This is a genomic window from Neobacillus sp. DZ-9 (genome assembly GCF_059587065.1).
The window spans coordinates 346029-461371 of record NZ_JCAIOL010000004.1; the positions used below are offsets into that span (position 1 = coordinate 346029).

At 40.5% G+C, this 115343-nt stretch carries 113 protein-coding genes and 1 pseudogene (1 of these 114 only partly in view); 80 read left to right on the forward strand and 34 right to left on the reverse strand.

What is annotated here, in order from left to right:
* Positions 1–727: 727 nt before the first annotated feature.
* The 9 genes from AC59HZ_RS13415 (at position 728) to AC59HZ_RS13455 (ending at position 12736) form a co-directional block, all read left to right on the forward strand.
* Positions 728–1492: an SDR family NAD(P)-dependent oxidoreductase gene (locus AC59HZ_RS13415; RefSeq protein ID WP_496546313.1), complete on the forward strand. Its 765-nt coding sequence runs from the start codon at positions 728–730 to the stop codon at positions 1490–1492.
* A 311-nt stretch (positions 1493–1803) separates the two neighbouring features.
* Positions 1804–3738 (forward strand): DUF8034 domain-containing protein, encoded by a 1935-nt coding sequence (locus AC59HZ_RS13420; protein ID WP_496546314.1) that lies wholly within the window; start codon positions 1804–1806, stop codon positions 3736–3738.
* Positions 3735–4583 (forward strand): amidohydrolase family protein, encoded by an 849-nt coding sequence (locus tag AC59HZ_RS13425; protein ID WP_496546315.1) that lies wholly within the window; start codon positions 3735–3737, stop codon positions 4581–4583. Before AC59HZ_RS13420 ends, AC59HZ_RS13425 begins: the two co-directional genes overlap by 4 nt.
* Positions 4584–4593: 10 nt before the next feature.
* On the forward strand, positions 4594–5367 hold the full coding sequence (locus AC59HZ_RS13430; RefSeq protein ID WP_496546316.1) for an SDR family NAD(P)-dependent oxidoreductase: 774 nt from the start codon (positions 4594–4596) through the stop codon (positions 5365–5367).
* Between the two features lie 27 nt (positions 5368–5394).
* Positions 5395–6312, forward strand: a complete 918-nt coding sequence (locus AC59HZ_RS13435) for a fumarylacetoacetate hydrolase family protein (protein WP_496546317.1) — start codon at positions 5395–5397, stop codon at positions 6310–6312.
* 12 nt (positions 6313–6324) lie between these two features.
* Positions 6325–6648: an L-rhamnose mutarotase gene (locus tag AC59HZ_RS13440; protein WP_496546318.1), complete on the forward strand. Its 324-nt coding sequence runs from the start codon at positions 6325–6327 to the stop codon at positions 6646–6648.
* On the forward strand, positions 6645–6800 hold the full coding sequence (locus AC59HZ_RS13445; protein ID WP_496546319.1) for a family 43 glycosylhydrolase: 156 nt from the start codon (positions 6645–6647) through the stop codon (positions 6798–6800). Before AC59HZ_RS13440 ends, AC59HZ_RS13445 begins: the two co-directional genes overlap by 4 nt.
* A 139-nt stretch (positions 6801–6939) precedes the next feature.
* The gene (locus tag AC59HZ_RS13450) at positions 6940–8100 is read left to right on the forward strand and encodes an ROK family protein (protein WP_496546320.1); all 1161 of its coding nucleotides are present in this window, start codon (positions 6940–6942) and stop codon (positions 8098–8100) included.
* Positions 8101–8629: 529 nt separating this feature from the next.
* Positions 8630–12736 carry an Ig-like domain-containing protein gene (locus AC59HZ_RS13455; protein WP_496546321.1) on the forward strand — a complete coding sequence of 1369 codons (4107 nt, stop codon included), beginning with the start codon at positions 8630–8632 and terminating at the stop codon, positions 12734–12736.
* A gap of 354 nt (positions 12737–13090) precedes the next feature.
* On the opposite strand, the gene AC59HZ_RS13460 is transcribed toward AC59HZ_RS13455, so the two are convergent.
* Complete coding sequence (locus AC59HZ_RS13460) at positions 13091–15403, reverse strand: AraC family transcriptional regulator (RefSeq protein WP_496546322.1); 2313 nt, start codon at positions 15401–15403, stop codon at positions 13091–13093.
* Positions 15404–15823: 420 nt separating this feature from the next.
* Between AC59HZ_RS13460 and AC59HZ_RS13465 the strand changes: the two genes are divergently transcribed.
* The 11 genes and pseudogenes from AC59HZ_RS13465 to AC59HZ_RS13515 form a co-directional block, all read left to right on the forward strand.
* The gene (locus AC59HZ_RS13465) at positions 15824–16801 is read left to right on the forward strand and encodes an ABC transporter permease (RefSeq protein ID WP_496546323.1); all 978 of its coding nucleotides are present in this window, start codon (positions 15824–15826) and stop codon (positions 16799–16801) included.
* 68 nt (positions 16802–16869) lie between these two features.
* A complete protein-coding gene (locus AC59HZ_RS13470) occupies positions 16870–17757 on the forward strand; it encodes a carbohydrate ABC transporter permease (RefSeq protein WP_496546324.1) in 888 nt (295 codons plus the stop codon).
* 264 nt (positions 17758–18021) lie between these two features.
* Positions 18022–19590, forward strand: coding sequence for an ABC transporter substrate-binding protein (locus tag AC59HZ_RS13475; RefSeq protein WP_496546325.1), 1569 nt, complete (start codon positions 18022–18024; stop codon positions 19588–19590).
* A 104-nt stretch (positions 19591–19694) separates the two neighbouring features.
* The gene (locus AC59HZ_RS13480; RefSeq protein ID WP_496546326.1) at positions 19695–21902 is read left to right on the forward strand and encodes a hypothetical protein; all 2208 of its coding nucleotides are present in this window, start codon (positions 19695–19697) and stop codon (positions 21900–21902) included.
* Positions 21903–21917: 15 nt separating this feature from the next.
* Entirely contained in the window at positions 21918–23132 is a 1215-nt protein-coding gene (locus AC59HZ_RS13485) for a Gfo/Idh/MocA family protein (protein WP_496546327.1), read from the forward strand.
* Positions 23133–23149: 17 nt separating this feature from the next.
* The gene (locus tag AC59HZ_RS13490) at positions 23150–25240 is read left to right on the forward strand and encodes a DUF5054 domain-containing protein (protein ID WP_496546328.1); all 2091 of its coding nucleotides are present in this window, start codon (positions 23150–23152) and stop codon (positions 25238–25240) included.
* A gap of 25 nt (positions 25241–25265) precedes the next feature.
* A complete protein-coding gene (locus tag AC59HZ_RS13495) occupies positions 25266–27089 on the forward strand; it encodes a class I mannose-6-phosphate isomerase (protein ID WP_496546329.1) in 1824 nt (607 codons plus the stop codon).
* Positions 27082–27993 carry an ROK family protein gene (locus tag AC59HZ_RS13500; RefSeq protein ID WP_496546593.1) on the forward strand — a complete coding sequence of 304 codons (912 nt, stop codon included), beginning with the start codon at positions 27082–27084 and terminating at the stop codon, positions 27991–27993. The genes AC59HZ_RS13495 and AC59HZ_RS13500 overlap by 8 nt, the downstream gene beginning before the upstream one ends.
* Positions 27994–28030: 37 nt before the next feature.
* Positions 28031–28660, forward strand: a complete 630-nt coding sequence (locus AC59HZ_RS13505; RefSeq protein WP_496546330.1) for a YesL family protein — start codon at positions 28031–28033, stop codon at positions 28658–28660.
* A 147-nt stretch (positions 28661–28807) separates the two neighbouring features.
* On the forward strand, positions 28808–29755 hold the full coding sequence (gene manA / locus AC59HZ_RS13510; RefSeq protein WP_496546594.1) for a mannose-6-phosphate isomerase, class I: 948 nt from the start codon (positions 28808–28810) through the stop codon (positions 29753–29755).
* 79 nt (positions 29756–29834) lie between these two features.
* Positions 29835–30002 (forward strand): annotated as a pseudogene (locus AC59HZ_RS13515) (transposase); the annotation flags it as partial.
* Positions 30003–30392: 390 nt separating this feature from the next.
* Here AC59HZ_RS13515 and AC59HZ_RS13520 read toward each other — a convergent pair.
* Positions 30393–31304, reverse strand: a complete 912-nt coding sequence (locus AC59HZ_RS13520) for an EamA family transporter (RefSeq protein ID WP_496546331.1) — start codon at positions 31302–31304, stop codon at positions 30393–30395.
* A gap of 600 nt (positions 31305–31904) precedes the next feature.
* Here AC59HZ_RS13520 and AC59HZ_RS13525 point away from each other — a divergent pair.
* The 16 genes from AC59HZ_RS13525 to AC59HZ_RS13600 all read left to right on the forward strand — a co-directional run bounded on the left by AC59HZ_RS13525 (position 31905) and on the right by AC59HZ_RS13600 (position 43598).
* Positions 31905–33011, forward strand: coding sequence for an ABC transporter substrate-binding protein (locus AC59HZ_RS13525; protein ID WP_496546332.1), 1107 nt, complete (start codon positions 31905–31907; stop codon positions 33009–33011).
* Positions 33001–33834: an alkaline phosphatase family protein gene (locus AC59HZ_RS13530; protein WP_496546333.1), complete on the forward strand. Its 834-nt coding sequence runs from the start codon at positions 33001–33003 to the stop codon at positions 33832–33834. Before AC59HZ_RS13525 ends, AC59HZ_RS13530 begins: the two co-directional genes overlap by 11 nt.
* Before the next feature lie 84 nt (positions 33835–33918).
* Positions 33919–34773 (forward strand): ABC transporter permease, encoded by an 855-nt coding sequence (locus tag AC59HZ_RS13535; protein WP_496546334.1) that lies wholly within the window; start codon positions 33919–33921, stop codon positions 34771–34773.
* Positions 34770–35645 (forward strand): ABC transporter permease, encoded by an 876-nt coding sequence (locus tag AC59HZ_RS13540; protein ID WP_496546335.1) that lies wholly within the window; start codon positions 34770–34772, stop codon positions 35643–35645. Before AC59HZ_RS13535 ends, AC59HZ_RS13540 begins: the two co-directional genes overlap by 4 nt.
* Complete coding sequence (locus tag AC59HZ_RS13545; protein ID WP_496546336.1) at positions 35642–36655, forward strand: ABC transporter ATP-binding protein; 1014 nt, start codon at positions 35642–35644, stop codon at positions 36653–36655. The genes AC59HZ_RS13540 and AC59HZ_RS13545 overlap by 4 nt, the downstream gene beginning before the upstream one ends.
* Positions 36656–36682: 27 nt before the next feature.
* A complete protein-coding gene (locus AC59HZ_RS13550; RefSeq protein WP_496546337.1) occupies positions 36683–37465 on the forward strand; it encodes a DeoR/GlpR family DNA-binding transcription regulator in 783 nt (260 codons plus the stop codon).
* A 93-nt stretch (positions 37466–37558) separates the two neighbouring features.
* Positions 37559–38422, forward strand: coding sequence for a Cof-type HAD-IIB family hydrolase (locus AC59HZ_RS13555; protein ID WP_496546338.1), 864 nt, complete (start codon positions 37559–37561; stop codon positions 38420–38422).
* A gap of 27 nt (positions 38423–38449) precedes the next feature.
* On the forward strand, positions 38450–38815 hold the full coding sequence (locus tag AC59HZ_RS13560) for a DMT family transporter (protein ID WP_496546339.1): 366 nt from the start codon (positions 38450–38452) through the stop codon (positions 38813–38815).
* A 4-nt stretch (positions 38816–38819) separates the two neighbouring features.
* Positions 38820–39140, forward strand: a complete 321-nt coding sequence (locus AC59HZ_RS13565) for a DMT family transporter (RefSeq protein WP_496546340.1) — start codon at positions 38820–38822, stop codon at positions 39138–39140.
* A 20-nt stretch (positions 39141–39160) separates the two neighbouring features.
* The gene (dsdA, locus tag AC59HZ_RS13570) at positions 39161–40501 is read left to right on the forward strand and encodes a D-serine ammonia-lyase (RefSeq protein WP_496546341.1); all 1341 of its coding nucleotides are present in this window, start codon (positions 39161–39163) and stop codon (positions 40499–40501) included.
* 172 nt (positions 40502–40673) lie between these two features.
* A complete protein-coding gene (locus AC59HZ_RS13575) occupies positions 40674–40952 on the forward strand; it encodes an autorepressor SdpR family transcription factor (RefSeq protein WP_496546342.1) in 279 nt (92 codons plus the stop codon).
* A complete protein-coding gene (locus AC59HZ_RS13580; protein ID WP_496546343.1) occupies positions 40949–41581 on the forward strand; it encodes an SdpI family protein in 633 nt (210 codons plus the stop codon). Before AC59HZ_RS13575 ends, AC59HZ_RS13580 begins: the two co-directional genes overlap by 4 nt.
* A gap of 151 nt (positions 41582–41732) precedes the next feature.
* On the forward strand, positions 41733–42083 hold the full coding sequence (locus tag AC59HZ_RS13585; RefSeq protein ID WP_496546344.1) for an ArsR/SmtB family transcription factor: 351 nt from the start codon (positions 41733–41735) through the stop codon (positions 42081–42083).
* Positions 42080–42532 carry an SRPBCC family protein gene (locus AC59HZ_RS13590; protein ID WP_496546345.1) on the forward strand — a complete coding sequence of 151 codons (453 nt, stop codon included), beginning with the start codon at positions 42080–42082 and terminating at the stop codon, positions 42530–42532. The genes AC59HZ_RS13585 and AC59HZ_RS13590 overlap by 4 nt, the downstream gene beginning before the upstream one ends.
* Positions 42533–42565: 33 nt before the next feature.
* Entirely contained in the window at positions 42566–43039 is a 474-nt protein-coding gene (locus AC59HZ_RS13595) for a DinB family protein (RefSeq protein ID WP_496546346.1), read from the forward strand.
* Positions 43040–43118: 79 nt separating this feature from the next.
* Positions 43119–43598 (forward strand): SRPBCC family protein, encoded by a 480-nt coding sequence (locus tag AC59HZ_RS13600; protein ID WP_496546347.1) that lies wholly within the window; start codon positions 43119–43121, stop codon positions 43596–43598.
* Positions 43599–43632: 34 nt separating this feature from the next.
* On the opposite strand, the gene AC59HZ_RS13605 is transcribed toward AC59HZ_RS13600, so the two are convergent.
* From AC59HZ_RS13605 to AC59HZ_RS13620, 4 genes are all read right to left on the reverse strand, one after another.
* On the reverse strand, positions 43633–44520 hold the full coding sequence (locus AC59HZ_RS13605; protein ID WP_496546348.1) for a DMT family transporter: 888 nt from the start codon (positions 44518–44520) through the stop codon (positions 43633–43635).
* Between the two features lie 111 nt (positions 44521–44631).
* A complete protein-coding gene (locus tag AC59HZ_RS13610; RefSeq protein ID WP_496546349.1) occupies positions 44632–45636 on the reverse strand; it encodes a LysM peptidoglycan-binding domain-containing protein in 1005 nt (334 codons plus the stop codon).
* Positions 45637–45769: 133 nt separating this feature from the next.
* Positions 45770–46981: a CynX/NimT family MFS transporter gene (locus tag AC59HZ_RS13615; RefSeq protein WP_496546350.1), complete on the reverse strand. Its 1212-nt coding sequence runs from the start codon at positions 46979–46981 to the stop codon at positions 45770–45772.
* 113 nt (positions 46982–47094) lie between these two features.
* Entirely contained in the window at positions 47095–47439 is a 345-nt protein-coding gene (locus tag AC59HZ_RS13620; RefSeq protein ID WP_496546351.1) for a YggT family protein, read from the reverse strand.
* Between the two features lie 258 nt (positions 47440–47697).
* Here AC59HZ_RS13620 and nirB point away from each other — a divergent pair, with 258 nt between their 5' ends.
* From nirB to AC59HZ_RS13635, 3 genes are read left to right on the forward strand one after another with little or no spacing between them, the layout of a single operon-like run.
* Positions 47698–50106: a nitrite reductase large subunit NirB gene (gene nirB / locus AC59HZ_RS13625; protein WP_496546352.1), complete on the forward strand. Its 2409-nt coding sequence runs from the start codon at positions 47698–47700 to the stop codon at positions 50104–50106.
* 23 nt (positions 50107–50129) lie between these two features.
* On the forward strand, positions 50130–50453 hold the full coding sequence (nirD, locus tag AC59HZ_RS13630) for a nitrite reductase small subunit NirD (protein WP_496546353.1): 324 nt from the start codon (positions 50130–50132) through the stop codon (positions 50451–50453).
* Positions 50454–50469: 16 nt separating this feature from the next.
* Positions 50470–51318: a formate/nitrite transporter family protein gene (locus AC59HZ_RS13635; RefSeq protein ID WP_496546354.1), complete on the forward strand. Its 849-nt coding sequence runs from the start codon at positions 50470–50472 to the stop codon at positions 51316–51318.
* 38 nt (positions 51319–51356) lie between these two features.
* Here the strand turns inward: AC59HZ_RS13635 and AC59HZ_RS13640 are convergent, their stop codons facing one another.
* Positions 51357–51962, reverse strand: a complete 606-nt coding sequence (locus AC59HZ_RS13640) for an HAD-IA family hydrolase (protein WP_496546355.1) — start codon at positions 51960–51962, stop codon at positions 51357–51359.
* Positions 51963–52071: 109 nt separating this feature from the next.
* On the opposite strand from AC59HZ_RS13640, the gene AC59HZ_RS13645 reads away from it, so the two are divergent.
* Positions 52072–53190: a DUF1835 domain-containing protein gene (locus AC59HZ_RS13645; protein ID WP_496546356.1), complete on the forward strand. Its 1119-nt coding sequence runs from the start codon at positions 52072–52074 to the stop codon at positions 53188–53190.
* Positions 53191–53265: 75 nt separating this feature from the next.
* Here AC59HZ_RS13645 and AC59HZ_RS13650 read toward each other — a convergent pair whose 3' ends face one another.
* Positions 53266–53679 carry a hypothetical protein gene (locus AC59HZ_RS13650; RefSeq protein WP_496546357.1) on the reverse strand — a complete coding sequence of 138 codons (414 nt, stop codon included), beginning with the start codon at positions 53677–53679 and terminating at the stop codon, positions 53266–53268.
* 320 nt (positions 53680–53999) lie between these two features.
* On the opposite strand from AC59HZ_RS13650, the gene deoD reads away from it, so the two are divergent.
* On the forward strand, positions 54000–54719 hold the full coding sequence (gene deoD, locus AC59HZ_RS13655; protein WP_496546358.1) for a purine-nucleoside phosphorylase: 720 nt from the start codon (positions 54000–54002) through the stop codon (positions 54717–54719).
* A 26-nt stretch (positions 54720–54745) separates the two neighbouring features.
* Here the strand turns inward: deoD and AC59HZ_RS13660 are convergent, their stop codons facing one another.
* Positions 54746–55234, reverse strand: coding sequence for a M15 family metallopeptidase (locus AC59HZ_RS13660; protein ID WP_496546359.1), 489 nt, complete (start codon positions 55232–55234; stop codon positions 54746–54748).
* 756 nt (positions 55235–55990) lie between these two features.
* Positions 55991–57226: a helix-turn-helix domain-containing protein gene (locus AC59HZ_RS13665; RefSeq protein WP_496546360.1), complete on the reverse strand. Its 1236-nt coding sequence runs from the start codon at positions 57224–57226 to the stop codon at positions 55991–55993.
* Positions 57227–57350: 124 nt separating this feature from the next.
* Here AC59HZ_RS13665 and AC59HZ_RS13670 point away from each other — a divergent pair, with 124 nt between their 5' ends.
* The gene (locus tag AC59HZ_RS13670) at positions 57351–58655 is read left to right on the forward strand and encodes an MFS transporter (protein ID WP_496546361.1); all 1305 of its coding nucleotides are present in this window, start codon (positions 57351–57353) and stop codon (positions 58653–58655) included.
* Between the two features lie 59 nt (positions 58656–58714).
* Here the strand turns inward: AC59HZ_RS13670 and guaC are convergent, their stop codons facing one another.
* The 5 genes from guaC to AC59HZ_RS13695 all read right to left on the reverse strand — a co-directional run bounded on the left by guaC (position 58715) and on the right by AC59HZ_RS13695 (position 62058).
* Positions 58715–59704 (reverse strand): GMP reductase, encoded by a 990-nt coding sequence (gene guaC, locus AC59HZ_RS13675; protein WP_496546362.1) that lies wholly within the window; start codon positions 59702–59704, stop codon positions 58715–58717.
* Between the two features lie 244 nt (positions 59705–59948).
* On the reverse strand, positions 59949–60332 hold the full coding sequence (locus AC59HZ_RS13680) for a VOC family protein (RefSeq protein ID WP_496546363.1): 384 nt from the start codon (positions 60330–60332) through the stop codon (positions 59949–59951).
* A 124-nt stretch (positions 60333–60456) separates the two neighbouring features.
* Positions 60457–61113: a FusB/FusC family EF-G-binding protein gene (locus AC59HZ_RS13685; protein ID WP_496546364.1), complete on the reverse strand. Its 657-nt coding sequence runs from the start codon at positions 61111–61113 to the stop codon at positions 60457–60459.
* Between the two features lie 100 nt (positions 61114–61213).
* The gene (locus AC59HZ_RS13690) at positions 61214–61486 is read right to left on the reverse strand and encodes a CD3324 family protein (protein WP_496546365.1); all 273 of its coding nucleotides are present in this window, start codon (positions 61484–61486) and stop codon (positions 61214–61216) included.
* Between the two features lie 260 nt (positions 61487–61746).
* On the reverse strand, positions 61747–62058 hold the full coding sequence (locus AC59HZ_RS13695; protein ID WP_496546366.1) for a helix-turn-helix domain-containing protein: 312 nt from the start codon (positions 62056–62058) through the stop codon (positions 61747–61749).
* 152 nt (positions 62059–62210) lie between these two features.
* Here AC59HZ_RS13695 and AC59HZ_RS13700 point away from each other — a divergent pair, with 152 nt between their 5' ends.
* The 4 genes from AC59HZ_RS13700 (at position 62211) to AC59HZ_RS13715 (ending at position 65506) form a co-directional block, all read left to right on the forward strand.
* The gene (locus AC59HZ_RS13700; protein ID WP_496546367.1) at positions 62211–63347 is read left to right on the forward strand and encodes a glycerate kinase; all 1137 of its coding nucleotides are present in this window, start codon (positions 62211–62213) and stop codon (positions 63345–63347) included.
* Between the two features lie 177 nt (positions 63348–63524).
* Entirely contained in the window at positions 63525–63923 is a 399-nt protein-coding gene (locus AC59HZ_RS13705; RefSeq protein WP_496546368.1) for a hypothetical protein, read from the forward strand.
* Between the two features lie 110 nt (positions 63924–64033).
* Positions 64034–64903 carry an NAD-dependent epimerase/dehydratase family protein gene (locus tag AC59HZ_RS13710; protein ID WP_496546369.1) on the forward strand — a complete coding sequence of 290 codons (870 nt, stop codon included), beginning with the start codon at positions 64034–64036 and terminating at the stop codon, positions 64901–64903.
* A gap of 12 nt (positions 64904–64915) precedes the next feature.
* A complete protein-coding gene (locus tag AC59HZ_RS13715; protein WP_496546370.1) occupies positions 64916–65506 on the forward strand; it encodes a VanZ family protein in 591 nt (196 codons plus the stop codon).
* Positions 65507–65563: 57 nt separating this feature from the next.
* Here AC59HZ_RS13715 and AC59HZ_RS13720 read toward each other — a convergent pair whose 3' ends face one another.
* Positions 65564–65647, reverse strand: a complete 84-nt coding sequence (locus AC59HZ_RS13720) for a YjcZ family sporulation protein (protein ID WP_289987894.1) — start codon at positions 65645–65647, stop codon at positions 65564–65566.
* 104 nt (positions 65648–65751) lie between these two features.
* Between AC59HZ_RS13720 and AC59HZ_RS13725 the strand changes: the two genes are divergently transcribed.
* The gene (locus AC59HZ_RS13725) at positions 65752–66594 is read left to right on the forward strand and encodes an alpha/beta hydrolase (RefSeq protein ID WP_496546371.1); all 843 of its coding nucleotides are present in this window, start codon (positions 65752–65754) and stop codon (positions 66592–66594) included.
* Between the two features lie 246 nt (positions 66595–66840).
* Here the strand turns inward: AC59HZ_RS13725 and AC59HZ_RS13730 are convergent, their stop codons facing one another.
* The 3 genes from AC59HZ_RS13730 to AC59HZ_RS13740 form a co-directional block, all read right to left on the reverse strand.
* Positions 66841–67929 (reverse strand): acetyl-CoA C-acyltransferase, encoded by a 1089-nt coding sequence (locus AC59HZ_RS13730; RefSeq protein ID WP_496546595.1) that lies wholly within the window; start codon positions 67927–67929, stop codon positions 66841–66843.
* Positions 67925–69397: an AMP-binding protein gene (locus tag AC59HZ_RS13735; protein WP_496546372.1), complete on the reverse strand. Its 1473-nt coding sequence runs from the start codon at positions 69395–69397 to the stop codon at positions 67925–67927. Before AC59HZ_RS13735 ends, AC59HZ_RS13730 begins: the two co-directional genes overlap by 5 nt.
* 155 nt (positions 69398–69552) lie before the next feature.
* Complete coding sequence (locus AC59HZ_RS13740; protein ID WP_496546373.1) at positions 69553–70116, reverse strand: biotin transporter BioY; 564 nt, start codon at positions 70114–70116, stop codon at positions 69553–69555.
* Positions 70117–70311: 195 nt separating this feature from the next.
* Here AC59HZ_RS13740 and bioB point away from each other — a divergent pair, with 195 nt between their 5' ends.
* Positions 70312–71331 carry a biotin synthase BioB gene (gene bioB / locus AC59HZ_RS13745; RefSeq protein ID WP_496546374.1) on the forward strand — a complete coding sequence of 340 codons (1020 nt, stop codon included), beginning with the start codon at positions 70312–70314 and terminating at the stop codon, positions 71329–71331.
* Between the two features lie 35 nt (positions 71332–71366).
* On the opposite strand, the gene AC59HZ_RS13750 is transcribed toward bioB, so the two are convergent.
* Positions 71367–72653, reverse strand: coding sequence for an NCS2 family permease (locus tag AC59HZ_RS13750; RefSeq protein WP_496546375.1), 1287 nt, complete (start codon positions 72651–72653; stop codon positions 71367–71369).
* Between the two features lie 65 nt (positions 72654–72718).
* Here AC59HZ_RS13750 and AC59HZ_RS13755 point away from each other — a divergent pair, with 65 nt between their 5' ends.
* The 4 genes from AC59HZ_RS13755 to AC59HZ_RS13770 all read left to right on the forward strand — a co-directional run bounded on the left by AC59HZ_RS13755 (position 72719) and on the right by AC59HZ_RS13770 (position 75598).
* Positions 72719–73243: a ribose-phosphate diphosphokinase gene (locus tag AC59HZ_RS13755; RefSeq protein ID WP_496546376.1), complete on the forward strand. Its 525-nt coding sequence runs from the start codon at positions 72719–72721 to the stop codon at positions 73241–73243.
* A 324-nt stretch (positions 73244–73567) separates the two neighbouring features.
* Entirely contained in the window at positions 73568–74059 is a 492-nt protein-coding gene (gene rpiB / locus AC59HZ_RS13760; RefSeq protein WP_496546377.1) for a ribose 5-phosphate isomerase B, read from the forward strand.
* Positions 74060–74274: 215 nt separating this feature from the next.
* On the forward strand, positions 74275–75078 hold the full coding sequence (locus tag AC59HZ_RS13765) for an MFS transporter (RefSeq protein WP_496546378.1): 804 nt from the start codon (positions 74275–74277) through the stop codon (positions 75076–75078).
* On the forward strand, positions 75071–75598 hold the full coding sequence (locus tag AC59HZ_RS13770) for an MFS transporter (protein ID WP_496546379.1): 528 nt from the start codon (positions 75071–75073) through the stop codon (positions 75596–75598). Before AC59HZ_RS13765 ends, AC59HZ_RS13770 begins: the two co-directional genes overlap by 8 nt.
* A gap of 164 nt (positions 75599–75762) precedes the next feature.
* Here the strand turns inward: AC59HZ_RS13770 and glpX are convergent, their stop codons facing one another.
* The 4 genes from glpX to rpiB (AC59HZ_RS13790) all read right to left on the reverse strand — a co-directional run bounded on the left by glpX (position 75763) and on the right by rpiB (AC59HZ_RS13790) (position 80024).
* A complete protein-coding gene (gene glpX, locus AC59HZ_RS13775; RefSeq protein WP_496546380.1) occupies positions 75763–76734 on the reverse strand; it encodes a class II fructose-bisphosphatase in 972 nt (323 codons plus the stop codon).
* Positions 76735–76820: 86 nt separating this feature from the next.
* Complete coding sequence (gene tkt, locus AC59HZ_RS13780) at positions 76821–78860, reverse strand: transketolase (RefSeq protein WP_496546381.1); 2040 nt, start codon at positions 78858–78860, stop codon at positions 76821–76823.
* Complete coding sequence (gene fsa, locus AC59HZ_RS13785) at positions 78844–79527, reverse strand: fructose-6-phosphate aldolase (protein WP_496546382.1); 684 nt, start codon at positions 79525–79527, stop codon at positions 78844–78846. The genes tkt and fsa overlap by 17 nt, the downstream gene beginning before the upstream one ends.
* Before the next feature lie 32 nt (positions 79528–79559).
* Positions 79560–80024 (reverse strand): ribose 5-phosphate isomerase B, encoded by a 465-nt coding sequence (gene rpiB, locus AC59HZ_RS13790; protein ID WP_496546383.1) that lies wholly within the window; start codon positions 80022–80024, stop codon positions 79560–79562.
* 434 nt (positions 80025–80458) lie between these two features.
* On the opposite strand from rpiB (AC59HZ_RS13790), the gene pdxA reads away from it, so the two are divergent.
* A complete protein-coding gene (gene pdxA / locus AC59HZ_RS13795) occupies positions 80459–81484 on the forward strand; it encodes a 4-hydroxythreonine-4-phosphate dehydrogenase PdxA (RefSeq protein ID WP_496546384.1) in 1026 nt (341 codons plus the stop codon).
* An 84-nt stretch (positions 81485–81568) separates the two neighbouring features.
* Positions 81569–82930: a four-carbon acid sugar kinase family protein gene (locus AC59HZ_RS13800; protein WP_496546385.1), complete on the forward strand. Its 1362-nt coding sequence runs from the start codon at positions 81569–81571 to the stop codon at positions 82928–82930.
* 45 nt (positions 82931–82975) lie between these two features.
* On the opposite strand, the gene AC59HZ_RS13805 is transcribed toward AC59HZ_RS13800, so the two are convergent.
* Positions 82976–83749 (reverse strand): triose-phosphate isomerase, encoded by a 774-nt coding sequence (locus tag AC59HZ_RS13805; protein ID WP_496546386.1) that lies wholly within the window; start codon positions 83747–83749, stop codon positions 82976–82978.
* 258 nt (positions 83750–84007) lie between these two features.
* Between AC59HZ_RS13805 and AC59HZ_RS13810 the strand changes: the two genes are divergently transcribed.
* Positions 84008–84781 carry a DeoR/GlpR family DNA-binding transcription regulator gene (locus tag AC59HZ_RS13810; protein ID WP_496546387.1) on the forward strand — a complete coding sequence of 258 codons (774 nt, stop codon included), beginning with the start codon at positions 84008–84010 and terminating at the stop codon, positions 84779–84781.
* A 107-nt stretch (positions 84782–84888) separates the two neighbouring features.
* Here AC59HZ_RS13810 and AC59HZ_RS13815 read toward each other — a convergent pair whose 3' ends face one another.
* Positions 84889–85752: an AraC family transcriptional regulator gene (locus AC59HZ_RS13815; RefSeq protein WP_496546388.1), complete on the reverse strand. Its 864-nt coding sequence runs from the start codon at positions 85750–85752 to the stop codon at positions 84889–84891.
* A gap of 348 nt (positions 85753–86100) precedes the next feature.
* Between AC59HZ_RS13815 and AC59HZ_RS13820 the strand changes: the two genes are divergently transcribed.
* Positions 86101–87348, forward strand: a complete 1248-nt coding sequence (locus AC59HZ_RS13820; RefSeq protein ID WP_496546389.1) for a cation:dicarboxylate symporter family transporter — start codon at positions 86101–86103, stop codon at positions 87346–87348.
* A 200-nt stretch (positions 87349–87548) separates the two neighbouring features.
* Here AC59HZ_RS13820 and AC59HZ_RS13825 read toward each other — a convergent pair whose 3' ends face one another.
* Together AC59HZ_RS13825 and AC59HZ_RS13830 are read right to left on the reverse strand one after the other, a co-directional pair.
* The gene (locus AC59HZ_RS13825) at positions 87549–89339 is read right to left on the reverse strand and encodes a cache domain-containing sensor histidine kinase (protein ID WP_496546390.1); all 1791 of its coding nucleotides are present in this window, start codon (positions 89337–89339) and stop codon (positions 87549–87551) included.
* Positions 89336–90934 carry a response regulator transcription factor gene (locus AC59HZ_RS13830; RefSeq protein WP_496546391.1) on the reverse strand — a complete coding sequence of 533 codons (1599 nt, stop codon included), beginning with the start codon at positions 90932–90934 and terminating at the stop codon, positions 89336–89338. The genes AC59HZ_RS13825 and AC59HZ_RS13830 overlap by 4 nt, the downstream gene beginning before the upstream one ends.
* Positions 90935–91141: 207 nt before the next feature.
* On the opposite strand from AC59HZ_RS13830, the gene AC59HZ_RS13835 reads away from it, so the two are divergent.
* From AC59HZ_RS13835 to AC59HZ_RS13870, 8 genes are all read left to right on the forward strand, one after another.
* Positions 91142–92491 carry an ABC transporter substrate-binding protein gene (locus tag AC59HZ_RS13835; RefSeq protein ID WP_496546596.1) on the forward strand — a complete coding sequence of 450 codons (1350 nt, stop codon included), beginning with the start codon at positions 91142–91144 and terminating at the stop codon, positions 92489–92491.
* Positions 92492–92594: 103 nt separating this feature from the next.
* Positions 92595–93485, forward strand: a complete 891-nt coding sequence (locus AC59HZ_RS13840; RefSeq protein WP_496546392.1) for a carbohydrate ABC transporter permease — start codon at positions 92595–92597, stop codon at positions 93483–93485.
* Between the two features lie 17 nt (positions 93486–93502).
* The gene (locus tag AC59HZ_RS13845; RefSeq protein ID WP_496546393.1) at positions 93503–94378 is read left to right on the forward strand and encodes a carbohydrate ABC transporter permease; all 876 of its coding nucleotides are present in this window, start codon (positions 93503–93505) and stop codon (positions 94376–94378) included.
* Positions 94379–94420: 42 nt separating this feature from the next.
* Entirely contained in the window at positions 94421–96889 is a 2469-nt protein-coding gene (locus AC59HZ_RS13850; protein ID WP_496546394.1) for an exo-alpha-sialidase, read from the forward strand.
* Positions 96890–96948: 59 nt separating this feature from the next.
* Positions 96949–97641 carry an N-acetylmannosamine-6-phosphate 2-epimerase gene (locus tag AC59HZ_RS13855; RefSeq protein ID WP_496546395.1) on the forward strand — a complete coding sequence of 231 codons (693 nt, stop codon included), beginning with the start codon at positions 96949–96951 and terminating at the stop codon, positions 97639–97641.
* Positions 97642–97655: 14 nt separating this feature from the next.
* On the forward strand, positions 97656–98522 hold the full coding sequence (locus tag AC59HZ_RS13860) for an N-acetylneuraminate lyase (protein ID WP_496546396.1): 867 nt from the start codon (positions 97656–97658) through the stop codon (positions 98520–98522).
* A gap of 332 nt (positions 98523–98854) precedes the next feature.
* Positions 98855–99733, forward strand: coding sequence for an ROK family protein (locus AC59HZ_RS13865; protein ID WP_496546397.1), 879 nt, complete (start codon positions 98855–98857; stop codon positions 99731–99733).
* Between the two features lie 346 nt (positions 99734–100079).
* A complete protein-coding gene (locus AC59HZ_RS13870) occupies positions 100080–100781 on the forward strand; it encodes a CAP domain-containing protein (protein WP_496546398.1) in 702 nt (233 codons plus the stop codon).
* Positions 100782–100789: 8 nt separating this feature from the next.
* Here AC59HZ_RS13870 and AC59HZ_RS13875 read toward each other — a convergent pair whose 3' ends face one another.
* Positions 100790–101149 (reverse strand): hypothetical protein, encoded by a 360-nt coding sequence (locus AC59HZ_RS13875; protein WP_496546399.1) that lies wholly within the window; start codon positions 101147–101149, stop codon positions 100790–100792.
* 119 nt (positions 101150–101268) lie between these two features.
* Positions 101269–102087 carry a GDSL-type esterase/lipase family protein gene (locus tag AC59HZ_RS13880; protein ID WP_496546400.1) on the reverse strand — a complete coding sequence of 273 codons (819 nt, stop codon included), beginning with the start codon at positions 102085–102087 and terminating at the stop codon, positions 101269–101271.
* A 131-nt stretch (positions 102088–102218) separates the two neighbouring features.
* Here AC59HZ_RS13880 and AC59HZ_RS13885 point away from each other — a divergent pair, with 131 nt between their 5' ends.
* From AC59HZ_RS13885 to AC59HZ_RS13895, 3 genes are read left to right on the forward strand one after another with little or no spacing between them, the layout of a single operon-like run.
* The gene (locus AC59HZ_RS13885; RefSeq protein WP_496546401.1) at positions 102219–102521 is read left to right on the forward strand and encodes an antibiotic biosynthesis monooxygenase family protein; all 303 of its coding nucleotides are present in this window, start codon (positions 102219–102221) and stop codon (positions 102519–102521) included.
* 2 nt (positions 102522–102523) lie between these two features.
* Complete coding sequence (locus AC59HZ_RS13890) at positions 102524–103231, forward strand: MOSC domain-containing protein (RefSeq protein WP_496546402.1); 708 nt, start codon at positions 102524–102526, stop codon at positions 103229–103231.
* A 12-nt stretch (positions 103232–103243) separates the two neighbouring features.
* Positions 103244–103912, forward strand: coding sequence for an alpha/beta family hydrolase (locus AC59HZ_RS13895; protein WP_496546403.1), 669 nt, complete (start codon positions 103244–103246; stop codon positions 103910–103912).
* A gap of 244 nt (positions 103913–104156) precedes the next feature.
* On the opposite strand, the gene AC59HZ_RS13900 is transcribed toward AC59HZ_RS13895, so the two are convergent.
* The 4 genes from AC59HZ_RS13900 to AC59HZ_RS13915 form a co-directional block, all read right to left on the reverse strand.
* Complete coding sequence (locus tag AC59HZ_RS13900; protein WP_496546404.1) at positions 104157–104480, reverse strand: BC1872 family protein; 324 nt, start codon at positions 104478–104480, stop codon at positions 104157–104159.
* Positions 104481–104647: 167 nt separating this feature from the next.
* The gene (locus tag AC59HZ_RS13905) at positions 104648–105043 is read right to left on the reverse strand and encodes a secondary thiamine-phosphate synthase enzyme YjbQ (RefSeq protein WP_496546405.1); all 396 of its coding nucleotides are present in this window, start codon (positions 105041–105043) and stop codon (positions 104648–104650) included.
* 1 nt (position 105044) lies between these two features.
* On the reverse strand, positions 105045–105386 hold the full coding sequence (locus AC59HZ_RS13910; RefSeq protein ID WP_496546406.1) for a DUF3889 domain-containing protein: 342 nt from the start codon (positions 105384–105386) through the stop codon (positions 105045–105047).
* A gap of 110 nt (positions 105387–105496) precedes the next feature.
* Complete coding sequence (locus AC59HZ_RS13915; RefSeq protein WP_430061738.1) at positions 105497–105631, reverse strand: hypothetical protein; 135 nt, start codon at positions 105629–105631, stop codon at positions 105497–105499.
* Positions 105632–105757: 126 nt separating this feature from the next.
* Between AC59HZ_RS13915 and AC59HZ_RS13920 the strand changes: the two genes are divergently transcribed.
* The 13 genes from AC59HZ_RS13920 to AC59HZ_RS13980 all read left to right on the forward strand — a co-directional run.
* Complete coding sequence (locus AC59HZ_RS13920) at positions 105758–106138, forward strand: MazG nucleotide pyrophosphohydrolase domain-containing protein (RefSeq protein ID WP_496546407.1); 381 nt, start codon at positions 105758–105760, stop codon at positions 106136–106138.
* Between the two features lie 56 nt (positions 106139–106194).
* Positions 106195–106422: a hypothetical protein gene (locus AC59HZ_RS13925; protein WP_496546408.1), complete on the forward strand. Its 228-nt coding sequence runs from the start codon at positions 106195–106197 to the stop codon at positions 106420–106422.
* 50 nt (positions 106423–106472) lie between these two features.
* Positions 106473–106925, forward strand: coding sequence for a GNAT family N-acetyltransferase (locus AC59HZ_RS13930; RefSeq protein WP_496546409.1), 453 nt, complete (start codon positions 106473–106475; stop codon positions 106923–106925).
* A 153-nt stretch (positions 106926–107078) separates the two neighbouring features.
* A complete protein-coding gene (locus tag AC59HZ_RS13935) occupies positions 107079–107447 on the forward strand; it encodes a Gp49 family protein (RefSeq protein ID WP_289987836.1) in 369 nt (122 codons plus the stop codon).
* Positions 107448–107513: 66 nt separating this feature from the next.
* Positions 107514–108050, forward strand: a complete 537-nt coding sequence (locus AC59HZ_RS13940) for a GNAT family N-acetyltransferase (protein WP_496546410.1) — start codon at positions 107514–107516, stop codon at positions 108048–108050.
* A gap of 171 nt (positions 108051–108221) precedes the next feature.
* Positions 108222–108755 carry a sigma-70 family RNA polymerase sigma factor gene (locus AC59HZ_RS13945; RefSeq protein ID WP_496546411.1) on the forward strand — a complete coding sequence of 178 codons (534 nt, stop codon included), beginning with the start codon at positions 108222–108224 and terminating at the stop codon, positions 108753–108755.
* 2 nt (positions 108756–108757) lie between these two features.
* Positions 108758–109168, forward strand: a complete 411-nt coding sequence (locus AC59HZ_RS13950) for a PadR family transcriptional regulator (protein ID WP_496546412.1) — start codon at positions 108758–108760, stop codon at positions 109166–109168.
* 7 nt (positions 109169–109175) lie between these two features.
* Positions 109176–110453 (forward strand): FtsW/RodA/SpoVE family cell cycle protein, encoded by a 1278-nt coding sequence (locus tag AC59HZ_RS13955; protein ID WP_496546413.1) that lies wholly within the window; start codon positions 109176–109178, stop codon positions 110451–110453.
* Between the two features lie 177 nt (positions 110454–110630).
* Positions 110631–111431: an alpha/beta fold hydrolase gene (locus tag AC59HZ_RS13960; RefSeq protein WP_496546414.1), complete on the forward strand. Its 801-nt coding sequence runs from the start codon at positions 110631–110633 to the stop codon at positions 111429–111431.
* A gap of 77 nt (positions 111432–111508) precedes the next feature.
* Entirely contained in the window at positions 111509–112300 is a 792-nt protein-coding gene (locus AC59HZ_RS13965) for an IclR family transcriptional regulator (RefSeq protein ID WP_496546415.1), read from the forward strand.
* Between the two features lie 296 nt (positions 112301–112596).
* On the forward strand, positions 112597–113874 hold the full coding sequence (locus AC59HZ_RS13970) for an MFS transporter (RefSeq protein WP_496546416.1): 1278 nt from the start codon (positions 112597–112599) through the stop codon (positions 113872–113874).
* 158 nt (positions 113875–114032) lie between these two features.
* The gene (locus AC59HZ_RS13975; RefSeq protein ID WP_496546417.1) at positions 114033–114569 is read left to right on the forward strand and encodes a cupin domain-containing protein; all 537 of its coding nucleotides are present in this window, start codon (positions 114033–114035) and stop codon (positions 114567–114569) included.
* 128 nt (positions 114570–114697) lie between these two features.
* Positions 114698–115343, forward strand: the 5' portion of a protein-coding gene (locus tag AC59HZ_RS13980) for a VOC family protein (protein WP_496546418.1). It continues 269 nt past the right edge of the window; the window shows 646 of its 915 coding nt (coding positions 1–646); the start codon lies at positions 114698–114700; its stop codon lies beyond the right edge, outside the window.

Genomic DNA, 115343 nt, shown 5'->3' on the forward strand with positions numbered 1-115343 from the left:
TTCTGGAACCGCTCATAGTTATGTATTCAGTGATCAGCGTTCAGCTTCAGATGCATTGTTTAGTTTCGCCAAATGAAGCTTTTCTGTCTTTAGATACGAGAAGAAAGACTCGACGAATGCATTATCAAAGCAATTCCTACTACCAACTTACTTCTGGTCATCATGGAGTTTCGTAAACGACTTCGTCATGTATTGAAACTCTGTTAAGTGTAAAACAAAAAGAGGGGTTCTCCGCCCCTCTTTTTGTTTTCCTCCAATAGATCATCGTCAATCATAAAGTACGGTGAAACACGGAAATTTTAGAGAAAAGAATATTTTTTGATGAGCATCACGACGGTTTATTGAAGATTTTATTACTTTTTTTAGATGTCGACCCTCATTTGCTTTTGTAAAGTGAAATTATGAATCTTGTAAGGAGGAATAAATAGACGAAGAAGAAACGGATAATGATTTCCTGAAACAAAATCATTGCAGTGTAAACATTATTCTGACTCCAAATAGTGGCAACAATCCTGTCAGATCGATTAAGAGCAACTTATTTGAGACAAATGCCGACAAGTAATATTTAGTCCTGCAGGAACAGGAACAACACATTAATTGGAGTGTCTCGATTGAGCTCCAAACCATCAACATTTATCAACCTATGTATAGTGAAAGGGTAAAGGTGCCCCATTAACTGTATGTAGGGGGAATCGTACGACATGATGCTAAGAAGGAGATGGGGAAGTTGACTAAATTTCAGGATAAGGTTGCGATCGTCACCGGGTCCAGCAGCGGGATCGGCAAAGCGATCGCCGAGACGTTGGCAGGATACGGCACCCACGTCCTCGTTTGCGGGCGGAATGCGGAAAAGGGCCGTGAAGTTGCGGAAGGAATCGAAAAGGACGGCGGATCGGCGCTCTTCGTTCAAGTAGACCAGTTCCATCCCTCCGCGCCGAATACGCTCGTAGAGCAAGCAGTGAAAACGTGGGGCAGAATCGATTTTGTCGTCAACAATGCTGCCCTGGTGTGCAACAAGCCGATCGAAGCGGTAACGCATGAAGATTGGGACCGGCTCTTTGCCGTCAATGTAAAGTCGGGTTTTTTTCTGATTCAGAAAGCTTTGCCGTATTTGAAAGAGACGCGCGGCGCGATCGTGAACATCAGCTCGCTCAACAGCCAGAAAAATATTGCCGGAAATTTCGTGTACGACTCGCTCAAGGCCGCGCTGAACCATCTGACGACAGGGCTGGCGCTCGATCTGAAGGATACGGGTATTCGCTGCAACGCGTTGCTCCCGGCGGGCATTGCGACGCCGCTTCTGAACGATTGGTTCAAACAGCTGTTCGAAGATCCTGCTGAAGCGGAAAGGATCGCCGAATCCGAGAAGCTGAGGGCGGACGTGGGGTCGTCCCAACAGGTGGCGGATGTAGTTGCGTTTTTGTGCAGTTCTCAGTCGTCATGGGTCAATGGGGCGCTGATTCCGTTACATGGCGGGTACCAACTAGGGTAAAAGTAATTTAGACAATCCTAGGGGAGAAGATCAATAGAAGATCAATTAAATCGTTAACGCGCAAGTGGAAAATCTATGCTATTCACCATTCCCATTCCGATGTCGCCTATACCGAAAGGCAAGAGAAAATCGAGTCCGTACGCATCTCGGAAGAAGCGGATACGGTCGGCGTCCGGAGTGGAAAGGATTCCAATGGACGTGCGAAACGTTCTGGCCGGTCCGGAAGAACTGCGTCAGGTATATAGCTTATTCCAAGGACAACCTTTATTTAGTTAATAAACAATAAGCAATACAAAGGGAGGGTGAGCACAATGTCTTCATCGCTTATGAACGGAAGTATCGCGTGTATTCAGGCCTCAGAACGGGTCGTTCCACCGACGTGGGCGCTGCAGGAGCAGCAGCTTTTTGAAACATTAAACAAGGCAGCCAAAGAGTTCGTCGAGCGTTACACGCAGCCCGACGGTACGCTCATTTGGTTCGAGCATTGGCCAGGCATGGATGGATCGGATGATCCTTATGAAGGGTTTATGAATTTGGCGCTCTTGTATGTGCTCGGAGGAAGCAGCGAACTGTATGAAGTATCTCGTAAAATATGGGAAGGTATTACTTGGCAGTGGACGGAATACGGACAAATCCACCGCGAGTTCGATGCCTATTACGATTGGATGCACCATGGCGAAGGCTATTTGTATTTATATTTTCTTGGTCTGGCGGGACCTTCGACGCTTAAGGATCGGCAGCGGGCCAGCAAATTTGCAGCGATGTATACAGGCGACGACCCGGAAGCGCCGAACTACGATAAGGAGCGGAAGCTTATCCGATCGCCACTGACAGGCAGCCGCGGTCCTCGCTTTAAAGTAAACGAGGAGGATTGGAGCACGCATCGCGGCATTCTGGACGATTACTTAGCGCCTTACGAAGATATTCCGGGCGTCGATTTTGTAAGCGGCAAGTGCCCGTGGTCGAACGATGAGGTCTATAAACAGCTTCTCGCGATGATGAATCAGCGGATGAATCGCGGCGATGTGCCGCTGAATTTGAATGCAACGGGATTGATCACGCATGCGTTTCTTCATAGCGGAGATGAGAAGCTGCGGAGCTGGGTCGTCGAATACGTAAATGCCTGGCAGGAGCGGACCCGATCAAACGGCGGCATAATCCCTGACAATATTGGACTTACAGGTCAAATCGGGGAGTACAACGACGGCAAATGGTGGGGCGGCTACTATGGCTGGCGATGGCCTCACGGCTTCATGACGATTATCGAGCCGCTTACGAATGCCTGCATGAATAAGGTATTGCTTACTGGCGATATGAAAGGACTGCAGCTGGCAAGGGAGCAGTTGGATCGCAACTGGGAGCTGCGTCAAGAGAAGGAAGGCAAATGGCTGGTGCCATTCAAGCATTTCGACAGCGGCTGGACCGATTATAGGGAGGCGCTGCCAAAGTATCCGATCTATCTGTGGTCGATGTCGATGGCGGATGAGGATGTGGAACGCATAGAGCGCATCCCGAAAGAACAAGACTGGAATGTGGTCATAGTGCCGAGGTTCTCTGGCAGGGATCCGGAAACCGGACGGGAAACAAAGCATTATATCGGTAATACGCAGCCTTGGTATCAATATATCCGCGGGCTCAACCCCGATTATCCGCAGAAGATTCTAAGCGCCAATTACGAAATGATTGGCAACCAGCTCGCGAAGATGCGCTCTCCGGAAGGCAATCCGTATCAATGGACCGAGCATTACAGCGAAGGGATTTATTCGGCCATTCACATTTGGCAGGAAATGTGCCCGCTATATTTCGAAGGCCTTGTGCAGCTGACGTTGGGCGGACCGATGCACATTTCGCATGGGGGTCTGCAGCATGGGCGCGTACGCTATTTTGACGCAGCGGCGAAACGGCCGGGACTGCCGCCGGGCGTGTCTGCCTTGGTGGAGAAGCTGACACCGGATTCCGTAACGGTTCATTTGGTGAACACGAGTCTGTTCGATGATCGAGAGGTTATCATTCAAGCTGGCGTATTTGGCGAACATCGATTCTCAAATGGAGAAATCATCAATTCTTCGGACGAGGTGACTGGCACGATTGCGGCCCAAGGGAAATGGCTGAACGTATCGATGCCTGCGGGAACCGGCATCACTTTGAGACTGTCAATGGAGCGGTTTGTCCATTCGCCATCTTATGATATGCCGTGGCCTAGTGTAGATAAGCAGACTATGATTCATGGGAGGACCGAACAATGAGGATTGATGCCCACCAACATTATTGGCAACTTCAGCGCGGCGATTACGGCTGGCTGACGCCGGACGCCGGAGCGGTATTGTATCAAGATTATATGCCGAAACAGTTAAAATCGGAGCTGCAGCGATGCGACGTATCGGGAACGATTGTCGTGCAAGCGGCGCCGACGATGGAAGAGACGGATTTTTTGCTCGATTTGTGTGAACAAGAAGAGACATTGCTTGGGGTTGTCGGATGGCTCGATGTGACCGGTGCGGATTTTGAACAACATTACTTACGCTTTCGTACCAAACCGCGTTTTGTCGGGATCCGCCCGACCTTCCCTACTACATCTGACGGGGATTGGAGCTGTTATCCGCAATTGCTTCGCAATCTTGCATTGCTCGCTGAAGACGGCTTTCCGGTCGATCTGCTCATTCGGGCGGCTGATCTTCCTGCAATGGTGAAGCTATTGGAAGGTGTGCCGAAGCTGAAGGCCGTCATTGATCATTTGGCGGTTCCGGATATCGAGAGTAATAGAACGGAACCTTGGGCAAATGGATTGGAAGCGTTGGCAAGGTTTGAGCATGTCACCTGCAAGTTATCAGGATTAGCAACGGGATCCGGAGGAAAAGGCTGGACGGCATCCGAAGTTGCCCCATACGTCAAGCATGCGATCGATGTATTCGGGACGGAGCGCCTGATGTTCGGAAGCGATTGGCCGGTCTGCTTACAGGCAGGAAGCTTTACGGACATGCTCGAAATGGTTGGCGCAACGTTACCGACTGGATTGACTGAGGATCAAATCGAGGCTATTTTTGGCGGGAATGCAATTCGGACGTATCGGTTGAAAGAGAAAGAGGTATAGGAGTGAGGATATGCGTTTACAAGATAAAGTAACACTGATCACAGGTGCTGGCTCAGGCATCGGAAGAAGCACGGCATTGCTGTTCGCCCGAGAAGGAGCAGCCGTCATTGTTAATGACGTGGACGAGGTCAAAGGCCTTGAAACGGTACGCGAAATTATAGAAAAAGGCGGTGAGGCACTCTTCATTAAGGCCGATGTGGCCCAGCCAGAAGCGGTCAAAACGATGATAGATACAGCGATTGCTGAATTCGGCCGCATCGACGTGTTGTTCAACAATGCGGGCATCAGCGGCGTTGGCGCACTGCACGAAATCGAACCGGAGACGTGGGACCGGATTATGAGCATTAATGTCAAAGGCGTATTCCTGCCTTCGAAATATGTGCTGCCCTATATGATGGAGCGCAGAACGGGCTCGATTATCAATATGTCATCGTGTGTTGCTGAAATGGGCCTCGCGCGCAGAGCTTCTTATGGTGCAACGAAAGGCGCGGTGCTCGCCTTGACCAAATCGATGCAGGTCGATTATGCAGCCTATAACATCCGGGTGAATGCACTGCTTCCGGGGACAATTTATACACCGTTCATGGAGAACTATTTGAAAACCTCGTATGATGATCCGACAGCTGCGATTGAATCATTGAAACAGCGCCAGCTCAGTGGAGAGCTTGGCAAGCCGGAGGATGTCGCTAACGCGGCCCTTTTCCTCGCTTCGGATGAATCCAAGTTCATGATGGGTTCACCGCTGTACATCGACGGCGGCGTTGTATTCGGCAAGAACGCTTAACAATAATAGAATGGAGTGCAGGAACAAATGAAACTGTTGACTTATGAAGATAACGGGCAATTAAAACTAGCGATAAAAACGGAGCAAGGCATTCTGGATGTCGCAGCAGCGCTGAAAAGCATGACTTCCATGCCAGAAGGAACACTGCCGGTGACCATTCATGAAGTCATCGAAGGCGGAAGGGACGCTGTTGCTGTACTGCAGCGCTTGGCAGACCAAGTGTTAGCTGGCGGTGCGGAGGGCAAAGCTTATTTGCTCGATGAATCGACGATCCAATACGCACCCTGCGTGACGCATCCGAGTAAAATCATTTGCGTGGGACTCAATTACCGCAAGCATGCGGAAGAGACAAACGCGCCGATCCCGGAATACCCAATCCTGTTCAACAAATTTGCCAATACGCTAACAGGAAATGGATGCGAAGTTCCGCTGCCGGAGAAGGTATCGTCGCAGGTCGACTATGAAGCTGAGCTTGTGATTGTTATCGGCAAAAAAGCCAAATATGTAGACAAGGAACATGCACTTGATCACGTGTTCGGCTATTGCAACGTGAATGATCTGTCCGCGCGCGATTTGCAAATGCGAACCCATCAATGGCTGCTCGGCAAATCCTGCGACGGCTTTAGTCCTTTAGGACCGTATCTGGTTACGGCGGACGAAGTCGGCGATCCGAACAATCTGGACATTCGCTGCATCGTGAACGGCGAAGTTCGGCAGCATTCCAATACGTCGGATATGATATTCCATTGCGATGAAATCGTCAGTTATATTTCACAACATATGACGCTGCTGCCAGGCGATATTATCCTAACCGGAACTCCGGCCGGTGTCGTATTTGGTTATCCGAAGGAGAAGCAGGTGTATTTGAAGCCGGGAGATGTCGTAACAATCGAGATCGAAAAGCTGGGTGCTCTGACAAATCGCATGGTGAGCGAACGATTGTAGAGGAGTGGGAATATGGCAGCAAACAGGGTAACAGAAATCAAAGTGGCTCATCTTCATCCAGATCAAGTCGAGCGGTATGAACAGCTTCACCGCGATATTCCTGTCGGGAATGAACAGCACATGCGGGAAGCAGGCATTATATCTTTGCGGATTTTTCGCGAGGGACTGACGCTGTTTATGGTTGTCGAGTCGGATCCATCATTGGCGCTTCCAGATCGAGTCATCGATCACGAGCTGGAAGAAGAGTGGCATCGGCTGACAGGCGAGTGCTTTTCGAGCATTTGGTGGGATGCTAGCGAGATTTATAAGTTGCATAGGGAAGATTCGAAGGCATGAGCGAACGGCAAGCGGCAGTCGAGCAGTGGACGGCTCTAGATGGAGGAAATAAAATGAACATTAAAAACCCTATTTTGCCGGGATTTCATCCCGATCCTTCTATTAGTAGGGTAGAGGATGATTATTATATTGCCACATCTACATTTGAATAGTTTCCAGGCATACAATTGCATCATTCGGAAGGTTTGAAAAATTGGAAAAATATCGACTATGCATTGATGAGGACTTCACAAATTGATTTGAAAGGCTGCGATATTTCGGGGGGCGTATTTGACGTTAGGAGATTTTAAAGTGCAACCAAAAACATGGAATCAACAAATCGTTAAAAAGAATAATAAATCACTCGTCTTACAAATGATTTTAGAAAAAGAAACGATATCGCGGGCTGAAATTGCACAAGTTACCGGACTAAATAAAGCAACGGTCTCCTCTTTTGTAAATGAATTACTAGAGGAAGAACTGATTTATGAATCTGGTCCAGGTGAATCAAGTGGCGGACGGCGTCCAGTCTTACTCCATTTCAATAAAGTGGCTGGATATGCCGTTGGGATAGATATCGGGGTCAATTATATTTTATGTGTACTAACGGATTTAAAAGGGAATATCCTTATTGAAAAAAATCATTTACTCCTAGATACTTCCTTTACCGTTGTCATTGATCTAGTTATCACAATGATACACTCGATCATGGAGGAAATGCCGTCCAGTAAATACGGTATTGTTGGAATTGGAGTCGGTGTTCCCGGAATTATTGATAAAGCTGGAACAGTCCTTCTTGCCCCCAACTTAGACTGGAAAAATTTATCCTTTAAAGAGAAGATTGCAGATGAATTCCATCTACCCGTCATCATTGAAAACGAGGCAAATGCTGGGGCATATGGGGAAAAACAATTTGGCGCAGGACAAAATTATCAAGATATCATTTATGTAAGTGCCGGAATAGGAATTGGTGTTGGCTTCATTCTAAACGAAGAATTATATCATGGAAAAAATGGCTTTTCCGGCGAAATGGGTCACGTGATTATTGAAGTAAACGGCAGGCCATGTAGCTGCGGGAGCAGAGGATGCTGGGAAGCTTATGCTTCTGAACACGTATTGATTAACATGGCCAATCAAAAACATTTATCCCTTGAAATGTTGATTGGGTTAGCCGAAAAAAATGACGAGAGTGCCCTTAAATTTTTTGAACAAATTGGCTGTTATCTCGGATATGGAATTAATAATATCATTAATACCTTTAATCCTGAACAAGTTATCATTGGGAATCGACTAGCCAAAGCTCGAAGATGGCTGGAAGAACCAATTCGCCAAACGATTAATTCTCATACCCTCCCCTTTCATCACCGTGAAGTGAACTTAGATTTTTCAAAACTCTTAACCTATTCAGCAGCATTAGGTTTAACTGCTTTTGTAGTGGAAAAATTTATCAATGACGGTGTAAAAAACCTTTAATTTATTGTAGATATTATAATTCCATAATCAGCCCCATTATTTTTTCAAATAATGGGGCCATTTTTTGGATAAGTAAAAACCTCTCAATTACTAGCTATAGGTTGTACCGTTTTACCTTGCTTAAATCTTCCTATTACCACGAAACATATATTTCGGATGTATCATGAGACTCATTAATTATTCTGAATAGATGGAAATTGGTGAATGTATTAAAAATAGGAGTTACCGTGTAAGTTTTAATTGTTGAAAATCAGCAAATACTGCAGTTTTTGAGATTGCTGATCTGTGACCAACCTAGCTATAATGCAAGTAAATTTACTGCATATTTTGACAAATGGTCAAAAGAATGTGGTCTAGCTAGGGGTGATTAATGAGTAAGAATAAAAGCCGACATGTCTGCATTGAATTCAAAAAAATTCAGTCTCTGGAATGAAAACGCTTTATTATCGGTAGGAGATTCATCAGGCGTATACATACATAAATACCGAAAAACAAATGAAAACGTTAAAAGTTAATAGAAAGGAAAGGTATGATGATGAATAAGAAGAAATTCTTTACGATCATGATTGCGTTATGTATCGTTTGGGTCCCACTGTTTGGTTCTTTACAGACTGCTCAAGCAGCACAAGGGGAAGGTAATTCTCAAAATAAAATCCAAGCCCAATTCTTTGTTTCACCAGATGGAAAGGATAAAAATGATGGCTCCTATAAAAAGCCATTTGCCACTCTACAAGCTGCAAGAGATGCGGTTCGAAAGATCAATAAGAATATGACAGGTGATATTTACGTATTTATTTCAGAAGGTAAATATTATCTTGATGAAACGATTACATTTGACGAAAGAGACTCAGGTACGAATGGCTATAATATCATCTATCGAAATTTAGATGAATTATCCAGTGCCGAGATAATCGGCGGTAAGGTTGTCGATTCATCATGGAAATTAGTGGGAAGAACAGGTGCTGACGCTGACTTACCAGCTGCAGCAGAAGGAAAAGTATACAAAACTCATGTGGGTACAGATGTGATTTTTGATACCCTTTATGTAAACGATCGACGGGCAACATTAGCACGTACTCAGAACTTAAATAAATATAAAAATTTTCAATCGGCTTTAACCCCATACATGAAAAGTAAAGCAGGCGGAATTGGTGACTTGATTTATAGAGATGGTGATCTTGATCAAGAGTCACTAAACGGTATGGTAAACGCTCAACAACGCGGAGACCTGGATGCTTCCGTATATATGTGGGATGGTGGATACTGGGATTGGATGACGGATACGATTCCGATTTCTGCGATTGATACTGCAACCAGTAAGCTTGTCTACAAGACCGTTCCAGGCAAACCAGAGATGTACAGACCTAAATATGCAACAGGTACGAATGCAAGGTATTTCGTTCAAGGAAATTTAGGCTTTTTGGACGTTCCTGGTGAATACTATTTTAATAAAACAACAGGCGATCTGTATTATTACCCTGAGGGAAAAATAAAAGATAATGAATTTATTATTCCTACTGTCAAAGAAGTGGTCCGTGTAAAAGGATCCGATCGCACGCACATGGCTTCGAATATTGAATTTAGCGGCCTGCAATTCAAGGACACCAATACAACGGATTGGTACGCATATGGTTGGAACTGGGGAGATGCAGGAGCTGGTTTAGGTTTCTATCCTCCTGAAGCTAAAAATAGTACACAACCATCCTATGCCGAGCAATCCGAAAGAATTGAGTTCCAATACGGTGTGATTACGCTGACAAACACGAAGAACATCACGATTTCAAAATCACATATCAAAAATTCAGGTATGTTCGGAATCAATCTTTATTTGGCTAACCAAAATGCTGTGCTCAAGGATAACCTGATTGAAAACACCGGTCATGGAGGAATAACCATCGATGGCGGTTACCCAGGTGTGGCTGGAGATAAAAACGGTGATGGCTATAGCAGAGACAATACGATTACGAACACGATTGTTCATGATATTGGCGAGCTCATCGGCCAGGCCTCAGGTATCACAATTCAGCAATCAAGCTATAATACGGTATCACATGTAGAAGTCTATAATTCACCAAGAAGAGGAATTTTCCTAACTGCCGGTTATAGCCGTAATCCGAATGTAGCTTTCCCGAATGGCGATAAAGATTTCAATATTATGACAGATATGTACACGCACCATAATAAGTTTGAGTATGTATATTTGCATGATGCCCAACAAGATGGTGGAGACGACGGAGCTTTCTTTGCCTGTTATCTATATAAGGGTAAGAATTATAAACCGAATTATTTAAGCCAAGCGGTTATTGACAGCACGGGTCCAAATCCTACCATGGTCGATTTTGGTCCTAATGATATCAACTTAGATATGGGTGCCTCTGGCATGGAATTAAGCAATGTTAAAGCCACTAATCCAATGAACTTTAACATCGAAGTGAATACCATTACCCAATATGGGGATGTAATTAAGTTTGATAATACCAATGTAAATTATGGAACACACACCAATTACATTAAGGACTTTGACGACTCCAAGATGGAGTATGACAAAATTGGCGTAACATCCGCTTATCCTAAGGAATACCTAACAGATAGAGAACTCCTTTCAGAACCAGAAGATATCTATTTCAAAGAAAACTTTGAAAATGGACTGGATGATGCAGTTTGGACAACTCAAAACAATCAAGCGAAAATTTCAACAGAATTTATGTCTGAGGGTCCAATAAACGGAAAACTTAGTTTGGAACTGCTTGATAAAACTCGCATATTTAAGAATTTCCCTGAAAACCTGAACAAGGTCGTTACAGTCAAAATGTTTGATCGCCAAAATTATAATCTTGCTTCATATGATTCAGGGCGTCAGAATTCGGCTAGGGTTACCTCCATTGCACGAGTTGATGATGGTAAAAACATCATCGGCATGGGCTTGGATTATAATACGGCTGGAAAGTATATCGTCCAGGTTGGTGAGCAAAAGGAAGTTACCGATATCGAACGGACTTTTGGGTGGCATGAACTGAAGTTTGATTATACATCAGGTACAGAGGTAAAACTCTATATTGATAATCAATTCGTTAAAAAAGTTCCTTCTTCCGGATTTGATTATATCTCGCTTGGTTCTGACCAAGGTAGAGGGCAAGCCTTTTATGATGAGCTTTATGTTTTTGGCGGGAATCCAGCGACAAAGCCAATCCCTCCAACAACCATGCCTGTTCCTCCAGCCTATGATGCATCAGGGGATAATAAGCTACAGCTTAAACTTGATTTTGAAGATGGAAAAGTCCCTAATTTCGAAAAAATCGGGGGTATGCCATCAATCACAAGTGTTGTCACCGATGGCGGAAATCAAGTGCTAAAGGATGAGATTAGAGATGGCAATGATTTTTATGAGTTGAATGCTCCTTGGGATAATTACCTAGTCAACATGAAATGGAAATTTGATGGATGGGGTAATACAAATGTTCTTGGTGGAGCCTACGATAACTTTACGATTTATGTCATGACATCGAATGTGGGGTTGGCTCCAGGAAGAGCACCATTATCTTACCAAATCGTTTTTCGAAGAAATAAAAATGGGACGACTGGTTTTCCTGCCAACACGCCGTATTTCGAAATATCAAAACATACTGCTACGTCAGATACATCACTAGGTAAAGTAGGTGTGCCGGCTGGGTTTAATCCGAATGAATGGCATAATTTACAGATTCAAACGTTTGATGGTAAAGTGGGATTTGTTTTAGATGGACAAAAATTATTATCTGTTAATGACGGTCAATATAAATCAGGTGGGGTTGGCTTTGGTGGGATTAACGCCAATGTTTACTTGGATGATATCGAGATCATTTCTAATCCTAAATACGTAGATTACGATAATCACCTTGGATTAGATAATGTCGTATTAAACGGTAATTTCAACCCTAATTATTATACGTATTATGGCGTGATTACCGATACTAGGAAGCCAATTACGATTAAGAAACCGACGATCGTCCTTGATGGTGTAGAAATGAAACTACAGGTTAATGGCGAAACCATTCCATTTGATGGTGACCATGCATCGATTTCGCCAGATCAATTGATTAATGGAAAGAATACGATAACCCTTTCAGAGATCACTACAGCAGGAAATAAAGACTACACCATCTATATTGATAAGGCGTATGAGATTAGTTCCATCAAAGGTATAAAAGATACTCTATCAACTACCATTGATCATGCTCCGAATCTACCAAAAGAAGTGACCGTTACCTTTAAGGATGGTCGTTCACAATCTGCTAAAGTAAACTGGAGCTCAGTAAATCCATCATTGTATAAAAAGCCAGGTACATTTACTGTAAAAGGACAACTTGCAGATCTCAAAGGAACCCTAAGCACATTTAGTGTCACTGTAACCGTTGATGGCATCAAATCAGTAGATAAGCTTGGCAGTGTGACTACTTTGTCCGGTTTGCAACCAGAATTAGCCAAGTCCATTCGAGCTCACTATCTAAACGATACGAGAGAGTTGCCATTGACTTTTGCAGAATTGGATCCTTCCTTATATGCCCAAAAAGGGACCATTATAGGTGTCGGGTCTGCCGAAGGATATGAAGGTGATATCTTGCAGATCATAGAAGTAAAGGCTAAAAAAGGATACTAACCCCCTTTCATAAGAAAAGCGCAAGCGCCCTGGTCAGCGGCGTATGGCCTGGAGCGCTCCAACTGAGATAAAGGAAATACGAAGAGCCGGAGGCGATTCGATGTTGACTTATCGTAGGGCGGAGAGCGAAGGACACTAGCCGCTAGGGCGCTGGAGCTGGACAATTCTCAAAGTCGAAATTTATACTTTCTTATCTTGTGAGAAAATAAAAAGTGAAATCTATACGATCTTGTATAGATTTCACTTCTTTCACTAGATATGTTTATGCGGTATAAGCAGCAATCCGTTTTCATTCCATGTATTCCTACAAAATCTTCGAGCAACTCCTCTGCCTTCCCATTCCGTTTCATACATCTATTCCTTTGTCACTAAATCGGCATCATTTTCTTTTCCAAGTTGCAACTTGTACTCACTGAGTGACATACCAAAATGTTTTTTAAATCGTGTGTAAAAGTAATTGTTTTTTTCAAGACCAACCTTTTCAAGAATCGTCGACAAAGGCAATTTGCTAGTGCGCATGTATTGATCCAGTTTTTGAATACGGAAGTCAAATATGTATTGTGCAATCGACTGACCGTGTGACATTTTGAACAACTGACCGACATAATTCGGAGATAATCTAATTTTGTCAGCAATGGAGCTGAGACATAGCTCCGTGTTGGAATATTCCTTTTCCACGATTTCGATAATACGCTGCACTAAAAGGTCGTTGCTATTGGATGTGTTTTTTATTTCTGTTACCTTTTTGCTAATCTTTTGTAGAAATTCATTCATCAAACTATCAATATCTGCGCTCACTTCTGCATGTTGTATATCTTGCAAAAAAACCTGCAAAGTGAAATCTTGATTGTTCTTTATTGCGGGTACTTTACTTAATACACCAAAATAGATTCTGTAAATTAAATGGACTACGCAGAACAAAATCTCATCGTACGTATATTGATAAAGTAGTTTACTGATAGACTGATAGATCGCACTGGCTTCTTCATCATGACCCTCCAGTACTTTTTCGATCAGCTGGTCCTCTTTTTTTACTGAAACGTGAAATTCATCGGCATTGATTTCATCCAGCATGTAGGGACTGATAATACAACCATGTCCATAGCGCATTTTTAAAAGAATCGAATCCTTCATACTGTTATACATGGTTGGCAAATGTTCAAGACCCTGAAACAACGTGCTGTACGCCATAGACAGGGAAATATGTATATTCTTTTCTGTATTCCTTTGTATGTCATGTAACACACTTTCTACGTTATCTTGTAATACCTTATATTGCGATACTGTGTCACAATCTATCAGCATCACAAATTTATCAGAGTCACAGCTAAACACTTCACATTTACCGTAATTTTCAGCAATTTCTCCCGCGATATTGACTATCGCATAGCGCAAGGCCCATCGCTCCTTCTGGCTATTTTCAGTTATAAACTGACTGTAATTGTCAATTTTAAACAGGCACATACACAGCTGATTTGTGGCGAGATAATCCAAATGCAAATCATGCAATTTCCCACGTACAGTTTGTATTGAATATGTTGTACTTTCGCTTAAAAGAGCATTTAGAAATTCTTGTTTGGCAGCATAGCCTGTTTCTTTCATGATTTTATCGAGCTGTATATTTTGCTCCTTCATGGATTCAAATACAGACAGAATAACTTGAAATTCTTCCGTTTCAGATACAAGTGTATCGCTTCTTTCAGGAGCTTCCCCGTTTATAATTTTCGTCATTGCTTGAATAGGACTGTTCAGCCTGCGTGCCAAATACAGACAAATTCCCGCACTTAGAATGAATACGGCTATTACTATACCTGTAGCAACGATCGATGCCGTAATTACATCTTTGAAAATTTTATTAAAGGGTGTAACGCCAATGATATACCAGTTGTTTGCATTACTTTTGCTGCTCGAAACAAGGTAACGGGTCCCGTCAATTTTTTGCACCCGATTGTTGCTGCCATCTAGTTCCTGTGCTTTTTGGGCTAATGAGCGCACTTCACTCATGTTATGAACAAACTCCGGTGAGAGTGCCATACTTAATATAGAACCATTCGTGTCAACCACTAAAAAAGACGTCTCCTGTACAGGATCTTGACCATTGATTGCTTGAATGGATTCCGTAAGCGCTTTCGTTCGAATGTTGACAACAACAGCATTTTTCAAACCAGCTGCAGTGGCGCCAGGTTCAAATAATATATATGAGCATACTTTTGCCGATTGTGTTGCTTTATCTACCGATGCCACAATGGGACGACCACGATACTCAGCTACAAAATCTTTGTCGGTTAACAGCTTGGCAATCGCCTGATCTGAAAATGTGGATGTTGATCGACGTTCACCGCTCCGTGAGGAGTAAAACAAGTCCAATCCCGCATTGTAAAGATATACACTGTCGATATCTTTAAGTGTCAAAAAGTGCTTGTCAATGACCTTACTTGCTGAAAAAGATATGTGCTCATCGGTTTCCTTCATATTTAAAAAATTGATAATATCTTTGTCGCTGTACAAAGCATTTCCTAATTTTTTTGCGGTCTCATCAAGATAGGCAATGCTATAATTCGACTGGGCAATCAATTTCTCGTTATAGTGGCTGATCAATCTATTCGTCGTACGCAAATACGTAATCGTTAAAAAGATTGTTAGTAAAACTATAATGATGATCGTCATAATAAAAAAGGAAAAAAAGGCTTTACGTAAAAAACTCGTTCTATATTTTTTTGTTTTTATTGAGAGTTTCATAGCGATCTCCTAATCGTTCGACTTGTATGATCCTCCATTTCGAACTGTTAATAAATGGAGGAGAAAGGGGGATCTTCCCTATCCCCGTAAAGCAATTAGAGTCAGAATATTATTTTTTATTATAATCTTTAGCAATTTACGTCGCAATGATTTCCAACACTTTGTAGATATTGTTAGTTTTTAGAGAAAACTAGTGTTCAAAAACTTGGATAATAATACTTTTTATCGTTGAGTAATCATCACTCGATTCGTAGAATGAGCTCAGATATAAAAAATTTACACAGAAAGGAGTCAAATAATTGAAGGCGATTACAAATACATCTCGTCACACAGAAAGGAGTCAAATAATTGAAGGCGATTACAAATACAAATACAAATACATCTCGTCAGTATAAATCCAATAGAACCATGCGCAGTGTGCGCCGGCAGTTGCCTTTCTATATCATGATGACACCTGGAATAATTTTTATCGCCATCTTATTTTATATCCCGATGGTCGGTGTTCTCATTGCCTTCAAAGATTATAAGGCACGCGATGGTATTTTCGGAAGTCCATGGATGGATCCTTTATTCAAAAACTTCGAGTTTTTCTTTAAATCTGACGTAGCGAGAACGGTTACATTCAATACGCTTTTCTACAATCTACTAGAAGCAGTTGCCGTTACGATCTGCGCATTGACAATCGCTATTCTATTAAATGAAGTAAAAAACAAATTTTTATCTGCTACCTATAAAGGGTCCATTTTGCTGCCAACCTTTCTCTCGTGGATTGTCATCCAGTACATTCTATTCAGTCTGTTGAGTGTTGACCGTGGGATTGTCAATGGTGCGATTACAGGAAACGGTGGAGAAGCTATTAACTGGTACAGCGAACCGTCTTACTGGCGCATCATCCTGCCCATTGCTTATCTATGGAAAAATGTTGGTTACTTTTCTGTTCTATACGTGGCCGCGATTGCCGGGATTAACCCCGATTACTATGAAGCTGCGGAACTGGACGGTGCTTCTAAGTGGCAAAAAATTAGATATATTACACTGCCTCTTTTGAAACCAACCATCATTGTCTTATCACTACTATGGGTAGGAAAACTATTCAATGGTGGCTTGGGCGACTGGAACGGATTCTACACGCTTACTAATGATGCAGGTGCTCTTTATCAGACAACAGACGTGATTGACACACTTGTATTTCGCTCGCTGAAAAAGATCAATGATTACGGCATGGCATCGGCAATGGGTTTATACCAAGCGGTAGTTGGTCTCTTCCTTGTGTTAATCTCTAACTATATCATCAAAAAGAAAGATCCTGATAACGCACTATTTTAATCGATCTGTGGAAACGGATGCTATCTTTATAAGAAGACTTAGACCTGTTTCTATTGGGGGGGAAATAAATGATTCTGAGGAAACTGAATCTTTCAAAAATCACGCTACATCTTTTGTTCATTACCATGAGTCTAGCCTTTATCCTTCCGTTAATATTGGTTGTATCCATATCGTTTACGAATGAGAAATGGTTGATGGTTGACGGATACCGCTTTTGGCCCAAAGAGTTCAGTTCGGCAGCATATCAGTATGTATTCAGCGGAGCGGGCTCCATTCTAAATGCCTATGCAGTTACGATTTTTGTAACGGTTGTTGGTACCCTTTTACATCTGCTGATTACTGCCATGCTGTCATATTCACTGACACGACCCGAAGTAAAACATCGGAGAGCTCTCACTTTCTTTGTGTATCTTCCCGTTTTATTTAACGGCGGTCTTGTACCGCAGTATATTTTACTAACACAAATTCTGCATTTAAAAGATACCATCTGGGTACTGATTATCGTCTACCTCGTTTCGACGGTTAACGTGCTAATTATGAAAAACTTCTTCCGTACGATACCGGATTCATTAATTGAGTCGGCGCGTATGGATGGGTCGGGTGAAATTCGGACCTTTTTCCAGATTGTCCTACCGCTTTCCAAACCAGCATTGGCGACCATTGGATTGTTTGTAACTATTGCATACTGGAATGACTGGATGACAGCCTCATTGTACATCGAATCACCAAATCTGCGCCCCTTGCAATATCTGCTTCAATCTTTAATGAACAATATTGGCTATTTGCAGTCGAACGCACAAGCTTCACAGTCGATGGAAGCCGCTATTGGTATGCTGCCGAGTGAAGGTGCGCGCATGGCAACTTGCGTCCTCGCCATCGGTCCGATTATATTGCTGTATCCTTTATTGCAGAAGTATTTTGAAAAAGGTTTGACAATAGGTGCTGTAAAAGAGTGATTGTTCTTAGGGAATACACCACGAAGCGTTTGTAAACTTCGAATTATTTGATTTTGGCACGTAATCAATTCGAGTAATACGTTAATGATTAAGGGAACAACTTATCACTTCTTATTCTAGGATGTGGGTGGTCTTGTAACCTTAATAATCCTTAGATTTTAGGTGGTAACATGTAATTTGTCTATTAACCTTCTAAAATCAAGGATTCATTAACTTTTTACTATAGATGTTTTGACAATACAAATATTTTAAGGGGGAACCACTTTGAAGAAAATTGCTTCACTTCTGTTGTCCGTAACAATGCTACTATCTATTTTTCTAGCCGGCTGTACGCCAAAAGAATCAAGCTCTACCGGCGAATCTTCATCAGGTGATGGTAAGTTACCTGAGCTTACCTTCTATATGATGAACAGTCCGGTCAATGATTCTGATCGAATCATGAAGAAAGCTAACCAAATTATTTCTAAAAAAATTGGAGCAAAATTGAATCTGATAATGGTAGACAGCAGTACTTACGCTGACAAAATGAATTTGATGATCAATTCTGGTGACAAATGGGATCTAGCTTTCACCGCAAGCTGGGGAGGTATTAACTTCTTTGAGAACGCTGCCAAAGGAGCTTATGCTGACCTGACTGATCTACTTCCTAAATATGCACCTGAAACATACTCTCGTATCCCTCAGGGTCTATGGGATGGCGTGAAAGTTGATAACAAAATCTATGCCATGGTCAATTATCAGCAATGGGGCACTGCCAAGCGAATTGGATTTAGGTTCCGTAAAGATCTTGTAGAAGAAACAGGCTTTGACTGGCAAGCTGTAAAAGGCAAGCCAACCACCGAGGCCCTTGAAATGATCGGTCCTTTCCTCGGCGATGCCCTCAAGAAGCATCCTGAAATGATCGGATTTGAAACTAGCTCTACTTACAGCTTGTTTGCAAATGACCCGCTCTACTGGAATATGGAAGCGGTTGGCGATATGAGCATCCCTGGCTGGATTAACCTGGATAATCCAGACAAAGTCATCAACCAGTATGAGACAGAAGATTTCGCAAAGTTCACTAAAATTATGCGCGACTGGTATAACAAAGGCTATGTGCGCAAAGATGGCGCAACCGTAAAAGATACGACTCCTGACCGTAAAGCAGCTAAATTTGTCGCTGAGATGACCTATGCCTGGCCTGATAGCGTTGATGTTCCTGGCCAAAATCTTGCTATGTCTATGACTCCAACGGATGGGAAAACTACTGCTTTAAGCGTATCGACCACTCGGACGATTATTCCTGCAGCTGCTGGCTCTACCGCAGCTATTGCCGTTAATTCAGACTCTAAAAACATTAAAAAAGCTGTGCAATTAGTAGAACTGCTTAACACGAATGATAACCTGTATAAGTTGATTACGCTCGGTGAAGAGGGTGTTGATTACAAATACGACGAAAATGGTACGTATACTCCGATTGAAGGAAAATATAATTTCAACTTTAACGAATGGCAGATCGGTCAATCTTTCAGCCCTACATTTAACCGTGCTGCATATGACAAGAACAAAGGAGGGGAAACTGCAAAGGAAACCCAAAAATTTGTCTATGAAACAGACAAAACAGCAGAAACCTCACCAGTGACAGGCTTCGTATTTGATCCGTCTAAGGTGAAGACTCAAGTCGCCAACTGCTCTGCGGTTGCTACCGAGATGATTCCGGCACTTAGTTCCGGATCGGTAGATCCTGATAAAGTATTACCAGAGTTCCTCAAACGCTTGAAAACTGCAGGCGTGGACGACATTATAAAAGAAAAACAAGCTCAATATGACGCTTGGAAAAAATCAAAAAAGTAATCTCACATCTCTTTGTGAAATCCGGTGTATGATCGTTTATCGTACACCGGGTTTCTGTTTAACCAGCCTACTATAGAAAGGAATCCGTCATGCGCTATTCTCTTATGTGTAAATCATTTACAGATAGTGAAGTATTAAACTATGAAAAAATCAATATAAATCTGGAAAACTATCAAGTTAATTTTTCACACTATCCTTACCATGCATTAGTAGAAACGCAACCACTTCCACATGGACAACGGTTGTCTATTACATTGTCTTTTCAGGAAGATACAAGTTATCCAATGAATTTTACATTTGCTATGGAAGCGGAGCATTGGCTAAAAGACAACTATGTATTGATGCCCGGAGCGGTTTATAATGGCAATCGCTTTAAAAGTGTACCTCTTCCATACCCGCCATATTATGAACCTTCCCGGAACAGCCGATTTACAGATACCGAAGTCATTACAAGTATTCCACATCTAGATATGGAGAAGAGGCAATCAATCATCTCTTTACTTTCTGGGGATATGACATCGCCTTTATGCGGATTTTATGATTTTAACAGCCAATCCGGTTCTATTCTATTGGGTGAGCACCAATCCGGGAGTTATTATACAGGGTTTACCGTTACCGAAAATCAAACGGAGGGGCACGCTTCTTTTGAGATTTCTGTCCCGGGTGTACGAGAAAATACACAATACTTTTTTGGCGATCAAAACGATGGGCACGGCTTTCGTCCTGATGCTTCCGCACATTCGCATGATACTGGCGCCATGTTCAAACAAGGTGAATCACTCACGCTGACTGTTTGTGTCTTTCATTGGCAGCAAATATCTCTGCAAGACTTTTTCAAGCTGGTAAATAGAGCAAAAACTACTTTGGAAAACCCAAACGTCTTTTATAATGTGCCGTTCTATAAAGGGTATATCAGCGTCAAAGAGAAATACCAAAAGGAAAACTTTACAGAGGAAGGATATTACTCTGTGGGAACGGATTGGAGCAAACCCCAACAGTGTTGGCAAGCAGGGTGGATTGGAGGAGGAATCAATAGCTATCCGTTTTTGCTGGAAGATTCATCCGAACCACAGCTACGTTCCCTGTCAACGCTCCGCTTTATTTTTTCGCAGTTACAACATCCCAACGGATGGGTGTTCGGCATGTATGGAAACGGAAAATACTATGGCGATGGTGGCGAAAGTAACGCTGACACGATTTTGTTGGTTCGAAAAAATGCCGATTTGCTTTATTTCGTGCTCAAACAACTATACTGGCTTTCGGACAACCACCATTCCACAATAGAGTTTGACCAGCCCACAAAGGCCCTTTGTGATGCATTTGTACGGCTGTTCCAAACATACGGACAGATTGGACAGTTTATTGATATTGATACAGAAGAAATCGTGGTAGGCAACTCAGCTGGAGCCTGTATGGCTGTGGGCGCACTGTCACTGGCAAGCGACTATTTTCAGTGTGAGGAATACCGCACTACTGCCGAGCGGCTCGGTGAGTATTATTACAACCATTATGTCAAAAAAGGTATGCTGAACGGTTGCCCTGGTGAAATTTGCCAAGCACCGGATAGCGAGGCGGCTTTCGCCATGCTGGAGAGCTATGTGCAGCTGTTTGAAACGACTAAGGATAGCATTTGGTTGACTTATGCAGAAGAAACCTGTGAAATTGCCATGACATGGGTGATGAGCTTTGACTTTCATTTCCCTGTGGCTAGTACCGCAGCTACACGTGGTGTTCATAGCGCCGGCACAGTATTCGCAAATGCACAGAATAAGCACTCTGCACCGGGTATCTGCACGCTTTCGGGCAACAGTTTGCTCAAACTATATCGCTTTACGGGTAAAGTAGACTATCTGTATTACCTTCATGCCATTTCACACAGTTTGCCGCAGTTTGTATCTCTGGCTGAAAATCCGGAATATACGCTCGAAGGAAAATATTTACCTGCGGGTTATATGAATGAGCGTGTACAAACAAGCGACTGGGAGGGTAAAGAAACCGTCGGAGAGTTTCTCTATGGTTCCAATTGGCCTGAAGTTTCCATGTTGCTTACCTTCGTGGAAGTACCAGGGATATATGTAGATTTTACCAGTCGCCTCTTACAAGTGTTTGACCATGTAGAATGCTCTATTACACAGTGGAATGCGGAATCTGTTGTGCTGAAAATATATAATCCTACAACATACGACACAACGGTTACAATGCTTGCAGATGAACGTACAAACACAAACCATGTGACGCACAATTACTTTAATAAAATGAGGACTATCCCACTTTCAGCCGGACAAGAGATTCAAATTGAACTAACAATATAATAGGAGGAATTTCTAATGTTAAATATTGGTATTATTGGATATGGCGTGCGGATCGACATGCTGATGGATGATTTATTCGCACTGCCATATGATGTCCGCATTAAGGCTATAACAGATACCAACCATGAACGTGTGCGGGCTCTAATGAAGAAAGATGGCTCTAAAGAAACGATGCATCAGATGGAAATTGATAAAATCGACGGACTTATGCGTAAATGCGAGATGAATCCAGACGCTATTACCTTTTATACTGATGCTGACGAAATGCTGGACAAAGAGCAATTGGACGGTGTGATCGTTGGAACGAACTGCACCACACATGCTAATTTCGCTAAAAAAGTGCTCAATCGCAACCTCCCGCTCTTTTTGGAAAAGCCGGTGGCTACTTCTATGGAAGATCTAAGAATACTAGCCGAGTGTGAAGCAACTGCAACGGCTCCCACGGTGGTATCTTTTCCACTGCGAGTCTCACCGCTTGTGCAAGAGGTAAAGCGCATTTTGGATACCGACATCATTGGAAAAGTTGAGCATGTACAGGCGTTCAACGACGTAACCTATGGTTTTGTATATTTCCATGACTGGTACCGTAATGAATCCGTTTCTAATGGCCTTTTCCTGCAAAAGGCAACCCATGATATTGATATCATCAACTACCTGTTAGGAGAACAACCAATAAAAGTTTGCGCCATGAAATCCAAGCAGATTTTCAAAGGCGATATGCCGGCCGGCTTGCGCTGCAGTCAGTGCGAACGATGGGAAACCTGCATGGAAAGCACCTACAATATCATTAATGTGCGCAATGATACTCCGCGTAGCGATTATTGCAGTTTTGCGGTAGACACCGGAAACGAAGACTCTGGAAGCATGATAGTAAAATACGAAAGTGGCATGCACGTCATGTATTCGCAGAACTTCTTTGCCCGGAAAGGCGCTGGTCGGCGTGGGGCAAGGCTGTACGGCTACAAAGGCACCGTGGAATTTGATTTTCTTACAAGCGAAATCAAAGTATTTGACCATATGAGTGACAAAGTAACCACTGTCTGTCTTAATGATCAAAATTCACATCATGGTGGCGGTGATCGTGTGCTTATGCGCAATTTTGTACACTTGATGCAAGGAAGAACAACCGAATCTGTAGCTTCATTGAAGGACGGGATCTGCAGTACTCTTGTGTGTATGCAGGCAAAAGCTTCTTCTGAAAGCGAGCAATTTTATCCTGTCACTTTATAGAGAATGGAGTGATACTTGTGACAAAGACAATTAAAAAAGTGCATGTTATTTTCAAAACCCATTTGGATATTGGATATACGGATTTAGGAAAAAATATAATCAAATGTTATATGGAGGATTTTATTCCCAAGGCGATGGAATTATCCGAACAGTTAGCATGCGAGGAGGGAAATGTAAATTTCGTATGGACGACTGGTTCTTGGTTGATTAACGAATTTTTACAGACAGCTTCAGAGGAAAATCGAGTACGCATGGAGAAAGCGATCCGTGAAGGGCGAATGGTTTGGCATGGATTGCCGTTCACAACCCATACAGAAATTATGGATCCATCATTGTTTGAATTCGGTCTTTCTCTTTCCAAAAATTTAGATCGGCAGTTTGGAAAAACAACGATTGTTGCCAAAATGACCGATGTTCCTGGACATACGATAGCGATTGTCCCAATGCTGGCAAAACACGATATTCAATATTTGCATTTAGGTATCAATCCGGTGTCGAAAAATCCGAAGGTACCAAAGGTATTCGTCTGGCGTGCAGCAGATGGATCGGAGATTATCGTCAATTATGCCGATGACTACGGCAAACCTTTTCATATGGATGGACTCGAAGACGCATTATATTTTGCTCATACAGGAGACAATCGTGGGCCTTCCACTTTGGAGGAAATTCGCGTCTTGTTCGCACAATTGCAGCAGGAGTATCCCGGGGCGGAGATTGCGGCTTCAACACTTGATGCGTTTGCCGAAAAACTTCTTACAGTCAAGCATTTGCTGCCTGTCATAAATGAAGAAATCGGTGATTCGTGGATTCATGGCGTTGCTTCCGATCCATGGAAAGTGGCACACTACCGGGAATTGCTTCGGTTAAGAGACAAATGGAATGCAACTGGTCAATTGGATCCCGAAAGTGAGCAGTACGCACAATTTTGCAATCGTCTTATGCTGATACCCGAGCATACATGGGGAATGAATACTTCGGTTTATCTCGTTGACTTTGCTAATTACTCTGCTGCCGATTTTGCAGCAGCAAGAGCCGGCGATATTGTAGATGATACGAAGCTTAGAAAATACGATTACCTTCGCCAGGCTGCAAATGAGAGTAGATCATACGGTGACTACGAAAGCTCGTGGCAAGAACAGCGGGATTATATTGAGGAAGCACTTCGGGCGTTGCCGGAAGTGTTGGCGAAAGAAGCAAGACAAACGTTGGAAGAATTGAGCCCACGGCATTCCATTGAAACTACTGCGTGCACACCGCTTGTTCAGGACTCGACGGAAATCGAGATGAACGAGTGCTACGAATTGGGACAGTTTCAAGTAAGCTTCGCTGCTGACGGATCAATTGTTAGGCTTGTTGACCAATCGGGCAAGGAATGGGCAGATGACAATAAGCGACTGGGAATATTCCAATACGAAACATTCAGCAAAGAATGTTACGACAGGTTCTTCAAAGAATACGTGACCAATCTAGAAATCCATCACAGCTGGGCGGACAACGATTTCGGCAAACCAGGTATCGAATATGTAAAGCCAAGGCCAAAACATCAACGATATCCGGCGGTATTAAAATCGTTACATCTGAAGAGAAACACCGATTGTGACATTGTTCGAGCGAAACTGAAGTTGCCGAAGGAGGTTTGCGAACAATACGGAGCGCCTAAAAAGCTAGCTGTGATCTACACGTTCAATAAGGATGAGCCAATTGTTGATATTGAATTACATTGGAACGATAAGCAAGCCTGTCGCCTTCCGGAAGCAAGCTGGTTTTCCTTTGTACCGCTTGTCGACAATCCAAACGCCTGGTTCATGGATAAACTGGGAGAACGGATCTCCCCGTTGTCTGTTGTGAAGGACGGCAATCGGAATATGCATGGTGTTAACTCCGGTCTTTACTACGAAGGTGCGGACGGTAGGGCCGTTATTGAAACATTGGATTCTCCTCTTGTTTGTCCGGGTGAACCGCGTTTGCTGCAATTCGACAACACCTATGCTCCGTTAACCGGTGGATTCCATTTCAATTTGCACAACAACGTATGGGGTACGAATTTTATGATGTGGTTCGAGGATGATATGAAATTTCGTTTCAGACTGAAGTTGCAATCAAATTAACTTTTTAGAACAAAAGAAAAATGTATTGAGGAGAAAGGAAGAAAAAGTTATGTTTGAAAAAAGACCATTAAATCCGATTCGTCAAGCTGTTCTTGAAAACGGCATTGAAGAAGGTTATAGTGCTCTCCTGCAGCGAGTGATATCACGGGCTGATAGCAAAGGCGGCAACGTCTTCACACTTGTAATAGACGGTACACATGGTGCAGATTTTCATGCCCTACTGAAGGGCTTAATCCCATATGCTGAAGACCACGGATTTCGCTTTGCTGCTGTAGACACGTATAGCTATTTAAAATCCGGAACAGAGCTGAGGGACCATTTCCGTCAGAACATTACGGATAATCGCGCTTTCGGCTATGTTGCAGAGCAGAAGATTGACGAATATTTCCAAAGCAGAGCGCAGCACAATTTTGTAGAGTATGCAGCAAGGTTAACGGAGACAACAAGTGAGAGGTTATTGTTGGTTGTTTTTGGCCCTGGTGCCTTATGGCTTTCCGATGGTCGTTGCGCTGCTTCGCTGTTTCTCGATGTTTCACGGGAATACCAGGAAATAGCTCATAAAGGCAGCTTACTGAACTTTGGGTTTAGTTGGAATATCGACGCTTTAGAAAAATACAAAATAGCCTATTTTGTAGAGTGGCCGCTGCTGGAGGGATACCGTAAGGAGTGGCTGAAAGCTTTTGATTGGTATGTCGACATGAACGACCCAAGTTGTCCTGTCCTATTGACCATTAGTGATTTGCTGGCCGTTATCCGCGACATTGCACGTTTTCCGATGCGTGTTAAGCCGTTTCTAATGCCAGGTGTCTGGGGTGGACAATATTTAAAGCGAATCGCTGATTTGCCTGCAGACATGATCAACTGTGCATGGAACTTTGAGCCAATCGCCCCAGAAAATTCGGTGCTAGTATCGAAGGGAGAGCATGTTGTTGAAATTCCATTTCTACTCATAATGGCGTTTTCTCACTTGGAAATAATCGGACAGCGCAATGTTAAGTTGTTTGGTGATTATTTTCCTGTCCGATTCGACTTTTTAGATACGATGGATGGTGATAATCTATCCTGTCAGGTCCATCCAAAGCAGGCCTACCTCCGTGAAAACTTCAATGGATTCATGGAACAGCAGGAGTCTTATTACATTATGGAGAAACAAGGCGACGCCAAGGTATACCTCGGATTAACGGAAACATGCACGGAGGAGTCGTTCCGAGAAGCGGTAGAAACATCCCAAGAGACAGGAGACCCGATTCCTTTTACGGAATACGTGCAAGAATGGCCGAGTGAGAAGGGTGGCTTGTATCTCATTCCGACAGGTACCGTACACTGTTCAGGAAAGGACAATTTCGTACTAGAAATATCTGCGACGACGTGGTGGTTTACATTCAAAATATACGATTACGTGCGTAAAGATTTGGATGGGAAATTGCGTCCAATCAACCTCGAGTATGCATTCGACAATATCGATTTCTCGCGGAAAACCGATTGGGTGCAAAATAACTTGATTCATCAGCCGAAACTCCTTAAGCAACAAGACAGCAATGAGGAGTATGTGCTTGGAGAACGTGACGATTTGCTCTTCTATGTAAACCGCATCCACCTAGAAGACCGATGGGAGGACGAAACAGAGGACGAGTTTGTTCTACTAAATCTGGTTGAGGGAGATCGCGTTCGTATTATTTCATTGGATGCCGAAGATGTTTTTGTAGAATTTGGTTATGCTGAGTCTTATATCATACCAGCCACCTTTGGTGCATATGCCATTGTGAATTTGAGCAGCACGCCGTGTAAACTGATCAAAGCAGGCGTATCAAGGAAATGGGACGTTAACTTGGTTGATGCAGATGCATGATAACGTATTGGCCTTTGATGTAGGTGGTACATATGTGAAAGCTGGTATCATACGTAGCGACGGTACCCTTGCAGAACCTGTCGTGGTGTATCCATCCCGGTCGGAGGATACGAGGGAGGAGTTGCTGCAGCATTTTGCTTTGCTTGTTAAGGATCAAGGGATGAGGGTTCAAGCGGGGGAGACGATTCGGGGCATAGGATTTGCGTTCCCCGGTCCATTCGAATATGAATCCGGCATATGCCGAATACGAGGTCTAAATAAGTTTGAATCGTTGTACGGTGTTAATCTCAAAGAAGAATTGACGGAGAGAATTGTCGTAATACCAGAGCTACAAGGAAGATGGAGTGATTCTCCGGATATCGCCATCGAAAATGATGCTGCACTGTTCGCGTTAGGTGAATGTGGCTACGGTGTAGGCAAGCCCTATCCGAGAACGATTTGTTTAACGATAGGCACAGGATTCGGCTCTGCCTTTGTGAGCAGCAACCGGTTGGTCAAACAGGGCGAAGGGGTTCCTCCTGAAGGTTGGTTATACCGACTGCCTTACCGGGATGGAATAATTGATAATTACATCTCTCGGAGGGGAATCATTCAGCTTGCTCATGAGATGGGGATCAAGAACATAGTAGTTGGGGATAACGATGTGAAATGTTTGACGGAACGAGCCTACTTAGGCGAAGTGCTGCCGGTACAATTGTTCTGTGAGTTCGGTGAAAGGATAAAAGAGGTTCTGAACCCTTTTATCCAATCGTTTCAACCTGATGCCATACTCATCGGTGGGCAAATTGCCAAAAGCGCAGATTTGTTCAATTTATGTCAGATTGCTAGCGTTCCCGTTCGTATTACAACCGATATGTCGGTTAGCGCATTAAAAGGTGTTTATCAGCTCTTTCAAAAATATTGATAACTTATATACATTTCTTTTAACAAGGGGGTTCATTATGAACAGGATATTCGAACAGTTTAATGTAATAGGTGAGTGGTTGTTTAAAATCATGCTTTTGAACCTGTTATGGTTTGGGTTTACCTTGTTAGGCGGAGTCATCCTAGGATTTTTTCCGGCTACTGCTTCACTTTTTGCCGTAATGAGAAAATGGATAAGAGGGGAACATGAAATTAATACCTTTAAATTTTTTATTAGAAACTTTAAGAATTCTTTTGTTCAGGCAAATATTCTAGGACTTGTGATTGTGGTTATAGGAATTCTTTTAGCGGTGGATTTACATGTTTCACAAAAGTATATCGGTTTCCCTTTTTTACACTTCGTTTTACTGTTTATCATTTTAGTCTATAGCATAAGTGTTCTATTCTTTTTTTCAACGTTTGTCCATTATGAACTGAAAACGTTCTTCTATCTAATCCAATCATTTTTTATGAGTATTATTAAGCCACTATATAGTTTACTTGCACTTATCATTTTCTTGGCTACAATAACAGTTTTCTATTTCCTTCCTGTCCCATCAGTGCTTTTTGCGGGGCCGATGCTGGCCTACCCGATTATGTGGATTGGAAATAGAGTTTTTACATCATTGGATAATCAAAAGTCACAAAAGAAACCCTTTCTTGCATAAACATCAAGGAAGCGAAAAAACAGGAAATTGTTTTTGATTGATGGAGGTACTTTAGTGGAAGGAAACAATTCTCGGATTTTAACTATAAGGAAACTGAAACAAGAATTCACGCAAACAATCAAGTTCCCCTTCTTTTAGGAGGTAGTAATTTTGCAGCCACTTTTTTTAAAGCCTGTTTTTAAAGAGAGAATTTGGGGCGGAACAGCCTTAGAAAAGGAATTTGGATATGATATTCCATCGGAGATTACAGGGGAATGCTGGGCAATTTCCGCACATCCAAACGGTCCTTCTGTCATTGAAAATGGTCCGTATGCTGGCACTACGTTGGACAATCTATGGCGTGAGCATCCGGAACTTTTTGGGAATCCAAAGGAGGAGGTTTTTCCCCTGTTGACAAAGATTTTGGATGCCAATATGGATTTATCGGTTCAGGTTCATCCAGATGATGCCTATGCGAAGGTGAATGAAAATGGCGATCTCGGAAAGACGGAGTGCTGGTATATTATTGACTGTAAAGAAGATGCGGATATGATCTTCGGCCACAATGTAAAATCAAAGGAAGAATTGATTCAGCAAATTAACGAAGGAAAATGGAATGAGCTGCTTCGTCGAGTGAAAATTAAGCCGGGAGACTTTTTCTATGTTCCAAGCGGTACCATCCATGCTTTGTGTGAAGGAACGCTAGTATTGGAAACACAGCAAAGCTCTGACACGACTTACCGGGTGTATGATTATGATCGCCGGGATGCAGAAGGAAATTTACGGGATCTTCATTTAGATAAAGCGATTGAGGTAACGACTGTGCCGCATCAAGATGCGATGAGCACACCGCGAGTTGTGGAGCAGGAAAACGCCACGATTACTATTTTTGTAGAATCTGAGTTTTTCTCCGTTTATAAATGGGATATCCATGGAAACACCTCTTTATCATTTGGTGAGCAATATTTGCTATTTAGTGTTATTAAGGGGGAAGGTTCACTTTTACATAACGGTGAACATTATAGCTTGAAGAAGGGAACCCATTTTATTATTCCGGTTGAGTTTGGCGAGTTTGAAATTGATGGCGAATGTGAAATCACTGTTTCGCATATGTAATTTTTTATAATGAAAAAAAGAGTAAAGGTCTATTTTGATTGCTCAAAGCCCTTTACTCTTTTTTTATAAAGGCTCAGTTGTCCGATTCGGAAAATATTCCGTTAAAGTAGGAATGAATACAATGGAACGACAGCGTTATCGCTGTAAAGATTGCGGTAAAACCTTTACTGATGTAACGAATACCCCTTTACGTGGTTCGCACCTGTCTCATAAATGGTTGGATTTCATTCAATGTATGATTGAAGGGTACTTAGCAGCTTTAACAAGTAAAGAAAATTTCCGTATCTCCGATGAACACTGTTCAGCTTATCGGAAGGAATGATATCCCTATCAACTTTATCGTAACAAAGTTTGTGAAATAACGTACTTAAGCTACGGGTAGCTTTAGTGGAGTAAGATAATCTATGCTCCTTAGGGGTTCAAAGCAAAAAAATTAGCCCTCAATCGAGGGCATAAAAATATATATTAAGAGGGTCTATGAAAGGTCTTGTCCTTTCATACCTGTATCTTAACAACTAATTATTAATATATAACTAATCTTTTCGTTTGGTCCAGCCACCCAAGAAAGGAATTTTATCGCCATCAAAGACGGCCTCTTTTACTATTTTTCTAAATTTTATTTAGTTTTTTCTCTATATTAAGAAACAGATTCCTTATCCAAAGAATGCGACTTTATTTTTGCTTTTGATAGAGTCACATTTCCCGCCGCAATTCCGCCTAAGATCAAAACAACTCCGAGCCATTGGGATATACTTACGTGCTCTGCCAAGAAAAGTGTCGATAAGATGACCGCAATCGGAAGCTCAGAGGCTGTTAAAATGGTTCCAAGTCCAGTCTCGATATACGGCATACCAATTGAAAATAAAAGCGGCGGCAGGGCGACCCCTAATAAGCCAAGAAATAATCCATACGGCGCGATCCCAATCAAAACAGGTAAATGGAATAACTCCGTTGGCTGAAACATAATGAAAACTGTAATCAGCCCGCCAGTGGAAAAAATGGCGCTTTTCTGCACCGGGGGTAGATCTTTTTCCACCGTGCCACTAAGAAAAATAAACGAAGTATAGGATACAGCGGAAAGTAGTCCCCAAACGGCCCCTTGCCATGTGATCACCCCGTTGCCTCCTGCAAGAACACCAGCCGCAAGAATAGAGCCAATAATGAGAATTCCGATTGAAACTATTTTTCCTATGGTCGGTATTTTCTTATAAAAAAACCATTCAAAAAATGTGCCAATCCAGACAAATTGAAATAAAAAAATAATTGCAAGCGAAGCATCAAGGGTTTGCAGTGATTGATAATAAAATACACCCGTTAAACCGAGTGGTATTCCTGATAAAAGGAGTTTACCTACTTTACCAAGTGTCAGTTTCTTTTTTTTCGAAAAAAGTGCAACCGTCCAAATCAGTAAAGTGCCAAGTAAGTATTGACTCCCCGTCACCACTTCCACCGTAAAACCTGCAGCATAAGCGAGCTTTACGAAAGTGGATAATGCTCCGTAACAGCAACCACCTAATAAAACAATAAATGAGTATTGCCAAGCTTTCATTTTCACTTCCCCTTTCAATCTATTAAAAAAATGATGGATCAATTAATTGGTTTTGTAATCCTCTGGCACTTTTCTAAACAAAAAAGCCACACAGCCTATAAAAGCTGTGTGGCGAAAATAGAGATACCTCTAGAAAAATCCACAAACAAATAGATTTTAGTATTCAAACTACATTTTTTACTTTAAACCAAATAAATAATGAATGTCAACGTTCTTATTGGAGTTTATTCTGTAAAATGATGGAATTTGTGGATTTTTTTCTAAAAGGCTCTGTTAAAGGGCATTGTTGATTTTTAACACTGTTGATTGGAGCGGAAGGTGCGAAGACTCCTGCGGGAGTACGGGTCAGGGGAGACCCCGCAGGCGCGAAAGCGCCGAGGAGGCTCCCCGGCACGCCCGCGAACCGCTCGCACCTGGAGCGCAAATCAACAACAAAGTTTAACAGAGCCTTCTAAAAAAGAACGTTTGACTGGGGGCATAAATTTGACTTTACAATTTCTTAATGTTGGATTAATGTGGGATTAACAATGTGGAATTATGATTAAACCGTAACAAACAGTAAACAACATTATAAATTCCACATTGAGGAGAGATACTTTTATGAATGGAAAGAAGTATTACAAGTCGATTCAAGCTGTAATGTTAGGAATAAGTGTACTAGGATTAGCCGCGTGTGCAGATACAAAGGAGCCGGTTGCATCGAGTATTAAGGATCCGAACTCGTTAACCCTTAATGAAATTGAAACAAAGGCCAAAAAAGAAGGGGAAGTCAATAGTGCCGGTATGCCTGATTCATGGGCCAACTGGGGAGAAACGTGGAATGAAGTGACGAAAAAATATACTTTGAAACACAATGATACAGATTTATCGAGTGCTGAAGAGATTGCGAAAATGGAATCGGAAAAAGAGAATGCTACAGCGGATATCGGCGATGTAGGAATGTCCTTTGGTCCAGTTGCTGAACAAAAGAAATTGACATTGCCCTATAAAACTTCTTATTGGGATGAAGTTCCTGACTGGGCAAAAGATGACAACGGGGACTGGGTGGTCGGCTACCAAGGAACGATTGCCTTCTTAACCAATAAAGAATTAGTGAAAAACCCGCCAAAATCTTGGGATGACATCCTAAAAGGAGATTACAAAGTAACCGTAGGAGATGTGCAGCGTGGGACACAGAATCAAATGGCTGTTCTTGCTGCGGCAATCGCTTACGGTGGTGATGAAAAACATCTCCAACCAGGGATTGACTTTTTTAAGAAGCTTGCGAAGCAAGGACGTCTTAGCTTAACGGATGCAAAGCCGGCTAACATTGAAAAAGGGGAAGTAGAAGTGGCCCTTGTATGGGATTTCAATGCCCTTGGTTATGCAGAACAAATCAATCGTGACCAATTCGATGTGACCATTCCTAAAGAAGGTTCAGTCGTAAGCGGCTATACCACGATTATTAACAAATATGCGAAGCATCCTTATGCCGCAATGGCCGCTAGAGAATATATCTTAAGTGACGAGGGACAAATTAACCTGGCTAAAGGATATGCCCGTCCTATCCGTGATAACGTGAAGCTCCCTAAAGAAGTAGCGGATAAAATGGTACCAAAAGAAGAGTACAAGAATGCTAAACCAATTAAGGATTTCAAAGCTTGGGAAGAAACGGCTAAAACCCTTCCGCAGCTTTGGCAGGAAGAGGTGTTAGTCAATGTCAAATAAAGTAATCGCCATTGTTGTGGATGGAATGAGATACGATAAAGCTTGTGAGACTCTGGGATATATTCAGCATCTTGTAGAAACCAATCAGGCAGCACTTTACAAGGTTCGATCAGAGCTGCCTAGTCTTTCCCGTCCATTATATGAAGTGTTACTTACTGGTACACCGGCATCGATGAACGGTATTACCTCCAATCAAGCAGTGCAGCTTTCCACCGAGAAAAGTCTCTTTCATCTGACGAAGGAGAACGGGTTAAGGAACGGAGCAGCAGCCTATTACTGGGTAAGTGAACTGTATAATCGTGCTCCATTTGTATTTGTTGAAGACCGCGAGCAAGAGGATCCTTCTAAGCCCATTCAATACGGGAAATTTTACTGGGACGATGATTATCCTGACAGCCATGTGTTAATGGATGCGGAAGCATTGCGCCGAAAGCATGACCCACACTTTATATATATTCATCCGCTTGGAGTTGACGTAAAAGGGGAAGCGTTCGGTTCGGAATCGAAAGAATACCGTGAACAAATCTTAAAAATGGGAAGCTTGCTCGCTCAGCTTTTACCAATTTGGATGCTAGAGGGCTACCATATTTTAATTACATCAGATCATGGGATGAGTGAATATGGCAATCACGGCGGCATAACCGATGGTGAGCGTGATGTACCACTCTTTATCATCAGTCCGAAAGTGGAGCCAGGCGTCCACAGTGAGGCCGTTCCACAATTGGCTTTTGCCCCGCTCGTTTGTGAACTGTTAGAGATCGAAAAGTCCGATAAAATGATCAACTATTCATTGCCAGGACTTAAAGGAAAAGTGTCCGTTTAAATTTTCGAAAAAAGACTGCCGGGAAATGGTATTACGATTAAAACCATTTCCCCTTTGTTAGCGAAAATAGAGGAGAGAGAAGCCTTGCGAAAAATAAACAAACAAAAATTTTACTTATTAGCTCTCTTACTGCCATTTATTTTGTTTGTGGTTGGGTTTGAAATCGGCCCATTAGTGGCCATGCTGAAGGATAGTTTTCATGCAGATGATGGAATTCAAGTAACGATTCAGCAGTATATAACGATTTTTAAAAGTAAATTTTACTTGCAAGCGATCCAAAATAGTCTTGTCATTTCGTTGGTTTCTGCTGTTATTTCTGTGATCATCGCGGTGATTGCTGCTTATTCGTTTACAAAGTTTTCGCAAAAAATTCAAAATCGCTTACTGATGATTGCCAATATGACTTCCAATTTTGAAGGAATACCGCTTTCTTTCTCTTTTATTATTTTACTTGGAAACAATGGAATGTTTACGCTGCTTTTTTCCAAGATGGGTTTGGATGTGTTTACAGGCTTTAACTTATATTCCTGGACAGGTCTCATTCTTGTCTATATTTATTTTCAAATACCGCTCGCTGTTATGCTGATTTATCCATCTTATCAAGGAATTAAAAAGCAATGGAAAGAAGCTTCTTCTTTATTGGGCGGAACCAAATTATCCTTTTGGCTCCATATTGGGATTCCAGTTTTGCTTCCAAGCATTGCAGGTACCTTCAGTATTTTGTTTGCTAATGCGATGGGCGCTTATGCGACCGCTTATGCACTAGTCGGAAGCAACTATAATTTATTATCATTGCAAATTGCCTCATTAGTCTCGAGTGACGTGACCTTAAAGCCGCAGCTTGGCAGCGCGATGGGCGTTATGCTGGCTTCGACCATGATCGTGGCGATGTGGTTCAATAATCGAATGATGCGCCGCATTAGGAGGGATTTACGATGAAAACTTCACTGAGCTTTCATAAAGTAATCGTTGGTTTCCTTGTGATTTATTTATTAATCCCGCTGGCAGGAACGTTTTTATTCTCGATCGCCGGCAAATGGGATCACACCATTCTGCCTGAGAGTTTTACGATGAAATGGTATATCGAATTATTTCAAGATGAACGGTTTTATGGTGCACTGGAGCATACGTTGTTTTTAATTGTTGTAACGGTTGGTCTTAGTGTGATGATAATGCTTCCAACGATTTTTATCATTACCGTCTATTTCAGTAAATGGGAAGGATGGCTCCAAGCAGTCGCTATGCTTCCTTATGGAATACCTCCGATTGTTGGGGCTGTGGGCTTGATCAAGGTCTATTCAGATGGACCGCTTCAAATTACCGGAACACCGTGGATTTTGGTTGGTGCTTATTTCATCACAATATTACCTTTTATGTATCAAGGGATTCGCAACAGCCTTCGCACGGTGAATGCGGTCCAGCTTGTCGATGCAGCTGAATTACTGGGTGCTACCAAATTTCAGGCGTTTCGCACTGTCGTATTTCCGAACATTATCTCTGGTATTTTGGTGTCTACCTTATTATCTGTAGCGCTGTTATTTAGTGAATTTGCGTTTGCGAATTTGCTTGTCGGAGGTCGATTTGAGACGATTCAAATTTATCTTGCTGACAAATTAAACAGCAGCGGTCACTTAACAAGTGCCATTGTGATTACGTATTACTCGATCATTTTACTGTTAACGGGAACGGTATTAAAACTAACGTTTAAAAAAGAAAAAGTTCCTGGCTTTTCTTCGAAAAAACGATCTGTATTATTTTTAAATAAACCATACCGTCAAAAAAATACAGCTTTAGAAGGTGAAAATTCATGAGTTATGTAACGATTGATCAAGTGACGAAGGGCTATCATCACCAAGTTGTGTTAGAAAATATTTCGTTGACCTTAAAAAAGGGAGAATTTGCGACCCTTCTTGGACAAAGCGGGTGCGGAAAAAGTACCTTATTGCGATCGATCGCCGGACTTGAAGACGTGGATTCAGGAAGCATCTTCATTGATGGGAAGGATATCACTCATATATCACCGCGTCAGCGTGAAGTCGGTATGGTGTTTCAGTCCTATGCACTGTTCCCAAATATGAATGTTTTTGATAATATCGCCTACGGTCTTAAAATGAAGAAGGCAAAGAATATTAAATCAAAAGTAACCAGAATGATCGAACTCGTCGATTTAGTAGGAAAAGAACAATCTTATCCACATCAATTATCTGGCGGTCAACAACAAAGGGTGGCTCTTGCCCGTGCCCTTGTCATGGAACCAAAAGTACTGCTTTTGGATGAGCCGCTAAGTGCATTAGATGCAAAAATTAGAAAAACCTTACAAAAAGAATTAAGAAGAATCCAGAAAGAATTAGAGATCACCACGATTTTTGTAACCCATGATCAGGAAGAAGCGATGACGATGTCGGATCGGATTTTTGTCATGGATAAAGGAAAAATTGTTCAATCCGGTTCTCCAGTAGACATTTATACATCTCCAGTCAATAGCTTTGTGGCGAAATTTATTGGAAATTACAATGTGTTGAGCATGGAAGTTTTCCACAAACTTGTTCACAGTACAGAGTTAAACGGGAAGGAAATCGCCATTCGTCCCGAAGTTTTGCAAATTGTTTCTGCTAATGAGGATCACTTAGGTTTACATGATAACTGGGGAATTAAAGGACTTGTTAAAGATGTTTCAATGACAGGGAATGTCCTGAGATATGAAGTAGAAACTGAAGTGGCCGCTTTACTTGTCGACGATCTTCATCACAAGGGGAAAATGCTTGAACAAGGGGAGCAGGTTCAGATTTTTGTACCGAAAAAAGAATGTATTATTTTATAGTTTATCAATGATTCCGGAGGAAGTAATATGTCCGTTTTACCAGAAGAACGAAAAAGTGAAATTTTAAAAGAATTGAATAGTACGGGAACAGTAAAAGTCGTCGACTTAGTGGAGCAGTTTCAGGTTTCAGAGGAAACCATTCGTCGAGACTTGATGCTATTAGAGGAAAAAGGACTATTAAAGAGAGTTTATGGAGGAGCTGTTAAATCGGTTTTTCCATTTGAGGAGCCCCCATTCACACATCGTACATCTGTGAACCAAGAAGCAAAAGTGAAGATAGGGAAAAAAGCAGTAGAACTTATTTCTAACGGTGATGTCATTGCTATTGACGTAGGGACCACCATGCTTGAATTTGCGAAATGTATACAAGATAAGAAGGATATTACCATCATCACCAATTCACTTCCTGTTTCATCTGTATTGACCGAATCGCTCAATCAAAATAAGTTTACAGGCCAAATTTTATTACTAGGCGGACTATTGGATCCGAAGCAGCAGTCGATTAGCGGCAGTTTTACTGAACAGACCTTAGAACAATTTAATATTAATAAAGCATTTATTTCTGCCGGAGGTGCTTCAATTCAAAATGGGGTTAGTAATTATCATTTGCATGAAACATTGGTTTCACGCAAGATGGTCGAGGTATCCAAGCAAGTAATCTTGCTGACCGATTCTTCTAAAATGGATGTTGATACTTTTTGTAAAGTTTGTCCTCTAAAAAAAGTCGATGTGTTTGTTTGTGAGCAAGCATTGCCAGAGGCATGGAAGAATCATCCTCAATTAGGGAAACTCAATTGGATTCAGGCATAGTAGATTAAGTAGAGAAAATGTAGGGATGAATAGAGGGGATTCTCTCTTTTTTAATTGGATCTATTAAAAAATGAGAAAAGGAGTTTCAAACTTATGAGCTTCATTGCGATTGATTTGGATGGGACATTATTAAACGGCGAGAATGAAATTAGTGAAGAAAATAAAAAGGCGATTCAATATGCCAAGGACCGAGGTATTGAGGTCATCATTACAACAGGACGTGCTTATTTCGATGTTCAGACGATTTGTAAAAAAGCCGGGATTTCTCCCTATATCATTGGGACAAATGGTGCAACCACTCATTCGAAAGACGGAAAGGTTCTTTCCTCTATTCCGATATCGAAAGAGCGTGTCGAATCCATTCTAAAGTGGCTGGATGAACGGGATTTTTATTATGAAGTGTTTACCGACAAAGCGATTTATGCGCTAGAGAAGAGGAGAGAACATTTTTATCAAGAGATTCAGCGTTTGAAAAGCACGGATTTATATAAAGAGACTGCAGCAGAAGCGGAAAGACAATTTGATCAGTTTGGCTATGTTCTTGTTGAAAACTATCCTGACATCCTAAAACAGAAGGAAGAAGTATTTAATATTGTAGCCTGTTCGTTTGATCAAAAGAAACTAGCCGAAGCCTGGAACCGATTCGACATGATGGGTGAGTTGGGGGTAGTTTCATCGGCAGACCATAACATTGAAATTACGAATAAAAGTGCTTCAAAGGGAAATGCACTTGAAAAAATGGCGTTTTTGATGAATGTGTCCTTAGAAAAATCTATGGCCATTGGAGACAGCAACAATGATTTATCCATGTTCCGGAAAGTTGGATACAGTGTAGCAATGGGAAATGCAAAAGATGACATTAAAGCGGTTTGTACCACAACAACCCTTAAAAATGATGAGAATGGGGTGGCTCACGCGATATATCAATTTATAGAGAACTACGCTCTTCAAAATTAAGTGTCATGTGTTGAAGGAGAGAACAATATGGCATGGATTTATATTTTAATAGCAGGATTTTTGGAAATTGTCTGGGTGATAGGTCTTAAATATTCACATGGATTTACCATCATGATCCCTAGCATAATAACAGTAGCAATCATACTCTTAAGTTTCTTTTTGCTTTCAAAAGCGTTACATTCCATCCCCTTAGGAACAGGTTACGCCATTTTTACTGGATTGGGAACGGTGGGAACGATCACAGCAGGGATCCTTTTTTGGAGAGAGACTATTAATCTATCGAAAGTATTTTTTGTGACGTTAATGATTGCAGGGATTATTGGATTAAAAATAAGCCCATCAGAACCTAAAACATCCAAGAACATGACTAATAGGTTAAATGTTAGGGGATGATTCAATGGATTGGTTTTTTCTTGTTATCGCCGGCTTTGCCGAGATTGGCAGTGTGATCAGCATGAAACGTGCAGATGGGTTTAAAAAATGGCTTCCAAGCATAGCTTGTTTAATTTGTGGGAGTTTAAGCTTTTATTTTCTTTCATTAGCTGTCACTTCCCTTTCAGTGGGGACTGCCTATGCTATTTGGACGGGTATGGGCTCTGTTGGAAGTGTTTTAGCAGGAATGATTTTCTTTCATGAACCTAAAAGTTTGAGATCTACTTTATGGATTATGTGTATTATTGCAGGGGCAGTAGGTGTTAAAATAACATCTGGACAGTAACTTTAGGGAGGAGAAGAGTGATGAATAAGATTCAAGATTGGATAAACGAATATCCTTTAATAAACGAGTTAGTCGCTACAAAGGAAGTATTTTGGTCAAATCCTAAAAAGGAAGCATTTCAATCGGGATTAGAAAAACTTCCATTGAATGAGAATGATGTAAAAGATGCAGAGGAAAGGTTAAAGCGTTTTGCACCTTACATTGCGAAAGTTTTTCCGGAAACAAGAAAACTGGGTGGAATCATTGAATCTCCTCTTGTACCTATCCAGGCAATGCGTGAAAAGCTATCAAACATGTATGAGACTCCATTAGAAGGAAGATTTTTGCTGAAATGTGACAGCCACCTTCCGATTTCAGGTTCGATTAAAGCACGAGGCGGCATTTACGAAGTGTTGAAACATGCAGAAACATTAGCGCTTCAACATGGTTTATTGTCGGTAGAGGATGATTATTCGATTCTTGATAGTGAGAACCTCAGAAACTTCTTTTCTGAATACTCCATTGCAGTAGGGTCCACAGGAAACTTAGGATTAAGTATTGGCATCATGAGTGCCAAATTAGGTTTTAATGTAACGGTTCACATGTCTGCAGATGCAAAGAAATGGAAAAAGGATCTGCTCAGAAGCAAAGGAGTCACGGTCATTGAATATAAGGAAGATTACAGCAAAGCGGTCGAAGAGGGACGAAAACAGGCTCTAAGTCAACCAAATTGCTACTTCATTGATGACGAGAACTCTCGTGATCTGTTTTTAGGCTATGCAGTCGCAGCCAGCCGGCTAAAAAAACAATTAGAAGAATTAGATATAAAAATAGATGAAAACCATCCACTTTTTGTTTATCTTCCATGCGGAGTTGGCGGCGGGCCAGGAGGAGTGGCTTTTGGATTGAAACTACTGTACCAAGATCAAGTCCATTGCTTCTTTGCCGAACCAACTCACTCACCATGTATGTTACTTGGTTTAATCACAGGGCTGCATGATCAAATTTCCGTTCAAGATGTTGGAATTGACAACGTGACGGCAGCAGATGGACTTGCGGTTGGACGGCCATCCAGATTCGTTGGTCAAACGATTGAGCCACTATTAAGTGGAAGCTATACGGTAAGCGACCAAGAATTATTTAAACTATTAAAAGCAATGGCTGATACAGAAAACATTCAACTGGAGCCTTCTGCATTGGCAGGTGCGATTGGACCGGTGAAATTAGCGACGGAGAAAGACGGAAGATCCTATATTCAACAACATCACTTAACAGAGCACATGAAAAACGCCGTCCACCTTATCTGGGCGACCGGGGGTAGTATGGTTCCTAAAGAAATAATGGAGGATTATTTGAGTGCCTGTCACGATGAAGAGGTGTAAGGCGAAACAGAAAGGTCGGACTTTTACTCCGACCTTTTTAATTTAATAAAATTTAGAAATTTATCTAAATATCTAATAGGATTCATTGACTAATTTTAAAAATCCCCATAATATATATTTAGATAATTTTCTAAATACCTAAAAGTAGAATGGAAAGGAAAAGAGGGTTGACATGAATGAAGCTTTTAAGGCATTGTCCGATCCAAGCAGGAGGAAGATCCTCCATTTATTAAAAAAGAATGACCTATCAGCAGGAGAAATTGCTGACCAATTTAACATGACAAAGCCAAGCATTTCACACCATTTGAATTTATTAAAACAAGCGAACTTGGTGGACTCAGAAAAAAAGGGGCAGCAAATTATTTATAGCCTAAATACGAGTGTGTTTGAAGATGTCATTACCTGGTTTATGGATTTTTTAAAGAAGGATGAAGGGGAAGAGATAAAATGAAAAGAAACTGGTTTGGCCTGTTTTTACTTATAACCATCATCATCGGAACCTGTATTTCCTATCCCTATTTACCTGAACAAATTGCGGTGCATTGGGACTATAAAGGTGTTCCAAATAGCTATGCAAATAAATCTTTCGGAGCCTTTCTTCTGCCTGGGATTATGTTAGTCTTATATGTTTTTAGAATACTATTACCTAACATCGACCCAAAGAAACAAAATTATCAACGTTTTGAAGGAACATATAATTGGATTATGAATGGAATTCTATTGTTCCTGTTTTTAATTCAAATTGTGCAAATTACGAGTGCTATGGGGATTATAAATCCCGCAATGGTGGTTCCTGAATTAATTGGATTATTATTTATCTTTATTGGCAACTTAAGTCCAAAATTCAAACCTAATTATTTTATTGGAATTCGCACACCATGGACCTTAGCGAGCGAAGAAGTATGGAAGAAAACCCATAGATTTGGCGGAAAGGTATTTGTTATTTTAGGATTATTGATGTTATTAGTCCCAGTTATTCCAGCAACTATCCAAGCTTACTATGTGATCAGTGTTATCGTCGTTAGCTTAGCTCTTATTACTCTCTCTTCTTATTATTTTTTTAAAAAAATTAAAAACTAAGTGAAAGATAGAAAAAACACATTAAGTTTAATGTGTTTTTTCAATTTCTAATGATGTGAAACCCTTTCTATGATAAGAGTCCATTTGGGAATATAAGGATTTCTCGAAAATGAGGTTGCATTTCTTTTTTTTTTGTTTTATAGTTAACCACATGGTTAACTATTATAAAAACAACCTTGATCAAGTATTTTCAGTTTTATCAGATCCAACCAGAAGGGCCATTATAGAGGAGCTATCTAAGGGAGAGAAAACCGTTAAAAAGTTGGCGGAGCCTTTTGATATGTCTTTACCTGCTTTTTCAAAGCATATGAAGGTTCTGGAAAATGCGGGATTAGTCTCGTATAGGAAGGCGGGAAGGTATAAATACTATTATCTTCACCAAGAAGAGTTTTATGATGCAGCCCGATGGCTAAATGATTTAAAGTCATTCTGGGAAAGTCAGTTATCCAGCTTAGAAAAATATTTATTAAACAATGAAGATGAGGGAGGAAACAAAAAATGATCACAATGAACAGCGCACATGATTTTACACTAAAGTTAAATAAAACCTATCCGGTTAAACCAGAAAGAGTATTCAATGCTTGGACCAAATCGGAAGAACTGGAAAAATGGTGGGGTCCCGAGGGATTTACGACGACGATAGATGAGATGAATGTCGAAGTGAACGGAAAATATAAGTTCAATATGCATGCTCCAAACGGGGCTACTCATGTATTGACTGGCCAATATCTTGAAATCGTGCCAAATGAAAAATTAGTTTTTACATGGAAATGGGAAAACGGAAAAGGTGATTTTCCTGCAACAAAAGTGACAATTGATTTTCTTGAGAAGGACAATTCTACTGAAGTTGTCGTTACACATACAGAACTTCCAAGTGAAGAAGAGGCGAAGAATCATAATCATGGCTGGACAAGTTCATTAGAAAGCGGTTTGAAAGCATATTTAGTATAATTTAAATTTTTATAATAAAAAGGGGAAACTATCATGAATGAAAAAATGTTATTTGATCAATTCGAATTTGCTCGAAACGTTACTTTAAAGGTGGCACAAGGAATTACGGAAGAAAACGCGGATGTACTTCCTGCTGGAGCTCCAAACTCTCTTCGCTGGCAGTTAGGTCATATTTATGTATCGGTTGAGGGAATTGTGTTTCACTTTGCAAACGAAACACCAAATCTGCCAGAAGGATTCATGGAATTATTCAATACCGGGACAAGGCCTTCTGAATGGAAAACGAATCCACCTGCAATCGAAGAAATCCTTCCATTATTATCAGAACAAGTTAAGCGTGTGAAAGAAACGTTCACTGGACGTCTCGATGAAAAAATCGCCCAGCCATTACCGATAGGTCCATTAAAACTGGAAACCATTGGAGAACTTCTTTCTTTTGCTTCATTCCATGAAAGTGAACACATTGGCATTATCAAAAGCTTAAAAAATAGCCTGAAAGCCGAATAATAATTTTAGAATTTTTATAAGTAGGAAAAGCAGGAATTACCTTAAGGTTCCTGCTTTTCTATATGAAAGGATGAGCCCCATGGCAGGTGATTATCAAACGAAGCTATCCCTTCCTGTGTCAGTGGAAAAATTGTATGATGCCGTTTCATCAGAGGAAGGTGTTCGTCACTGGTGGACCGAATTTGCGAATGTAGGTAATGAAATTGGAAGTATGGCAGAATTTCGTTTCCCAAAGGCAGGCTTTTATGTAAAGACAGAAATCACAGCCCTTCAGCCGAATCAACTGGTTGAATGGAAAGTCGTTGATTCCATGCACCCTGAGGCCAGTGGATTTAGCAATTTAAGGGATTGGGAAGGGACAACCATCCGCTTTGAAATGGACAAGGTTTCAGACGAGGAATCGGTTTTAAACTTTACTCATATTGGGCTGTCAGAGGAACTGGAATGTTATCAGGCTTGTGAAAGAGGCTGGACCTCGTACTTAACAAGCTTGAAGAATCTTCTTGTAAATGGAAAGGGAAACCCATATAAGGATGATTCAAAAGATAACATAAAATGATTCTTCTAAAAAAAGGGTCAGGCTTCTACTACAATTAAGTTGTAGAAGTCCGGCCCTTTTTTTCGAATTTTAACTCACTTAAAAAAGTTGCGCCTAGAACAAGGATGCCGCCGAGGATTTGAATTAACGTCATGCTTTCATGCAAGAAAATGGCAGCGATAAGGACGGCGGAAATCGGATCGATATAGCTTAGAACAGCAATCGTTTGTCCTTTTAGTTCTTGAAGCGATGTGAAATATAAAAAATAAGCAAGTCCAGTATGGATAATCCCAAGTATTAATATGAAAATGACCGAAGTAGAATTGATACCCGAAAAATCTAGATGGCTCTGCCATACTACATAGGGAAACAGGACCAATGCGCCTGCCATTAACTGAACTAATGTAATTTCAAAACCTGATAAATTTTTAATAAATTTGTTCATTAATACCACACTGGCGTAAAAGGCAGCCGCTAATAGACCGTATAAAATACCAACTGCGTTATTCTCTGAACCGTTTGAATTTCCGGAACCAGGATTAACAATTAAGAATAGTCCGATCATGGCCATAATAATGCAAATAACCTTTGTACTTGTCAGTTTTTCTTTCAATACCCACGGTGCTAAAATCATCACAAAAATCGGGGCAAAATAATAGCTAATCGTGGCGTTGGATATTGTCGTATACCGATATGACTGAAATAGAAAGATCCAATTAAGGCCAATGGCAGCACCTGATAACAAGAGCAAAACCGCATTTTGTTTTACAGCTTGATAGGATGGCTTATGTTTGACTATGAAACTTACAATTACCAGAAATAAACTTCCGATTATCCCTCTTAAAAAAGCAATTTCACTCGAAGACAGGTCTATCTTTTTGACAAAAATCCCGATGCTTCCGAAAATGAGCATCGTCATGATGAGTCTCAGTTTTCCGTTCAAGTTAATCCCCCCTAATTCTTTAATCCAAACATAAAATGGATGAATTCTCAACAAAAATATCCCATTAAACATGAAGAAGGTGACCCCGATATTGGGTCACCTTCTCCATGTTTAATGTAAGGATGCTAAAATTTCTTGCATTTTTTGTGTCACTAACGGATAAAAATTATTTTTTGCATTGGCAGTGGAATTACCGCCGAAAAATCCAGTGCCTGGACATGTTTTAATGGCGTGGCCTGCACTGTTATCTAATACCCTTTCTCCCGAATTAACATCCCACCAATGATGATAGGTGATACTGTCAACTGTAGGGGTTAACCCGTACTTTATCATGAGCAGGGCAGTGACGGTCACAATTGTTTCCCTTTGTTCCGCAGTCATTTTTTCAGCATCAAAGTTCCCAACATTTTCGATCGCTAACGCATCAGCCTCAACGGCATGCATGGCCTCTTCATTGAGTAACCCAAATGAACCTTCAGGAGCAATGTTAAATGGACGACCAACTACCACTTTGCCGTCTGGAAAGGTAGTTAATTGCTGACTAATCATGCTCCATTTCATCCCAGTTACATGATAGTCCTCCATACCCTTCATCAAGGCAAAATGGTTGGAGCCATTGAATGACTGGTATGATGGCTGATAAGTGTGATGCTGCTGGACTTTTCCAACCCTTCTCGTAAACTTTTGGTTGAAAATCCAATCTTTAAATTCCTCCCTGGTCATAAGAACAAATTTTCCATCCATGGACAGTTTTTTGGGAGGAATTTTTAATTTTTGCCCTACATAAATAACATCGGATGAAAGGCCGTTTGCTGTTACGATTAAAGAAACTGTAGAATTAAAGGCTTGTGACAGCTTCCAAAGATTGTCCCCTGGAGCAACCTCGTACATGATGGGAACCCTTAATTTCTGGCCAACTAAAAGTAAATCTGATTGTAATCCGTTGATTAGTTTTAAGTCTTCAACTGAAGTCCCGTAGGTATTGGCGACCTTCCATAAATAATCTCCAGATTTCACCTCATAGGTATTTCGCGGGTTATTTGCTGCATAAGCAGGAGATAAATGCATTTGCATTATTAAAATCAAACTAAATAGAATCACAAATTGTTTTTTCATTTATGAATTCCTTTCATGATGATTTCACAAAACAACTCTTTTTATGTTTTGTAAATCAGGACATTTGAATTCATTTAGTCGAATTTTTGCGTTCAGACAAAAAAAGCGAACAGTGACTGGCGCTGTCCGCCTTTTAAATATACCGATCGCGGCCCGCTATCATCCCAAATAGCATAACGATGACAGAGACTAAAAGGAGGGTGATGAGTGGAATGGTCCACATATGGGTCGTATCATATAAGAAGCCAATGAACATGGGGCCAACTGCAGCAAGGATATAACCGGTTGATTGTGCCATTCCTGATAATTCAGCAGCCTGTGAGGCATTCCTTGCACGGAGTCCAATAAAGCTAAGTGCTAATGGAAAGGTTCCACCTAATCCTATCCCAATTAAAATAATACTCATAATGGCAATTGGATAGGATGAGCTAAGCAGTAATCCGCCGTAACCAGTAAAGGAGCAAACGTTTAACATGACTGCAATCCAGCTTTGTGAACGGAAACGTCCGGCGATCACGGGAATAAAGAAACTGGCAGGCAATCCGACTAATTGGGAAAACGAGAGCATCCAGCCGGCAGTGCTGGTACTCATTCCGCGGCTGTGTAGGATTTCAGGCAGCCATGAAATTGTGACATAAAATAAAAAGGACTGAAATCCCATAAACGTCGCGATTTGCCAGGCAAGCGGCGAGCGCCAGATTTGATTAGAACTGGAGCTGACTTTTTTGATGGTATTTTGACTTCCTTGATTGGATTTCACAAGAAGTGCCCACACCAAAATCCCAATTACCGCAGGAATACCCCAAACAATTAAAGCTCCCTGCCACCCAAGATTCAAGCCTTCTGCTAATGGCACACTAAATCCTGAAGCTAATGAGGCAACTAACCCCATCGAGGTTGAATAAACACTTGTCATTAAGCCGAACTTCTCAGGGAATTTGTCCTTTACGACAGCTGGCAAAAGGACATTTCCAATCGCAATCCCCATTCCAATCAAAAGGGTCCCGGTGAAAAGAAAAAACGTCACGGGGATAGAACGGATGCCTATTCCGATTAATAGTGAGAACAAACCGACGAGCAGTGTCATTTCATTTGAAATTCGACTGGCTAATTTTGGAACGATGGGTGACATGATGGCAAAAACAAGTAATGGCAGACTCATAAGTAAGCCGGCACTCCAATGGGCAAGGCCCACATCAGCCTGAATTTTTCCTACCAACGGCCCTACCGAGGTAATGGCTGGGCGCAAATTAAAGGCTATAAGGACAATCCCAGCTATAAGTAAAAATATATAGTTCGATTTCGATTTTGATTTCGTATGAGCAATTGACTTTCGTAATTCCACAAATAGAACTCCCTTTCTTACAAACAAACTTACTTAAGTATAACATAACAAATAAAGAAAGAGGTAAAGGGCGAACAGATCCTACTGTTCGCCCTTACAAATTTATATTCTTTTTAAACACCAATGACATTCAAGGATTGACGGAGACCTTCAAGAGCAAACATTCTGATAAACCTAAAGGCGAATAAGGCGATGATTGGTGAAACATCAATTGGGCCTAAAGGGGGAATAAACCGCCTGAATAAGCCTAAATATGGCTCAACTATCCTAGAAATCCAACTTCCCATTTTTGATGAATGAAATTGAGGAAACCAGGAGCCAAAAATCGAAATTAAGATTAACCAGTAATATGCCTCAAAAACATATTGTACAAATAGAAAAATGTTAGAGCTCAATGTATATCTTCCATTCTCTTTTAATTTTTTTATAACGGACAAACCATTGTCCAGATGATACATATACGATGAAGAACCAAAAAGGTTTCAAAATTATTATGTAGAAAAGAACAAATATTATCAACTCCTAATTTTTAAAATAACCCACTCAGATTGTATGCGTTACCAATGCTGCGAGGATAAAGCTGGTCAGTCCTTTAAGTGATTAAAGCGATGAAATTTGTGTGTCAGATTAACTTACACATTCATGTTAATAGACTTTCTAACGTGTTATAAAATATTCAAACAATTTATTTTCTAACATGGAGGGGGTATAAAGGGATGAGAAAACAAAAGCTTGTACTTGTCGGGAATGGAATGGCTGGGGTCAGAGCAATAGAAGAAGTGCTTAAAATTAACCGGGAAGGATTTGAAATAACCATTTTTGGTGAGGAGCCTTATCCGAACTACAATCGAATACAACTATCCACGGTCCTGCAAGGAGGTACCTCTGTTCGTGATATAACCTTGAATGAATGGCAGTGGTATGTGGACAACCATATCCGTTTATATCCCGGTGAATCAGTTATGGCCATTGATAAGGATAACCAAATGGTATATACAGATAAGGGGCGAAAAGAGTCCTATGACAAACTAATTTTGGCGACCGGATCAAACCCATTCATGCTGCCGCTGCCGGGTGCAGATAAAAAAGGAGTTACCGCCTTTCGGAACATTAAAGACTGCGAAAAAATGATTGAATATTCAAAAAAACATAAAAAAGCGGCGGTTATTGGCGGGGGCTTGCTTGGCCTTGAAGCCGCACGCGGGTTATTGAACCTTGGGATGGAAGTGGAGGTCATCCATATTCATCATTACTTAATGGAACGTCAATTGGATCAGACGGCTGGGAAACTTTTGCAAACAGATCTAGAAAAACAGGGGATGAGATTCCTTTTACAAAAAAACACAGCAGAAATTTTAGGGAAAAAACAGGTTACAGGTCTTCGTTTCAAGGATGGCAGCAAGATTCAGACGGACTTAGTGGTAATGGCGGTTGGGATTAAACCCAATATTTTATTAGCGAAAGAAGCTGGAATTCCCGTTAACCGTGGAATCATTGTCAATGACTACCTAGAAACAGAAGTACCAAATATATTTGCCGTTGGGGAATGTGCGGAGCATCGCGGCATTGCTTATGGCTTAGTGGCCCCGTTGTATCTGCAAGGTCAAGTATTAGCTAAAAGACTTTGCAGCATAGAGGATGAAGGGTACAAAGGCTCTGTCCTTTCAACGCAGCTGAAAGTATCTGGCGTCGATGTTTTCTCCGCCGGGAAAATAAATGAGGACGAACATACAAAAGCCTTCAAAGTGTACGATGATTACCGCGGTGTTTATAAAAAAGTTCTAATCGAAGACGGAAAAATATCTGGGGCTGTTTTGTTCGGTGACACGAAGGATGGGAATCGTCTATTAAGCCTAATTAAAAAGGGTTCAGCGATTGAGGAATATTTAGAGACGGACCTTGGAAATGGAGATGAGCAAAGTGTCGTCGCCACAATGGATGATAGAGAACTCATTTGCGGCTGTAATGGCGTCACAAAAGGAACCATCATGGAAGCCATCCGATCGAAGGGATTGACAACGGTAGACCAAGTAAAGGGCTGTACAAATGCCTCGCGCTCCTGCGGGGGATGTAAATCACTTGTATCCGATCTATTACAATGTACCCTTGGTGATCAATATCAGGCAGACCATAAGGAAGCCATTTGCGGATGTACAGACTTATCGAGAGATGAGATTTTGCAGGAAATCCGTGAAAAGGGTTTGACTCATATTCGCGAGGTTATGAATGTACTCGACTGGAGAACGGATGGCTGCTCGAAATGTAAGCCAGCTTTAAATTACTACTTAGGAATGATCTACCCATTAAGTTACAAGGATGAGAAAGAAGCCCGCTATGTGAATGAAAGGATGCATGCCAATATCCAAAAGGATGGCACTTACTCGGTCGTTCCACGAATGTATGGAGGAGTGACGACCGCAGATGATCTGAGGAAAATTGCTGACGTTGCAGATAAATACAAGGTAGGATTGATTAAGGTTACGGGGGGCCAGCGCATTGACTTACTTGGTGTAAGAAAAGAGGACTTACCCAAAATGTGGGCTGATCTGGATATGCCCTCCGGTTCTGCCTATGCCAAAGGACTTCGAACTGTAAAAACCTGCGTTGGTGAAAATTTCTGCCGTTTCGGTACACAAGATTCCATTGGAATGGGGATTCGTCTGGAAAAGAAATTTGAAGGATTAAATACTCCCCACAAGGTCAAAATGGCCGTTTCCGCTTGTCCAAGAAATTGTGCAGAGAGTGGTATTAAAGATGTTGGCGTAGTCGGTGTCGACGGGGCATGGGAAATGTATGTAGGTGGAAATGGTGGGACGCATCTCCGTTCAGCTGATCTTTTATCTAAATTTAAAACGGAGGATGAGCTTGAAGAAATGATTGGTGCTTTCCTCCAATATTACCGTGAAACGGCCAATTATTTAGAAAGAACTTCCGCATGGGTCGAGCGCTTAGGACTTGATCATATACGGGGAGTACTCTCCGATCCAAACACAGTGAAAGAATTAATGACGCGTATGGAAGAAGCGTTGTCTGTTGTTCAAGATCCTTGGAAGAAAGCTATTCAAGACAAAGCACTGTTAAAAGACCTTTATGAATCTTTGAAACTCCCGGTGGAAACTAAGTAACGGATTATTGGAGGGGAAAGAAAATGGAAAAAACACTTCATCCCATTTTGGTCGGAAAAACGGAAGACTTACCGCAAAAGCTTGGTAAAACGGTTACGATTGGCAGTAAAGAAATCGCTGTTTTTAGATTGGAAAATGGAAAAATTCACGCCATTGAAAATCGTTGTCCTCACAAAGGCGGAGTGCTAGCGGAAGGAATCGTGAGCGGGGATTTTGTTTATTGTCCCCTGCATGATTGGAAAATCAGCGTGAAGGATGGAAGGGTGCAAGCACCAGATGTGGGGTGTATTCAAACCTATCCCGTTGAAGTCAAGGACGGTCAAGTATTTCTTTTCATAAGTGAATAAAAGGGGGAGTGATGGGATGTCAATAGTAAGTCCAAATCAAGTGGTAGAAAACATGATTCAGGCAGGGGAAGCGAAAGCCAAACTGCCGGTAAAGGATTTATTGATTCGTGGTGCGCTGGCGGGAGCGTTTCTTGGGTTTGGAACGACCTTAGCCTACTCTGCTGAACTGCAAACAGGGATGGGGATCATAGGTGCGATTCTTTTTCCGGCTGCTTTTGTCCTAATCATCCTGCTTGGGCTGGAAATAGTAACCGGTAGTTTTGCGCTGATACCGATTGCCGTCATGGACAAAAGGATAACCGTTCGCCAAATGTTGAATAATTGGTTTTGGGTCATAATCGGTCATATTGCAGGAGGAGTTTTTTATGCCTGGCTGTTTACGATTGCCTCCACACAGTTTGGACATGTGACCGACAATGCTGTAGGAGCGAAAATTATCGCCGTAGCACAGGCCAAAACAGTGGGATATAGAAATCTTGGGGTTGATGGATTCATTGTTGTGTTTGTTAAAGCAATGTTATGTAATTGGATGGTGACACTTGGAGCGGTAATGGCCATGACTACCAAGTCGGTCATTGGCAAAATTGCTGCCATGTGGCTGCCGATTTTAATCTTTTTTGCCCAAGGCTTTGAGCATGCAGTTGTGAACATGTTTGTCATTCCTGCGGGGATGATGCTTGGTGCTAATGTTTCCCTCACAGATTGGTGGGTCTGGAATCAAATTCCAGTACTAGTAGGAAATTTGGTTAGCGGGTTTTTATTTACTGGGGCAGCCTTATATTATACACACAGGAAAGCCGAGACTAAAAAGGTGTTGGACATGGCAAAGCAGGCAGCTCCCCTGACAAGTCCGCAGCAAGGTTAATAGAAAGTTTCAACTTAAAGCCCCCTTTGTTTAAAAAATCAGAGGGGCTTTTTATTGAAGTGGATAAGGACTTCAGAAATAAAATCGGCATAGCTGTCGATATGAAAGTCTGCTTCTATATTACGATTTTGAAAGGCAACGCTCTTGATATTTAAATGCCTGGCGGGAATTAAATCTAAGTCGCGGTCGCCGACTACCAAATCAATATGATGACTCTTTAGGACATACTCATAGGAAGAATGATGAGGCTTCCTAGTGAAACCTTGTTCTTCAACGGATACGATTTCCTTAAAGTATTTGGCTAAATTGTATTTTTCAAGGAGATAGATAGTAGATTCTTTATCCCGGTGAGTCACTATAATATTGTTATCAACGGCTGATAATACATCCACTAAATGTTCAAACGGAACACTGTGTGTTTTCGAGTAATAGTTATGTAGCTTTTGGTATTCTGCTCTAAGCTCTAAAGATATTCCATAGTGTTTAAAAGCTGTTAAGGAATCTTTTTTTAACCATTTCAGCACTTCTGCTCGGTCCAAGTCTTGCTGGCTTAATTTAATGAATCCTTCGACAAGTGCCGGATAAGTATCAAAAAGAGTCCCGTCGAAATCCCACAATATATTAATATGAATCCCTCTCTTCAAGTTCACTACTTCCCATTATAGAAAGGGCAGAACATAAAAATCAACTAAGGTTTATCTAAAGGAATTTGTGGCCATTTTGGAGAAAATAGAAAGGAGCTTATAAGAGGAGATGAATGTTATTAAAACTAGAGATCATTATCCATACATATATTTTTTCAGTGAACCAAATGTTGTTTTTGTCTATCAAATTGAAGGGGACGACTATTTAACGGCGTCAGAATTGTCGGATCATGGAGAATGGCAAACCTACGAACTCCATAATTCGGCTGACTTTGATTCATTTTACCATGAGGAACAGGAACCTTTGGAAGGCCGCGGTTATTTTGTTCAACAGCATCAATTAGGTTTTATGGCTAGAAAAATCAATCAACTGATACAAAAGCACCGGCAAAAGAAGCCATCTTCCAGTTATTTGAAGGAAAACGGTCCGGTGCATCTTGTTTCATCCACCTCTACAGCAGGAGCATTAAGATATGGTTTGGAGCACCCAAAGAAGGTTATTGGCTTTCAGGAACCCTTTGCAATCGGACCACTATGGAAGTTGGATCGTAAAGAAGGACATGACTACCGTTATGAATGGCTAAATGAGAATATCAATTTTGAAATAGAAGTTTATGAATTGGAGAATTATTTTTCCAAAACGCTATTAGAAATTGAGGATATACCTGAAGATGTTCCTCTATATATTTGGACAGCCAATAACGGGGATGAACAAACGTGGCTTCGTTTTATTCTTTTTTTATTACGGGATAAACCAAATGAGATGATTCTGATTAATACGACCGAACAATGGTGTGAAGATGAAGGGAGGTCCATGGTTCACTCGGCATGGCTGCATCCGGAACAGTTAAAAGTTTTATTTGACCAAAACAAAACCGCCAATCCGTTATCAAATGAAGAGCAAGTCCAGTTTCAAAAAGATTGGGAACAATTAGTGCAATCAAAAGAATGCCTTCGGTTATGGCAGAAGGGAAGAATAACAAGTGTGCCAGAAGATTATTTTGATGGCTTCATCATCAAGACGATTGAGCAGCTTCATCAGCAGCAGGAAACTAAAGAGTTTATTCGGGCAGGTGAAGTAATTGGTGAAATCCTTGGTCAGCTCGATGAATTGGTTACGGATAGTTTTTTTGAATATCGAATCAGACATTTAATCTATAGCGGAATTCTTGAACTAAAAGGAATTCCGAAATCGATGAGGCACTATCGTGTAAAACTGCGAGGGTGAAAATGGTGTTTATCGGCGAAAGGCGAAATGTTCCCAATATGTTTCATTGGGAACATTTCAATATGATAATATTTTCTACTTACCTATACTTGTTTTCTCTTTTTCTTTCACAGCGTTAAACTGAAACTTTTTAAGATTTGATACCCACTCGTAGTAGTGAATTTCACACAGCCCTCGAAGAAAATGGTAATTAAAACAATCCTCAACTCCACATAATTTAATTTCCTTGGGTGTGTGTGGATACCCTATTTTTTTATAAATGTAGTTATGATGTTCGCAGTAACCATTGGCAAAATAAGGTTTGGAACAATCCACTGCCAGACAGTGGTCAACCGAGTGAGCCTCTACCCTGATGGTATCTGTATTCCCTCTTCTTCTCATTCGCACGTAATGCTTATTACATAACTGCCGAGCTTTAATGGGTTCACCGCATCCTTCTACAGTACATAGACCTTTCGTAGAAAGCCGCTTTTTTTCAACTGTTTCCAATTGTCCTCAACCCCTTAACTAAATTGTTTTAAAAAATGGAATACCTTGAAGGATTTGGTATTATCTGTTTTAATTGAAAAAACCTCTCCTAAGCGAAAGAAGAGGATTCTTACTCTTCAGAACTAGAAGAGTAATTTGGCTGAAATGGTTATTCTAGTAATAGCAGCTAAATTTAAGTGTATACAATATTTTTATTATTTAAAATAATAATACAAATACTACAATTTGTATACCCACTTAAAAATTTTCACAATATATAGATTTGTAAGCGTTTCTAAATACGAGGATTTATTTAGGTCATAAAAAGGAGCGAAACAAAGATGAACACAGCTAATCAAAAAGAAACCCCGCATATCAAACCAAATGGAGTAGAGATTGCCGAAACCATCCTCTTGCCAGGGGATCCATTAAGAGCAAAGTTTATTGCTGATACCTACTTGGATGACACGGTTCAATTTAATTCCGTCCGCAATATGCTTGGATTTACCGGAACGTATAAAGGAAAAAAAGTTTCTGTTATGGGAACAGGGATGGGCATGCCAAGCATGAGTCTTTATTCATGGGAGCTGATTCATGTTTTTGGTGTGAAAAATTTGATTCGGATTGGTACATGCGGTGCCATCCAGGACCATATGAATTTATATGATATCGTTTTTGCCATGGGGGCTTCGACAGACTCCCGTTATGTTCACCAATACAATCTTCCGGGAGAATATTCGAATATTGCCTCGTTTGCCTTATTGGAGAAAGCGAAAAGGTCAGCCGACCAAAAAGGGTTTCCGGTCCATGTTGGAAATGTTCTTTCTAGCGATATTTTTTATAATGCCGATGAAACCGCGTTGGAAAAATGGCGGAAGATGGGGATTTTATGTGTAGAAATGGAGACGGCCGGTCTTTATATGAATGCAGCCTATGCCGGAGTTAATGCACTTACGATTTTGACCGTTAGTGATCATATTATTCGTCATGAACAAACGACACCAGAAGAAAGACAAGTAGCTTTTACAAATATGATGGAAATTGCTTTGGAGCTGGCTTAGCAATTATAAAAGGCGAACAGTGATTGTCACTGTTCGCCATCTGCTGTCACAGATGAGTTTGGTGGTCTTTCTCCATTCTGTAAATCAGCAATTGTCAAGCCAAAATTCATTTCTAAATGGGGATAATCTTTAAATTTGGCCCAATCGCCGCCCCATTGGAATCCTAAGGTTTTTGCCATTTTAACCACCTCGGTCCAATCTGCAACGCCATTTTTATTTCCATCATAATTCATGTCCCAAATGACATCACCTGTAGGAGTTTTTAGCGCAAAATCGATAGCCAGCCCAAAATTGTGGTAGGACTCTCCGCCTTTAGCATACGTTACAATATTTCCTTCAGATGTACGGCCTTTTTCAAAAAGTCGATCCTGATCTTCCGCACTTCGGAAGCCATCCGTAATTACAAGTACAATTCCTTTTTTGGCAGCCTGCTGGATTAACTGACTGCTCCGTTCTTTTACAATTGGATGGAGATCAGTTGGTAAAGGAGTTGTCTGCTTCTTATCAGATCCCATAAAAGGAATTGATTCATTATGAAACACAATGACGTATAGGATAGTGAATATGATGAGTAATAATGTGAATGATAAACTTCCTATCCGCTTCAATTCTTTAGATTCCTTTCGTAAAAAAAATTATTTCACTTTCTAAGACGAATAAAATAGCGTAGTTGTTTCATATTTTTCATCGTTTCGACAATAAGAACAAAAATGTGCACCTTCGGATATTAAGAAATGACCCTAATGCCCGTTCGCAAGAAAAAAGGGTGGCTGAGGTAATTAGGAAGAGCCCCTAATGCCCGTTCGCAAGAAAAAGTGCTGCTCGCGGTAATTAGGAGAGGCTCCTAATGCCCGTTCGCAAGGAAAAGTGCCGCTCGAGGTAATTAGGAGAGACTCCTAATGCCCGTTCGCAAGGAAAAGTGCCGCTCGAGGTAATTAGGAGAGGCTCCTAATACCCGTTCGCAAGAAAAAAGGGTGCCCAAGGTAATTAGGAGAGGCTCCTAATGCCCGTTCGCAAGAAAAAGTGCTGCTCGCGGTAATTAGAAGAGGCACCTAATGCCCGTTCGCGAGAAAAAGTGCTGCTCGCGGTAATTAGGAGAGACTCCTAATGCCCGTTCGCAAGAAAAAGTGCTGCTCGCGGTAATTAGAAGGAGTCCCTAATGCCCGTCAGCAAGAAAAAAAGAGTACCTGAGGTAATTAGGAGAGGCTCCTTAAGCCCATCAGCAAGAAAAAAGGCGGCCCACGGTAATTAGGAGGAGCACCTAATATCCTTTAGCATGAACTTTTCCCGGATGTCTGAATAATTCTATACGTTTCATTAGCAAAATCCTTATACTTCGAAGCCGGGAGCGGACGATAATTTTCGACTGCCTCCAAAGAAGTTTGAAGGGCTTGGTCTCTGTTCCCAAGTTCGTGATAACAAAGGGCTTTGTACACATCGACAATGTATAACAACGACAAATCAAACGGATGATGTGCCCAATTCGTTATTATTACTTTTTCGAGGTATGGAATGGCTTCGTCATATTGTTTTAGGCCATAATAGGCTTTTCCTTTTTCAAGGAAAAATAAGACTTCAAAGTTATCCGCCAATTTCGGGTCCGATAAATAGTCATCAATGATAACTAACGCTTCTGCGTAAGCTTTCTGCTCAGAAATAAGAGACATAACCGTGAAAACATCATAAAAAACAAGGGAAAACGTGTCATCCGCAAATTCACCATATTGCTTTAACTTCAACGTAAAATGCCGTTTTTTCTGTTCATCGTGGGTCATTTCCCCATGTGCCGCAGCAAGACGATATAAATCATCAATTCGATAAAAGATACGGTGCTCTTTTGAAAAATCAATCGCACTTTGCATCACTCGTGTTGCAGAATCAGAATCTCCGACAGCGAAATGCAAAATCGCTTCATTGTAGTCTAGGTCTACTCGGGTCATCGGGTCGATGTAAGCATGGTTTGCTTCTAGTTCAGCCCGCTCTGACAACAATATGGTTAATGATTCAGAATAATCATGTTCCAGGAATTTCATCATGGCACGGAAGATGCCAATACTAGCCCGTTTTGCAGTTAGCATCATCTCATCGTACATGATTGCAGCACGATCGGAAAGCTCCCGCCAGCCCTCTTTTTTTTCATTGTAAAGACAGCGGCTATATATATCCAATAATCGGGCGGACTCATATCCATTTGAGAGGTTCTCTAAATATGGTTCGATGAGGGTTGCAATCTGTCGATACCTCTCAGGTGATTTATCACGCTTAATATTATATAACTTCTCCGCTTTTTCTAACACTTCTCTTAATTCCAGCGAACTTACCTCTTCTAAAAGTTCAGTGACATCTACCCCGAGACGTTTTGCGATATAGGCTAAACTTTCCATTGAAGGCTTTGCTTTATTATTTTCGATTAAACTAAGCATTCCTTTTGTGAGTTCCTCACCGGCAAGCCCCTCAAGCGTCATCTTTTTCCTTTTTCTAATTTCCCGAATTCGTTCTCCTAACATGTCAATAAGCACTTCCCTAGGCAATTTAATTAATTAGTTTAATTATATTAAACTTTTTCTTGAAATGAAAGTGGCTGCCGTGATATGATTTGTTTAATTAAATTAAACTTTTGGGGTGGGTTTGATGATGGAGGACCGTTTAAAGCTAAAAAAAGCCACGTATCATCTCTGGACATTCACAATAAGCAAGCTGATTTCTTCCTTTGGAGCGCAAATTTATTCCTTTGCCGTCAGTTTTTATATTTTACAACTAACAGGCTCGGCCGCTAGTTTTGCTGCTAATCTTATCTGCAATATATTGCCGAGGACCCTTGCCGCACCCTTTGCTGGCTACTTAACTGATAAATATCCGCGAAAAATAATCGCGATTACTGCACAAGTAGCGACAACCTTGGCCATTGGCGGGCTACTCACAGTAACAGTAACATCAGGTCTATCCTTGGTAGCCGTTTATACGACTTCTTGTATTTTGTCACTGACCTCGATGTTTTCGGGAGTGGCGTTTACCTCATCGATAACAGGGCTCGTTGACAAGGAACGAATTCAAAAAGCGATGTCTTTGAATCAAATGTCGATTTCCTTTGCCGCGATTGCCAGTCCAGCTGTAGGAGGACTTCTCTATGGCGCTGTATCCATGCCAGTTTTCCTTATTACCTATATGAGCGCATCCGTCATAGCTATTTTGTTGGAATCGACAATGAATTTTACCTTGTTTGCCAACAGGAAGGAAGAGGTAAAGGGGGAAGCGAAAGAATCGATGTGGCAGAGCCTGAAGGCTGGAATTCATTATTTGAAACAGCATTCGTTAATCGTTACCATCATCTGGATGGCACTGTTAATTAATTTCCTCTTTGGTGCCTACGAGGTCGGTTATTCCTTTATCCTAATTGAAAAATTGAAAATGGCTTCCCGGAATTTTGGCTTTACCCAAGGAGCGTTTGCCATCGGAATGCTAGCGTTGTCTGTTTATTTTTCCGTAAGAAAAGAAGTTAAATTTCCGTTTCGTTTAGCCAAACGAGCCTTCATTGGAATGGGAATCATCATGGGTGGAGCGGCATTGCCCATTCTCATCTCAATGTCTGGCACCGCGGTTTTTGTTTATTATTTAGTCATCATGTTTACTTTAGGGACTATGATTATCACAGTAAATACTCCTATTCAGGTGATGCTGCAAAAGCAGATTGAGGATGATTTTAAAGGGCGCGTGTTTTCCATAGTGGAAACAATGGCAATGGCCTTAATGCCGTTAGGAATGGTGTTGTACGGCTTTTTGTATGATGTTTTCCCAGCTCAATGGATTCTCCTTCTCTCGGCTTCCCTGTTTGTTGCGGTGACTCTTATCCTTGCAAGGCCGTCTGTGGTAAGAAGGGCACATCCGGAGCTTAGCGAGGAAAAGAGTGTCAGCGGAAAAGTGGCTCGTAATTTTTAGGAGAGGCAAAGGAAAAGATGAGCAAGAAAAAGGAATCTTGCTCATCTTTATTGAAATCTTTAATAGATTCTATCACCGTTAAAGATTGAATTTTTAACAATGACATAATCGACAAGTCGAATAGTTTCTAATTTGTTACCTCCTGCATAAGAAATAGACGATTGAAGATCTTGTTCCATTTCTTTCAGCGTATCGGCTAAGTAACCTTTGTGTTCCACTAAAATTCTCTTGCCTTCAACATTTTTTCTCTCCCCTTTTTGATATTCTGAGGCCGAACCAAAGTATTCTTTATAAAGCTTTCCATCTTTTTCGTCCTCAATTGTTTCTCCAGGAGATTCTTCATGTCCGGCAAATAATGAACCAATCATCACCATTGCTGCCCCAAATCGAATGGACTTTGCGATATCACCATGAGTGCGAATTCCTCCATCCGCAATAATCGGTTTACTTGCAGCTTTTGCACACCAACGAAGAGCGGCTAATTGCCAGCCCCCAGTTCCAAATCCAGTTTTAATTTTCGTAATACATACCTTTCCCGGGCCAATCCCTACCTTGGTCGCATCCGCGCCAGCATTCTCTAATTCTCTTACTGCTTCTGGAGTTCCGACATTTCCTGCAATTACAAAACTAGAAGGTAGAAGGGATTTAATATGCTTTATCATCTTAATTACAGCATTAGAGTGACCGTGTGCAATATCAATGGTAATGAATTCGGGTGTAAGCTGTTCATCCGCTAATTGTTGGATAAAAGGATACTCACCTTCCTTGACACCGACACTAATAGATGAAAATAATCCGCGCGATTTCATTTCTTTAATGAAATCTATCCTTTTTTCCGGTTCAAAACGATGCATGATATAAAAATAACCATTTTCCGCTAAGTAACTTGCTATTTTTTCGTCAATAATTGTCTGCATATTTGCTGGAACAACCGGTAACTTAAAGGTATGCCCGCCTAACGACACAGTCGTATCACACTCAGAACGACTATTCACCACACTTTTTGCCGGTATTAATTGAATATCTTCATAATCAAATACATTTTCCATAGTTGTCCTCCATCAAACCCAAATAGAAAATAAATATTCGTCTTAAACAAATATAGGTTTTTCGGTTTCAATGGGACTTATACATCGAATGGTTTAAATGTATTACTGGTATCGGCTCCGCCTTCGCCAAATACCGTGATAGCCACGCGTGCTATCCCCGCTATACATACTATATCGCTACAATGTTAATAAAATATGAATGGCCTGTTAAATAAAGATGAAAACAAATTTACAATTTATTGCTTTAGTTATGATACATAAAGGTACCGTTAGTGCCACCAAAGGCTATACAATAGTTGTCAGGATCAACAATAGCGAACTCTTTCCATGGTCCTGATTCAGGGTCAATCCAAGGCTCGACGACCATTTTGGCACCTTTCCTCTTGAACTCCTCATAAAGATCATCAAGGGCTGTCCAATTTTCTACATAGCAGTAGATATCAGGAGCTGGATACTTGTTAGGATGAACGTCCTCAGGCGCGTTTGCCTGAAGCAGCTTCACCCCTAATCCAGTGAATCCATCCCGAATGGCCCACCAATCCGTAACCTCACATCCAAGAACGTCCCTGTAAAAGCTTTTTGATCTCTCTAAATCAGAAACCAGCAATACTTTTAATGAAACATTCACCCGATTATTGATGAATTTTATAAAGAACTTAAAGTTAGAGAAAAGCCCCTTTGATTTTTATTTCGATTTCTGTGCACTTATCAACTTTATGAAGACACGAAAGAAAAAGGACCTTGCTATAGCTTTAGCAAGGTTCCCCTAATGAGTCTTTAAAAAAAGTTGTCAAATAGTCCACGTCTGTTATTTTTCCATTGCATTCAGTACTATCGAAGCAAATGTAGTTTCCTATCGCTTTATAGTAATCTTGATTTTTGGCTTTTTTTGTTTTGGTTACGGTTGAAATGAAGGCGACCGGGCCAAAACGATTACAGAACGAACAAACATTATCCTTACTTAATAATGTGAATTTGCACTCAATTCCGACCAACTTCTCATTTAGCTCATATATAATATACTTTTTGTTGGTACTGATGTCCGTCCAGCTTAAATAGGTTATTTGTTCCCGATTGATTTTCGATAACTCAGGTACTTTTAGTTTTTTTGCTTTTGGAAACATCTTTTTAATTTGCTGTTCGTTAAGCTGAGGAAATGGGAGCAGATACTGAGCTAACTCTTGGATGTATTGGTCAAACTCGTAATCTGAATTCTTTTTTGATAGGTCCAGCATTTCTGTTTGTTCTTGTTTTATGAAAGGAAAAAGTTCCATGATCTTTGCGTTCGCCAGTTCCTTTACGGCACGAATAACGGTAGGGTCGGAAATTTTTTTACTGCTGTCCTTTATTATAGCCACTTGCTTTTTTATAAAATTGAATTGGTCGTTTTTAATAAATTTTTCAATCATACAGTCCACCTCACTACGGTTATTTTAAAAGAATTAGAAAATCATTAATATGGAGAAGATGATTAAGAAGCAATTTATACATAAAAAAACACTGAAAACATCAGTGCTTTTTACGTGAATAGACAATTTTCTTAATGGTTTCTATAGAAAGGAAATGCTCTTCGGCTAATTGATCAATACTGCGTCCGCTTTTAAAGGCTCGCTTAATCGAAGCATTTCGTTCATCAATTAACTTTCTCCCTCCGGAACAGCTGCCCCATTTTCGATAAGCTGTTTCTGGCTTAGGAATGTAGAGAGTTTCCCCTTGTACATATTTTTGAATTTCCGCAATGAGATGTTCAGGTAAAATATTGCTTGCATTTACATATTTCATGGATAGCCAGCCCCTTATTTTAAAAAATGAAAGAAAATAAGGTGCAAAGCCACATATTAGAAATATAACTTCCCTGGGCGATTTTTTAGATTAATTTCCGCCCCATGCAAAGTATCGCCTTTCCAATACTAGGCTTTGCATGAGTCGCTGGAGTACCAGGCAATCGAGATTGATTCCCCATGAAAAGAACACCCCCACAATTCGCATGATTTAGTAACCTTATTATAATAATATTTAGGCAGAAATCATATAGTGCCTTTCTATTTCATCTGCCAAAGCCAAACGGCAAGCTGCAAAGCAACGGCATCATTTAGCTTTTGAGGATCCCAACCTGTGAGCTCCCTGATTTTTTTTAACCTATAAATAAGGGAGTTTAGGTGGATGTACATGGCTTTAGCGCATTCCCCGATATTTTGATTGCATTTGAAAAATGCTCCTGAGTGGAGTTGATACAGGCGGTTCTGATCTCCTGAAGCGATGATCATGCCCTTATCGTTCATAATATTGATATTCCGATTGAGCCGAAGCATTGTTTGCTCAACAATATCTGTTGCCATCTCCTGAGTTAACATCTGAAATCATCCTTTGTCAGAGTATTTATTGAATATACACAAAAAAAAATCTAAAAAGCTCATAATTTTTAGTTGCTATAACCGATGAAAGAAAAATTCTGGAGGATTATAATAAATTAAATGGAAAATTGCAGGGGGAAGGTGGAGTTAACGTGAAAATCGTCATTGCGCCTGATTCGTTTAAAGGGTCATTAACCGCACCAGAGGCAGCACGGGCCATTGAAAAAGGCATTAAAAAAGCATTGCCGGAAGCAGACACCGTTTTAGTTCCAGTTGCAGATGGAGGAGAGGGCACAGCAGATAGTTTAGTGGCAGCGACCAATGGACAAATGGTTGAAGTTGTGGTGAAAGGGCCATTACTAGAACCGGTCCAAGCAGCATATGGAATTCTTGGGGATAACGAAACATGTGTCATTGAAATGGCTGCCGCGTCAGGATTAAATCTTATCCGTCCTGAAAGGCGGAATCCGATGCTGACGACCACTTTTGGGACAGGAGAACTAATCAAAAGGGCATTAGACGCCGGCTGCCGTAATTTTATTTTAGCTATCGGTGGAAGTGCTACTAACGATGGCGGGATTGGCATGCTTCAGGCTCTGGGCTTGAAGCTTTTAGATGGAGATGGAAATCCGGTTGGCTTTGGGGCTGATGAGCTTTCGCGAATAGCCGTGATTGATGATCGCGAATTTGATTCACGAATTTCAGAAGCCTCCTTCTTAATTGCGACAGATGTTCAAAATCCGTTAATTGGGCAAAATGGGGCCTCGTATGTGTTTGGGCCGCAGAAGGGGGCGACCCCTGAAATGGTTGATATCCTTGACCGAAAGTTAGCACACTGGGCCGATTTAATTGAAGCCCAAACGGGTATACAACTGCATGATAGGCCTGGTGCCGGTGCTGCAGGTGGTATAGGTGGAGCTTTCCAAGCGTTTTTTCCTGCTGCTACAAAAAGAGGAATCGATCTCGTAATCGAGTACACTAATCTGGCTGAGAAGCTAAACGGAGCTGCGTGTGTTTTTACGGGCGAAGGCCAAACCGATTTTCAAACGGCTTCTGGTAAAACACCGATGGGGGTAGCAGAGGAAGCCAAGAAACATGGAATTCCGGTCTTTGTTCTTGCGGGTTCTATAGGAAAAGGTATTGACCAGCTTTACCAACATGGAATCCATTGTGTGCACAGCATCATTAACAGCCCGATGCCGCTTGAGGATGCGATGAATCGTGGAGCTGAATTACTAGAGCAAGCGGCAGAGCAGGTTATGCGTACGTTTTTGGCGGGACGCTCATAAATATTTTCGTTTTTTTTAAATCTCTAAGCATTTCCTTTTGAGAACCTTGATTTCGATTCAAGGTTCTTTTTCGTTTATTTGAAATCGTATAGGGGAAATATAATTTTATTATATTTTTTGAGGCAGGGAAAAAATATGTTTTCATTAAGAGGGGATGCGCATAAAGTTTTTCTTCGCTTGAAAAAAACAATGGATCATGGGCATTCTATCAAAGACATGAAGGAACTTATTGAAATAGAAGAAATTCAAAAGCTTTACAGAGCACTAGATAGCAGTGCATTAAAATTAATTTTTTACCGGATGACAAAAGAAAAGAATGGTTCCGGTTTTATTCCTATCCTTGTTTCCGCAGTACCATGGTTAATGCTTTTATTTTCAAAGCAATTATCGGAATTTCTTTTTCATGATGGCAGTTTGCTATGGCTTGTCTTCAGTTTCATTTATATTTTTGCTGTTGCTGCCAGTGTCATTCTTCATTTTCGTGAAAAAGCATGGGCCGCCTTTCATATGGAAATTATTAAGGACATATTAAATGAACGAAAAGATAATGAGAGCTTGGGACATTCTTCAGTGTAATGTCTCTTTTTGTTTTTGATTTTCGAAACTATCCCTAACCCTGCTATAATTAAGGCATGAGAACGCTTTAAGGAGCTATTGCTGAAAAAATAAGCAGGGGGAGATTCTTTGTGAAATCTGCGTTAATTCTTGGGGGAACACAGTTTGTCGGGAAAAGATTAGTCCAATTAATGTTAGATGAAGGAATTGAGGTAACAATCGCGACAAGGGGGAAGACTCCCGATTCCTTTGGTGATCAAGTATCGAGATTGAAAATTAGCCGCGAGGATACAGGTTCTTTACATAAAGCTTTTCAAGGCAAGAAATGGGATGTTGTCTTTGATCAAACATGCTATTCTTCCCAGGAGGCTTTCGATACGCTGCAAGCATTATCTGGGAAAATGCGAAAATACGTATTTACATCCAGCCAGGCAGTTTATGATTTTGGGACCTTACATAAGGAAGAAAACTTTAATCCCCTAGAGTTTAACCCAGTGTTAAAAACTAGAGGCGAGTATATCGGTTATGTAGGTTACCAGGAAGCAAAGCGGGCTGCCGAAGCCGTTCTTTTTCAAAATGCAGAAGTTCCCGTTGCAGCCGTCCGCTTTCCGATTATTATCGGAAAAGATGATTATACCAATCGTTTAAAATTCCATGTGGACCATATCAAAGATGGAAAAGCGATGTTCATCGAAAATCCTGATTTGCGCTATAGTTTCATAGATTCAGAAGAAGCAGCAAAGTTTTTATTCAGTATGGCTAAGTCTGATTTTCATGGAGGCATTAACCCTGGATCCAGCGAGGATATAAGTTTAAGAGAATTGGTAAGATTAATTGAAGACCTGACTTCAACAAAGGCCATTTTACAAAAGGATGGGGATCCATCACCATACAATTTGCCTGGTTCATGGTCAGTCGATACAAGTTTTGCCCGTTCACTAGGATATAACTTTATATCATTGAATCAATTATTAAACCGATTAATCCATTACTATGAATAGGATTATCCAAAAATGAAAAACCGGTTGCTATGGTTATCGCTAGGAATATCTCAGATTCTCTTTTTGGTTTTATTGCCGGTTTGGTTAAAACTCTTGGCCTATCTTCACCCTGTTGTTTTAGTGGTTGTATGGGCCTGCGTAACATTGCTTGTGTTTTTCTTGGTATATTTAATAGGGAAAGGGACAATAGTAGTTCCTAGTCTTGTTATCAAGTCTGTCATGTGTATGTATAGTTTGGGCCTATTCATATTGTTATTTTTCCGGCCCTCGAATCAGAGGTATAACCAAGTTAACTTGATGCCTTTTAGAACAATCCTAGGATTTTTTACAGGAGATGCAAATTTCTTAGTTGCCTTCTACAATATTACCGCGAATATTTTGTTATTCGTTCCATATGGCGTTACGGTGTACTTACTAAACAAGCGTCCTTCGAGGGAGAAGTTGTTTTTCCTTCCGATCATTTCCATTCTGCTAATTGAAACAGCGCAGTACCTTACAAAGCGCGGAAGTATGGATATTGATGACTTTATTTTAAATGTGCTCGGGGTGGGGATGGGCTATCTTTTGCATCCAATTATTCAAAAAGTTGTGGTTGTTAAATAAAAGAAGCGTGGTATTCACGCTTCCTGCTGCTTTTGTGTACGAATCCTTTTTTTTAGATTAGTACACGAATGATGCACCCACAATAATTAAGAGGATGAAAAGCACAACGATTAAAGCAAAACTTGAGTGATGTCCAGACATATGGAACCCACCTCCTTTTATCACGAGGTAATACATCATATGCCGAAATACCTGGTTTGTAATGGACAGGTATGGATTTTTTTAAAAAAGGAGGGATTCAATAGATGATAGAGGGGACTTTTAAAGGCCATAATGAAGTGGAGCTTTATTATCGGATTATGAAGCCGAAGTTGACCCCAAAAGCAGCCATGATCTTAGTACATGGACATGGTGACCATAGTGGAGGTCTGCAAAACTTAAGTAATAAATTGGTGAAGAATGATTATATCGTTTATGCCTATGATCAGCGAGGCCATGGGAAAAGTCCGGGTAGGAGGGGCTTTATTCGGACATGGGATGAATACAAAGTTGATTTAGATAAATTTCGCATGATGGTAGTTTCCGAGTTTCCTAATCTGCCGTTGTTTATTCTTGGCCATAGCCTTGGCGGAGTTGTAACACTTGATTATTTATTAGATCATGGTACCGATCTTGCTGGAATTATTGCTATCGCTCCGGCGATTTCCTACGAAGCGACCAGATCGGAAAAGCTGCTGATTTCTCTAATGGGTAAGCTTAAACCCGATTTTAGTATTGAAAAACCTGGGGATATTAACCGGTTAACCCGGGATCCTGAAATGATCGCCAAACTTAACTCTGACGAATTGCGTCATGATAAGGTAACACCTGGCTTGGGACGGGGGTTAATGCTGACAGTAGAGCGCCTAACAAAAGAAGCAAGCTCTATAAATCTGCCTTTTCTGCTGCAGTTTGGGCTGGAGGATGAAATAACTCCTCCTGATAAGATGAAACAATTCTTTAACTCTGTCGCTTCCCAAAACAAACAGAAATTTGAATACCCAGCAATGCGGCATCGTCCATTCGATGACTTGGGCCGGGAACAGTTTTTAGAGGATCTTATTGGTTGGCTGGAACGGCAAACTAGAGAGGAACATGTTGTGCTTTAAATGACTTTCATTTACCGAGGGAGAGCTTATATTGTTAATGCGGTAAATGAAAAGGCAGTTCATTGCCCGAGGGAGAGCTTATATTGTTACTACGGTAAATGAAAAGGCGTTTCATTACCCGAGGGAGAGCTTCTAATGTTATTACGGTGAATGAAAGGACGTTTCATTGCCCGTGAGAGTACTTTTTTTCTATCACGGGCAATGAACCTACTATCATCATTTGTGTTGTATTTCAAAACCAATTTCCTAAACCGTTTCAAATAACACGGCAACTCCAATTCCGCCGCCGCTTCCAATCGCAGCGAGAACATATTTTACGCCATTTCTTCTTTGAACTTCATAGAAAAGCCTAGTGACCAAAATAGCACCAGATGCGCCGTAAGGGTGGCCGATTGTCAAAGCACCGCCGCTTACATTCAATTTTTTATAGGGAATGGAGAGTTCTTGCGTACAGGCGATAATTTTTGAAGCAAAAGCTTCATTGATTTCAAACAAATCAATGTCTTCGACAGTGAGCCCATTCCTTTTTAATAATGTTAGGATTGCAGGTAAGGGCGCCGCCCCTGGATAAAAGGGATGGACACCTGCAACCTGGCTGTCAATAAAGCGAAGAACTGGCATGAAGCCGCGTGAACGAGCGGTTTCCTCTTCCATTACCAGCACTGCAGCAGCCCCGTCATTAATTCCACAGCTGTTTGCCGCTGTTACAGTGCCATTCTCAATAATCGGCTTCGCTCTCCGTAACAAAGCTTCCATATTCCTCTTTTTTAAAAACGATTCATCGTTGGTCCATTGTTCAAGGGGGACTATTTCATCCGTAAAAATTCCTCTCTGAAACGATTCCCAGCTTCGTTCATGGCTTAGAAATGCATATTCATCCTGGAGCTCTTTTGAAATTCCATATTTCTGGGCGACCATTTCCGCTGCCTCCAGCATGTCAGGATCTCCAATGCTGTCAGGAGAAAAGCGGGCACGTTGTTCATAATGGGAGGTACTGGAGCTTTCGACACCGCCAGCGATATAGCACGATCCTGCACCACCTTGAATGAAATAACAGGATAGGCGGATGGCCTCAAGCCCTGCACTGCATTGCCGGTCCAGCATTAAACCTGGAATAGAAAGAGGAAGACCTGCTTCCAGCGCAGATAACCGGCCAATATTGCCTCCAGGCCCCGTTACATTTCCTAATATCACGTCATCTACATTTTCGCCAAGTCCGGCAGCTAAATGGCTGAGGACTGGAGAGGCCAATTCCTGTGGCTCGAGGCGATTCAGCATCCCATTCTTTTTTCCAACCGGTGTTCGTTTTGCACGGACAATAACTGCTCGTTTAATGATTTGCCACCCCGCTTTCGATTAATTCCTTCACTTCCGGACGGGCAATTTTTCCGCTAGTTGTATGCGGCATTTCTTCGATGAAAAACCATTTTCGCGGGATTTTATAGGATGATAAATGCTGCTTGCATAATTTTTTTAAGTCCATAATTGTTGCGGAACCTTTAACGGCAGCGACGGCAATTTGTCCCCAATAAGAGTCTTGGATGCCGATGACCGTGACTTCCTCGACAGAAGGATGCAAACCAATTACCTTTTCAATTTCTTCTGGAAAAATATTAATCGCTCCGTATAAAATCATATTTTTTTCACGGCCCGAAATGTACAAGTAGCCGTCTTCATCTAGATACCCCATATCGTCAACAGTAATCCAGCCATTTTCGTCCTGGATCGGACGAATGCGTTGATGACCGGAATTCCCCTCCATTTGGAGATACCCAATAAAAAGCATGTTACTTTTTACAAAAATTTTCCCTGGTTCGTTTGGTTTAGCGGCTTCCATGTTCGAACGGCGAATTTGGATTTGGACATTATGACAGGGCTTGCCGACGGAGCCTGGTTTTCGGTCGTTATCGTTTAATACGGTAACAAAGCTTAACTCGCTTGCTCCATAAAACTCGTACATGGAGAGAGACGGGAACATCTGCCGGATTCGCTGCTTGGAGTTCTCCTCCCATTTTGCTCCAGAGGAGAGGAATTTAATGTGTTTCTCGATGCGGCGCTCTTCTTTTAAAAAGGCAGCGACCATGGTTGGTACGACATAGACGGCTGTAATTGGCAGTGATTCCATTAATGCTAAGGACATACTCGAAGAAAATTTCTCGAGAAGATAGACTGTTCCTCCTATAAATAAGGTACTGATGGCGCCATATAGGAAATGGGAATGGATTAATGCCCCAGGCACGATAACATGATCATTTTCATTAAGCTGAAAATCATATCGGCTGCAATCGAAGCTTGCCACCCAGGAGTCATGGGCACGAATGAAGGCTTTTGGATTCCCGGTTGTCCCTGAAGTAAAACCCATATAAAACGGGGTCCCTCCGTCTATTTCTATGGCTCTGCTTGAGGAAGCGTTATTGACTGCTGAAAGGACCTCCTCCCATATGAGGATCTTTACAGGGAGGCTCTGGACTTTTGAAAAAAGCTCACCTGTTGTGATAAGAATGGATGGCTGGGCTAATGTTAGTCGTTGTTTTAATTCTGTTTCGGTCCATTTCAAATCAAAGAGAACGGAAGTCCAGCCGGCAGTGGCTGCCCCAGTAAATAGCTGCAGGAAGGGGATTCCGTTGGGAAGTAAGATTCCGATTGTTCGATGGTCAAGATTCAGAGAATCCAGCCAGTTAGCAGTTTTGCACACCATTTTGTGCCAGGTGTGATAGCTTATTTTTTTATTGTTCGTTTGAATGGCGATTTTTTCAGGGTAAGATTGGGCATGGTTTATGTATGATTCCGTAATGGATGCCATATTTATCACCTCTTTTTACATACTAACACAAGTTTAGAATCTGGTTTGTGTAACTTTATTATCGGATAGCGAGCTCCAATCAGCGGATATGCAGAGCCAATTGTCGGATAACGTACTCCAATCAGCAGAAATCCATCCCAAAAAAAGAAGACACATTAAAGTGTCTCTACATTTTTATGCAAGTTGCGTTTTATAGCAGGAGATTTTACCAGTCTATAAACTAAATAAGAAGCAAGTATAGCTTTTAGGATATCTCCAGGAATATAGGCCATGCTTGTTAAGACTGCTTTTTCAATCGGAATATCCATAACAAAAGCTTGAACCGGGATTCCGATGAGGTAAAGCAGGAAAATACCTACCGTTAAATTGACAATTAATATATTTCGCAATTTCAATTTGCTAAATCGAGTGATTAGATAGCCCACACAAAAAGCGGCTAAAGGATAAGCGAATAGGTAGCCGGCACTTGGTCCGACAAAAACGCCAATTCCTCCGCGTCCTCCCGATAGTAGTGGTGCTCCAGCTGCAACAACCAATAAAAATACAGTCATGCTTAAGGCGCCGAGCCTTGGCCCTAAAACACCGCCGGCAAGAAGTACACCTAATGTTTGTATGGTGATTGGAACAGGTGTAAATGAGAGCATAATTGGCGGAACAAAGCCCAGTACTCCCATAAATGCTGCGAGAAGTGCAACGTATGTAATATCTAAAATTTTCATAATCCATCCCCACTTTTTTATTTGTATATTAATGATTTTAAAAGCATCGATAAATTTATGTCAACTACTTTTTTATTTGGTTAACAAATAACAGAAATTATTACCAAAATACTTGATTAGCAGATTTAATGTTTTATAATTTTATATGTAAACCAAAAGCATAAAATGGTTAACAAATAAAAACGAGGTGATCAAGTGGAGTGGGTAAAGCTGGCACGAAGAGTAATCGAAGGATATTCACTAACGAAAGAAGAGGCAAAGGAGATTTTGGAGGCCAATGATGATGAGGTCTTAGCGCTTGTCCATGCTGCCTATGAGATTCGCAGACATTTTTATGGGAAAAAAGTAAAGCTGAATTTGATTATTAATGCAAAAAGCGGGCTTTGTCCGGAGGACTGCGGCTACTGTTCCCAATCAATTAAAGCAAAAACGGAGATTGACCGCTACACGTTAATCAGCAAACAAACGATAGTCGAAGGGGCAAAAGAAGCGAAAAAGAACAAAATCGGTACATATTGTATTGTCATGAGCGGCAGAAGACCCACTAACAATGAAGTCGATACAGTGATAACAGCTGTCGAACAAATCAAACAAGAGGTAGAGCAAATTAAAATATGCGCCTGTTTGGGGCTGGTGACTGAAGATCAGGCCGTAAAGCTGAAAGCGGCAGGTGTCGACCGCTTTAATCACAACATTAACACTAGCGCCAATCATCATTCAAATATTACGACTACCCATGATTATGAGGATCGAATCCATACGATTGAAAACTTGAAAAAAGCAGGGATTTCTCCATGCTCTGGCGTTATTTGCGGAATGGGTGAAACGGAGAATGATATTGTCGAAATGGCGTTTGCACTCAAAGAGCTTGATGCAGATTCCATCCCGGTTAATTTTCTACATCCGATAAAAGGAACAAAGCTAGAGGATTTGGATGAATTAACACCAATGCGTTGCCTGAAAATCCTTGCACTTTTCCGATTTGTGAATCCAACTAAAGAAATTCGCATTTCTGGTGGACGGGAATACAATTTACGCTCCTTACAGAATTTGGGGCTGTTTATTGCGAACTCCATCTTTGTCGGAGATTATCTAACAACCGATGGCCAAGCAGCAAAAGAAGATTACCAGGTCATTAAAGATCTTGGATTCGAAATTGAAGAAAATCCGTTTGAAACTGAAAGCCAGCACTTTGAAATACAAGCACAAAAATAGCAAAAAGGAGCCGAACGGCTCCTTTTTGCGCTTAATCAAACTGTGTGCAGCAGGAAATTGGTCAAAAACAGCATCGAAATAATATAAATCGAGAGAGATAGCTGCTTTTGTTTGTTTGTAAAGAGCTTAACCAGCGGGTAAGCGATAAATCCGAAGGCAATTCCATCGACAATACTGTAGGTTAACGGAATCATGATAATAACAAGAAATGCCGGGAATGCTTCTGTAAAGTCTGTAAAATCGATATTTACGATATTGGTTAGCATCAATCCTCCGATGATGATGAGGATTGGTGCGATTGCCGAACTAGGTACGAGTTTGATAAAAGGCATGAAGAAAAGTGATGATAAAATGAGTAAACCTGTTACAACAGAGGTTAACCCCGTTCTTCCGCCAGCCGTGATTCCCGCCGCTGTTTCAACCGTCGAAACAGATGGACTTGTGCCTAATAATCCACAAACAATTGTAGAAATAGAAATGGCTTTAAGGGATTTCTCATTCTTTTCCGGTGCTTCCAGCATTCCATTCACCTGCGAATGAAGCAGACCGATATTTTCAAAAACGAGCACCAAAACCAATGAAAAGGCTGCCGTCCAAAACGGAATGGTGGCCATATTTCCAAAGTCTGCGCTTAAAAAGACTTTCTTATAGTCATCGAAGGAAATAAAACTCGTATCGATTGCCGAAAAATGTACAAGCCCAAAAAAGTAGGATACAATTGTCCCCAAAATAATACTGATTAAGAAGTTCCCCGGTACTTTTTTCAAAAATAAAAATAACGTGATAATCAGATTAATGATTGAGGCTAAAACCATCGGTGCAGATAAGTTCCCCATGGCCACAAAGTTAGTGGGGTTACCAACAATAATCCCGCTTTTTTGTAAGCCGATAAAGGCAATAAATAAGCCTATTCCAACAGTAATTGATTCCTTTAATGAAGACGGTATCGCTTTTGATAACAAGGCTGATAGTTTCGTAAAGGCCACAATCACAAAGATCATTCCAGATACAACAACTGCTCCTAATGCTTCCATATAATTCAGTCCCATCGAACCCACTATGGTATAGGTGAATAAGGCATTAATTCCCATTCCAGGGACGATGATTAATGGTGCGTTGGCCATAAAGGCCACCAGTAAACAGCCAATCAGCGATGAAAGTACGGTTGCGATAATCCCAGCTTCAAGCGGTATTCCGGCATCCTGAAGGATATTTCCATTCACGGCTATAATGTAGACAATGGAAAAAAACGATGTTAACCCTGCTATAACCTCCTTTTTCAAATTTGTTTTGTTCTGCTTAAGTTTGAAAACTCCCTTCATATTTTAATCACACACTTTCGTGTTGCCCTCTCCCACCCGCATTAAGTAAAATTTATCTTTAACTTATGCCGGGGAATATTATAACACAGATTAAACTGAAAAAAAGCACGAACGACCGTAAAATATTACCATTAGAGGATATTGTAATTGTAGCCCCGGACAATGGTGGTGTGGTCAGAGCCAGGAAGCTTGCAAGTCGATTAAATGCTCCGATTGCTTTTATTGATAAACGCCGTCCAGAACCCAATGTCGCTGAAATTATGAATATCGTAGGAAATATAGAAGGTAAAAATGCCATAATAATCGACGATTTAATAGATACAGCCGGAACCATTACTTTAGCTGCTAATGCTTTAGTTGAGAAAGGTGCAAAAGGAGTGTATGCTTGCTGCACACATCCTGTCCTTTCTGGTCCTGCCATTACCAGAATTGAATTATCCCCTATTAAAGAGTTGATAGTAACGAATACAATTGAGCTTCCTGAAGAAAAGATGATTAATAAAATTACCACTTTATCCGTAGCGCCATTGCTTGTTGAGGCAATTGATCGGATTCATAATGAAAAAGCGGTAAGTCCTTTATTTGAATAAAATTGATTTTTCGGCCAACTATTTCTATTTAGTTGGTTCATTTTCTCGAAAAACAATAACAAATGATAATAAATAAAAATTAAATACAAACTTAAAGACTATGGAATCCCTGAGGTTATTCTGTGGTTTTGGTTGTGTTGGCGGGATTATTGCAATTTAGCAAGTGTTTTTAATCAAATTTTAAGTTTTTTTATCATTTTATCAAAACTAATAAATAACGAAAGTAAACGAGAGTAAAAACGAAAAAAATATTGACTAAATGAAAGCGGAATCATATAATTAATTTGAAGGTAAATGAAAGTAAAAAACAAGGAGGGTGAGAAAGTGAAAATCGCAATTGGTTGTGATAATAATGGGGTTATGTTGAAAGAAACAATTAAAGAATTTTTACAAAGTAATCATTATGAGGTAATTGATTATGGATGTCATTCTTGTGAAAACGTTGATTATCCAGATGTTGCATTTCAGGTAGCTAAAGACATTAGCGAAGGTGTTGCGGAACGCGGGATCTTGGTATGTGGAACAGGAATTGGAGTGGCGATTGCAGCATGTAAGTATCCAGGTATCCGAGCGGCACTTTGCCATGATATCTATTCTGCTGAGCGTGCTCAAAAAAGCAATAATGCTCAAATTATGACAATGGGTGCTCAAATTGTGGGGCCGGAACTAGCTAAAAAACTAGTAGAAGCGTACGTTAATTCATCGTTTGAGGAAGCTAGATCAGGTAGAAAAGTACAAAAGATTATTGACAAAGAAAAAGAGTTATTGGCTGCTGGTATAATCGAAACATCAAAGCAATCCCAGGTTTGTTCATAAAAAATTTGTAGTAAGGAAAATGTTTTTAGCGGCTTTGTTTTTTTATTATTTATTATCTGAATAATCAAAATAGTAGACTGGTAGTATCTTAATCTATTTTGAAAAACAATAGTGTTATAAAATTAGTTAAATAAATTTAATCTTTCAGCTAGGATGAATGCATACTTTTGAAACCGTTTTATAAATCCTTAGATAGGTCAAAGGGGGAGATAAACATGGCTTTACCTCAATCAAAAGTTAGCGCAGTACCTGCGCTTAAGAAAAAATCAAGTTATCGCTGGGTAGTTCTATTAATTATTTTCGGTGTCTATTTAGTCTGCATGGCTGACCGTACCAATATTGGGGTAGTATTACCGTTCATTAAAGAGGAATTTACTCTAAACAATTTCCAGGCTGGTGCAATTGCGAGTTTCTTCTTCCTAGGATATGCCATTACGCAGCTTCCGGCTGGATTTTTGCTTGGTAAAAAGGGATCACGTGGTGTTGCAACCATTGCTATTCTTGCTTTTTCTGCTGTTACCTTCTTGCTGGGTACTGTGAAAAGTGCAACTACACTGGTATTGCTTCGCTTAGGATTAGGTGTAGCAGAAGGTCCTGCTCCTGTTAGTATGACATCAACAATCAATCAATGGTTTCCGGCAAGGGAAAAAGCGACAGCTACTGGTGTTTACATAGCTTCCACTCAGCTAGCTCCAATTATCGTCCCGATTATTGCAACTTGGATTGCCGTAACTCAAGGATGGCGTTCGGTGTTTTTCTGGTTTGCGATTCCTGGTGTCATTATGGCGATTGTCTGGTATTTGTTCGTAAGATCAAAGCCAGAAGATTCTTCACATGTTTCAGAAGCTGAATTACAATACATTCGTCAGAGTGAAGTGGTTACTGAAGTAAATGAAGGTCAACAAAAATCATTTGGCTGGCTAGATAAGTTGATTCGTTATCAAAAGGTAGCACCTTTAACTACATTTAAAAGCGTTTTCAAATCTTGGAATATTTGGGGTAATACTCTTAATGAATAGTGTTTTATATGGGATTTTAACTTGGGTTCCTAGTTATCTAGTTAACGCCAAAGGCTACTCATTCATGAAAATGGGCTTTGTAGCATCAATGCCTGCTGTTGGCGGATTGGTCGGAGCTATCTTAGGCGGATTCATTTCTGACAAAGTATTCGCTAGAAGACGTAAACCAACGATGTTAATTACTGCTATTGCTGCTGCGTGTATGATGTTTGTTATTACTAACTTGCCAGATAATGGCGTGCTTGTTGCTCTTAGCTTAGGTCTTGCAGGTTTCTTCTTAAATATCGGCTGGCCAGCATTTACTGCTTATCCAATGGGATTAACCAACAGAGATACATACCCTGTTGCGATTGCAACTGTTAACAGTGGTGGAAACCTAGGCGGTTTCTTCTCACCGATGATTGTTGGAGCTATTCTTGATGCAACTAACAATTATAACCTTGCTTTTGGTTTCTTTGGAGTAATGCTGATACTTGGTTTCGTGATTATCTTAACTTTAAAAGAACCTGTTCAAAATTAACAAACTATTAATAATACTATAAAAAGTAATCGCTTACTCGTAAAAATAGACGGTTTCATTCCGTCTATTTTTTGTTTAATGAGATGATTGGTAAATAAGAAAAAACAAGCAAAACCGCCTTTGGTTTTGCTTGTTTACATTAGTGCCTGACACCAAGACAGTGATTATATACTTGCCTCTATATATTGAAAGGATTTATTAGTTCCGCCGACGATGGCGAGAGAATGGGTAAGGATTCTGCCATCATCCTTTTTTTGAACGCCTTTGAGGAATATTCCATCTGTAATGCCGGTTGCGACAAAGAAGCAATCATCGGTTTTTACGATTTCATCTATTGTCAATGGTATATTCGGATGGGGAATACTCATCTTTAGACAGCGAGCATATTCCTCTTCGTTCTGAGGAAGGAGTGCTGCCTGAAAGTCCCCGCCTAAACATTTTAAGGCAACGGCAGCAATTACACCTTCTGGGGCGCCGCCTGTTCCAACTAAAATATCAACCTCTTGATCATCGAGAGCCGTTGCGATCGCACCTGTAATATCGACGTCAGAAAATAATTTAACTCTCGCTCCTGCTTCAAATACTTCGGCCATCAACCCTTCATGGCGCGGTCGGTCTTGAATCGTGACTGTTAAATCTTGCACTCTTTTTCCGAGTGCTTTCGCGACGGCTTTCATATTTTCTGTCAAAGATCGATTGATGTCGATGCAGCCTTTTGCTTTTGGCCCGACGGCTATTTTTTTCATATACATGTCTGGCGCATGTAATAGGCTCCCTCTGTTGGCAGCTGCAATCACAGTCAAGGAGTTTTCCTGCCCCTTCGCCATTAACGTGGTTCCTTCAATAGGATCTACGGCAATATCCACTTCAGGACCATGGCCTGTTCCTAGTTTTTCATTAATATAGAGCATCGGGGCTTCATCCATTTCGCCTTCTCCAATAACGATGACTCCCTGCATATCAATAAGGTTCATTATATTTCTCATAGCTTCTGTACCAGCGCCATCTGCTTCGTTTTTATTTCCTCTTCCGATTAATGGGTAGGCCGCAGCGGCAGCTTGTTGGGATGCTGAAAGAAAACCCATCACCAATGATTGCGTACAAACCATATTCTCAACTTTGTTTTGTAAAAACATTTCATTTCCCCCTCGCAACAATTTTCATTTAGAGAAAAAGACTGTTAAACTATCAGGTTTAGTTCAACAGTCTTTTATTAATTCGTTTATCGGTGGCTCCACAATCCCTTTATGTTGCTAACCCGTACCTTATCAACAACTTCTATTGCTTTGTTTACGACATTTTCAACAGTAAATCCAAAATGCTTCATTAGTTCTTCGCCTGGTGCGGAGGCTCCAAATGTGTTGATTCCGATAATATGGCCATCGCGCCCAACATATTGCTGCCAGCCAAACGCTGATCCCATTTCACAGGCTAACCGGCGCTGGTTGCATGAAGGTAAAACTGATTCCTTATATTCATCCGATTGTTTTTCGAATAATTCCCAGCTTGGCATGCTGACAACTGAGGCGTCGATACCTTGCTCAGCCAGAATTTTCCGGGCTTCGACTAGTAAAGATACTTCTGATCCGGTACCGATTAAGATGATGTCAGCATGTTGTCTCTCGGATTTTAGTAAGACATAGCCGCCTTGAGCCACTCCTTCTTTTGCCTTTGCAAGGCTGCCAGGAAGAATTGGGAGATTCTGACGGCTTAAAACCATCATGACTGGATTTTCTTTCTGGGCAAATGCATATCGGTAAGCTTCAGCTGTTTCGTTGGCATCTGCTGGGCGAATCACGGTGACGCCTGGCATTGCCCGGAAGGAAGCAAGTTGTTCAATTGGTTCATGGGTTGGTCCATCTTCGCCAACGGCAATGGAGTCATGTGTCATTACATAGGTGACAGGAATCCCCATTAGGGCAGAAGAACGGACCGCCGATCGTAAATAGTCAGAGAAGACAAAGAATGAACCGCCAAATGGCTGGACCCCTCCATGTAAGGCCATGCCATTAAGAATTCCCCCCATGGCAAATTCACGAACACCGAACCAAATGTTTTTTCCTTCATAATTTGCCGCTGTAAAATCCCCAGCACCTTTCAACATTGTTTTGTTGGAGGAAGCTAAATCAGCTGATCCCCCGAAGATGGTCGGAAGGTTTTCGGCGATTTGATTGAGAGCGGTTCCTGATGCGTCCCTTGTGGCAGTGGCTTTATCGCTTTCTGTATAAAGTTTTAATGCTGCATCCCAGTCTTCAGGTAAGCTGCCTTCAACCATTGCTTGAACTTCTGTCATTAATTCAGGATATTCCTGATAATAACCCTGTAAGGATTGAAGCCATTCTTCTTCTAGTTGTGTTCCTTTTTCACGATAAACTTCTTTCAAAGCGTGTACTTCTTCAGGCAAAGTAAAAGGTGGAAGTTCCCAATTGTAATTTTTCTTCGTCAACTCTGATTCATCTGATCCGAGCGGGGAACCATGTACAGAGGATGTCCCAGCTTTATTTGGGCTGCCGTAACCAATCACTGTTTTGACTTCAATAATAGTTGGTTTATTCTTTTCTGCCTTCGCTAAGGCAATGGCACCGGAGATTGCTTCAAAGTCATTGCCATCCTCGACAACCAGGGTTTGCCAGCCGGAGGATTGGAATCTTCCAGTAATATCCTCAGAAAATGCTCTATCCAAATCTCCGTCGAGTGAGATGTTATTGGAATCATAAAGCAGAATGAGCTTTCCTAATTGAAGGTGGCCGGCGAGTGATGCCGCTTCATAGGATATTCCCTCCATCAAACATCCGTCGCCGCATAATAAATAGGTATAGTGATCGACAATTGGATGCTCTGGACGATTATATAAAGCTGCCAAGTGAGCTTCGGTCATTGCCATTCCAACTCCCATAGCAATTCCTTGCCCAAGAGGCCCGGTCGTTGCGTCCACTCCAGCAGTATGTTTATATTCTGGATGTCCTGGTGTTAAGCTCCCCATTTGGCGGAACTGCTGCAGTTCTGACATTGGCAAATCGTATCCAAAAACATGGAGTAAGCTGTAAAGCAGGGCAGATCCATGACCTGCAGACAGAATAAAACGATCACGGTTAAACCAGTTTGGAGTAACAGGGTTAAATTTAAGGTGGTTTCGATATAGGGCTGTAACGGCTGGAGCTGCACCCATAGGCAGCCCTGGATGCCCTGACTTTGATTTTTCAATCATATCAATTGATAGGACACGGAGTGACTGGACGATTTGATTATCTAAGGACTGCATGCTTATCACCTTCGTTTGCAAGTGATTTATTAAACTGATCCCAATCCTTTAAGAAGCCTTCGATTCCTTTATCTGTTAGGGGGTGTCCCCATAGTTTAGGGAAAAGGGATCCAGGAATGGTGGCAATGTGGGAACCTGCTTCTGCAGCTGCTTCTAAATGGCCCATATGGCGAACACTTGCTGAAATGATTTCAGATTTTAATCCATAATTATCAAGAACGACTTTTAAGCGTTTAATAAGATCTAAACCGTCGACACCGATATCATCAAGTCTTCCAAGGAATGGACTAATGAAGGTAGCGCCTGCTTTCGCTGCCATTAAACCTTGAGATACGGAAAAAATCAGGGTAACGTTCGTTTTGATGTTTTCTTTCGATAGAACATGAACCGCTTTCAAACCTTCTTCGGTCATTGGGATTTTGACCACTACATTAGGAGCCCACTCTGCAAGCACTCGTGCTTCTTTGATCATTTCCTCAGCTTGAAGTCCAATAACTTCTGCGCTGACAGGGCCATCTACAATTCTACAAATCTCTTTAATTACTTCTTCGAAAGGACGGCCTTCTTTCGCAATAATCGTTGGGTTGGTTGTTACACCATCAACAAGGCCTAGCGCGGTAATGCGTTTAATTTCTTCGATGTTCGCAGTATCAAGGAAAAATTTCATTATTTATCGCTCCTTTAAAGTTTAGATAAAGCTTAGCAGCATGAACCCTGGAGAAGAAATTCTTTTTCCTTATCCATGATTTGATCAATTTTTCTTCCGGAATTACCGCCTTGGAAGGACACATCCAGGTAAGCTTTTGTGATTTTCTTAGCAAGCTCGACTCCAATAATCTTGGCTCCCATGGTAATGATCTGAGCATTGTTACTTAACTGTGCCCTTTCAGCTGAATACTCATCATGACATTGTGCAGAGCGGATATTTGGGACTTTATTGGCGGCAATTGACATGCCGATCCCAGTCCCGCATACAAGAATTCCTCTTTCCAATTTCCCGGCTGTGATATCAGTGGCTACATTGAAGGCGACAGCTGGATAATCCACTTCTTCCTCTGAATAGCAGCCATAATCAATTACTTCATGACCTAAACTTTCGATATAAGCTTTTACTTCTTCTTTCATTTGAAATGCATTGTGATCAGAACCAATCCCAATTTTCACAAAAATCACTCCTTGAATTGTTTTATTTAATTATATTTTTTCACTTTCTTTCATTTGTGTCAATAATTTTCTTTTAAAATGAAAAATAGTGAAAATAAACGAAAAAAATACTGTTTTTGCTATGTAAAATGATTATGTTTGGTGCAGGGGAACTTAATGTTAATGGGAAAATTTAAGGGATATAATTCGTGAAAGAGATAGTAATATAATAAGGTATAAAAGCAATCAATATTAACCCAACCTTTAAAAATGAACTTTCATTTATAGATAAATTCTATCGATTTCTATCGAAAATAGAAAATAAAAAATAGCAATTGACAAATAACGAAAATAAAAATACAATAATTTTATAGAATAATTGAAAGCGTTATAGTTTTTCTTAATCAAAATAATATACCGACTAAAAAATATTTATCTATGAAGGAGCGAAAGTCATGACAAACATAAAGAAACCTGTTGTTGCTATCACTATTGGAGATCCTGCTGGTATCGGCCCTGAAATTACGGTTGATACAATGATGGATGAAAAAGTTTATCTGGAATGTAAGCCGTTTCTAATTGGATCTGTTGATATTGTCAAAAGAGCAATGAAGGTTAGAAATTGTGATTTTGTCGTTAATAAAATCAATAAACCGTCAGAAGGGAAATTTCAATATGGAACGATTGATATCCTTGAAACTGGCGAGTACGATTGCGCAAGTATCGAATATGGCAAAGTCCAAGCATTAGCCGGTCAAATGTCATATGACTATGTAAAAAAATCAATCGAATTAGGTCTAAATAATGAGATTGATGTTGTTTCTACTGCCCCTATTCATAAAGAGGCCATTAAATTAGCAGGATGTCCGCAGCCAGGACACACTGAAATCTATGGGGAATTAACCAATTCAGACTATGCGTTAACCATGTTTAACTGCCATAATTTAAAAGTGTTCTTTGTCAGCCGTCATAAGGCGCTTAAAGAAGCATGTGACTATGCAACAAAGGAAAGAGTGTTAGATCACGTACAACAAATTCATACTGAAATGACCGGAATAGGGTTAAAACAGCCTAAAATCGCCGTTGCAGCCTTAAATCCGCACGCATCTGATAATGGCTTGTTTGGTACAGAGGAAGCGGATCATTTAATCCCTGCTGTAAAAGCTGCTCAAGAGCTTGGAATTAATGCAGTAGGACCGGTTCCAGCAGATTCTGTCTTCTTTTTAGGACTTAAAGGAAACTATGATGCCATCTTGTCTCTTTACCATGACCAAGGACATATTGCTTGTAAGACCTATGATTTTGAAAAATCCATCACTATTACATGGGGATTACCATTTATGAGAAGCTCCGTTGACCATGGAACTGCCTATGACATTGCAGGTAAAGGAATCGCTGGTTCAGTGAGTATGCTTGAAGCTACACTTGTTGCAGTAGATTATTGGAAGATGAAACAGAACGCTTTAGTGAAACAAGTATAATCATTCATACCTTTTTTCAAGAAGGAAGGGACTGGGTTCTTTCCTTCTTGGTGTAAATAAGCATGACTTTAAGGAGGGGGATTTATGTGTAAGATCGGCATTGTAGCAGATGATTTAACTGGTGCCACAACGGTTGGTGTATTGTTAGCGAGAGCCGGTATTTCTACTGCTGCTTTTTTTGATGAAAAGTCACTTGATACGGATAAGGGACATCTGGCAATGGTTCTTAGTAGTGACAGTCGGGCGTTAAAAAAGGAGATTGCAGAGCAAGAGGTAAAGTCAGCTGTCATTGCGCTGAAAGAAAAAGGGGCCGTTTATTTTTCTAAACGAATTGATACCACTTTAAGAGGTGGGATTGGATTTGAAGTCGATGCGATGTTAGAGGAATTAGCTCCGGATACCATTGCTGTCATGGTACCAGCAATGCCGCAGTCAAGACGAATTATGGTCGGCGGATACTCCATCATTGATGGTGTGGCTTTGTCGAAGACACCAGTTGCGAATGATGTGCGAACACCAATCACCGAATCACATGTCCCTACCTTAATGGCTCAGCAGACCAAACGTAAAATCGGCGTCGTTTCCTTAGGGGCATTGCTTGCAGGGAAAGAGGCGCTGAAGCAAACGTTGCAAAGCGAACGGGAAAACGGCTCTAGATTTATCATTGTAGATGCGATATCCATTGAAGATGTGGAGGTAATTGCTGAGGCGGTTAGCGAATTAAAATGGAATGTATTAGCCGTTGATCCGGGTCCATTCACGGAAAAGCTAGCAACCATTAAGGGTTTGTCATCGGAAAACCATGATATTACCTGTGGGGAGATTTCGGAAGAAGAAATTAGCGGGACCATAATTGCGGTCGCGGGCAGTGCAACTCCTGTTACTAAAACCCAATTGAAAGCGTTGTCAGATAAAGAATGGGCATGCCAAATCCCGGTTTCGGCAGAAATGCTTATCGATACCGAGAACACAGCACCAATTGAAATTCAGCGGGCCGTAAAGGAAACCTTGAGAACGGTAAAAGGTGAAAAACCGAATGTGATTTTATTGGAAACAGCTTTAACATGCAATGTTCTTAATTTAGCAGCCAAGGAAGAGGAATGCGGTCTTCAGTCTGGTCAAGCAGCGAATAATATCAATAGAGGTTTAGGAGAGGTTGTCGCTCAAGTATTAAGCAGCAATCTCGAGGATGTTCGAGGAATCTATATGACCGGCGGAGATACGATGGTGAATGTCCTGAATGTATTGGGGGCAAAAGGAATTGAATTGATTGACTATGTCATTCCTCAAGCCGATCTTGGACGAATTATTGGCGGGAAATATGATGGTCTTGTTGTGGTCGGAAAGGGCGGCTTAACGGGCGCCCAAGAAACAGCCATCTCGATTGTCAAGAGAATCAGCAAAGAAGCAGCTAAATCTATACAACAAGAGGTTGTTCAAGTATAAGAGAAAAGGGTGAACCCATTGCAGCGGTTCACCCTTTTTTCTTATCTATTTTGTTTGAAGCAACTGTTTGATATCGTTTAGGATCGGTTCGAATTTTTCTAAATCCCACGCGGAGCGGCCGATAAAGAGTCCATTGACATTAAGTCCATTTAAATAATCAATGGCATTACCGCGATTGACACTACCGCCAAATAATATCGACATTTCCGCGCCGGTGTCCCCAAAGAGCTCGATTAAAACTTTGCGAATATGGTCGTGCATTTGATGGACATAGTCAGCAGGTGCTTCTGTGCCGCCAGCACCAATGGCCCATACCGGTTCATAGGCGATGAGGATGTTTTTCGCTTGAGAAGGTGTTATATTTTTTAAACAGATTTTAAGTTGAATTGATAGAGATTCTTTGCTGATTCCCTGATTCTTGTCTTCCAGTTTCTCACCGATACAAAGCAAGGGAATCATTTCATTATTGAGGGCGGCATGAACTTTTTTGTTTAAATCAACATCGTTTTCATTATAATATTGCCGTCTTTCAGAATGGCCCAGTTCAACTAGGTCAATGCCAATTTCTTTTAACATTGTTGGCGAAATTTCACCTGTAAAAGGACCCTCATCTTCCCAATGCATATTTTGGGCTCCTAATAGAATGCTAGAATCGAGTTCCTCTCTAAGTGTTGTTAAGGAAGTGTGAGGAGGAATGATAAAAAGCTGCATCCGCTCATCTATGTTCACGGCTATCTCCTTAAGCTTCCGGCAGTATTCCTGGCCTTCCTTAATGGTTTTGTGCATTTTCCAGTTTGTTCCGATATAAATTTTATCCATTCTGCCACCTGCTTTTCGAGTATTAACTATTTTTATAAGTTAATACAATTTTATCTTTTGTTATCGATATCTGTCAATTGGTGTGTTATATTTAAATAAAGGAAAATAAACGAAAATATATGAATGTGGCACATTTTAAGTTAATATGTGAAAAATAGGATTTTTTAGCTGTTTTCCTATAGAATTTGGTTGGATTTTTTAAACTATTATGAGAGAATAATTCGTATAAGAATCGAAAAGAAATGAAAGGGTGGAATTATGTTTGCTGATCAACGCAGAAATATAATCCTAGAGATGCTAACAGAAAAAGGAACAGTAACGGTCAATGATTTGACCAGTTTACTTAATATTTCTGCAGCTACTATTCGCGCTGATTTAAATCAAATGGAAAAACAAGGTCTTCTTATTCGTACTCATGGAGGAGCGATGATGAAAGAGGAAGATCCAGACACCATTGATAAAAAATATGAGATACGCGAAAAGAAATTTAAGACCGAAAAACAGCAGATTAGCCATTTTGCATTCCGGCATATTCAAGAAGGTCAATGTATCCTTTTAGATGCTAGTACAACTTGCTTTGAACTTGCCAAGCATTTACGGGACTCTAAAATGAGGCTGACTGTTGTAACGAGCGGAATTGCTACAGCTGCAATGTTAAAAGAAAATCCGTATCTAACGGTGATTATCATAGGCGGTATCGTTCGGAACTCATCCAACTCTGTTGAAGGTCTGCTAGGGGAAGAACTTCTCAGGAAAATAAATATTGATATTTTGTTTACATCTGCGTATGCCTTCAATACAAAGGACGGTCTTTCGGATTTTAGTTTATATGAAGTAGAATTAAAAAGAATCATGGTATCTGTCGCTAATAAAGTGATTGCCATGCTTGACCACAGTAAAGTGAATAAAAGCTCTATTGCAACATTTGCGAGGCCTGATGAAATTGATGTATTTATTACAGACCAGGAAGTTTCAGACGAAATTCGCGATTATTTTGCCTCCAGAAAAATAGAACTAGAAATAGCTGAATAATACTCAGCTTTTGCTCCTCTGTTTTGGAAGCGTAACCAATTTGTTTGTGACATTGGTGTCAGGCACCGCTCGTGGACATTTGTCCACGGATGGTGCCTGACACCAATTTATTTTAATGGTATCCAAATTTCTGAATAATAATCAGGGCTCCAAGGGTCACCAGCAGGATAGACTTCTAAGTCCGGAGTTCCTGCATGCTTATAATGGCTGGAAGGGAACCATTCTGAGAAGATTTGTTTCCAAGCTTGCTGCATCGCTTCTGGCATGGCCCCGTGTACTTCAAATACTCCCCACTTGGAAGCAGGTATTTCAAGCTGCATCAATTTCTCTGGAGTGTCACCAGCATATTCAGTAGCAATCCAGTAATCCATTAATTCGGGCTGTTCGCCACCGCGCTTATCGACGCATACCCCGAGAACACCTTTAATTTCCCCATGATTCAAACTAAATAATAAATCATTTGTTCCATCTCGATGGACATCTCCCCACATTTTCGGGATTCCTTCTAAATTTTCTCCATTTTGGCAGGAAAACTCCCGCTTGACTCCGACGACTGGAAATCCATCTCTTTCAATGATTTTGTAGTTCATAGGTTCGGCTCCTTTCAGACTCACCTGGATGGCCAGGCGGTTATAAGATTTCAGCTTTCCTCTATAATTTCTTGCCTGACTTGGTGTGATGCCGTGCTGCCGGCGAAAGGCTTTAGCGAAAGCCTCAGGAGTGTCGTAGCCATATTTAAGGGCGATATCAATGATCTTGCTGCTAGAATGGGAAAGCTCCTGTGCAGCAAGTGTTAACCGTCGACGGCGTATATAGTCTCCTACTGTAATATCGGTTAAGATAGCAAAAGTACGCTGAAAGTGAAATTCTGAGACATTCGCCTGTTTAGCAATGCTTTCAATTGAAATTGTTTCTAATAAATTTTCTTCAATATAATTAATCGCCCTTTGCAATGATTCGACCCAGCCCATATCGCTCACTCCTTGAGTATATATTAACAGCCATTCAGTTTGACTTCCTGTCAATTTTTGCTTTGTTTGAACAGTTTCCCTGCTATTCCATTGTTGACTGCTTGAGCTTGAATGTCCAATGAATCGACCATAGAAGAAAGTAATGGTAAAAATCGCTCTTTTTCAATAATAAATTTTATGTTATTCTGAAAAAATGATTGTAAAAAATCAAACGGGTTATTAAGTAAGCAATACCTTTGGTATAGATAGTTATTTTGAATGTAAAGATGATGAAATATCTCTCTACATATTTATTTTTATATAGTAAAAAATAACTAACAATTTATCTGTTGAAGAGGAGGATTTAAATTGAAGAGAATTAGTTTAGCGTGGCAAATATTCATTGGTCTGGCGCTTGGTATTATTGTCGGAGCAATTTTTTATGGGAATGAGAATGTTGCAGCTTGGCTTCAGCCAATAGGAACGATTTTTATCCGATTAATTAAAATGATTGTTGTTCCAATTGTGGTTTCCAGCCTTATCGTTGGGGTTGCTGGTGCTGGTGATATGAAATCTTTGGGAAAGCTTGGCGGAAAGACGCTGCTTTATTTTGAAGTCATTACGACAGTCGCCATTATAGTCGGACTTCTAGCTGGGAATATATTTCAGCCGGGGGCTGGTGTAGATCGTTCACACTTAACGAAAACCGATATAAAAAGTTATGTTCAAACTGCTGAACAAACAGAGTCACATACGATGGCCGATACTTTTATCAATATTGTGCCGACCAATATTATTCAGTCATTAGCAAACGGAGATATGCTGGCTATCATTTTCTTTTCCGTCATGTTTGGAATGGGTGTGGCTGCTATTGGAGAAAAAGGGGTTCCAATCCTCAATTTCTTTAGAGGAACAGCCGATGCGATGTTCTATGTGACCAATCAAATCATGAAACTGGCACCACTTGGAGTTTTTGCATTAATAGGAGTTACGGTTTCAAAGTTTGGAATTTCTTCATTAATTCCATTAGGTAAACTGGTACTCGTGGTTTATGGAGCTATGATTTTCTTTATCTTAGTTGTTCTGGGGCTAACAGCAAAAATTGCAGGTTACAATATTTTTAAGCTCATTCGTTATTTAAAAGACGAACTTATTCTTGGATATTCTACAGCAAGTTCTGAAACCGTACTTCCAAAGATCATGGAAAAAATGGAGAAAATCGGATGTCCAAAGGCCATTGTTTCGTTTGTCATTCCCACTGGATATTCTTTTAATCTTGATGGGTCAACGTTATATCAAGCGATTGCTGCTTTGTTTATTGCGCAAATGTATGGTATCCATATGAGCATCGGTCATCAAATCACATTAGTTCTTGTATTAATGTTAACTTCAAAAGGGATCGCGGGAGTTCCAGGCGTATCGTTTGTCGTCCTGCTTGCCACACTGGGCAGTGTAGGAATACCAGTTGAGGGACTGGCGTTTATTGCGGGAATTGACCGGATTTTGGATATGGCACGTACGTGTGTCAATATTGTCGGAAATTCCCTCGCCGCCATTGTCATTACCAAATGGGAAGGGCATAAACTTCATGATGATAGAATAGAGAATGTAGCATAATATATTGAAAAGAACACTTTCGCATGCGGGAGTGTTCTTATTATTAGGATTATTTTTCTATTTATAAAAGTAGCTTAATTTTTCGATGAATTTTATTTGAGATATCTAGATCACATGGGAGGTGGTTGGAAAAGCCGCCTCAAACTCACGATCGAGATAAATTAATTAACCGTTCGAATTAATGTCAAATGAAGAGGTCATTAGTCCATAACGACCTTTTCATTTGATTGAACAATCGGCAGACAAATCGTCACGGCGGTTCCCTCACCAAGCTCACTTTCGATTTGCAGCCCGTATTCCGCGCCAAAGTGAAGACGAATACGATCATGGACATTTTTCATGCCAATATTTTTCCCACCTAGCGTATGTTCGTCCTCCTGAAGCCGATTTTGCAGAGTTGATAGAGTTTGCTTGTCCATACCTGACCCATTATCGATTACTTTTATCCACAGGCAATCTTTTTTAAGGAAGGCTTTAATAGTGACGACACCTTTATTCATCAGGTTCTCCAGTCCATATTTAAGCGCGTTTTCAACAATCGGCTGAAGCATAAAGCGGACAACATATTGCTGCTCGCAGCCTTCCTCTACTTCTTCGATATAATCTATGCGCTCCGCATACCTCATTTTTTGCAGTCTAAAATATAATCGGATATATTCCAATTCAGATTTTAATAAGACAAGTTCTTGGTCTGACCTTGTATGAATTCTGAATAAGTGTCCAAGGGCACCAATCATTTCTCCTATGTCGCGCTGGTCATTTAGGACGGCCTTCATTTGGATCGATTCCAGCGTATTTGCTAAAAAGTGAGGATTAATCTGACTTTGCAGGGCAATATACTGTGCCTCTTTCTGTTTTGCTTTTGCAGAGGCAAAACGCTCAATATAATCCTTTAAATCTGTGACCATTCGATTAAAGCCTCGTATTAATGTGCCAATTTCATCTTTACGGCTGTTCTCCAAATCCAATGAAAAATAGCCCTCGCCAACAAGCTGGATTCTCTTGCTTAATTGAATGATTGGCTTTGAAACTCTATTCGAGATAAAGAACATGACGATGGTTGCAAATATGGCTGAGGCAACGGCGACGGATAAAATGATTCGTCCAACAATAGCTGAATCTTTAATCATATCCGCTTTTTCGATATATTGGATGACTTTCCAGCCCGAGTATTTGCTCGTGACATAGTTGAGATAAACTTTCTTATAATCAATTTCCGTATATAGACTTCCTGTATTATTTTTCAAAATTTTGGATAATGCCTTTGAGTTAATTTTCAAAGCAGAAGTATCTTGGTGATATTTAGAGGAATAAATCAGCTTACCCATTTCATCAATCATGATGAAATTTCGTTTATTATGCTCTGTAAGCGAAAATATTTCCTTCAGCATGTCTAAGCGAATATCTAACAGCATAACCCCTAGTATCTTATGGTTGTCCAAACTGCGGATGGCCCGCGCCATCGATATCACTGAATCATTCGAGAATTTCCGCTGGAAGGGTTTGTGCGTACCAAATAGGACTTTCTTTCCGTCTGCTTCAATCGTTTTTTTATACCAGTCTGTATTTTGGTAATTATAATCATAATCGGCCCCAACGAGATCATAGCTGCCTGCATAAAACACGCGATTTTCGGAAAATATTTGGACACCATTTACGTTGCGGATCATGATTTCAATTCCTTGGACAAAATCCTCGATTACTTTTCGATTTTCAATGGCATCGAAATCTTCCTGATTTTGTGCTCGTGCCTTTAACGAAGAAAGAAGTTTCCCGTCCATATAGGCAAGAAGTGTCCCATTTTCAATTCCTTGCAAATATTGATCGAAATTAAGCGACAAATTATTTAAGATAATGGCAGAATTGCTTTGGTATTCTTTTTCAACTGCTTGCAGTGACACTTTATAGGTAACGGCAGAAACGATGATTAAAGGAATCGTCACACTGCAAATGATTAATATAAAGATTTCCTTTCGAATACTATTTTTCATCCTGTTTCCCCAAGCCTCTTTCGAAAATCAGTTGGTGTAAGTCCTGTGACTTTCTTAAAGGTCTTAACAAAGTGTTTATAGCTTTGATACCCGCACAACGGCCCCACCTCAGATACAGATATAGAAGGGTCTTTTAAGCATTCCTTGGCAAAATTAATCCGGATTTCGCTGATAAAGGCTGTATAGTTTTTATTCAGTTTGTTTTTGAACAGACGGCTTAAGTAGGCTGGATTATAAAAAAAGATATTGGCTACTTCGTTCAAGGTAATATCCTTTGCGATATTGTCTGCTATATATTTTTCAATTTTGTCAAAAACACGAGTGTCCAAGGAAGATGAATTATTTGTAAGATCCTTGTAATTGGTGCCAATCGTGTAGATAAACTCTCCAAGCCATTCAAACAAATCGCTTAAGGTTGAAAAATCATCGAGAATTTGAAAGGAAAAGAGTTTTGAATGATATATCTCCTTCAAATTGATTCCGTGCTTATGAACAAAACGCACACAAGTGCCTATGATTTCTTGGATAAAAACAAATAATTTGTCTGGTGTGGCTTTTGTTTTATGGTTGTGGACTTCAGCTTCAAATTGTTTCATCAATGCTTTAATTTTGGACTCATCAGCCTGTTCGATGGCTTGAATCAGCATCATTTTTTGATTTTCGGCAAATTGAAAAGGGTAGCCTTTTGCACCTGATAGTTTGGAAGAATAGAAAATAGCTTCTCCATTCATAAAAAAACGATAACGTGCAGCATTCTCGGCTAATTGCCGGGATTCCATTATTTTATTACAAGAAGTTACTTCAGAACCGATACCTCCATAAATAGGGAGATTATTTTCTTTTGTAAGCTGGATGGCGGTTGATAAATAAGAGGCAAGCTGCGAGCGGCCATCACCAGCCATCAAAAAGTATCTATTCCTGCCGGAAGAATAGGAAAAAATATGGCACTCGGGAAAATCGTGACTTAACTGCATCCATACCGACTTCAAGTTTTCTGTAATCACATCCCACTGACCACTAGCTTGAAGGTTGGGGGTGAAAATTGCAGTGATATACCATTCCTTCTTAATAGGAAGTTTATATCGTTCACTGCGTTTTAGCCATTCTTCTTTGCTAAACTCCTGTTCCATAAGTTCCTTAATATATTTTTCCTGACTGATTTTTTCCGTTTCTTCGAGTGATTTTTTTAGATTTTCCTGTTTCTCGCGTTCGTTGATTCGTTCCTTCATTTTGGCAACGGATTCAAGAATGGTCTTCATGCTTTCCTCATATTGCAATGGTTTAATTAAGTAGGCAGTGACTCCCAGCTGAATTGCTTTCTGTGCGTAAGTAAAATCCTCGTATCCGCTTAAAATGACAAAAATGCAGTCTGGCAGTTCAGCGCGTAATTTTTCAATGAGCTGCAGCCCGTCCATTTTAGGCATACGAATGTCAGTCAAGACGAAGTCAGGGGTTATTACCCGTGCTTTTTCAATGGCATCTAGACCATTTTTCGCCTCTGTTATGCTCATAAATCCAAGTTCATCCCAGTTGAAATATTTCAATAAACCTGCCCTGATCCACGATTCATCCTCAACAATCATTAACTTATACACTTGACCACCTCCATTTTTACTTTAAGATAAACTATATCCGTCAGTAAACAGAATGTTTTTAATTTTATGTAAAAACAGAACCCCTAAAGTAAATATAGGGGTATTTTTCTAGGTAATGAACTTAGATAAAATAAAAACAAGATTTGAAAACGTTTTCCAGGTTACATTTTACCAACAATAATAGAAAAAGGGGGAATTTGTTTGAAAATGTGGAAAAAGGTCGTTGCTCCATTCCTTTCTGCATCCTTATTACTTGGAGTGGCAGCAGGATGTACCCAACAAAGCGGGGGAGAAGAGAAAGAAAAACCAGCCAAGACCGCAAGCAAGGCGGAACCTGTAGAAATCACCTGGTGGAACTATCCGAACTGGGACCCACTAGATGGGGAAGTTGGGAAATACGAGAAAGAATTAATAAAAGCATTCAACAAGAAACATCCGGAAATCAAAGTAAATTTGGAAATGATTTCTTTCGAAGGCGGCCCGGAAAAAGTAAATGTGGCACTGGCTTCGAAATCAGCACCTGATCTCATTTACGACTTCCCAGGACGAATTCTTGATTATGGACAAAAAGGCTATCTTGCACCGCTGAATGACATGATCGATGATGATTTTAAAAAGGATGTATCGGACAGCATTTGGAACCAAACAAAGGTGAATGATGATATTGTCATGTATCCGATTAATACGACTCCATTTATGATGGCCGTCAATAAAACCTTATTTGAAAAAATTGGTGCACTTGATTTACTTCCTTTAGACAGACCGGAGAGAACTTGGACTGTCGAAGAATATGAAAAAGCCTTAAAGGCTGTAAAAGAAAAAGCTCCAGAAGTGTTCCCATCCGGTTTCTTTGCCAAGAATACTGGCGGGGATCAAGGAACACGTGCCTACCTGGCTAATCTTTCAGGGACCAGCATTTTGGACAAGGATATGAAAGAGGTTACGATTAACAGTCCTGAGGGTGCTAAAGCACTGAAATGGGTGGTTGACGGAGTGAAAGACAAACTTGTGGCCCCTGGTACAGAGTCTTTGACCTCCAACGATAATCTTGACTTGTTCATGCAAGGAAAATTAGCTACCACCATTATTTATTCATCTGTATTAAAGAAGATTTACAGCACTAAGAAAGTAGCGAAGTTTGATGAGGCCTTTGTTGCCTGGCCGACTCCGGATGGAAAGAATCCTAAGTTTGAACCATTTATTGGCGGAATGGCCGTATTCAATAACGGTGATAAAGCGAAAGTAGAAGCAGCAAAGAAGTTAGTAGACTTTGTTGCTAATGACCCTGATTGGGCAAATCGAAACTTAAAAGCAACAGGTGGTTTCTCTGTTCGTAATTCTGTCACCGGCTTGTATGACGATCCTGAAATGAAATATGTAGAATCGATGAGAAAATACATCGTTGACGCTCCTACCAGAGCAAATGGTTTCATTGAACTGAGAACCGTCTGGTTCCCAGAATTGCAAAAGGCGATCATGGGCAAGGCATCAGCAAAAGAAGCCTTAGATTCCTTTGCTAAAAATGGAAATGAGATTTTGAAGAAAAATAATCAATAAGAACAATAAAAACTAAAAAACGGACCTCTCAATACGATAGATTTAAACCAATTGTGTTGATGAAAGGTCCGTTTTGTTTAAAAAATGAGAGGAGGATCGGTCAGTGGAAACTGTGTTGAAAAAGAAACGTTTTAACCGTGATTGGCTGACAAGTTATCTGTTTTTACTTCCTGCGTTAGGTTTCTTTTTACTATTTGTGGTTACCCCAATGATCAAAGGCATCTATATTAGTTTTTTCAATTATACTGGCGCCAAGTTTGATTTTATTGGATTGGAGAATTACATATACCTATTCCACAATGAAGTGTTTCTGAAAGCATTAAGAAATACCATTATGCTGGTTATTGTTGCAGTTCCAATTGTGATCATTTTCTCGTTATTTGTCTCGATGAATATTTATCAAAAAAGTGAGAAATTACGCTCCTTTTTTAGAGCTATCTTTTATCTTCCTGCCGTTTCTTCCGTCGTTAGTATCACCGTAGTATGGGGATGGATTTATCATCCAAACTTTGGAGTACTTAATTATCTATTGAGTTTGTTTGGAATTGGTCCAGTCAGTTGGCTTGGTGACGCGAGATTTGCCTTAATTGCCATCATCGTTGTCTTGATTACGACTTCGGTGGGTCAGCCGATTATTTTGTATACGGCTTCATTAGGAAACATCCCTTCCACATATATTGAAGCAGCTAAAATCGATGGTGCCAATGATTGGCAAATCTTTAGAAAGGTCACTTGGCCGCTTTTGATGCCAACCAGCTTATATGTCATTATCATCACAACGATTAATTCGTTCCAATGTTTTGCGTTGATTAAATTGTTGACTGCTGGCGGACCTTTCTATAGCACTACAACGATTATGTATGAAGTCTATGAAAAAGCATTTACACTTGCCCAATACGGAATAGCCTCAGCGATGGGTGTCATTCTTGCGGTTGTGATTGTCATCATTTCAGTTATCCAATTCCGCTACTTTGGAAAAGACGTGCAATATTAGGAAAGGAGAGAAAGACAATGATTGAACCGACTATACAATCCAATGTGAAGATAAAGATGAAGGAAAAACAAAAGGTGAATTTTTCGATAGGAAAGACGTTTTCGTTGATGTTGCTGCTCTTCTTTGCAAGTTTGTTTCTCTTTCCATTTTACTGGGTAATTACGGGAGCTTTTAAGCTGCAAATCGTAGCAACAGCCATTCCGCCAGAATGGTTCCCCTTAAAACCCACCTTGCAAAACTGGGTAGATTTATTTAAAAATCCAGTAGGCAGATGGACGTTTAATAGTTTCTTCATAGCCTTTAGTGAAATGGTCTTGATTTGTGTGACGTCCTCCTTAGCAGGCTATGTTTTAGCCAAAAAACGCTTTCCAGGAAGAAACCTGATTTTTTGGGCATTTATTGGTGCGATGGCCCTTCCAAAACAAGTAATTCTTGTTCCTTTATTTACAATGCTTGCTGACATGGGCTGGGTTGATACGTATCAAGGGTTAATTTTGCCGGCGATTGGCTGGCCGTTTGGTGTATTTTTAATGAAGCAATTTGCGCAAACCATTCCGGATGAGTTAATAGAGGCTGCGAAAATGGATGGCTGCTCAGAATTTCGTATTTTTACATCTATCATTCTACCAATGTTAAAACCAGCTATTGGGGCTCTCGCCATTTTCACATTTATCGCTTCATGGAATGATTATTTCATGCAGCTGATCATGACAAGATCATCTGAAATGCAGACGCTTCCACTCGGAGTAGCAGCGATGCAGTCGGAGTTTACAACCAACTATGGTGTTCTTATGGCAGGAGCGGCGCTTTCGTCCATCCCAATAATTGCTATTTTCCTAGCCTTCCAGAAATACTTTACTCAAGGAATTACGATGGGAGCTGTGAAAGGCTGATATCGTTATTTTTATAAAAGTTTAATAAAAAAGGAGATTCGAATGACTAGTTTATTCTTTCAGTCGAAAAGTCTATTTAACTTGTTTTTAGCTTTTGTGATGGTTTTTTCCCTTAGCCCATGGATCCATGTAAATCGAGCGGAGGCGGATGCCGCATCTGTTCTTGATTATTCGGTCAACCAGAGCTTTAATGGCACAAGTGATTATGTAGACAAAACGGCAGATCTCCAAAAGGTGGCAGGGCTGACTCAAGGTTCGATCGTCGCCAAGTTTAAAACAACAAGCAATGCTGCAGCGAAAGCCATTTTAAGTGCTTCTGACTCAAAAGATGCTTCGAGCAATATCACGTTAAGTGTAAACGGCTCAAGCTTGTACTTTGAAAACCGTGAAAATGGACTTTATGCCACACAAATCACGGCCGGCGGAGACTATAATGACGGAAAATGGCATACAGCGGTCATTACAGTTGATAGTACAGGAACGAAATTTTACGTAGATGGATATTTAATGGTTAATCATCCTTCGAGGGCATTTTTCACCAATGTTACTAGCATGAATGCGATGTACATTGGCCGAAATCTCGATAATAAGGCCAGTGGAGAATGGTATTACAATGGCGATATTGAAGCGGTGAAAGTATATGACCAAGCCTTAACCGTGGAAGAGGTTATTCAACTAAGCGGAAATCCGCATTATTCAGACATTCCTGCTGCAATCCCGCTTTTTGAGCCAGGCATGGCCGGTTCGGCGGCCTATCGAATTCCTTCGATAGTTACGACTCAACAAGGAACGATTCTTGCAGCGGCTGACGTAAGGAACAGCAGTATTGCTGACAGCCCTAATAATATCGATACCGGCATTCGCCGAAGTACTGATGGCGGCAAGACATGGAGTGACTTGGATGTCATTATTGATTACCCTGGTTCAGGCGGCAATGGGGCTTCCACGATCGACTCTTCGATGCTTCAGGATAAACAGACCGGAACCATTTGGCTTTTGGTTGACCATTTTCCTGGAGGAATCGGCTTTGGAAGTGCACAACCGGGAGTGGGATTTGACGCCAATGGCTATCGAAGCCTGTACGATAAGGATGGAAATGAATACTCCCTCCGGGAAAACGGGGAAGTGTACGATAAAAGCGGTGTAAAAACTGACTATACTGTAGCCGCTAACGGTGATGTAGTTTTAAATGGAGAACAACGCGGAAATATTTATTCGAAAAAAGGCTTGGATCCAAACGAGAGCCTGCTTGAAGCAAGAACGGCTTTCCTGCAAATTATTAAAAGTGATGACGACGGTCTTACTTGGTCAGAACCAATTGACTTAAACAGTCAGGTTAAAGAATCGTGGATGAAATTCATTGGCACCGGCCCTGGCAATGGGATTCAGCTGACAAAAGGCGCGCATAAAGGGAGATTAGTTTTTCCTATTTACTATACAAATACAAGCGGTATGCAATCCAGTGCGGTCGTTTATAGTGATGACAACGGAAAGACGTGGAAACGCGGTGAATCGCCGAACGACAGCAGAACTTGGCAGGGGAATGAAATCCAATCTAAAACGCTAAATGTATCGAATGCTCAATTGACGGAATCCCAAGTAATTGAACTTGAAAATGGCGACTTGAAATTATATATGAGAAACACTTCCGGGAAAGGCCGAGCGGCCGCTGCCCAAAGCTCGGATGGCGGAGAAACCTGGGGAGAAGTAACATTTGATCAAACATTGCTCGATCCTTATTGTCAGTCTAGCATCATCAATTATCCTGACCTAGGTGATGGGAAAAAACGCGTCATTTGGTCCAATCCGGCTAGTACAGCTGCCAGGGCAAACGGGACGGTTCGCGTTAGTGAGGATGGCGGAGAAACATGGAAATATTCCAAGCTGGTGAAACCGGGCAGCTATGCCTATTCCAGTTTAACGGTCCTGCCAGATGGGAAAATCGGTTTGTTATATGAGGACAATTCAGGTTCGATTATGTTTACTTCATTTTCACTTTACGATGTTACCCACGAGGATTTGACTGGGCCAGCGATTGATTTGCCTGAATCGATGACAGTCATGCAGACGGATGAAATAAACATTCCAGTTCATGTTACAGACCCTATTAGTGGTGTGGAGGAGGTTCAAATTACCTTAGACGGTAAAGCAGTAAAAAACCCCGTTCAACTTGACCCTTTAGCCTTGTCTGCAGGAAATCATACACTAAATGTGACAGCGTTCGATGTAGCTGGAAATGAAAGTATGCAAACAATGGTTTTGCATGTGGAATTTGATCGTGACCATCTTGATGAACTCCTAGCCATTTCTAAAGAAAAGGGCTGGATTACCCATGAAGGGATTTTGAATAGTTTATCGGTGAAGATTCAGCATGTTCAGGCTAGTAATGACGATGATCAAAATGGATTGAAAGCACTAGAAAATGAAGTAAAGGCACAGGCCGGGAAAAAGATTGATTCTAATTGTGCCAATATTCTATTGGAAAGTATTTTGTATTTGAAAAATAAATAAATGTTGGCTCCTTTTTCGGAAGGAGCTAATAAAATTACTTTGGCTTAGGGGATGGGCAGATGGATAAAAACACATTGTTGGCTAATTTGCGCGGAGGACTTATCGTTTCCTGCCAGGCTTTGGAACATGAGCCGCTCTACAGCTCATATATCATGTCCAGGATGGCACTAGCGGCTAAAATGGGTGGCGCAGCAGGAATTAGAGCAAATACATATTCAGATATTGTTGAAATCAAAAAGGAAGTAGATCTTCCCGTTATTGGAATTGTCAAAAGAGATTATAAGGATAGTCCGATTTATATCACCCCTACATTGGACGAAGTAGAAGAAGTCCTCAATGCCGGAGCTGAAATTGTTGCTTTGGATGCGACCAATCGCTTAAGACCAAAACAAAAAACATTGGAACAATTTTATCAGGAAATAAGAGAGAAACATCCCGATGCCATCTTAATGGCCGATATTTCAACCTATGAGGAAGGAATCCGGGCAGGTGAGCTAGGGTTTGATTTAGTTGCTACTACTCTATCAGGTTATACGGAAGATACAAGCGATAGCCCTATGCCGAATATTGAATTAGTAAATAGATTATCAGAGGATTTACTGGTTCCTGTAATGGCAGAAGGAGGTTATGCCTGTGTGGAAGATACTGTGAAGGCAATGAGGGCAGGAGCACATTCTTGCATAGTCGGCTCTGCCATCACGAGGCCAATGGAAATTACAAAACGATTTGTTACTGGCTTGCAAAATGAATAAGGGGAAGTGTTAAAGTGAAGGGAATTATTTCGGCATTAATGGTGTCATATGATGAAAAAGGGCAGATCGATGAAAAGGGTTTAAGAGAGATTATTCGCTACAACCTTGATGTTTGTAAAGTCGATGGACTTTATGTAAATGGAAGCACTGGGGAGAACTTTATGCTTTCAACTGACGAGAAAAAGGAAGTTTTTCGTATTACGAAGGATGAAGTGAAGGAAGATGTTCCATTAATTGCGCAGGTAGGATCGATTAATCTAAAGGAATCAATTGAACTTGCGCGTTTTGCGACCGAGCTTGGCTACAATGCCCTCTCGGCTGTTACTCCGTTTTATTATAAGTTCGATTTTCAGGAAATCAAACACTACTATAATAGTATTTTAGAGTCTGTTGATAATAAGATGATCATTTACTCCATTCCGTTTTTAACCGGAGTAAATATCAGTCTTGAGCAGTTTGCGGAGCTGTTTGAAAATGAAAAAATCATCGGTGTGAAGTTTACCGCTGGCGACTTCTATCTTTTGGAAAGAATGAGAAAAACCTTCCCAGAGAAGCTGATTTACGCAGGATTTGATGAAATGCTTCTTTCCGCTGTAGTTTTGGGTGTAGACGGTGCAATTGGCAGTACGTTTAATGTAAATGGCCAGAGAGCTAAGCAAATACTTGAATATGCGAGACAGGGCGAAATTGGTGAAGCATTGCAGCTACAACATGTCACCAATGATTTAATCACAGATATTTTACACAATGGTCTTTATCAAACGATTAAAGAGATTTTAAAAGACAGAGGCGTCAATGCCGGATTTTGCCGTGAGCCGATGAAGCGGTTATCGGAAGAAAAGTCAGCCGTTGCGAAAGAGATTGCTCGTAAATATCTTTAAAGTTGCTCTACGTGCCCGAAATAGAGATGGAGCAGGGGTTTCGGTCACGTAGCCGTGTTCTAGGTGACCGAAACGGTGGAAAAGTCGTGGTTCCAGTCACGTAGCCAGGTTTTATGTGACTGAAAAAGTGGAAAAGTCGAGGTTCCGGTCACGTAGCCAGGTTTTATGTGACTGAAAAAGTGGAAAAGTCGAGGTTCCAGTCATGTAGCTGGGTTCTAGGTGACCGAAACGGTGAACGAACGAGGAATTCAGACTCGTAAAACCAACCACAGATTGTTCTAAAAGTTGTTTTGAAGCTTTTGGGCAATCTTTTTTTAATAGGGGTGCATTTCATGAGATACTTTATCGCCTTAGATATTGGCGGAACAGACATTAAATATGGGATTGTGAATGAATTAGGAGAAGTAGTTATAAAATCCAAAACTAACACAAACGTTATAAAGGGAATAGAAAACCTAGTAATAAAAGTAAAGAGTATTGTAGAGAAGCTCATGCTCACAGAATATGTTATTTCAGGCATTGGAATTAGTACAGCGGGTGTCGTTGACCCAGAAAAAGGCGAAGTCATTTATGCCGGGGATACGATACCAGGCTATGCTGGCACCAATTTCAAAAAGCTATTAGTGGAATTTCGAGTGCCGGTGATCGTTCTAAATGACGTCAATGCGGCTGCCCTTGGAGAAGGCTGGGCAGGGGCGGCAAAAGGGATTAAAACGTATTTTTGCATCACCCTTGGAACGGGAATTGGCGGCGCCATTGTGATCGACAAAAAGCTATACATGGGAAAAAACTTTAAAGCAGCTGAAATCGGGTATATGGGGAAAATGCTAGAAAGCAACTTGATTTTTGAAAAAAGAGCGGCCACTTCTGCCCTCGTTCATGCTGCTCGTCAACACTTTCAAATAAACGATCTAACCGGGGAGCACATTTTTGAAAGGGCCAAATCGGGGGAAGAGGCATACGATTCCATTTTAGACCGTTGGATTGAAGAGGTGGCAAAAGGACTAGCAGATATCGTTTGCGTAATGGACCCTGGTCTTGTGATTATAGGAGGCGGGGTCTCGCTGCAAAAGGAATATTTAAGTAACAGAATTAAGGAAAAGATGATCTTGTATTTACCGAAAGGATTTATGGATTCGACGATCATTACAACAGCCAAATGTGGGAACGATGCGGGGATGCTGGGAGCGGTTTATGGATTTTTAAACTAGATTTTGCTTATCGATGAGAGGGAGCTAGACTTTCATTGCCCGAGAGAACGTATTTTTCTACTTAACGGTAAATGAACGTCCCTTCAGCACAGTCACTTTGTTGTAAGCATAGATATTTTTCTGAAATGTTTGTCATAAACCCCCGCCGTATTGAAGGCTGTCAACCCTCATTTTTATTATAATTTCTGGGAGATTTTCAAATAATTAATAGAGTAAATATTAAAATAAACTTAAGAAATAGTTTGTGGGGAATACCTGTAAAATCCTCCCTAAAATATTACAAAAATCGCATGTTATGATGAGTTTGCTAATGAAAGGCAATTTCTCATAACAGGAGGATTTTATCATGTTTAAGAAAAAGGCAATTCTTACTGTGGCTGCAGCAGCGGCTTTAGCTTTAGCCAATCCAGTACTAAATAAGGCACACGCAGCATCAAATACCGCAACAACACAAGAGGCGGTACATGTTTTTCAAGGCTACAATATGAACGAGATTAATAGCATAATAGAAAAATATCTTGCCAGCTTTGGAATCACATTAACTCAAAAACAGCAGGTTCAGGCACCAAGCAATCAAACGGTTCAAACTCAGCAGTCTACCCAGACTCCGGCACCGAAACCAGTACAACAGCAGACAACACCACCAGCCACAACCCAAACAACCAGTACCTTAAATGCATATGAACAAAAAGTAGTGGATCTTACCAACCAAGAACGGGCAAAAAACGGTCTGCCTGCGCTTAAGGTGGATGTAACACTTAGCAAAATGGCCCATGAAAAATCACGCGATATGTCAGCTAATGGTTATTTCAGCCATACAAGCCCAACATACGGTTCGCCATTTGATATGATGAAAAAATACGGTATTACCTACCGTTATGCAGGTGAAAACATTGCCATGGGGCAGCGGACTCCAGAAGAAGTTGTGAATGCCTGGATGAATAGTGAAGGACACCGAAAAAATATTTTAAGTCCAAACTACAACTATATTGGTGTAGGGTATGTGTCACAAGGAAATTACTGGACACAGGAGTTTATTGGAAAATAAAAAACAGCCTAAGTGGCTGTTTCGGGTTGCCGGCTATGCCGGCAGCCAATTTTTTTTAATATATAGCAGGAGCCATCTTCCGCAAAGTATAAATATTTCCCTTCAATAATATTAAAATCCACATTTTCTTTGTCGTAAATTAGGTTTGCAACCTTGTGAAATTGATTCACTAGTTCATAATCAGGGTTGAAAATGATATCTTGGATTTTATTGGCTATCACAAATCCTTTTGGGTTACACTTTCTCTCAGGCTTTAATTCTGCAAACCATTCCCCATTCAAAAGTAAGGTATTAGCAATGGTTTTTGTCTTTCTATTTTGAACCGACCATACCTTTCGACAATTACACCGATGTATTTTGCATTTCATGATGAAACCCACCTTTTATCTTTTCCGTTATAAAGCAGGTGAATGCAATGTAATACAATATATGCTCAAATTCGTGATGTAAGAATATTAAAAAAACCAAAGGAGCTTTTCCTTTGGTTTTATACTGGTTCTTTTCGATATTGGTGCTTAAACTGATCGATCATAAGCTCTGATATGGCCGTATAACCAGCCGAATTCGGATGAACCCCATCAGGTGATAAATTTTGCAGCTTTTCCCCGTTAATAGCCTGAGTCGTTTCCACCACCATAGATGAAGAATAATGATTAGCAACCTGATAAATTTGTAGATTCCATTTTGGAAGCAATTTGTCCGCCAAAGAATACATATCGCTATCAGGAGACAATGGATTATACAATTCTAAAAAGACGATTGTAGCGTCAGGATTTAGCATGTTAATTCTATCAGCAATGCCAGACAAATTTTTTGAAAAGGAAGTTTCTAGTTGACTAAACGATTGGAAGACGTTTTGGAAGTTTTGTCCCTTTGCCATCCTAAGAACGTCATTTCCGCCAACATTGATTGTCACGATGTTAGCCTTTTTAATTTCTTCATCAAACCGGCCCTCTTGAACAAGTGCAACTAATTCCCCGCTTGTAATTCCATTTATACCTTCATTTTGAAAGACAATTGGTTTATGAATTTGCTTTTCCAGCTTGCTAGAGAATTGTGAAACGAGATTTTCATTCTCCCCAGCTCCCACTCCGCGGATGATAGAATCACCAAGCGCAAGATGATTTATTTGATCAGAGTTAGAATCCCGAAAATAATCTAAATACGAAACAGCCGAATCATCTTTACTAGCTTCAACGGTTTGTTTTTTCATTTTATGGATTTGATATTGTGGGTAATAAAGCCATGCCCCGACCCCAACACCAATAAAAAGTACACATATCAAAAGGTATTTTATTAATTTCAAAAAAATCACTCCTTGAATATACCATTATATCAAGATTAACCTTAAAAATACCTAGTTGTTGGTTTCCAATTAAGGGGCAGCGTATGATAGACTTAGATTACCAAAATTTATCATATTTAGGGGGAGAGAAAATGATATTAGAGGCGGCTATGCTGCAGGTTAAACAGGGGATGGAACAAGAATTTGAAGAAGTTTTTCGAAAGGCCTCCACCATTATTTCATCCATGAATGGCTACCAGTCTCACGAATTACAACGCTGTATCGAAACAGACGGAAAATACCTGCTGTTGGTAAAGTGGGAAACTTTAGAGGATCATACGGTTGGATTCAGGCAATCAAAGGAATATCAGGAATGGAAAAAGCTTTTGCACCACTTTTATGACCCATTTCCAACGGTTGAACATTTTGAAAAAGTAAATCTAAGGGGGAACTGACAATGGGCAGTCTATTAAAATCAGTTTTTGTGGGTTTGCCAATAACGGTCGGAAGTAAAGAGGCAGCGAACCCTATGGAACGTGAGTGGACAAGTGCAATTTTTAAAGAGCCTGTAGAAGGACCAATTATGGTTGGGAAAACAAATCTAACGGGTGATGGACAAGGAGACCAAGAGCACCATGGCGGTCCGGAAAAGGCAGTGTTAGGTTATTCATTAGAAAATTATACATATTGGCAAAAGGAACAGGGCTTTACGCAAGTATTACCAGGCGGCATGGGTGAAAATTTCCTTATGGCAACTATAAATGAAGAAACGATTGCGATTGGAGATACCTTTCAAATTGGCGAGGCTGTTGTCCAAGTATCACAGCCAAGACAGCCGTGCTGGAAGCCTGCCCGCCGTTTTAATATAAAAAACCTCGCGCTCCTCATGCAAAACACAGGAAAAACCGGCTGGTATTTTCGCGTTATTAAAGAGGGTCTAGTGGAGGCAGGGCAACCTTTTTCCTTAATTGACCGTCCATTTCCTCAATGGACGATAGCGAAATGCAATCAAATCCTCCACGGGAAGGAACAAAATTTTACAGAAATGCGTGAACTGGCTCAATGTGAATTGCTTGCCCCAAGCATGAGGTCCAACTTAGAGAAACGACTGGAAAAGGGCGAGGCAACTGACATCCGGAGCCGTGTTTTCGGACCGAATGAATAAGAGGGGAATGGTATGTATCAAATTAGAGCAGACCAAGTGGTGAGAAACGAACATTCATCCATTCCCTATACTTGGATTCGGCATGAACAAACTAGTAAAAACATTTGTATCATGCTTCCGGGGCTAGGATATTCAACTGACAGACCGATATTTTATTATGCAACAAGTATGTGTTTAAACAATAACGTGGATGTTCTCCATATCAATTATACCTTTGCAAAAAATGAACACTTCAAAAAGCACGACGAGGCGGAACAAGAGCTTTGGATGTATGAAGATGTTAAGGCTGTTATCAAGGAAGTTCTGAGGGACACCCACTATGAACAATTGTTTCTGTTGAGTAAATCCATTGGGACGATTCCAATGGCGATGGAATGGACACAGAAAAATCTCTTTCCCAATGCGTTGGGAATCTGGTTAACACCTTTGCTAAAGGTGGATACTGTTTACTGTGCCATAGTGAAAACGGAGCGTCCGTCTCTTTGTGTTATAGGGGATTATGATCATCACTATATCGAGGAGAAAATTGCTTCATTGAAAAATAACGAGCTTGTGAACACCGTGGTGATTCCTAAAGCTGACCATAGTTTAGAAATCGCCGGAGATATTACCGCCACGATTAATGCTGCAAATGAAGTAATTACTTGCATCCAAGAATTTATTATCAGAAATAAATTCTAGTAACGAGTAGTTCTCAGAGGATTATTTAAAAAATCTTTTGTGAGCCTGACATGCTCGACATCCTCATAACGGCGCTTTGGCGCCTGCGGGGTCTCCCTTGCTCCGTACTCCCGCAGGAGTCTTCGCGCCTTCCGCTCCAATCAGTAGTGTTAAAAATCAATAATGCTCTTTAACAGAGCCAACAAGAAAAAAAGAACTTGGAGATTCCAGGTTCTTTTTCATTTGTCATTTTTGTATTGGGTTTTTAGCACATTTGTTGCCATAAACTTGAGCTGTCAACTGATGAGTGTTTTTCAATGATGGAGTAGGCAGCATTTGTAATTGCTTGTGATAACGTGTCGCCAGTTGCATGGACTTCATTAAAGCTGACCTCTGAATGACCATTTGTTGTATAGGTGTACCCAAACGTCCCCAGTCTTTCTACAATGATCATTGCATGTTCAAGGTTATGTTCTGGTTGAAATTCAGAATCATGAATGAATAGATTTTTTTCATAATCATACCATCGGTCCCATCTATTTAACTTCCAACCTAGTATTCTCCGAGCAATTGAGTCTGTTTTATTCATATCCTTTTCCCTCATTTCTTTTATTATATAACAGTTTAATTTAATTATTTATATTATATAACAGTAAGAGGGGATCAACTACTATTTTATCGTATTTTTTTGAAAATTTTTCTATTTGTGAATAGGACGTTTGTGGAATCTGGAGGATTGGAACGAATGAGTTTGTTTTAGTGAACCTTCACACAAAAGGTCCGATTCCGGGGGCCATCAAACTCACAGAAATATATTCCTTGCCACGTCCCTAAGAGCAAACGTCCATCTGTTACAATGACATGCTGCGATGACCCTACCGTACTGGCTTTCATATGCGCAGCGGTATTGCCTTCCATATGGCGATCGAGTTTATTATTCCAGGGATACACTTCGTCGAAGCGGCGAATCATGTCGCGTTTCACATCAGGATCGGCGTTTTCATTAATCGTTATTCCAGCAGTTGTATGAGGGCAATAAACAACCACGGCACCTTCTTGGATGTTCATTTCCTTTATTAAATCTTGAACTTGCTGCGTAACTTCAATCATTTGATCACGTTGGTTTGTCTTTAAAGAGAATTTCTTAAGCATTTTATCTTGATGACTCCCTGAATGTTATTTTAATGACCTTCTGTGTTTCATTATTAAATTCAATATCTATGAATACACCGAATTCCCTTGTATTTTCTTTTAACCATAATTTGAATTTTTCGGTTGAGGTCTTTGTACCGGTAACTCTGCCAATATGAAGATAATCCACGATATTTGCGTTTGGATACCTCTCATGGGTTTTCTCCATTGCCATAACACCCCATTTTGCATAAGGTGGAATGGGTTTATGTTGTGCAGCAGCTCTACTGGAAGATATGAGCGGGTTCACACCTTCAGAGAAAAGGGCCGTTAAGACAATTAAACTAATTAGAATCTTTTTCATAAAATTACCCTCTTTTTTGTTTTTATTATGGCTTTTAACACAAAAGTTTATGTAAATATGGGTTATTGTAACGTGGTCACTTTGAAACAAATAAAGGGAAGATGACGGTATTAAAGACGGTCATCTTCCCATGCTCTGTTATAATCTTTGATATTGTCATTTTGATTTACAGTCTGGCCTGCCTGACTTTGATTACTTTTGGTATTAGTCTGACTTGTATTTTGCAGCTTATTTTCCTTTTTCATAGTCACCATCCTCCATCCTATAACCTATCCAAATTTAGTCTAAATATGTATCCAAGGAATTTGAAATACTTGCCCCTCGTCTGATTAAATAAAGTTAATGATGAAACCAGGGGGGGGGATTTTTGTATGAAGGATATTCAAACTTTCTCAAAACGGTACCAAAAAGAAATGGGATGGGAAATTAGCGAGGAGAACTTTGAAAAAAGCAGGGCTTCTCTTTTAAATAATTACATGCTTTTGACAACGGAAGTTGCAGAAGTAGCGGAAGAGCTCAGGAAGGCATTTAACATGACTGCTTCATACGTCAAAGAAGGAATACCGGAAGAAAAGGCTTTTGAACTGGCAAAGGAACAGATTAAAGAAGATTTGGGGAAAGAGTTAGCCGATTGCCTAGCTTATATGCTCAAGTTTTACAATTTTTTCGGAATCGATGCAGAGGAAAGTTTTTATGCCAAGATGGAAGAAGTCAGGAACCGCAAGAATAAGGATATTGTCAAAACCAAGTGAATAATCAATCATATAAGGCTAACCCTATATTCATAAAAGATAAAAGGAGATTACTCGTGAAGCCTTATGAAATAACCAATTTGATTATTGATGATGATTTTTACAATGAGGAATTTGTCACCGCGGAAATTACATATGAGAAACAAGTTTACAGCATTACTTTTAAAAAGGAAGATCTTGAAATCGTGAATGCCTGGGTTTTTAAGGAGGGTAACTCGCTGCCAGCCAATTTATCAGACCAAATGATTGAATCAATAAGAGAAGATGTAAAAAATAAAATCTAGCCACATGGCTAGATTTTATTAAAGGTGGGGAATGAAAAGAGGATTCAGCAATGAATGACAACCTAAATATTAGACAAGCCACTATACAGGATTTGAATAAAATAGTTCCAATTTTTGATTCTTATCGTGAGTATTTTAACCAGCAAAGAAATCCGATGAAAGTTGAAAATTTTCTGTTTGAAAGATTTGAACACTTGGAATCCGTCATCTTTATCGTAGAGCGGGAGGGTGAGGTCATTGGGTTTGCGCAGCTTTACCCTGTTTTTTCTTCCTTATCCCTACAGCGTGTATGGCTGTTAAATGATTTTTTCATCACTGAAGCTTATCGCCAACAAGGAGTGGGAAAGCAGCTTTTTGCCAAAGTGAAGGAATTTAGCACGCTAACTAAGTCGAAAGGTATTGAACTTTCGGTCGAACATATTAATCAGAAGGCATGGGAATTTTGGGAAAAACAAGGCTTTAAGCTCGATGAGGAATTCCGCTATTACTATTTTAAAAATTAAATTAGAAAACATTAAAATAAGATTAAATTTAGCGTACCTTCCCATGTTGGAAGGTATTTTTTTTATGAAATTGAAATATATAAAAGAACACAGCAGGCTAGCCAATAACGTTTTTATCCTGTAAAAAAATTATTTAAGGGGAGAGCGAAAATTATGTTCATAGATAGTATTTGCCCAAAATGTGGAGAAATCAATCACGTAGAGCATAAAGGCGAAAATATTCTGTTTGTAACCTGTAAGAATCACCACATTTATGATCATATCGTAATCCCATATTCCCGGACACATTCGATTAAGGACGATAAGCTCGAAAAATTGGAAGAAATGATCGTCGAGAAAAAGTTTCACCGGATGAGCGATAAATCAACCATCTGTCTGCTTATTTTTAATAATGGCTACGAGATAGAAGGACGGTCAACAGTGCGTGATGTAAAAGATTTTCGTGCAGTGGTTGGTAAAGATAAAGCCTATGAGCAGGCGCTAAAAAAGGCAATGGTAGCCCTTGGAGCGTTTTTAGTATAATAGAATGTATAAGCTGCGATACTTCGATACGGGGTATCGCAGTTTTTAGAGGGAAAGGAAGATTTTATGCTTATCGCTGAAAATATTTACATAAGACCTTTTTCAACAGAAGATGCGGAAGAATTATTAGGTGTACTTCTTGAAAACCGTAGTTTCTTTGAAAAATTTTCAATGGACCGTCAAGATAAGTTTTATACATTAGATTCTCAGATTAGAAGAATTAAGCAATATGAAGAAGATCGTCAAAACGATCTAGCCTATCATTTTGGCATTTTTAAAAATGATGGGACATTAATCGGCACCATTAATCTTTTTCAAGTTTGGCGTTTCTCTCTCCAAAGTGCCTTTATTGGTTATTTTTTAGATCAAAAGCAAAATGGTAAAGGCTATACGACTGAAGCAGTGCAGCTTTTGGTCGATTATGCATTTAATGAATTAAAATTGCACAGAATTGAAGCGGGGGCTATGCCCCATAATATTGGATCCATTCGTGTGCTGGAGAAATCCGGCTTTCACAAAGAGGGAATTGCCATCAAAAATGTAAAGATAAACGGAAGATGGGAAGACCATCAGGTATTAGCGATTATCAATCCGAATGATTAAAGCAAACGGGTTAAACCAAAGTCCCATTTTCGACTTGAAAATGGGATTTTTTTAAGAAAAGAAGTCAGTTAAAACGTTAGGTATAACCTGACGTTTTTTAATTATTTAATAGAATTTAAGAACTTCTGCAGGGAGTATATCGTCTATAGTTTAAGAAGGAGGGACGGATCCGTGGAAGAATTAACTTTGGAAATGTTAGATACAGAAGATAAGGAAGCACTTATAGATGAAATTATGAATAGGTATGGCCAGGAGGTCCTGAAGCTTGTTTTTTCCTACGTGAATAATCGAGCCATTGCGGAGGACTTGACTCAAGATATATTTGTTAAATGTTATCAAGGTCTTCATACATATAGCGGTAAAGCAAAACTAAGAACCTGGTTATGGCGGATTGCCATTAACCATTGCAAGGACTTTCTGAAAAGCTGGTACAACAAGAACGTTGTCATCACCGAGGAAGAACCGATAAACAATACGACAGAAAAAGAATCGGTCGAGCAAACGGTTATCCAAAAAGAAGAGGATGATCAACTGATTGCAGCCATCATGAAGCTGCCAATCAAATATAGGGAAGCCATCTATCTCTATTATTACGAGGAACTGCCAATCAAAGAAATTGCCCATTTAACCGAAGTCGGTGATAACACCGTGAAAACTAGGCTCAGACGTGCAAAAGAATTGCTGAAGGCACAATTGGAGGGTTGAAAATGGAAAATAGATTGAGGAATTTAAAAAAAGTAATGGATCGGACGGCATTTTCTGAGTTGAACTTCACTGAAGAGCATCGAAAAGACATTCTTGAAAAAATCAACCGACAAGATGAAAGTGAAGAAATGATTCTTTTAGCAGTCATGCAGCTGCTTACTCAGGATAGAACAGGTTTTGAATTAACGAAGCTTCTTAGGGGAAGGAGCATTCAAAAGTTCGAAGAAAATGAGGGGTTTTTATATACGCTATTGCATCGATTGGAACAAATCGGTTATTTACTATCAAGCTGGAGCCTTGAAACAGAAGCCAAATATTATCAGCTGACGGATAAAGGCAGAATAGCGCTAAAGAAAGCTGAAAAGAAGAAGTCAAAGAAACAGTTTGTTTTAAAAGAACTATTAGAGTGGTGAGGCCAAAGTGAAGAATATTAAACATATCTTTTTAAATGAAGTCACCGATCAAATCAAGTCCAAGGAAGCACAGAAATTTGTTGCCAAGGAATTAAGTTATCATTTGAAGGAAACAAAAAAAGTCTGGATTGAGCAGGGACTTTCAGAATCAGAGGCTGAAGAAAAAGCGGTTGAGCAGATGGGAAGTCCGGTTAAATTAGGACAACAGCTCAATAAGCTCCATCGGCCTAAGGTTGATTGGCTGCTGGTAATCTTGTTCGTTACCACTTTGGGTCTTGGATTTTTACCAATGTTCTCTCTTGGATATATGAATGAAAGGCATTTTTCAACCTTTAAGATTATCATTGCTCTTATCAGTGGTACGGCTGCTTTAGGAATCATGCTGATTGATTATCGGAAGTGGAAAAGGCATGGATGGGTGTTTTACGCCATTGGTATGCTGATTCTTTTGCTGTTAAGGTTTTTTTCAAATACGACGGTCAATGGGCTGCCGCTTTTAAGAATTCCTCCTATCACGATTGAAAGCCTCATGGCAGTACCGTTTTTCTTTCTTGGCTGGGCTTCATTTTTGAGTAACAATAGATTGAAGGTTTGGCAGTTTGGAATTTTGTTACTTATTCCATTGTTTTTCTTCTTGGCTCTCCCAAGTGTTTCAAACGCCTATATTTATACCGTCATGGTTTTTGTGATGCTTTGGTGGAGCACATTTAGCCGAAAAACAGTTCTATTCATCTGGGCGTTTTCGTTCAGTTCCCTCCTGCTACTAGGCGTCATCTTATGGAATACGCTTAGGGATTATCAGTTAGTTAGATTCCTTGCGTTTTTGAACCCTGAAAAATATTCAGATGGTCCGGGTTATTTAATATTGCATGCTAAGGATCTGCTGTCAAAAGCGGGCTGGTTCGGAAACCATATGTACAAACAATTTTTTATCCCTGAGGCCCATACCAATTTTGTTTTTGTAAGTTTCACTTACTATTATGGCTGGCTTTTCGCTATTGCACTGGTGGCTATCTTATCCCTATTCGTTGCAAGAATCATTGTGGTTATGTACAAAATCAAAGATCCCTTTGGCAAATTGCTTTTGATTGGGGCGGTTGCTCTTTATACCGTACAGCTGGCGACTAATGTCGGAATGTCATTGGGCTTGGTTCCTTTGATTACTATGTCTTTGCCATTCATAAGCTATGGATTAATGCCCACGCTGCTAAATGCAATCTTAATTGGTGTGGTGTTAAGTGTGTATCGCAGAAAAGATATTACATCGAATCAAGGATTCGTATAAGATCATATTTCATGATTCATAAAAGGGCGTGCACAGCTTGCATGCCTTATTTATTTTTGTGAACCTTTTATGGAAAATCTAATAACTTTCTAAAAATTCTGTTGACTTATCTTGTAATTGTTTTAATATGTAAAATATAAAACGATGTTTCACTTATAAAACATAAGGAGGGAGAATATGGCTTTTTTACAAGTAGGAGATTTACAAATTCATTATGAAATCGAAGGCGATGGTGCTCCATTAATTATTTTACATGGAATGGGAAACAATTCTCAATCGTGGAAAAAACAATTAAAGGGCTTATCGAAGCAATATACGGTGATTGCGTGGGATGCCCCCGGTTATGGAAAGAGTTCTGATCCAAAAGAGGAATTAAGGGAATTTAGACAATTTGCAGATGTTTTGAAAGGATTTATCGAAAATTTAAACTATGAATCTGTTACGCTGCTGGGACATTCTATGGGCTCGGCCATTGCCCTTGATTTTTGTTATCGTTTTCCGGAAATGGTGGATGCATTAATTATTTCTGATGCGACAAGAGGGGCAGCTGCCTTGAGTGAAGAAGAGAATGACCGGAAATTGAAAAATCGATTGAATAACATTGAATCAATGGAGCCGAAAGAACTTGCAGCACTAAGAGTAAAGGAACTTCTTTCCCCAAACCCGGATCCTGAAATTAAGAAAGAAGCAGAAAGAATCTATTCGCAAATCAGGCCGATGGGATTCCGCTCTGTTGCGTATTCTCTATTTCATTTAAATCAAATGGATATTCTAGCTTCTATCTCTGCTCCAACTCTTGTTATCTGCGGTGAATTAGATAGAGTAACACCCATAAGTGAGTCTCAGATTTTTCACGAGTTCATAAAGGATTCAAAATTCGTTACCATACCTGAGACCGGTCATTTGTGTTATCAAGAAGATCCCATTCGTTTTAATTCAATCATCCTGAATTTCCTAAATTCAGTCGTGACCCACTAAAAGTCCCCAGAGGCTTTGCTTAATATTTGGTAAAATTGTAGAATAGTAATTAATAACAATGAGATGGTGAAACGCTTATGGCAAAAGAAGAAAAGGAACGTTATAATGCCAATGCCTTGGTGAGGGGATTGGAAATTTTAAAGCTATTTAGTGAGGAGCGCCCCACTTTATCCCTGGTTGAAATCGCGAAAGAACTGGATGTCAGCAGGACGGTTCCGTTCCGATTATTGTATACGCTCCAAACACTAGGATATCTGTATCAGGATGAGCATACTAAACGCTATAGTCTAACCCCAAAGGTGCTCGAATTAGGATTTGCCTATTTAAGTACATTAAAGCTCCCTGAAATTGCTCAGCCCTATTTAGAAAGATTAAGGGATGAAACAGGGGCGTCTTGTCATTTATCGATCTTGGATGGTAATGAAGTTGTCTATGTTGGGAGCGCACCTGTGAGAGGTGTTTCGGCGGTGAACGTGAATATAGGGCTGAGACTGCCCGCACATGCGATTGCTAATGGAAAAGTGCAGCTCGCCTTTCAGCCTCAAGACCGATTAAACCAAATAGTATTTGGCTCTAATTTACAACCATATACAGAAAGAACGCAAACTGATTTCTTGGAATTTCAACAGGAATTAGCGACAATTCGGAAAGAGGGATATGCGATTACAAAGGGTGAATTTCACCATGGAATTCAATCGGTAGCTGCTCCTATCTTTGAACGCACAGGTCAAGTCATGGCTGCGATCAATGTCGTTGCAACCGAAAAAACATTCAATAGTGAATTTATTGAAAAAATTGCGTTGCCAAAAGTGCTTGAAGTCTCGGAACAACTATCAGGCTTTATGGGTTACCACGCCAAAATAAACTAAAAGGCTTGCGAAATTTCGCAAGCTTTTTTATTATCCAAATCTAATTTTATGTTTCGTATATAAAACGTTTTTTAAATTGTAAAACAAAATTCACATTTTTTGTTGACACAATTTTCTCAAAATTTTAAAATAAACTTAGTAGGAAACCGTGTTTTGTATATAAAACATAAAGATCACTACGAATAATAAAAAAGGAGGAGTAATTGTCCGTTTAGGTCCGTTGATATGCAGTATACTAATAATAAAATTTTTTGGAAGCGTGTTCATGAATATTCAAAACTAAAGGGGGCTATTAGATGCTAAAAGGTAACAAAAGGTGGATTTATATTGCTTTACCAATCTTCTTCTTTTGGTTTTTTGGACAAATTGATAAATTAGGTATTTCTATTATACAGACGGATCAAGGTTTCTTAAATGATCTAGGCATAACAGGTGCAGATAAGAATGCCAAAATTGGAATGATTACTTTTGTCTTTACCATTTCTTATGCCTTATCCAATATTTTTTGGGGCTTTATTATCGACAAGCTTGGAGCAAGAAAGACAGGTATTCTGGGTCTGACTGCTTGGGCGATTACTATGGTTATTGGGGGATTATCTACTTCGTATGAGATGTTTATCGTGAGCCGTATCATCCTTGGTATCGGTGAAGGGATGATGATCCCGATTTGCGGAAAGTTTATCTCTAACTGGTTCCATCAGCGTGAACTTGGCAGAGCGCAATCCTCCTGGCTGGCAGGAAACTATTTAGGACCTGCATGCGGAGCGATTATTTTAACACTTGTGATTGCTACCTTCCATTGGCAAACTGCTTTTTTCATTTTAGCAGCGTTTAATGTTTTGATTGTACTTCCAATGTTTATTTTCCTTACTCGTGATACTCCTGAAGAACATCCACGACTAGATAAAGAAGAATTAGCTTATATTCGCCAGTCAGATTCCAAAGGATCAACGAAAAAACAAAATTTTGTGCAGGATTTCCGTTATTGGATTGTCTGGTTTGGTATGTTAGTGGCATCATTTTTATTTTTCGGTATTAGTATTTGGCTCCCTACTTATTTAGTCGGCGCGAAAGGGTTCACAAGAGAAGCAATGACAGGAATCACCTCTTTATCCTGGCTTTTTGCTTTAGGATTCGTCTTAATTTGTGGGTACTTATCGGATAAAACAAAGCGTCCTGGTTTACTTGCGACTATTCTGTTTCTTTTGACGACGTTATTTTTAACAGCGGCAATTCTTTCACCTCAACCTGTTATGGCAGGAGTATGTATGGGGTTAGCGATGGGAGCACAAGGCGGTGTATTCCATTTAAGTAATTTATTTATTGTTAAATTCTCTACTCCTGAAACAGCGGGACGTGCTGCTGGTTTGATGGGCTTTACCAACATTCTTGGCGGGTTTTCAAGCTATATTATGGGATGGATGGTTGATATTTCTGGAGGGGATTTCGGGCCTTCGATCGTCATGTTGATTATCGCAGCTTCGCTTGGATTCATTGCCTATCTGTTTACCTTAAAGAAAGAAGCTTCAGAGCTCAAGCTTGAAAATATACCACCTAATCGTGTAACCGTTTAAGTACGCTTAAATTGTTACGTATATAAAACATAGTTTTAAAAAAATATAATTTTCTCAATATTTTCAATTGACAATTATAATATTGGGATTTATTATTGGTTTATAAAGAAAACATTGTTTTATATATAAAACAAACAAACCAAAAGGAGTGCTGGAAAATGTCTGAAGAAAAATTTTCAGTAGAAGAATTTGAGAAAAAATATGTGGCGAGACTAAAGGATCGCAGCCTTGATTGGAACGTCTTAAAGTTCCAAGAAGAAATCGACCCAAAATATAAGAGAGCACAAATGCGCTATATCGGCCGCGGTGCAACCGCCAACAATGACAGCAATGTGATCGCTGCAGAACACTTTACGTTAAGCACCATGGTATTGCCTGCGGGCTGCGAAGGTCCCCTTCATTTACATGATGATGTAGAAGAAGTGTTCTTTATCTTAAAAGGAACTGTAACCGCTCTTATTCAGGAAGAAGGCAAAGAAGAAGTTCATGAAATCGTTTTAAACGAAAGAGACTGCATCAGTTCACCTCCTGGCGTTTACCGCGGAATCCGCAACGACAGCGATGAAGAAGCTCTCATGCTTGTTATGCTTGGAGCCGTGAAACCGAACCTTCCTACTTATCCGAAGGGAAGCGCATTAGAAGAGCTTCGCATCCAGCGTGCAAAAGAAAGAGAAGCAATTATTAACGGAAAATAAGATTAGGCAGGGTTTCCATACTCAAACTCCCTGATTACCTAGGAATTTCTTCGTTGACAGGGATGGTCCACTTACCTTACAGGCGGGATCATCCCTGTTGACTTTCAAAAGACTTTGGAGGTGGCGAGATGTTAGGCATTACACATTTAAGGCACATCGGCTTAATTACCCCGGTGCTGAATGAGCAGGCTGATTTTTATGAAAAAATCTGGGGATTGGATAAAGTATCTCAGGATGATCACTCGGTTTACTTCCGCGGGGCAGGTCCTGAAAATCATATTTTAAGTCTCCAAGCCGGTGAAAAAAGCGGCTTGCACCATATCGCGTTTGGCATGGTTGATAAAAATGCAGTCGATCGGGCAGCGGAAATCTTGGCTTCAAAGGGTGTCAAAATTGTTTCCGAGCCGGGTTACCTAGATGAAGAAGGAAAAGGCTACGGCCTGCGCTTTGTCGATCCGGAAAATCGATGCATCGAATTATCGGCCTATGTGGAAATGCATACGACGATTTGGAATAAGAAAAACGTCGACCCGGTTAAATTGAACCATGTGGTGATGAATACGAAAGATCTCGACATGATTGTCGACTTTTATACAAATGTCCTTGGGTTTAAGGTAACCGACTGGAGCGAGCACCAAATGGCGTTCCTGCGCTGCAACAGAAAGCATCACTCGATTGCTTTTAATCAGGACCAGCACGCTTCTGTTAACCATATCGCTTATGAAGTGGACACGGTCGATGAGGTGATGAGAGGAATCGCCAATGTAAGAAAAG

Bases quoted from the DNA above. Each gene is read 5' to 3' on its own strand.
- AC59HZ_RS13765 (WP_496546378.1), top strand. From the start codon at position 74,275: ATGGCTTTACCTCAATCAAAAGTTAGCGCAGTACCTGCGCTTAAGAAA.
- AC59HZ_RS13480 (WP_496546326.1), top strand. From the start codon at position 19,695: ATGTGTAAATCATTTACAGATAGTGAAGTATTAAACTATGAAAAAATC.
- AC59HZ_RS13525 (WP_496546332.1), top strand. From the start codon at position 31,905: ATGAATGGAAAGAAGTATTACAAGTCGATTCAAGCTGTAATGTTAGGA.
- AC59HZ_RS13725 (WP_496546371.1), top strand. From the start codon at position 65,752: ATGATAGAGGGGACTTTTAAAGGCCATAATGAAGTGGAGCTTTATTAT.
- AC59HZ_RS13530 (WP_496546333.1), top strand. From the start codon at position 33,001: ATGTCAAATAAAGTAATCGCCATTGTTGTGGATGGAATGAGATACGAT.
- AC59HZ_RS13560 (WP_496546339.1), top strand. From the start codon at position 38,450: ATGGCATGGATTTATATTTTAATAGCAGGATTTTTGGAAATTGTCTGG.
- AC59HZ_RS13940 (WP_496546410.1), top strand. From the start codon at position 107,514: ATGCTTATCGCTGAAAATATTTACATAAGACCTTTTTCAACAGAAGAT.
- AC59HZ_RS13555 (WP_496546338.1), top strand. From the start codon at position 37,559: ATGAGCTTCATTGCGATTGATTTGGATGGGACATTATTAAACGGCGAG.
- tkt (WP_496546381.1), bottom strand. From the start codon at position 78,860: ATGCAGTCCTTAGATAATCAAATCGTCCAGTCACTCCGTGTCCTATCA.
- AC59HZ_RS13805 (WP_496546386.1), bottom strand. From the start codon at position 83,749: ATGGATAAAATTTATATCGGAACAAACTGGAAAATGCACAAAACCATT.
- dsdA (WP_496546341.1), top strand. From the start codon at position 39,161: ATGAATAAGATTCAAGATTGGATAAACGAATATCCTTTAATAAACGAG.
- AC59HZ_RS13930 (WP_496546409.1), top strand. From the start codon at position 106,473: ATGAATGACAACCTAAATATTAGACAAGCCACTATACAGGATTTGAAT.
- AC59HZ_RS13455 (WP_496546321.1), top strand. From the start codon at position 8,630: ATGATGATGAATAAGAAGAAATTCTTTACGATCATGATTGCGTTATGT.
- AC59HZ_RS13590 (WP_496546345.1), top strand. From the start codon at position 42,080: ATGATCACAATGAACAGCGCACATGATTTTACACTAAAGTTAAATAAA.
- guaC (WP_496546362.1), bottom strand. From the start codon at position 59,704: ATGGAAAATGTATTTGATTATGAAGATATTCAATTAATACCGGCAAAA.
- AC59HZ_RS13545 (WP_496546336.1), top strand. From the start codon at position 35,642: ATGAGTTATGTAACGATTGATCAAGTGACGAAGGGCTATCATCACCAA.
- AC59HZ_RS13920 (WP_496546407.1), top strand. From the start codon at position 105,758: ATGAAGGATATTCAAACTTTCTCAAAACGGTACCAAAAAGAAATGGGA.
- AC59HZ_RS13935 (WP_289987836.1), top strand. From the start codon at position 107,079: ATGTTCATAGATAGTATTTGCCCAAAATGTGGAGAAATCAATCACGTA.
- AC59HZ_RS13910 (WP_496546406.1), bottom strand. From the start codon at position 105,386: ATGAAAAAGATTCTAATTAGTTTAATTGTCTTAACGGCCCTTTTCTCT.
- AC59HZ_RS13580 (WP_496546343.1), top strand. From the start codon at position 40,949: ATGAAAAGAAACTGGTTTGGCCTGTTTTTACTTATAACCATCATCATC.
- AC59HZ_RS13695 (WP_496546366.1), bottom strand. From the start codon at position 62,058: ATGTTAACTCAGGAGATGGCAACAGATATTGTTGAGCAAACAATGCTT.
- AC59HZ_RS13735 (WP_496546372.1), bottom strand. From the start codon at position 69,397: ATGGCATCCATTACGGAATCATACATAAACCATGCCCAATCTTACCCT.
- AC59HZ_RS13975 (WP_496546417.1), top strand. From the start codon at position 114,033: ATGTCTGAAGAAAAATTTTCAGTAGAAGAATTTGAGAAAAAATATGTG.
- AC59HZ_RS13470 (WP_496546324.1), top strand. From the start codon at position 16,870: ATGATTCTGAGGAAACTGAATCTTTCAAAAATCACGCTACATCTTTTG.
- AC59HZ_RS13460 (WP_496546322.1), bottom strand. From the start codon at position 15,403: ATGACGATCATCATTATAGTTTTACTAACAATCTTTTTAACGATTACG.
- AC59HZ_RS13965 (WP_496546415.1), top strand. From the start codon at position 111,509: ATGGCAAAAGAAGAAAAGGAACGTTATAATGCCAATGCCTTGGTGAGG.
- AC59HZ_RS13585 (WP_496546344.1), top strand. From the start codon at position 41,733: ATGGTTAACTATTATAAAAACAACCTTGATCAAGTATTTTCAGTTTTA.
- AC59HZ_RS13855 (WP_496546395.1), top strand. From the start codon at position 96,949: ATGGATAAAAACACATTGTTGGCTAATTTGCGCGGAGGACTTATCGTT.
- AC59HZ_RS13565 (WP_496546340.1), top strand. From the start codon at position 38,820: ATGGATTGGTTTTTTCTTGTTATCGCCGGCTTTGCCGAGATTGGCAGT.
- AC59HZ_RS13960 (WP_496546414.1), top strand. From the start codon at position 110,631: ATGGCTTTTTTACAAGTAGGAGATTTACAAATTCATTATGAAATCGAA.
- AC59HZ_RS13865 (WP_496546397.1), top strand. From the start codon at position 98,855: ATGAGATACTTTATCGCCTTAGATATTGGCGGAACAGACATTAAATAT.
- AC59HZ_RS13690 (WP_496546365.1), bottom strand. From the start codon at position 61,486: ATGAAATATGTAAATGCAAGCAATATTTTACCTGAACATCTCATTGCG.
- AC59HZ_RS13950 (WP_496546412.1), top strand. From the start codon at position 108,758: ATGGAAAATAGATTGAGGAATTTAAAAAAAGTAATGGATCGGACGGCA.
- AC59HZ_RS13895 (WP_496546403.1), top strand. From the start codon at position 103,244: ATGTATCAAATTAGAGCAGACCAAGTGGTGAGAAACGAACATTCATCC.
- AC59HZ_RS13885 (WP_496546401.1), top strand. From the start codon at position 102,219: ATGATATTAGAGGCGGCTATGCTGCAGGTTAAACAGGGGATGGAACAA.
- AC59HZ_RS13550 (WP_496546337.1), top strand. From the start codon at position 36,683: ATGTCCGTTTTACCAGAAGAACGAAAAAGTGAAATTTTAAAAGAATTG.
- AC59HZ_RS13800 (WP_496546385.1), top strand. From the start codon at position 81,569: ATGTGTAAGATCGGCATTGTAGCAGATGATTTAACTGGTGCCACAACG.
- glpX (WP_496546380.1), bottom strand. From the start codon at position 76,734: ATGTTTTTACAAAACAAAGTTGAGAATATGGTTTGTACGCAATCATTG.
- AC59HZ_RS13435 (WP_496546317.1), top strand. From the start codon at position 5,395: ATGAAACTGTTGACTTATGAAGATAACGGGCAATTAAAACTAGCGATA.
- AC59HZ_RS13600 (WP_496546347.1), top strand. From the start codon at position 43,119: ATGGCAGGTGATTATCAAACGAAGCTATCCCTTCCTGTGTCAGTGGAA.
- AC59HZ_RS13970 (WP_496546416.1), top strand. From the start codon at position 112,597: ATGCTAAAAGGTAACAAAAGGTGGATTTATATTGCTTTACCAATCTTC.
- AC59HZ_RS13905 (WP_496546405.1), bottom strand. From the start codon at position 105,043: ATGCTTAAGAAATTCTCTTTAAAGACAAACCAACGTGATCAAATGATT.
- AC59HZ_RS13440 (WP_496546318.1), top strand. From the start codon at position 6,325: ATGGCAGCAAACAGGGTAACAGAAATCAAAGTGGCTCATCTTCATCCA.
- AC59HZ_RS13720 (WP_289987894.1), bottom strand. From the start codon at position 65,647: ATGTCTGGACATCACTCAAGTTTTGCTTTAATCGTTGTGCTTTTCATC.
- AC59HZ_RS13575 (WP_496546342.1), top strand. From the start codon at position 40,674: ATGAATGAAGCTTTTAAGGCATTGTCCGATCCAAGCAGGAGGAAGATC.
- AC59HZ_RS13750 (WP_496546375.1), bottom strand. From the start codon at position 72,653: ATGAAGGGAGTTTTCAAACTTAAGCAGAACAAAACAAATTTGAAAAAG.
- AC59HZ_RS13485 (WP_496546327.1), top strand. From the start codon at position 21,918: ATGTTAAATATTGGTATTATTGGATATGGCGTGCGGATCGACATGCTG.
- AC59HZ_RS13715 (WP_496546370.1), top strand. From the start codon at position 64,916: ATGAAAAACCGGTTGCTATGGTTATCGCTAGGAATATCTCAGATTCTC.
- AC59HZ_RS13810 (WP_496546387.1), top strand. From the start codon at position 84,008: ATGTTTGCTGATCAACGCAGAAATATAATCCTAGAGATGCTAACAGAA.
- AC59HZ_RS13850 (WP_496546394.1), top strand. From the start codon at position 94,421: ATGACTAGTTTATTCTTTCAGTCGAAAAGTCTATTTAACTTGTTTTTA.
- AC59HZ_RS13755 (WP_496546376.1), top strand. From the start codon at position 72,719: ATGCCGGGGAATATTATAACACAGATTAAACTGAAAAAAAGCACGAAC.
- AC59HZ_RS13420 (WP_496546314.1), top strand. From the start codon at position 1,804: ATGTCTTCATCGCTTATGAACGGAAGTATCGCGTGTATTCAGGCCTCA.
- AC59HZ_RS13520 (WP_496546331.1), bottom strand. From the start codon at position 31,304: ATGAAAGCTTGGCAATACTCATTTATTGTTTTATTAGGTGGTTGCTGT.
- AC59HZ_RS13835 (WP_496546596.1), top strand. From the start codon at position 91,142: ATGTGGAAAAAGGTCGTTGCTCCATTCCTTTCTGCATCCTTATTACTT.
- AC59HZ_RS13430 (WP_496546316.1), top strand. From the start codon at position 4,594: ATGCGTTTACAAGATAAAGTAACACTGATCACAGGTGCTGGCTCAGGC.
- AC59HZ_RS13825 (WP_496546390.1), bottom strand. From the start codon at position 89,339: ATGAAAAATAGTATTCGAAAGGAAATCTTTATATTAATCATTTGCAGT.
- AC59HZ_RS13660 (WP_496546359.1), bottom strand. From the start codon at position 55,234: ATGGGATCTGATAAGAAGCAGACAACTCCTTTACCAACTGATCTCCAT.
- pdxA (WP_496546384.1), top strand. From the start codon at position 80,459: ATGACAAACATAAAGAAACCTGTTGTTGCTATCACTATTGGAGATCCT.
- AC59HZ_RS13900 (WP_496546404.1), bottom strand. From the start codon at position 104,480: ATGAATAAAACAGACTCAATTGCTCGGAGAATACTAGGTTGGAAGTTA.
- AC59HZ_RS13685 (WP_496546364.1), bottom strand. From the start codon at position 61,113: ATGATTGAAAAATTTATTAAAAACGACCAATTCAATTTTATAAAAAAG.
- AC59HZ_RS13540 (WP_496546335.1), top strand. From the start codon at position 34,770: ATGAAAACTTCACTGAGCTTTCATAAAGTAATCGTTGGTTTCCTTGTG.
- nirB (WP_496546352.1), top strand. From the start codon at position 47,698: ATGAGAAAACAAAAGCTTGTACTTGTCGGGAATGGAATGGCTGGGGTC.
- deoD (WP_496546358.1), top strand. From the start codon at position 54,000: ATGAACACAGCTAATCAAAAAGAAACCCCGCATATCAAACCAAATGGA.
- AC59HZ_RS13635 (WP_496546354.1), top strand. From the start codon at position 50,470: ATGTCAATAGTAAGTCCAAATCAAGTGGTAGAAAACATGATTCAGGCA.
- AC59HZ_RS13505 (WP_496546330.1), top strand. From the start codon at position 28,031: ATGAACAGGATATTCGAACAGTTTAATGTAATAGGTGAGTGGTTGTTT.
- AC59HZ_RS13815 (WP_496546388.1), bottom strand. From the start codon at position 85,752: ATGGGCTGGGTCGAATCATTGCAAAGGGCGATTAATTATATTGAAGAA.
- AC59HZ_RS13875 (WP_496546399.1), bottom strand. From the start codon at position 101,149: ATGAAATGCAAAATACATCGGTGTAATTGTCGAAAGGTATGGTCGGTT.
- AC59HZ_RS13915 (WP_430061738.1), bottom strand. From the start codon at position 105,631: ATGAAAAAGGAAAATAAGCTGCAAAATACAAGTCAGACTAATACCAAA.
- AC59HZ_RS13595 (WP_496546346.1), top strand. From the start codon at position 42,566: ATGAATGAAAAAATGTTATTTGATCAATTCGAATTTGCTCGAAACGTT.
- AC59HZ_RS13610 (WP_496546349.1), bottom strand. From the start codon at position 45,636: ATGAAAAAACAATTTGTGATTCTATTTAGTTTGATTTTAATAATGCAA.
- AC59HZ_RS13620 (WP_496546351.1), bottom strand. From the start codon at position 47,439: ATGTATCATCTGGACAATGGTTTGTCCGTTATAAAAAAATTAAAAGAG.
- nirD (WP_496546353.1), top strand. From the start codon at position 50,130: ATGGAAAAAACACTTCATCCCATTTTGGTCGGAAAAACGGAAGACTTA.
- AC59HZ_RS13890 (WP_496546402.1), top strand. From the start codon at position 102,524: ATGGGCAGTCTATTAAAATCAGTTTTTGTGGGTTTGCCAATAACGGTC.
- AC59HZ_RS13670 (WP_496546361.1), top strand. From the start codon at position 57,351: ATGATGGAGGACCGTTTAAAGCTAAAAAAAGCCACGTATCATCTCTGG.
- AC59HZ_RS13665 (WP_496546360.1), bottom strand. From the start codon at position 57,226: ATGTTAGGAGAACGAATTCGGGAAATTAGAAAAAGGAAAAAGATGACG.
- AC59HZ_RS13500 (WP_496546593.1), top strand. From the start codon at position 27,082: ATGCATGATAACGTATTGGCCTTTGATGTAGGTGGTACATATGTGAAA.
- AC59HZ_RS13645 (WP_496546356.1), top strand. From the start codon at position 52,072: ATGAATGTTATTAAAACTAGAGATCATTATCCATACATATATTTTTTC.
- AC59HZ_RS13870 (WP_496546398.1), top strand. From the start codon at position 100,080: ATGTTTAAGAAAAAGGCAATTCTTACTGTGGCTGCAGCAGCGGCTTTA.
- AC59HZ_RS13445 (WP_496546319.1), top strand. From the start codon at position 6,645: ATGAGCGAACGGCAAGCGGCAGTCGAGCAGTGGACGGCTCTAGATGGA.
- fsa (WP_496546382.1), bottom strand. From the start codon at position 79,527: ATGAAATTTTTCCTTGATACTGCGAACATCGAAGAAATTAAACGCATT.
- AC59HZ_RS13740 (WP_496546373.1), bottom strand. From the start codon at position 70,116: ATGAAAATTTTAGATATTACATACGTTGCACTTCTCGCAGCATTTATG.
- AC59HZ_RS13770 (WP_496546379.1), top strand. From the start codon at position 75,071: ATGAATAGTGTTTTATATGGGATTTTAACTTGGGTTCCTAGTTATCTA.
- AC59HZ_RS13425 (WP_496546315.1), top strand. From the start codon at position 3,735: ATGAGGATTGATGCCCACCAACATTATTGGCAACTTCAGCGCGGCGAT.
- AC59HZ_RS13845 (WP_496546393.1), top strand. From the start codon at position 93,503: ATGATTGAACCGACTATACAATCCAATGTGAAGATAAAGATGAAGGAA.